Origin of the sequence: Ottowia oryzae (assembly GCF_003008535.1) — a bacterium.
Classification (GTDB): Bacteria; Pseudomonadota; Gammaproteobacteria; order Burkholderiales; family Burkholderiaceae_C; genus Ottowia; species Ottowia oryzae.
The window spans coordinates 3,152,580-3,266,080 of record NZ_CP027666.1 but is presented as its reverse complement, the minus strand read 5'-3'; the positions used below and the strand labels follow the sequence as shown (position 1 = coordinate 3,266,080).

98 protein-coding genes, 4 tRNA genes, 1 pseudogene and 1 other annotated feature (2 of these 104 cut by a window edge) are annotated in these 113,501 nt (G+C 67.2%); of the genes and pseudogenes, 42 read left to right on the top strand and 61 right to left on the bottom strand.

What is annotated here, in order from left to right:
- On the top strand, positions 1–258 hold the end of the coding sequence (locus C6570_RS14875; protein ID WP_106703911.1) for a dienelactone hydrolase family protein. 645 nt of this gene lie to the left of the window's left edge; only the last 258 of its 903 coding nucleotides appear in the window; its start codon lies off the left edge, out of view; the stop codon is at positions 256–258.
- A 396-nt stretch (positions 259–654) separates the two neighbouring features.
- On the opposite strand, the gene C6570_RS14870 is transcribed toward C6570_RS14875, so the two are convergent.
- The 3 genes from C6570_RS14870 to C6570_RS14860 all read right to left on the bottom strand — a co-directional run bounded on the left by C6570_RS14870 (position 655) and on the right by C6570_RS14860 (position 3,633).
- Positions 655–1,518, bottom strand: a complete 864-nt coding sequence (locus tag C6570_RS14870) for a sulfurtransferase (RefSeq protein WP_106703910.1) — start codon at positions 1,516–1,518, stop codon at positions 655–657.
- A complete protein-coding gene (locus C6570_RS14865; protein WP_211297608.1) occupies positions 1,518–2,405 on the bottom strand; it encodes a DMT family transporter in 888 nt (295 codons plus the stop codon). The genes C6570_RS14870 and C6570_RS14865 overlap by 1 nt, the downstream gene beginning before the upstream one ends.
- A 91-nt stretch (positions 2,406–2,496) precedes the next feature.
- Positions 2,497–3,633 carry an aromatic ring-hydroxylating oxygenase subunit alpha gene (locus C6570_RS14860; RefSeq protein ID WP_106703909.1) on the bottom strand — a complete coding sequence of 379 codons (1,137 nt, stop codon included), beginning with the start codon at positions 3,631–3,633 and terminating at the stop codon, positions 2,497–2,499.
- Positions 3,634–3,864: 231 nt separating this feature from the next.
- On the opposite strand from C6570_RS14860, the gene xseB reads away from it, so the two are divergent.
- The 4 genes from xseB to C6570_RS14840 all read left to right on the top strand — a co-directional run bounded on the left by xseB (position 3,865) and on the right by C6570_RS14840 (position 8,114).
- Complete coding sequence (xseB, locus tag C6570_RS14855) at positions 3,865–4,104, top strand: exodeoxyribonuclease VII small subunit (protein WP_245896213.1); 240 nt, start codon at positions 3,865–3,867, stop codon at positions 4,102–4,104.
- Positions 4,101–4,997, top strand: coding sequence for a polyprenyl synthetase family protein (locus C6570_RS14850; RefSeq protein ID WP_106703907.1), 897 nt, complete (start codon positions 4,101–4,103; stop codon positions 4,995–4,997). Before xseB ends, C6570_RS14850 begins: the two co-directional genes overlap by 4 nt.
- Positions 4,998–4,999: 2 nt before the next feature.
- Positions 5,000–6,904: a 1-deoxy-D-xylulose-5-phosphate synthase gene (dxs, locus tag C6570_RS14845; RefSeq protein WP_106703906.1), complete on the top strand. Its 1,905-nt coding sequence runs from the start codon at positions 5,000–5,002 to the stop codon at positions 6,902–6,904.
- 127 nt (positions 6,905–7,031) lie between these two features.
- Positions 7,032–8,114, top strand: a complete 1,083-nt coding sequence (locus tag C6570_RS14840) for a TRAP transporter substrate-binding protein (RefSeq protein ID WP_106703905.1) — start codon at positions 7,032–7,034, stop codon at positions 8,112–8,114.
- A gap of 46 nt (positions 8,115–8,160) precedes the next feature.
- Here C6570_RS14840 and C6570_RS14835 read toward each other — a convergent pair whose 3' ends face one another.
- The 4 genes from C6570_RS14835 to C6570_RS14820 all read right to left on the bottom strand — a co-directional run bounded on the left by C6570_RS14835 (position 8,161) and on the right by C6570_RS14820 (position 11,641).
- Positions 8,161–8,616 (bottom strand): hypothetical protein, encoded by a 456-nt coding sequence (locus C6570_RS14835; protein WP_106703904.1) that lies wholly within the window; start codon positions 8,614–8,616, stop codon positions 8,161–8,163.
- Entirely contained in the window at positions 8,616–10,139 is a 1,524-nt protein-coding gene (locus tag C6570_RS14830) for a TRAP transporter large permease (RefSeq protein WP_106703903.1), read from the bottom strand. The genes C6570_RS14835 and C6570_RS14830 overlap by 1 nt, the downstream gene beginning before the upstream one ends.
- Before the next feature lie 42 nt (positions 10,140–10,181).
- Positions 10,182–10,724 carry a TRAP transporter small permease subunit gene (locus C6570_RS14825; RefSeq protein WP_425437931.1) on the bottom strand — a complete coding sequence of 181 codons (543 nt, stop codon included), beginning with the start codon at positions 10,722–10,724 and terminating at the stop codon, positions 10,182–10,184.
- A 206-nt stretch (positions 10,725–10,930) separates the two neighbouring features.
- Positions 10,931–11,641, bottom strand: coding sequence for an HAD family hydrolase (locus C6570_RS14820; RefSeq protein WP_106703902.1), 711 nt, complete (start codon positions 11,639–11,641; stop codon positions 10,931–10,933).
- Positions 11,642–11,697: 56 nt separating this feature from the next.
- Between C6570_RS14820 and hemH the strand changes: the two genes are divergently transcribed.
- Entirely contained in the window at positions 11,698–12,750 is a 1,053-nt protein-coding gene (gene hemH / locus C6570_RS14815; protein ID WP_106703901.1) for a ferrochelatase, read from the top strand.
- Positions 12,751–12,972: 222 nt separating this feature from the next.
- On the opposite strand, the gene C6570_RS14810 is transcribed toward hemH, so the two are convergent.
- From C6570_RS14810 to C6570_RS14780, 7 genes are all read right to left on the bottom strand, one after another.
- Positions 12,973–13,857, bottom strand: coding sequence for an alpha/beta fold hydrolase (locus C6570_RS14810; RefSeq protein ID WP_106703900.1), 885 nt, complete (start codon positions 13,855–13,857; stop codon positions 12,973–12,975).
- Between the two features lie 94 nt (positions 13,858–13,951).
- The gene (locus tag C6570_RS14805; RefSeq protein WP_106703899.1) at positions 13,952–15,061 is read right to left on the bottom strand and encodes a branched-chain amino acid ABC transporter permease; all 1,110 of its coding nucleotides are present in this window, start codon (positions 15,059–15,061) and stop codon (positions 13,952–13,954) included.
- 328 nt (positions 15,062–15,389) lie between these two features.
- The gene (locus C6570_RS14800; protein ID WP_106703898.1) at positions 15,390–16,373 is read right to left on the bottom strand and encodes a branched-chain amino acid ABC transporter permease; all 984 of its coding nucleotides are present in this window, start codon (positions 16,371–16,373) and stop codon (positions 15,390–15,392) included.
- Between the two features lie 72 nt (positions 16,374–16,445).
- Positions 16,446–17,171, bottom strand: coding sequence for an ABC transporter ATP-binding protein (locus C6570_RS14795; protein WP_106703897.1), 726 nt, complete (start codon positions 17,169–17,171; stop codon positions 16,446–16,448).
- A complete protein-coding gene (locus C6570_RS14790) occupies positions 17,168–17,962 on the bottom strand; it encodes an ABC transporter ATP-binding protein (protein ID WP_106703896.1) in 795 nt (264 codons plus the stop codon). The genes C6570_RS14795 and C6570_RS14790 overlap by 4 nt, the downstream gene beginning before the upstream one ends.
- Positions 17,963–18,195: 233 nt before the next feature.
- The gene (locus tag C6570_RS14785) at positions 18,196–19,383 is read right to left on the bottom strand and encodes a substrate-binding domain-containing protein (RefSeq protein ID WP_106703895.1); all 1,188 of its coding nucleotides are present in this window, start codon (positions 19,381–19,383) and stop codon (positions 18,196–18,198) included.
- 196 nt (positions 19,384–19,579) lie between these two features.
- Positions 19,580–21,070 carry a sigma-54 interaction domain-containing protein gene (locus C6570_RS14780; protein WP_106703894.1) on the bottom strand — a complete coding sequence of 497 codons (1,491 nt, stop codon included), beginning with the start codon at positions 21,068–21,070 and terminating at the stop codon, positions 19,580–19,582.
- Positions 21,071–21,172: 102 nt separating this feature from the next.
- Between C6570_RS14780 and C6570_RS14775 the strand changes: the two genes are divergently transcribed.
- The gene (locus C6570_RS14775; RefSeq protein WP_106703893.1) at positions 21,173–21,835 is read left to right on the top strand and encodes a DUF2239 family protein; all 663 of its coding nucleotides are present in this window, start codon (positions 21,173–21,175) and stop codon (positions 21,833–21,835) included.
- The gene (locus tag C6570_RS14770; RefSeq protein WP_106703892.1) at positions 21,832–23,205 is read left to right on the top strand and encodes an MATE family efflux transporter; all 1,374 of its coding nucleotides are present in this window, start codon (positions 21,832–21,834) and stop codon (positions 23,203–23,205) included. Before C6570_RS14775 ends, C6570_RS14770 begins: the two co-directional genes overlap by 4 nt.
- An 82-nt stretch (positions 23,206–23,287) precedes the next feature.
- Here C6570_RS14770 and C6570_RS14765 read toward each other — a convergent pair whose 3' ends face one another.
- The 3 genes from C6570_RS14765 to C6570_RS14755 form a co-directional block, all read right to left on the bottom strand.
- Complete coding sequence (locus tag C6570_RS14765; protein WP_106703891.1) at positions 23,288–24,781, bottom strand: tripartite tricarboxylate transporter permease; 1,494 nt, start codon at positions 24,779–24,781, stop codon at positions 23,288–23,290.
- Positions 24,782–24,797: 16 nt separating this feature from the next.
- Positions 24,798–25,325, bottom strand: coding sequence for a tripartite tricarboxylate transporter TctB family protein (locus C6570_RS14760; RefSeq protein ID WP_106704731.1), 528 nt, complete (start codon positions 25,323–25,325; stop codon positions 24,798–24,800).
- A gap of 149 nt (positions 25,326–25,474) precedes the next feature.
- Positions 25,475–26,443 carry a Bug family tripartite tricarboxylate transporter substrate binding protein gene (locus C6570_RS14755; RefSeq protein WP_106703890.1) on the bottom strand — a complete coding sequence of 323 codons (969 nt, stop codon included), beginning with the start codon at positions 26,441–26,443 and terminating at the stop codon, positions 25,475–25,477.
- A gap of 120 nt (positions 26,444–26,563) precedes the next feature.
- Here C6570_RS14755 and C6570_RS14750 point away from each other — a divergent pair, with 120 nt between their 5' ends.
- From C6570_RS14750 to C6570_RS14720, 7 genes are all read left to right on the top strand, one after another.
- Complete coding sequence (locus C6570_RS14750) at positions 26,564–27,235, top strand: response regulator (RefSeq protein ID WP_106704730.1); 672 nt, start codon at positions 26,564–26,566, stop codon at positions 27,233–27,235.
- On the top strand, positions 27,232–28,632 hold the full coding sequence (locus C6570_RS14745) for a sensor histidine kinase (protein WP_106703889.1): 1,401 nt from the start codon (positions 27,232–27,234) through the stop codon (positions 28,630–28,632). The genes C6570_RS14750 and C6570_RS14745 overlap by 4 nt, the downstream gene beginning before the upstream one ends.
- Before the next feature lie 45 nt (positions 28,633–28,677).
- Positions 28,678–29,085 (top strand): RNA-binding S4 domain-containing protein, encoded by a 408-nt coding sequence (locus tag C6570_RS14740; RefSeq protein WP_106703888.1) that lies wholly within the window; start codon positions 28,678–28,680, stop codon positions 29,083–29,085.
- The gene (locus C6570_RS14735; protein WP_245896212.1) at positions 29,085–30,083 is read left to right on the top strand and encodes an alpha/beta fold hydrolase; all 999 of its coding nucleotides are present in this window, start codon (positions 29,085–29,087) and stop codon (positions 30,081–30,083) included. The genes C6570_RS14740 and C6570_RS14735 overlap by 1 nt, the downstream gene beginning before the upstream one ends.
- Positions 30,084–30,093: 10 nt before the next feature.
- On the top strand, positions 30,094–30,753 hold the full coding sequence (locus C6570_RS14730) for a DsbA family oxidoreductase (protein WP_106703887.1): 660 nt from the start codon (positions 30,094–30,096) through the stop codon (positions 30,751–30,753).
- A 183-nt stretch (positions 30,754–30,936) separates the two neighbouring features.
- Positions 30,937–31,602, top strand: a complete 666-nt coding sequence (locus C6570_RS14725; RefSeq protein WP_106703886.1) for a response regulator — start codon at positions 30,937–30,939, stop codon at positions 31,600–31,602.
- Between the two features lie 6 nt (positions 31,603–31,608).
- Positions 31,609–33,021, top strand: a complete 1,413-nt coding sequence (locus C6570_RS14720) for an ATP-binding protein (RefSeq protein ID WP_245896211.1) — start codon at positions 31,609–31,611, stop codon at positions 33,019–33,021.
- A gap of 245 nt (positions 33,022–33,266) precedes the next feature.
- Here the strand turns inward: C6570_RS14720 and C6570_RS14715 are convergent, their stop codons facing one another.
- The 5 genes from C6570_RS14715 to C6570_RS14695 form a co-directional block, all read right to left on the bottom strand.
- Complete coding sequence (locus tag C6570_RS14715) at positions 33,267–34,112, bottom strand: M90 family metallopeptidase (protein ID WP_106704728.1); 846 nt, start codon at positions 34,110–34,112, stop codon at positions 33,267–33,269.
- A gap of 5 nt (positions 34,113–34,117) precedes the next feature.
- Complete coding sequence (locus tag C6570_RS14710) at positions 34,118–34,909, bottom strand: UDP-2,3-diacylglucosamine diphosphatase (protein ID WP_106703884.1); 792 nt, start codon at positions 34,907–34,909, stop codon at positions 34,118–34,120.
- A gap of 32 nt (positions 34,910–34,941) precedes the next feature.
- Positions 34,942–35,448 carry a peptidylprolyl isomerase gene (locus C6570_RS14705; protein ID WP_106703883.1) on the bottom strand — a complete coding sequence of 169 codons (507 nt, stop codon included), beginning with the start codon at positions 35,446–35,448 and terminating at the stop codon, positions 34,942–34,944.
- Positions 35,449–35,544: 96 nt separating this feature from the next.
- On the bottom strand, positions 35,545–36,228 hold the full coding sequence (locus C6570_RS14700; protein ID WP_106703882.1) for a peptidylprolyl isomerase: 684 nt from the start codon (positions 36,226–36,228) through the stop codon (positions 35,545–35,547).
- Between the two features lie 91 nt (positions 36,229–36,319).
- Positions 36,320–36,865 (bottom strand): tetratricopeptide repeat protein, encoded by a 546-nt coding sequence (locus C6570_RS14695; protein ID WP_106703881.1) that lies wholly within the window; start codon positions 36,863–36,865, stop codon positions 36,320–36,322.
- Positions 36,866–37,082: 217 nt separating this feature from the next.
- Between C6570_RS14695 and cysS the strand changes: the two genes are divergently transcribed.
- The 3 genes from cysS to C6570_RS14680 all read left to right on the top strand — a co-directional run bounded on the left by cysS (position 37,083) and on the right by C6570_RS14680 (position 40,219).
- Entirely contained in the window at positions 37,083–38,459 is a 1,377-nt protein-coding gene (gene cysS, locus C6570_RS14690) for a cysteine--tRNA ligase (RefSeq protein WP_106703880.1), read from the top strand.
- 72 nt (positions 38,460–38,531) lie between these two features.
- The gene (locus C6570_RS14685) at positions 38,532–39,155 is read left to right on the top strand and encodes a DNA-3-methyladenine glycosylase family protein (RefSeq protein WP_425437888.1); all 624 of its coding nucleotides are present in this window, start codon (positions 38,532–38,534) and stop codon (positions 39,153–39,155) included.
- Between the two features lie 89 nt (positions 39,156–39,244).
- Positions 39,245–40,219 carry an acetyl-CoA carboxylase carboxyltransferase subunit alpha gene (locus tag C6570_RS14680; RefSeq protein WP_106703878.1) on the top strand — a complete coding sequence of 325 codons (975 nt, stop codon included), beginning with the start codon at positions 39,245–39,247 and terminating at the stop codon, positions 40,217–40,219.
- A gap of 93 nt (positions 40,220–40,312) precedes the next feature.
- On the opposite strand, the gene C6570_RS14675 is transcribed toward C6570_RS14680, so the two are convergent.
- Positions 40,313–40,606, bottom strand: coding sequence for a YkvA family protein (locus tag C6570_RS14675; RefSeq protein ID WP_106703877.1), 294 nt, complete (start codon positions 40,604–40,606; stop codon positions 40,313–40,315).
- A 270-nt stretch (positions 40,607–40,876) separates the two neighbouring features.
- Between C6570_RS14675 and tilS the strand changes: the two genes are divergently transcribed.
- From tilS to C6570_RS14660, 3 genes are all read left to right on the top strand, one after another.
- On the top strand, positions 40,877–41,836 hold the full coding sequence (tilS, locus tag C6570_RS14670) for a tRNA lysidine(34) synthetase TilS (RefSeq protein WP_106704727.1): 960 nt from the start codon (positions 40,877–40,879) through the stop codon (positions 41,834–41,836).
- Between the two features lie 57 nt (positions 41,837–41,893).
- On the top strand, positions 41,894–43,165 hold the full coding sequence (locus C6570_RS14665) for an aspartate kinase (protein ID WP_106703876.1): 1,272 nt from the start codon (positions 41,894–41,896) through the stop codon (positions 43,163–43,165).
- A gap of 28 nt (positions 43,166–43,193) precedes the next feature.
- Positions 43,194–43,286, top strand: a tRNA-Ser gene (locus tag C6570_RS14660).
- 270 nt (positions 43,287–43,556) lie between these two features.
- Here the strand turns inward: C6570_RS14660 and C6570_RS14655 are convergent.
- The 6 genes and pseudogenes from C6570_RS14655 to C6570_RS14630 all read right to left on the bottom strand — a co-directional run bounded on the left by C6570_RS14655 (position 43,557) and on the right by C6570_RS14630 (position 48,891).
- Positions 43,557–44,678, bottom strand: a complete 1,122-nt coding sequence (locus tag C6570_RS14655) for a c-type cytochrome (RefSeq protein WP_245896210.1) — start codon at positions 44,676–44,678, stop codon at positions 43,557–43,559.
- 63 nt (positions 44,679–44,741) lie between these two features.
- Positions 44,742–44,849: pseudogene (locus C6570_RS18440) on the bottom strand (ABC transporter ATP-binding protein); the annotation flags it as partial.
- Positions 44,850–44,875: 26 nt separating this feature from the next.
- A protein-coding gene (locus C6570_RS14645; protein WP_106701051.1) for an IS3 family transposase occupies positions 44,876–46,110 on the bottom strand; the annotation gives its coding sequence in 2 pieces (ribosomal slippage) (positions 44,876–45,822 and positions 45,822–46,110; 1,236 coding nt in all).
- Positions 45,716–45,832 (bottom strand) — a sequence feature (AL1L pseudoknot). Its footprint overlaps the gene before it by 117 nt.
- A complete protein-coding gene (locus C6570_RS14640; RefSeq protein ID WP_123812275.1) occupies positions 46,010–47,914 on the bottom strand; it encodes a site-specific integrase in 1,905 nt (634 codons plus the stop codon). The genes C6570_RS14645 and C6570_RS14640 overlap by 101 nt, the downstream gene beginning before the upstream one ends.
- 26 nt (positions 47,915–47,940) lie before the next feature.
- Positions 47,941–48,016 (bottom strand) — tRNA-His (locus C6570_RS14635).
- Positions 48,017–48,186: 170 nt separating this feature from the next.
- A complete protein-coding gene (locus C6570_RS14630; RefSeq protein WP_106703873.1) occupies positions 48,187–48,891 on the bottom strand; it encodes a Bax inhibitor-1/YccA family protein in 705 nt (234 codons plus the stop codon).
- A gap of 245 nt (positions 48,892–49,136) precedes the next feature.
- On the opposite strand from C6570_RS14630, the gene C6570_RS14625 reads away from it, so the two are divergent.
- The gene (locus C6570_RS14625; protein ID WP_106703872.1) at positions 49,137–49,544 is read left to right on the top strand and encodes a GlcG/HbpS family heme-binding protein; all 408 of its coding nucleotides are present in this window, start codon (positions 49,137–49,139) and stop codon (positions 49,542–49,544) included.
- A gap of 339 nt (positions 49,545–49,883) precedes the next feature.
- Here C6570_RS14625 and C6570_RS14620 read toward each other — a convergent pair whose 3' ends face one another.
- The 3 genes from C6570_RS14620 to ppsR form a co-directional block, all read right to left on the bottom strand.
- Positions 49,884–51,209: an ABC transporter ATP-binding protein gene (locus C6570_RS14620; RefSeq protein ID WP_106703871.1), complete on the bottom strand. Its 1,326-nt coding sequence runs from the start codon at positions 51,207–51,209 to the stop codon at positions 49,884–49,886.
- Positions 51,210–51,222: 13 nt separating this feature from the next.
- On the bottom strand, positions 51,223–52,971 hold the full coding sequence (locus C6570_RS14615; protein WP_106703870.1) for an ABC transporter permease: 1,749 nt from the start codon (positions 52,969–52,971) through the stop codon (positions 51,223–51,225).
- 208 nt (positions 52,972–53,179) lie between these two features.
- On the bottom strand, positions 53,180–54,001 hold the full coding sequence (gene ppsR, locus C6570_RS14610) for a posphoenolpyruvate synthetase regulatory kinase/phosphorylase PpsR (RefSeq protein ID WP_106703869.1): 822 nt from the start codon (positions 53,999–54,001) through the stop codon (positions 53,180–53,182).
- A 150-nt stretch (positions 54,002–54,151) separates the two neighbouring features.
- On the opposite strand from ppsR, the gene ppsA reads away from it, so the two are divergent.
- From ppsA to C6570_RS14595, 3 genes are all read left to right on the top strand, one after another.
- Complete coding sequence (gene ppsA, locus C6570_RS14605; RefSeq protein WP_106703868.1) at positions 54,152–56,542, top strand: phosphoenolpyruvate synthase; 2,391 nt, start codon at positions 54,152–54,154, stop codon at positions 56,540–56,542.
- A 73-nt stretch (positions 56,543–56,615) separates the two neighbouring features.
- Positions 56,616–56,906: a DUF4212 domain-containing protein gene (locus C6570_RS14600; RefSeq protein ID WP_245896208.1), complete on the top strand. Its 291-nt coding sequence runs from the start codon at positions 56,616–56,618 to the stop codon at positions 56,904–56,906.
- Positions 56,899–58,956: a VC_2705 family sodium/solute symporter gene (locus tag C6570_RS14595; protein WP_106703866.1), complete on the top strand. Its 2,058-nt coding sequence runs from the start codon at positions 56,899–56,901 to the stop codon at positions 58,954–58,956. The genes C6570_RS14600 and C6570_RS14595 overlap by 8 nt, the downstream gene beginning before the upstream one ends.
- Positions 58,957–59,052: 96 nt before the next feature.
- On the opposite strand, the gene C6570_RS14590 is transcribed toward C6570_RS14595, so the two are convergent.
- The 3 genes from C6570_RS14590 to C6570_RS14580 all read right to left on the bottom strand — a co-directional run bounded on the left by C6570_RS14590 (position 59,053) and on the right by C6570_RS14580 (position 62,179).
- Positions 59,053–60,915, bottom strand: a complete 1,863-nt coding sequence (locus tag C6570_RS14590; RefSeq protein ID WP_211297607.1) for an ABC transporter ATP-binding protein — start codon at positions 60,913–60,915, stop codon at positions 59,053–59,055.
- Positions 60,916–60,949: 34 nt separating this feature from the next.
- Positions 60,950–61,240 (bottom strand): hypothetical protein, encoded by a 291-nt coding sequence (locus C6570_RS14585; protein ID WP_106703864.1) that lies wholly within the window; start codon positions 61,238–61,240, stop codon positions 60,950–60,952.
- Positions 61,241–61,609: 369 nt separating this feature from the next.
- On the bottom strand, positions 61,610–62,179 hold the full coding sequence (locus tag C6570_RS14580; protein WP_106704726.1) for a DNA-3-methyladenine glycosylase: 570 nt from the start codon (positions 62,177–62,179) through the stop codon (positions 61,610–61,612).
- A 193-nt stretch (positions 62,180–62,372) separates the two neighbouring features.
- On the opposite strand from C6570_RS14580, the gene acuI reads away from it, so the two are divergent.
- Positions 62,373–63,359, top strand: a complete 987-nt coding sequence (acuI, locus tag C6570_RS14575) for an acrylyl-CoA reductase (NADPH) (RefSeq protein WP_106703863.1) — start codon at positions 62,373–62,375, stop codon at positions 63,357–63,359.
- Positions 63,360–63,660: 301 nt separating this feature from the next.
- Here the strand turns inward: acuI and C6570_RS14570 are convergent, their stop codons facing one another.
- Positions 63,661–64,617, bottom strand: a complete 957-nt coding sequence (locus C6570_RS14570) for a TraB/GumN family protein (RefSeq protein WP_106703862.1) — start codon at positions 64,615–64,617, stop codon at positions 63,661–63,663.
- Between the two features lie 282 nt (positions 64,618–64,899).
- On the opposite strand from C6570_RS14570, the gene C6570_RS14565 reads away from it, so the two are divergent.
- Entirely contained in the window at positions 64,900–65,961 is a 1,062-nt protein-coding gene (locus C6570_RS14565; protein WP_106703861.1) for a DMT family transporter, read from the top strand.
- A 420-nt stretch (positions 65,962–66,381) separates the two neighbouring features.
- Here the strand turns inward: C6570_RS14565 and C6570_RS14560 are convergent.
- Together C6570_RS14560 and C6570_RS14555 are read right to left on the bottom strand one after the other, a co-directional pair.
- Positions 66,382–66,455 (bottom strand) — tRNA-Gly (locus C6570_RS14560).
- Between the two features lie 201 nt (positions 66,456–66,656).
- Positions 66,657–67,811, bottom strand: coding sequence for an NAD(P)/FAD-dependent oxidoreductase (locus tag C6570_RS14555; protein ID WP_106703860.1), 1,155 nt, complete (start codon positions 67,809–67,811; stop codon positions 66,657–66,659).
- Between the two features lie 267 nt (positions 67,812–68,078).
- Between C6570_RS14555 and C6570_RS14550 the strand changes: the two genes are divergently transcribed.
- Positions 68,079–68,798 carry a helix-turn-helix domain-containing protein gene (locus C6570_RS14550; protein WP_106703859.1) on the top strand — a complete coding sequence of 240 codons (720 nt, stop codon included), beginning with the start codon at positions 68,079–68,081 and terminating at the stop codon, positions 68,796–68,798.
- Between the two features lies 1 nt (position 68,799).
- Here C6570_RS14550 and hpnE read toward each other — a convergent pair whose 3' ends face one another.
- From hpnE to C6570_RS14525, 5 genes are all read right to left on the bottom strand, one after another.
- Complete coding sequence (gene hpnE, locus C6570_RS14545; RefSeq protein ID WP_106703858.1) at positions 68,800–70,167, bottom strand: hydroxysqualene dehydroxylase HpnE; 1,368 nt, start codon at positions 70,165–70,167, stop codon at positions 68,800–68,802.
- A 287-nt stretch (positions 70,168–70,454) separates the two neighbouring features.
- Complete coding sequence (gene hpnD, locus C6570_RS14540) at positions 70,455–71,297, bottom strand: presqualene diphosphate synthase HpnD (RefSeq protein ID WP_106703857.1); 843 nt, start codon at positions 71,295–71,297, stop codon at positions 70,455–70,457.
- A 39-nt stretch (positions 71,298–71,336) separates the two neighbouring features.
- Complete coding sequence (locus tag C6570_RS14535; RefSeq protein ID WP_123812274.1) at positions 71,337–71,666, bottom strand: DUF6678 family protein; 330 nt, start codon at positions 71,664–71,666, stop codon at positions 71,337–71,339.
- A 119-nt stretch (positions 71,667–71,785) separates the two neighbouring features.
- Entirely contained in the window at positions 71,786–72,673 is an 888-nt protein-coding gene (gene hpnC, locus C6570_RS14530; RefSeq protein WP_106703855.1) for a squalene synthase HpnC, read from the bottom strand.
- A 103-nt stretch (positions 72,674–72,776) separates the two neighbouring features.
- Complete coding sequence (locus C6570_RS14525; protein ID WP_106703854.1) at positions 72,777–73,406, bottom strand: hypothetical protein; 630 nt, start codon at positions 73,404–73,406, stop codon at positions 72,777–72,779.
- 448 nt (positions 73,407–73,854) lie between these two features.
- On the opposite strand from C6570_RS14525, the gene C6570_RS14520 reads away from it, so the two are divergent.
- From C6570_RS14520 to C6570_RS14505, 4 genes are all read left to right on the top strand, one after another.
- A complete protein-coding gene (locus tag C6570_RS14520) occupies positions 73,855–75,702 on the top strand; it encodes a potassium transporter Kup (protein WP_106703853.1) in 1,848 nt (615 codons plus the stop codon).
- A gap of 112 nt (positions 75,703–75,814) precedes the next feature.
- The gene (locus tag C6570_RS14515; protein WP_106703852.1) at positions 75,815–77,059 is read left to right on the top strand and encodes an efflux RND transporter periplasmic adaptor subunit; all 1,245 of its coding nucleotides are present in this window, start codon (positions 75,815–75,817) and stop codon (positions 77,057–77,059) included.
- Between the two features lie 12 nt (positions 77,060–77,071).
- A complete protein-coding gene (locus C6570_RS14510; RefSeq protein ID WP_106703851.1) occupies positions 77,072–80,284 on the top strand; it encodes an efflux RND transporter permease subunit in 3,213 nt (1,070 codons plus the stop codon).
- A 120-nt stretch (positions 80,285–80,404) separates the two neighbouring features.
- Positions 80,405–80,491: transfer RNA gene (locus C6570_RS14505), tRNA-Leu, on the top strand.
- Positions 80,492–80,644: 153 nt separating this feature from the next.
- Here C6570_RS14505 and C6570_RS14500 read toward each other — a convergent pair.
- The 8 genes from C6570_RS14500 to C6570_RS14465 all read right to left on the bottom strand — a co-directional run bounded on the left by C6570_RS14500 (position 80,645) and on the right by C6570_RS14465 (position 89,649).
- On the bottom strand, positions 80,645–82,051 hold the full coding sequence (locus C6570_RS14500; protein WP_106704725.1) for a molybdopterin molybdotransferase MoeA: 1,407 nt from the start codon (positions 82,049–82,051) through the stop codon (positions 80,645–80,647).
- Positions 82,052–82,142: 91 nt separating this feature from the next.
- A complete protein-coding gene (locus C6570_RS14495) occupies positions 82,143–82,673 on the bottom strand; it encodes a GNAT family N-acetyltransferase (RefSeq protein WP_245896207.1) in 531 nt (176 codons plus the stop codon).
- Between the two features lie 5 nt (positions 82,674–82,678).
- Positions 82,679–83,383, bottom strand: a complete 705-nt coding sequence (gene mobA / locus C6570_RS14490) for a molybdenum cofactor guanylyltransferase MobA (RefSeq protein ID WP_211297606.1) — start codon at positions 83,381–83,383, stop codon at positions 82,679–82,681.
- Positions 83,384–83,638: 255 nt separating this feature from the next.
- The gene (locus C6570_RS14485) at positions 83,639–84,529 is read right to left on the bottom strand and encodes an META and DUF4377 domain-containing protein (protein WP_106703849.1); all 891 of its coding nucleotides are present in this window, start codon (positions 84,527–84,529) and stop codon (positions 83,639–83,641) included.
- Positions 84,530–84,753: 224 nt separating this feature from the next.
- Complete coding sequence (locus tag C6570_RS14480) at positions 84,754–85,890, bottom strand: pirin family protein (protein ID WP_106703848.1); 1,137 nt, start codon at positions 85,888–85,890, stop codon at positions 84,754–84,756.
- 112 nt (positions 85,891–86,002) lie between these two features.
- Entirely contained in the window at positions 86,003–87,139 is a 1,137-nt protein-coding gene (moaA, locus tag C6570_RS14475; protein WP_106704723.1) for a GTP 3',8-cyclase MoaA, read from the bottom strand.
- 143 nt (positions 87,140–87,282) lie between these two features.
- On the bottom strand, positions 87,283–88,551 hold the full coding sequence (locus tag C6570_RS14470) for an IPTL-CTERM sorting domain-containing protein (protein ID WP_106703847.1): 1,269 nt from the start codon (positions 88,549–88,551) through the stop codon (positions 87,283–87,285).
- 333 nt (positions 88,552–88,884) lie between these two features.
- Entirely contained in the window at positions 88,885–89,649 is a 765-nt protein-coding gene (locus C6570_RS14465; protein WP_106703846.1) for an SDR family oxidoreductase, read from the bottom strand.
- Between the two features lie 141 nt (positions 89,650–89,790).
- On the opposite strand from C6570_RS14465, the gene C6570_RS14460 reads away from it, so the two are divergent.
- Complete coding sequence (locus C6570_RS14460) at positions 89,791–90,498, top strand: DUF937 domain-containing protein (protein WP_106703845.1); 708 nt, start codon at positions 89,791–89,793, stop codon at positions 90,496–90,498.
- A gap of 75 nt (positions 90,499–90,573) precedes the next feature.
- Complete coding sequence (locus C6570_RS14455) at positions 90,574–91,080, top strand: acyl-CoA thioesterase (RefSeq protein WP_106703844.1); 507 nt, start codon at positions 90,574–90,576, stop codon at positions 91,078–91,080.
- Between the two features lie 128 nt (positions 91,081–91,208).
- On the opposite strand, the gene C6570_RS14450 is transcribed toward C6570_RS14455, so the two are convergent.
- The 5 genes from C6570_RS14450 to C6570_RS14430 all read right to left on the bottom strand — a co-directional run bounded on the left by C6570_RS14450 (position 91,209) and on the right by C6570_RS14430 (position 96,009).
- On the bottom strand, positions 91,209–92,642 hold the full coding sequence (locus tag C6570_RS14450; RefSeq protein ID WP_106703843.1) for an aldehyde dehydrogenase family protein: 1,434 nt from the start codon (positions 92,640–92,642) through the stop codon (positions 91,209–91,211).
- A 123-nt stretch (positions 92,643–92,765) separates the two neighbouring features.
- The gene (locus C6570_RS14445) at positions 92,766–93,314 is read right to left on the bottom strand and encodes an Mpo1 family 2-hydroxy fatty acid dioxygenase (protein ID WP_106704722.1); all 549 of its coding nucleotides are present in this window, start codon (positions 93,312–93,314) and stop codon (positions 92,766–92,768) included.
- A gap of 51 nt (positions 93,315–93,365) precedes the next feature.
- Positions 93,366–94,202 carry a hypothetical protein gene (locus C6570_RS14440; protein WP_123812273.1) on the bottom strand — a complete coding sequence of 279 codons (837 nt, stop codon included), beginning with the start codon at positions 94,200–94,202 and terminating at the stop codon, positions 93,366–93,368.
- 176 nt (positions 94,203–94,378) lie between these two features.
- A complete protein-coding gene (locus C6570_RS14435) occupies positions 94,379–95,185 on the bottom strand; it encodes an alpha/beta hydrolase-fold protein (protein ID WP_106703841.1) in 807 nt (268 codons plus the stop codon).
- A gap of 59 nt (positions 95,186–95,244) precedes the next feature.
- The gene (locus tag C6570_RS14430; RefSeq protein WP_106703840.1) at positions 95,245–96,009 is read right to left on the bottom strand and encodes a class I SAM-dependent methyltransferase; all 765 of its coding nucleotides are present in this window, start codon (positions 96,007–96,009) and stop codon (positions 95,245–95,247) included.
- Positions 96,010–96,130: 121 nt separating this feature from the next.
- Here C6570_RS14430 and C6570_RS14425 point away from each other — a divergent pair, with 121 nt between their 5' ends.
- Positions 96,131–97,327 carry an MFS transporter gene (locus C6570_RS14425; RefSeq protein WP_245896206.1) on the top strand — a complete coding sequence of 399 codons (1,197 nt, stop codon included), beginning with the start codon at positions 96,131–96,133 and terminating at the stop codon, positions 97,325–97,327.
- A gap of 164 nt (positions 97,328–97,491) precedes the next feature.
- Here the strand turns inward: C6570_RS14425 and C6570_RS14420 are convergent, their stop codons facing one another.
- Positions 97,492–99,939, bottom strand: a complete 2,448-nt coding sequence (locus C6570_RS14420; RefSeq protein ID WP_106703838.1) for a sodium-translocating pyrophosphatase — start codon at positions 99,937–99,939, stop codon at positions 97,492–97,494.
- Positions 99,940–100,192: 253 nt separating this feature from the next.
- Here C6570_RS14420 and ppa point away from each other — a divergent pair, with 253 nt between their 5' ends.
- A complete protein-coding gene (gene ppa, locus C6570_RS14415; protein ID WP_106703837.1) occupies positions 100,193–100,720 on the top strand; it encodes an inorganic diphosphatase in 528 nt (175 codons plus the stop codon).
- 127 nt (positions 100,721–100,847) lie between these two features.
- Here ppa and C6570_RS14410 read toward each other — a convergent pair whose 3' ends face one another.
- The 3 genes from C6570_RS14410 to C6570_RS14400 all read right to left on the bottom strand — a co-directional run bounded on the left by C6570_RS14410 (position 100,848) and on the right by C6570_RS14400 (position 105,514).
- Positions 100,848–102,614, bottom strand: a complete 1,767-nt coding sequence (locus C6570_RS14410; protein ID WP_106703836.1) for an IPTL-CTERM sorting domain-containing protein — start codon at positions 102,612–102,614, stop codon at positions 100,848–100,850.
- A 325-nt stretch (positions 102,615–102,939) separates the two neighbouring features.
- On the bottom strand, positions 102,940–103,983 hold the full coding sequence (locus tag C6570_RS14405; protein WP_164675549.1) for an IPTL-CTERM sorting domain-containing protein: 1,044 nt from the start codon (positions 103,981–103,983) through the stop codon (positions 102,940–102,942).
- A 592-nt stretch (positions 103,984–104,575) separates the two neighbouring features.
- Entirely contained in the window at positions 104,576–105,514 is a 939-nt protein-coding gene (locus tag C6570_RS14400) for a DMT family transporter (RefSeq protein ID WP_106703834.1), read from the bottom strand.
- 515 nt (positions 105,515–106,029) lie between these two features.
- Here C6570_RS14400 and C6570_RS14395 point away from each other — a divergent pair.
- From C6570_RS14395 to C6570_RS14380, 4 genes are all read left to right on the top strand, one after another.
- Positions 106,030–107,580, top strand: coding sequence for a DUF2868 domain-containing protein (locus C6570_RS14395; protein WP_106703833.1), 1,551 nt, complete (start codon positions 106,030–106,032; stop codon positions 107,578–107,580).
- Complete coding sequence (locus C6570_RS14390; RefSeq protein ID WP_106703832.1) at positions 107,577–108,974, top strand: GTPase/DUF3482 domain-containing protein; 1,398 nt, start codon at positions 107,577–107,579, stop codon at positions 108,972–108,974. The genes C6570_RS14395 and C6570_RS14390 overlap by 4 nt, the downstream gene beginning before the upstream one ends.
- Before the next feature lie 142 nt (positions 108,975–109,116).
- Positions 109,117–109,617, top strand: a complete 501-nt coding sequence (locus C6570_RS14385; RefSeq protein ID WP_106703831.1) for a hypothetical protein — start codon at positions 109,117–109,119, stop codon at positions 109,615–109,617.
- 205 nt (positions 109,618–109,822) lie between these two features.
- Complete coding sequence (locus tag C6570_RS14380) at positions 109,823–110,158, top strand: hypothetical protein (protein WP_106703830.1); 336 nt, start codon at positions 109,823–109,825, stop codon at positions 110,156–110,158.
- Between the two features lie 122 nt (positions 110,159–110,280).
- Here C6570_RS14380 and C6570_RS14375 read toward each other — a convergent pair whose 3' ends face one another.
- Complete coding sequence (locus C6570_RS14375; protein ID WP_245896205.1) at positions 110,281–111,687, bottom strand: GNAT family N-acetyltransferase; 1,407 nt, start codon at positions 111,685–111,687, stop codon at positions 110,281–110,283.
- A 56-nt stretch (positions 111,688–111,743) separates the two neighbouring features.
- Here C6570_RS14375 and C6570_RS14370 point away from each other — a divergent pair, with 56 nt between their 5' ends.
- Complete coding sequence (locus C6570_RS14370; RefSeq protein WP_106703829.1) at positions 111,744–113,408, top strand: NAD+ synthase; 1,665 nt, start codon at positions 111,744–111,746, stop codon at positions 113,406–113,408.
- A gap of 85 nt (positions 113,409–113,493) precedes the next feature.
- A protein-coding gene (locus tag C6570_RS14365; RefSeq protein ID WP_106703828.1) for a P-II family nitrogen regulator crosses the window boundary here: on the top strand, positions 113,494–113,501 show its 5' portion. 331 nt of this gene lie beyond the right edge of the window; only the first 8 of its 339 coding nucleotides appear in the window; it begins with the start codon at positions 113,494–113,496; its stop codon lies beyond the right edge, outside the window.

Genomic DNA, 113,501 nt, shown 5'->3' with positions numbered 1-113,501 from the left:
CAGCTTAAGGCGCCGGTGCTGGGCCTGTACGGTGAGGCCGACACGGGCATCGGGCACGACACGGTAGAGAAGATGAAGGCCGCACTGACCGACGCGGGCGCCAAGGGCAACGCGGCGGCTGCGGCGTCTGCCTTCGTGGTGTACCCCGACGCGCCGCACGCGTTTCATGCCGACTACCGCCCCAGCTACCGCAAGGAAGCGGCGGAAGACGGCTGGAAGCGCATGCTGGCCTGGTTCAAGCAGCACGGCGTGGATTGAGCGCGTGGCCGACTGGGCGCCGCCGCAGTGCTGCGCAGGGAGTGCGTGACGTGGCTGCGACTAGCGGGGCGCAGTGCATCAGGGTCACCCCTGCGGCGCAAACATCACGCGCCCAGGTTTATTGATTGAATCGGCCTCTAGCGAAGGCACCACCAGCGCTGGCAGCTATGAAAAACAGAGTGATGCGGTTGGCGTACGGCTGCGGCGGGTAGGGGCGGCGGCGAGCTTTGAGGCGCCGACGGATTCCCGTTGGCGGATCTGCGGTCAGCGCACCTTGCGGTGCCCGCGCTTTGAAGCCACCACGCAGCGCGTGCTACTGGGGCGGGCGCTGCGCAGCGCCCACGGCAACGGGCATAGGCACGGCTACAAGCACAGGCCCGCGCGGCGCCCCGCGCCTCAGCCGCGCGCCATGGGCAATTCGGGGCGGCGGCTCCATTCGCTCCAGCTGCCGGCATACAGGCTGGCCGGGGCGTAGCCGGCCAGTTCCATCGCCAGCACGTTGGGTACGGCGCTGACGCCGCTGCCGCAGTGGTGCACCACGCCGCCAGCATCGTGGCCGGCCAGCAGGGCGTCGAATTCCTGCTTGAGTTGCGCGGCGGGCTTGAAGTGGCCGTCGGCGCCCAGGTTGTCGCTGAACGGGCGGTTGAGCGCGCCGGGGATGTGCCCGGCCACCGGGTCCAGCGGCTCGGTCTCGCCCCGGTAGCGCAGGGCGCCGCGCGCGTCGATCACGGTTTGCGTGGGGCGGCCGAGTTGGGCGATGACCTCGTCGATCAGCACCAGGCGGCGCAGCGGCGCGCCCAGCTCGAAGTTGCCGGCCCGGTGCGCGGGCGCAGGCCCGCTTTGGGTGGCGCCGCCGGCGGCCACCCAGGCTTGCAGGCCGCCGTCCAGCACGGACACGGCGTCGTGGCCGGCCCATTTCAGCATCCACCACAGGCGCCCGCAGTAGTTGGCGCCGTTGCGGTCGTACACCACCACTTGCATGGCGTTATCAAGCCCCAGCGCCCGCAGGGTGTGCGCCAGAAGCTCTCGTTTTGGTAGCGGATGCCGCCCGCCGTTGACGGCGTCTTCGGCGCTGTGGGCGCTCATGTCGCGGTCGAGGTGGGCCTGCACGGCGCCGGCGATGTGCTGTTCAGCGAACATCGCATCGGCCTTGGCCGGGTCGGCCAGGTCAAAGCTGCAATCCACCACCAGCAAGGGGGCGTCGCTGGCCTGCAGGGTCTGCAACTGGGGGACGGTGATCAGGTGGGTGTAGGCGGTCATCAATGGGCCTCGGCCGGTGGGTTCGGCAGCGCGCGGCTGCGCAAGAAGGTGGCCAGCATACCGCTTGCGATGATGGTGGCCATGCCCAGCCAGCCGATCAGCGGGATCTGGTCGCCAAACAAGAACAACCCGAACAGCGCGGCAAAAACGATGCCGGAATACTGCAGGTTGGCCACCACCATCGTCGATCCGCGCGTGTAGGCGCGCGTCATGCACAGCTGGCCAAGTGCGGCCAGCACGCCGATGGGGATCAGCCACAGCGCCTGACGGGTGTTGAGCGGGTGGATGTCGAAGAACAGCATGGCAATGGCGCCCACCAGCGCCGCGCCCACGGAAAAGTAAAACACCGTGCGCGCCTCGGGCTCGCCCACGCGGCCCAGCGCGGCCACCTGGATGTAGGCCAGCGCAGACAGCAGGCCGGACATCAGCCCGATCAGCCCGGCGAACAGCTGGTTTTGCTCCAGCGTGGGGCGCAGCATCATCACCACGCCGGCAAAACCGGCCATCACCGCGACGATCAGCGGGCCCTGGCGGCGCACCTCGCTCAAGCGCCCCATCAACAGCGTGCCGCCGATCAGAAAGGCCGCCACCCACACGCCGCTCATGTAGTTCAGCGTCATGGCCGTGGCCAGTGGCAAGGCTGCAATGGCGTAGAACCAGCAGGCCAGTGCCGACACGCCTACCACGTTGCGCCACACGTGCATCATCGGCACGGTGGTGCGCAGCGAAACGCCGCGCGATCGCGCCAGCATCCACATGAAGACGATGCCGATCGCGCCGCGGTAGCACACGATTTCCATCGGCCCGAAGTAGGGCGATGCGAACTTGATGCACACACTCATCAGGGCAAAGAAGAGCGATGCGGCGATCATCCAGGCGGCTTGCATGTCGGTGTGCTTTTGAACAAAAAAACGCCTGCGCCGCCCATTGGGCCAGCGCAGGCTGCTATCAAATAAAGAGTTTGGTGGTGCCGCTTCTTCAGGCCACCAGAGTCATGCCCATGGCGCGGCGGTACCACTCGTGAAAGTGCTGCATGCCGTCTTCCATGGGGCTTTGGTAGGGGCCGACTTCGTTGTCGCCACGCAGCCACAGCGCCTTGCGGCCCGCGTCCATGCGTTCGGCGATTTCGTCGTCTTCGATGCAGGTTTCCATGTAGGCAGCGCGCTGCGCCTCGACGAATTCGCGCTCAAAGGCAACGATTTCTTCGGGGTAGTAGAACTCGACCATGTTCATGGTCTTGTCCACGCCCATCGGGTACAGCGTGGACACGGTCAGCACGTGCGGGTACCACTCGACCATGATGTGGGGGTAGTAGGTCAACCAGATGGCGCCGCGCGAGGGCAGGGCGCCGTTTTGGTAGTTCACCAGCACTTCATGCCACTTCTTGTAGATGTCAGAGCCCGGCTTGCCGAAGGTGGGCGCCACGCCGACGGTCTGCACGGAATAGTCGCGGCCAAACTGCCAGCTCAGGTCGTCGCAGGTGACAAAGTTGCCCAGGCCGGGGTGGAAGGGGCCGACGTGGTAGTCCTCGAGGTAAACCTCGATGAAGGTCTTCCAGTTGTAGTTGCATTCGTGCAGCTCAACGTGGTCGAGCGCGAAGCCCTCGAAAGAAAGGTCGTGCGCGACACCCATGCCCGCCAAGTCGGCGGCTACGTCGCGGCCGTTGTCCTCGAACAGCAGGCCGTTCCACTCGCGCAGCTGGTAGTTGTTCAGGTTCAGGCACGGGTCGTGCTGGAAATGCGGCGCACCCAGCAGTTCGCCTTTGGGCGAGTATGTCCAGCGGTGCAGCGGGCACACGATGTTGCCACCCGCGTGGCCTTTGCCCTGGCCCTGCAGCGAGCCGCGACCCTTGAGCATGACCGCCTGGCGGTGACGGCAGACGTTGGAGATCAGCTCGACGCCGCCCTGCGCGTTGCGCACCAGCGCGCGGCCTTGCGCCTCTTGCGGCAAGGCAAAGTAGTCGCCCTCGTTCGGCACAGCGAGTTGATGGCCGACGTAGCGCGGCCCGGACTCGAAGATGAGCCTCTGCTCACGCTCTAGCAGCGCAGGGTCGAAATAGGAGTGGACGGAAAGTTGACTTGCCGCCTGCTGTAACTGAAGACTTAAATCAGACATGGTGTTCCGATGTTTAAGACTCCCCCTATGAAGGGGCAGGAAGTAAGCGCTTGGGATCCGAGGATATTAGGCGCGCGAACCGTATGCCGATTTCGGCAAAGGAACCGCGAATTTTAACCCATGTGCCCATTTCAGGCAGGGCATGAGGGTCTTGCGGCGAGGGGGTTTGGTGACGGTCATCAAGCGCGGCGCTTCGCCACACCTAAAATGAGCGCTTTTGCGCACATCGGAATGGCTAGAAAACCCGCCAACGGCGACACGCAACCCACCAGTTACGGCGATGCGGTGCAGCAGCTGGAACAGCTGGTGACCGGGCTGGAATCAGGCCAGATGCCGCTGGAGGAGCTGCTGACGCAGTACCAGCGCGGTACCGAGTTGCTGCGCTATTGCCGTGACCGCCTGCAGGCCATCGAAGACCAGGTCAAGGTGCTTGACGATGCGGGCGCGCTGAAGCCGTGGGCACTGGAATGATTACAACCGATTTCGCTGCCTGGTCGGCGGATGCGCTGGGCCAAGTTGAGCAGGCCTTGTCCGACTGGGTGCCAGCAGCAGCGCCCGCCGGCTTGGGGGATGCAATGCGCTACGCCGTGCTGGATGGGGGCAAGCGCGTTCGGCCGCTGTTGGTGCTGGCCACCGCCGCCGCCGTGCAAGGCCATGCCGAGGCGGCATTGCGTGCCGCCTGTGCCGTGGAGTTGATCCACGCCTATTCGCTGGTCCACGACGACATGCCCTGCATGGACAACGATGTGCTGCGCCGCGGCAAGCCCACCGTGCACGTGCAGTTTGGCGAGGCGCAGGCGTTGCTCTCGGGCGATGCGCTTCAGGCGCTGGCGTTTGAGCTGTTGACGCCCGACCCCGCCCAAGTGCCGCCAGCGATGCAGGCCGACCTGTGCCGCTGCCTGGCGCGTGCGGCCGGTGAAGCGGGCATGGCCGGCGGCCAGGCCATTGATCTTGCCAGCGTGGGCAAACCATTGAGCGAAGCCCAACTGCGCCATATGCACATGCTGAAAACTGGCGCGTTGCTGCAAGGCAGCGTGCAGATGGGCGCCGACTGCGCCCAATCACCGCTGACGCCGCAGGCGCGTGACGGGTTGGCGCGCTACGGGGCCGCTGTCGGCCTGGCATTTCAGGTGGTCGACGACATTCTGGACGTCACCGCCGATTCCGCCGCCCTCGGCAAGACGGCTGGCAAGGACGCAGCCGCCGACAAGCCCACCTACGTTTCGGTGATGGGGCTGGACGCCTCGCGCGCGCTGGCGGCGCAGTTGGGGGATGAGGCGCACCATGCGCTCGCCGCCACCGGTCTGGCCGACGTCGAGTTGTTGCGCGTGCTGGCCGACCGCGTGGTAAACCGCAGTAATTGACCATGGCGACAACCTACCTCGACTCCGTTCACACCCCAGCCGATCTGCGCAAGCTGACGCGCGAGCAACTCAAGGCCCTGGCCGACGAGTTGCGCGAATGCGTGCTCAGCAACGTGGCGCGCACGGGCGGGCACCTCAGCTCGAACCTCGGCACGGTGGAGCTGACCATCGCGTTGCATTACGTCTTCAACACGCCGCACGACCGGCTGGTGTGGGATGTGGGCCACCAGACCTATCCGCACAAGATCCTTACCGGCCGCCGTGAGCGCATGCCCACGCTGCGCCAGCTGGGGGGCATGTCGGGCTTTCCTCGCCGGGATGAGAGCGAGTACGACACGTTCGGTACGGCGCATTCGTCCACCAGCATCTCCGCCGCGCTGGGCATGGCTTTGGCGGCGCGCCAGAAGGGCGAAGACCGCGATGCCGTGGCGATCATCGGCGACGGCGCGATGACCGCCGGTATGGCTTTTGAAGCGCTGAACAACGCCGGGGTGGAGCGCGACGCGCGCCTGCTGGTCGTGCTGAACGACAACGATATGAGCATCAGCCCGCCCGTGGGTGCGCTGAACCGCTACCTGGCCCAGCTGATGAGCGGCAACTTCTATGCCGCGGCGAAGAACGTGGGCAAGACCGTGTTGGGCCCGGTGCCGCCGCTGTTCGAGCTGGCCAAGCGGCTGGAGCAGCAGGCCAAGGGCATGGTCGTGCCCGCCACCTTGTTCGAGAAATTTGGCTTCAACTACATCGGCCCCATAGACGGACACGATCTGGATTCGCTGATCCCCACGCTGGAGAACATTCGCGATCTGATGGCCAGCAAACAAGGCCCGCAGTTCCTGCACGTGGTGACCAAGAAGGGCCAGGGCTACAAGCTGGCCGAGGCCGACCCCGTGGCCTACCACGGCCCCGGCAAGTTTGACCCGGCCGTCGGCTTGGTGGCGCCCAGCGCACCGGGCAAGCAGACCTTCACCCAGGTCTTCGGACAATGGCTGTGCGACATGGCCGAGAAAGACAAGCGCCTGGTGGGGATCACCCCCGCCATGCGCGAAGGCTCTGGCATGGTCGAGTTTCATCGCCGCTTTCCTGAGCGCTATTACGACGTGGGCATTGCGGAGCAGCACGCCGTCACGTTCGCGGCGGGCATGGCGTGCGAGGGCTTGAAGCCCGTCGTCGCTATCTATTCCACTTTCCTGCAGCGCGCGTACGACCAGCTGATTCACGATGTGGCGATCCAAAACCTGCCGGTGGTGTTCGCTCTGGATCGCGCCGGGTTGGTGGGGGCAGATGGAGCCACCCACGCGGGCAATTACGACATCGCCTATCTGCGCTGCATTCCCAACGTGAGCGTGGCCTGCCCGGCGGACGAGCGCGAATGCCGCCAGTTGCTTTCAACGGCGTTCGAACAAGACCATCCGGTCGCGGTGCGTTACCCGCGTGGCGCTGGTGTGGGCGTGCCAACCTTGCCAGACCTGTCGGCGCTGCCCTTCGGGCGTGGCGAGGTGCGTCGCGAGGGCAGCGGCATTGCGCTTTTAGTGTTCGGCACCTTGCTGTACCCCGCGCTGCAGGCGGCCGAACGCTTGGGCGCCACGGTGGTCAACATGCGCTGGGCCAAGCCCTTGGATACGGCCTTGCTGGCGGATGTGGCTGCCCGCCATGAGGCGCTCGTCACGCTGGAAGAGGGCAGCATCATGGGCGGCGCAGGCAGTGCTGTGCTGGAGGCCCTGGCCGCCGCCGGCAGCGCGATGCCGGTGCTGCAATTGGGGCTGCCGGACGAGTTCATCGAGCACGGCGATCCGGCAAGACTGCTGGCGGCGCAAGGCCTGGATGCGGCGGGTATCGAGGCGTCTGTGCGGGGCCGTTTCGGCCACCTGCTGCAAGCCACCGCGCCCGATCTGAAAGTGGTTCGCTGACCGCCTCGCAACGCCCTGGCGGCCTTAAAAAAAGCCGCCGTGGACAGGTTAATCCCTAATCTGCGGCGCGGGGGTTGACCGCTAAACTCTGAGAGCCTGTATCCATATGTCAAGGAGACAATCTCTCATGGACCGTCGTTCCATTATCAAACGCGCCGGCATTGCCGGCGTTTTGGCTGCTGGCGTTGCGCCTGCGGTCCATGCGCAAGCTGCTGTGCGCTGGCGCTGTGCATCCAGCTTCCCCAAATCGCTGGACACCATTTTCGGAACCGCTGAGGTGTTCTCGAAGAAGGTCAGCGACATCACCGGGGGCAAGTTTCAGATCTCGGTGCACGCAGGCGGCGAACTGATGCCTGCCTTTGGCGTGGTCGACGGCGTCCAGAACGCTTCCGTGGAGATGGCGCACACCGCGCCTTACTACTACTACGGCAAAGATCCCACCTTCTGCCTGGGCTGTGCGGTGCCGTTCGGCATGAACACCCGCCAGATGAACGCCTGGATGTACGAAGGCAACGGCCTGAAGCTGATGCGCGACTTCTACGCCAAGTACAACATCTTCAACCTGCCCGGCGGCAACACCGGCGCACAGATGGGCGGTTGGTTCCGCAAGGAAATCAAGACCGTCGCCGACTTGAAAGGCCTCAAGTTCCGCACCAACCCGTTTGCCGGCAAGGTGCTTGAGCCTTTTGGCGTGGTGCCCCAATCCATTCCAGGTGCTGACCTGTACCCTGCGTTGGAAAAAGGCACGCTGGATGCACTCGAATGGGTGGGCCCGTACGACGATCAGAAGCTCGGCTTCAACAAGGTCGCCAAGTACTACTACTACCCCGGTTGGTGGGAAGGCGGCCCGCAGCTGGACTTCTACATCAACACCAAGGCCTGGAACGCCCTGCCTGCGGAGTACAAGGCCGCTGTCGAGGCCGCCGCCTCGCACGCCCACGTGACGATGACCGCCAAGTACGACGCCCGCAACCCGACCGCGCTCAAGCAGATGGTGGGCTCGGGCACGCAGCTGCGTCCGTTCAGCAACGAGATCATGACTGCGGCGTTCAAATCCGCGCAGCAGATCTATGCCGACCTGAACAAGAGCAACCCGGAATGGGCCAAGGTCTACAAGGACTACAGCAAGTTCCTGGCCGACGAAAATGCCTGGTTCCGCTTCAGCGAAGGTCTGTTCGACCGCTTCATGCAGCAGCAGAAACTGAGCTGATTCGGTTTCAATCGAGTAAAAAAAGCCCGCCGGTTGGCGGGCTTTTTCATGGGACTTTCTTTGTCGGATCGCGTTGCGCCACGCGTGCCATGAATTCCAGAAGAATCTGCGGGTCGGCGCTGTGAATCCATGTCATGCCCCCGCCGCGTTGGCGCACCAGCAACCTTGGTGCCATCACGCGCTGAAACCAAGGCAAGAAGACCAGCTTCAGAGAGGCCACCTCTGCCACCCGAACGCGCTTGTTCCAGAGCCAGGTCTGGGTCAGCACGTCGTCATCCAGGCGGGTGCGGCTGCGCACGATCCAAGTGCCCATCCATAGCACGAGCAGCGCCGTTGAGCCGAAAAGCACGGCGCCACTCGTTGACCAGTCGGCCGCGCGCAGCTGCGGCACTTGCGCCATGCCCGTGACGATCAGGATGACCATCATGGCGACCGTCAGGCCACGGGTGAAGGCGGGAAAGGCGGCGCTTTCTCTGGCGTGCAGCGATGCTTCATCCTGCATCACGGTTGCGATGCTGGTGGCGTGGGCTCACTGGCAGCGCTTTCGGGGCTTGGCGCCGCGTTGCCGAAGGGGTTGTCCATGTCGATGTTGTCGCTGGGTGACTGCAACTCGGCCGGCATTTCAAGCTGCACCTTGTCGGTGTCGACCTTGACCTCCTTGTCGAGGAACACGGTCACCGTCTGCGGGAAGAAGATCACGATCACCACCAGCAGCAGTTGCAGGCCGACCCACGGGATGGACCCCATGTAGATGTCGCGCGATTCAATGCGCTTTTTGAGCGTGCCGTTCTTGAACAAGGTGTCGGCAATGCCGCGCAAATAGAACAAGGCGAAACCGAACGGCGGGTGCATGAAGCTGGTTTGCATGTTCACGCACAGCAGCACACCGAACCACACCATGTCGATGCCCATCTTGTGCGCCACGGGGCCGAGCAGCGGCAGGATGATGAAGGCGATCTCGAAGAAGTCGAGGAAGAACGCCAGGAAGAACACGAACACGTTGACCGCCAGCAGGAAGCCGACCTGGCCGCCCGGCAGGTTAGACAGCATGTGCTCGACCCAGACCGCGCCGTCCACGCCCTGGAAAACCAGCGAAAAGACGCGCGAGCCGATCAGGATGAAGACCACCATTGCCGTCAGCCGCATGGTGCCCTGCATGGCTTCCCACAGCATCGGCCACGACAGGCGGCGATGGATCAACGCCAGCACCAGCGCGCCGACTGCACCCATCGCACCGGCTTCGGTGGGCGTCGCGATGGCGTGGTCCATGAAGGGCAGGCCGCCCATCGAGCCCAGCACCGCGAAAATCAAAATCGCCGAGGGAATGATGCCGCGCAGGCATTTGCCCCACAGCGCCCAGCCATGCAAGGTGCGCGCGCTGGCCGGGAGGCCAGGTACCTTCTGCGGGTAGAGCCGCCCGAGAATGAAGGTGTAGATGGCGAAGATCAGCACCTGCAGGATGGATGGGCCCCACGCGCCCTTGTACATGCTGCCCACGTCGGTGCCCAGCTGGTCGGCCATCACGATCAGCACCAGCGAAGGGGGCACCAGCTGGGTGATGGTGCCCGAGGCGGCCAGCACGCCAGTGGAGTAGCGCGTGTCGTAGCCGTAGCGCATCATCACCGGCAGAGAGATCATGGCCATCGCGATCACCTGCCCGGCCACGGTGCCCGTGATGGCACCAAGGATGAAGCCGACGATGATGACCGAGTAACCCAGGCCGCCGCGCACAGGGCCAAACAGCTGGCCCATCGAGTCGAGCATGTCTTCGGCCAGTCCGCACTTCTCGAGTATGGCGCCCATCAGCGTGAAGAAGGGAATGGCCAGCAGCGTCTCATTCGACAGAATGCCGAACACGTTGAGCGGCAGGTTGGCCATGAAGTTGGCCGGGAACCAGCCCATCTCGATGGCCACGAAGCCCGAGAACAGCCCCAGCGCGGCCAGCGAAAAGGCGACCGGAAAGCCGATCAACATGATGAACACCAGGCCGGCGAACATCAAAGGGGCAAAGTTTTCCATGTGCATACCGCGCGATTCCTGATCGTTTCGTTTTTTCTGGTGCGCGCGTTACTGCAGCGGCTTTTCGTAGTGCGTATCCATCGTGTGCAGGCCCGTCAGGTGCGCCACACGCTTGATGATTTCCGCGACCCCCTGGAGGAACATCATCCCGAAGCCCAGCGGCAGCAACAGCGCCGCCGGCCAGCGGATCAGGCCGCCGATGCTGCCCGACACCTCGCCCGTCTGGTACATGCCCCAGAAGAACGGCCAAGTCAGCCAGAACATCAGCCCCATCACCGGCAGTAAGAAAAACACCAGGCCGAACAGATCGACATACACCGGCCCATTGCGCTTGAGCTTGCCGTAGATGATGTCCACCCGCACGTGCTCATTCAGGCTGAGTACCACGGGCGCGCCCAGCATCACGGTGGCCGCGAACAGGTACCACTGAATCTCGAGCCAGGCGTTGGAGCTCATGTCCAGCCCATAGCGTATGAACGCGTTGCCGGCCGAAATCAGTGCTGCCAGCAAAACGGCCCACGAAGCCAGCTTGCCGAGCTGGCGGGTCGTCCAGTCGACCGCGCGCGCGAAGCGGATGAGTAGAGGCAGCATCACGTATTTCCCGTCAAGAACAGACCGCGCGGCTGGCTCGCCACAGCGTGGCCGCGCCGCATCCGCAAAGCCTTCCGATTCTAGATAGGCGAGCAGCCAGAAGATGTTGGGGAAATCCTTATGCCTGCACACGGCTGCGCAGGTCTGCGCTGTGCGCCCGCGTCCCCGAGTGTCTGTTGGAGCGATGAAGCGAAGGCGCTCGGGCGTCAGCGCAGCAGCGCGCACAGCGCCGTCAGGCTGGCCACCTCGGCGTGGGGCGCGGTGGGCAGCTCAGCGGGCCAGCGTTCGTCGCGGCGGTTGATCCAGACCGTCTGCATCCCGGCGGCGAGGGCGCCCGCGCCGTCGAGCTGAGCGTCATCGCCAATGTGCAGCACCTGCGCGGGCGACACGCCAGCCTGGGCGGCGGCTGCTGCAAAGATGCGTGCGTCGGGCTTGCTGAAGCCGGTGATCGCCGGGTTCACCGCCGCGCGAAAGAAGTGGCCGATGCCCACGCGGTGCACGTCGGCGTTGCCGTTGGACAGCGCGACGATGGGAAATCGTGCGCTCAGCGCTTCTAGCGCGGTCAGCGCGTCGGGGTACAGATCCACCTGCTGCCGCGCGTCGAAGAAGACGCGGTACGCCGGCTCGGCCAGCGCCGGGTCTTCGGCCGATTCAACCAGCAGGCGCCTCAGCGCTTCGCGCCGCAAATCGCCCAGGTGGTGGGCGATGGCGGGATGGTCGGCCACGGCGGCGTCGCGCAGGCGGCGCTGAATCTGCGTATCGCCCGACAGGCGTGCGGCGACGGGCGCGCGGTGCGAAAGCCAGCTGCGCATGGCTTTTTCGGCGCGCTCGATGGTGGGCCACACGGGCCACAGCGTGTCGTCCAAGTCCAGGGTGATGGCGCGCACGCGGCCCATGTCCAGCGTGGGCGCGCTCATGGCAGGCGCCGCGCCCGGCGATGGCGGATGAAGCAAGGCATGACCGAGAATAGCGCATGCGTTTTCGTCCTGAACCCGAGGCGGCCCAAGCGGCCGGCGGCCGCACCGGCGTGCTGTTGTGCAACCTGGGCACACCTGATGCCGCCACCCCCGCCGCCACCCGCAAGTACCTCGCCGAGTTTCTGAGCGACCCGCGCGTAGTGGAAATTCCGCCCGCGCTGTGGAAGCTGATCCTCTACGCCTTCATCCTGCCGACCCGCCCGCGCCAATCGGCCGAGAAATACCGCAGCGTGTGGTTGCCTGAAGGGTCGCCGCTGATGGTGTACAGCCGCAGGCAGGCCACGATGCTGCGTGGCTACCTTGGCGAGCGCGGCCACAGCGTCAGCGTGCGGCTGGCCATGCGCTACGGCAATCCGTCGATCGCGTCGCAACTGGACGCTTTGCGCGCCGAGGGCTGCACCCGCATCCTGGTCGTGCCGCTGTACCCGCAATACTCTGGCACTACCACGGCCAGCGTGGTGGATGCCGTCGTGCAGTGGGCGGGCAAGGCGCGGCACGTGCCAGAGTTTCGATTCATCAACCGCTACCACGACGACCCAGGCTACATCGGCGCACTGGCGCGCAGCGTGCAGCAGCATTGGCAGGCCCACGGGCGGCCAGACAAGCTGGTGATGAGCTTTCATGGCGTGCCCGAGCGCACGCGCCAGCTGGGCGACCCCTACCACGACGAATGCCAAGCTACCGCGCGCCTGCTGGCCCAGCGCCTGGCGCTCAAGGGGGATGAATGGGTGATCACCTTCCAGTCTCGCTTTGGCAAGGCCAAGTGGCTGGAGCCGGCCACCGCCACGGTGCTTGAGCAGCTGGGCCGCCAGGGCGTGCCCCGTGTCGATGTGATCTGCCCCGGCTTTCCAGCGGACTGCCTGGAGACCCTGGAAGAAATCGCCATGGAAGGGCGCGACAGCTTCAAGGCTGCGGGCGGCAAGGAATTTCACTACATCCCCGCGCTGAACGACAGCCCGGTGTGGATGGCGGCCCTGGCCGATCTGGTGCAGCAGCATCTGCAAGGCTGGCCGACACGCGCAGAGCGCGAAGACGCTACGGCGCGCTAAGCGCAAGCCTGCTGGGGTGCGTGTTGCCGCCGCGCGAGCGGCATATGCCGTGGGCAGAGGCACGCGCTACATTGCGCCAAGTCTTGCTTCGGTCTGCTATTGATAGCGTAGCTGTCAGCGCTGGTCCTCAGGGCGCTACAGGGCGATTTGGCCTGAAAGCGTTAACCAGCCGGCCTGCGGCGCCAGACTGGCGAGCGGCGCTCGTTCGGCGCCGGACGTTGCTTATCCGGCGCGGGCGAGAAAGTCGTCGATCAGCGCGAAGTGCTCGGGCACGTTCAGCGCTGGCGCGTGGCCGCAGCCGGACACTTCCACCCACTTCAGCTGGCCGCGTGCGCCGGGGCCGCGCTGGGTCATTGCCTCGGCGGTTTGCTTCAGCACCAGGTCGGAGTCCACGCCGCGCAGCAACAACACGGGCACTTGCAGCGCGTCGTAGTGGTGCCAGATCAGGTAGTCGTCCGGGTGGTGCACAAACTGGCCGACGATGGCCGGGTCGTAGTGCGGGGTCACGCGGCCGTCGGGCAGGCGCCGCGTGCTGCTTTCGGTCAGGCGGCGCCACTGCGCGTCGGTCAGGTGGCCGTAGGGCTGGTAGGCGGTGCGGAAGAAGGCTTCCAGCTCGGTCACCGTGCCGAATGCGGGCGGCTGGCCGGCGTAGGCCTTGATGCGCTCCAGCGCGGGCGCGGCCAGCTGCGGGGCGTTGTCGTTCAGCACCAGGCTCTGGATGCGCGACTTCAGCGCCGGCTCAAAGTAGCCGCTGGCGCCCACGGTGCCGATGGCGCCGCCCATCGACGTGCCCACCCAGTGGCACGCACCCACGTCCATCGCGTCCAGCAGCTCGCGCGCCAGGCGGGCATAGAACGCCAGGCAGTACTCGTCCTGGGGGTTCGCAGCCCATTGGCTCAGGCCCCGGCCCAGCGTGTCGGGGCAGATCACGCGCCAGCCCTGCGCCGCCAGGTGCGCGGCCAGATCGTCCATGTCGCGGCCCGTGCGGGCCAGGCCGTGCCAGGCCACGACCGTGCCGCGCGGGCGCTGGCCGGGGGCGGGTTGCCAGTCGGTCACATGAAGCTCGCGCCCCGCGCTGCGCACGTAGAGGGAAGAGGGTGTTGGCATGGCAAAAGGGTTCAAGGCGTTGACGGGACGGGTCGGGTGTGCGCGGCGGTTGCGTCAGGCTTGCCAGCGGCGCGCGCGGCGTGCGCGAAGGCGTTCAATGGCGCTGCGCCACAGGCGTTGCGGGTGGTGATGCCGGTGGGCGCGCGGCGGCCCGCGCGCGCAGCTTGCCCACCACCCCGGTCGGGAAGTAGTACACCGACAGCACGAAGAGCACACCCAGCCACAGCAGCCAGCGGTCGGGCGAGAGCAGGGCGGACACCACAGGCACGCTGGCCGTGGCTTCGCTGGCCAGGCGCAGCAAATCCTGCAGGTAGCTTTGCGCCACCACGAACAGCACCGAGCCGACCACGGCGCCGTACAGCGTGCCCATGCCGCCGATCACCACGATCAGCAGGCAGTCCATCATGATCTCGAAAGAGAGCGACGTTTCCGGCCCGTTGTAGCGCAGCCAGATCGCCAGCATGCAGCCGGCGGCGCAGGCAAACAGCGCCGACAGCACGTTGGACAGCGTGCGGTACACCACCACGCGGTAGCCGATCGCCTCGGCACGGAATTCGTTCTCGCGAATCGCCTGCAGCACGCGGCCAAAGGGCGAATTGACGATGCGCAGCAGCGCCAGAAACAGCACCACCGCCACCACGAAGAGCAGGTAGTACGTGATGATCCTGCCGTCGATCAGCACGCCGAACACCTCGGTCTCGAACGGCTCGAAGCTGGGCATCAGCACCTCGGGCAGCTTGAAGGTCAGCCCATCCTCGCCGCCCGTCCATTCAGACAGCTGCGAGGCCAGCGTCTGGAACGCCGCCGCCACCGCCAGCGTGATCATCGCGAAGAAGATCGCGCGCACCCGCAGCGAAAACAGCCCGATCGCCAGCGACAGCAAGGTGGACAGCACCAGCGCGCCCACCACGCCCGCCGCGATGGCGCCCCACGTCGGCCCGATGCGCGTGGTAGCAATGGCGATGCCGTACGCCCCAATGCCAAAAAACATCGTGTGCGCAAAACTGACGATGCCGGTATAGCCCAGCAGCAAGTCAAACGCCGCCACCAGCACGATGAAGATCAGGATCTTCGCCGCGACGTTCAGCGCCTTAACGCCCGGAAACAGGAACGGCGCCAGCGCCAGCCCCACCACGATGGCCACCAGGATCACCGCCAGCACCTTGCTGCGCGGCAGGTCGTTGGATAAGAAGCGACTCAGCATAGTCTTGACAGTGAAATCAGGCGCCAGCGCTTGTCTACATTGCGCCAGCAGCTATCAAAATTGAAATGAATCGAACGCCGGCAGGCGTTGGGCGAAGGCGCTTCATTGGCCATGGCGAGGGCCGCCCCCAAGGCGCGCCCTAGCGTGCGGCCAGCCAAAGCCCAGCCGCCCTCCAGCAAGCCGCTGCACGAACGGCCGCGGAGCAGGCCAGCCCAGCGAACGCGGTCGCCGCACATGCGGCGGCGACACGCGTTGTCCCCCCTCCCGGAGCGCGCAGCGCGCAGAGAGAGGGGGGAAGGCGCCGCCAGGCGACTCAGGGGGGAGTTCATCATCTATTCGCCACCGGATAAACGCCCTGCGGCCGCCACAGCAGCACCGCCACCATCAGCGCGATGTTCGAGAACAGCGCCACCTTGGGCGCCAGAAAGCCGGTGTAGTTGGCCATCAGCCCCACCATCAGCGCGCCAATCAGCGCGCCCGTGGTGCTGCCCAGCCCGCCGATGATGATGACGATGAAGATCAGGACGTTGACCTGCGCACCCATCTGCGGCACCACGTTCTGCTGGTACAGCCCCCACATCACGCCACCCAGGCCCGCCAGGGCGCTGCCCACCACGAACACGCCCACGAACAGGCGCCGGATGCGGTAGCCCAGCGATTCGACCATCTCGCGGTCTTGCACGCCCGCGCGAATCAGCAGGCCCACCTTGGTGCGCGACAGCGTCCACGCCAGCGCGGCAAACACCAGCACGCCCACCACCACGGCCACCACGCGGTACTTTTCGATCGCTGCGTCGCCGATCAGCCAAGAGCCGCGCATGCCCGCAGGCAGCGGCAGCGGAATCTGCTGCGGGCCCCAGATGACCTTGATCAGCTCTTCGCCAATGATCATGCCGCCCATGGTGATCAGGATCTGCTTCAGGTGCTGGCCGTACACGGGCCGCACGATGAAGCGCTCAAACGCCAGGCCGATGGCGCCGGCCACCAGCATCGCCACCACCATCGCCGGCAGCACCGCCATCAGGTTGCGCCACAGGCTGTCGCTTTGCGTGTAGTCGGCCATGCCGCCCAGCACGCTGGTGGCCACGAAGGCGCCCAGCGCAATGAACACGCCGTGGCCAAAATTCAGCACGTCCATCAGGCCGAACACCAGCGTCAGGCCCGAGGCGATGATGAACACGATCATGCCCATGGCCAGGCCCGCCACCGTGAGCGTGAGCCAGGTGGATGCCGATCCCACCAGCGGCAGCGCCAGCAGCATCAGCGCGGGCACCAGCAGCAGGGGCTTGTAGTCGAAGTCGGTCGATTTCATGGCGTTGGTATCAATTCCATAGCTGCCGGCGCAGGTGCCGCCAGCGCTGGTGGCCTGTTTGGCATGAAAGGTTCACAGCGACAACCCCAGCAGGCGCTGCTGCAGCGCCGCGTCTTCGGCCAGCGCCTGCATGCTGCCCGCGTGCACCACGCGGCCGTCGTCCATCACCGCCACGTGGTCGCCCAGGCGCTTGGCGAAGTTGATGTTCTGCTCGACGAGCAAGATGGTCACGCCGCTGGCTTTCAGCTGCTGGAAGGCGTCGATCATGTTGTTGATGATGGCCGGCGCCAGGCCCTTGCTGGGCTCATCCACGATCAGCAGTTCGCGCGGCTCGACGATCGCGCGGCTGACGGCCAGCATCTGCTTTTGCCCGCCTGACAGCTTGCCGGCCGGGTAGTTCCAGAATTTCTCCACGGCCGGAAACAGCTTGAAGATCCACGCGAGTCGCTGCGTATCGATCTGCGCCGCCGTGCGCGCCTGGCGCGCGGCCAGCAGCATGTTTTCCTTGACGGTCAGGTCGGCAAAGATGCCCATGTTCTCGGGCACGTAGGCGATGTTCAGCTGCGCGATCTGCGGCGTGTGCTTCTTGGTGATGTCCGCGCCGTTGAACGTTACGCGGCCCTGGCTGGCCTGCCACAGGCCCATGATGGTGCGCAGCGTGGTCGTCTTGCCCGCGCCGTTGCGGCCCAGCAGCATGGTCAGCTGCCCGCGCGGCACCTGCAGGTCCACGCCGTGCAGGATGTGGTACGCGCCGATGTGGGTATGCACGCCTTCCAACGTGAGCAGGTTGTCGCTCATGCGGTCACCTCGGTCGCGCTCGCGCGCTGGTCTTCGTCGGCGCTGACGCCCAGGTACGCTTGCTGCACCACGGGCGAGGCGATCACCTCGGCCGGGTCGCCGTCGGCCACCAGCGTGCCGTTGGTCAGCACGATGATGCGGTCGGCCAACTCGCGCACCACGTCCATCTTGTGTTCCACCAGCAAGATGGTCTTGCGCTTGTCTTGTTTCAGCTGGCGGATCAGGTTCAGGATGACCGGCGCCTCGTCGTGGCTCATGCCCGCGGTGGGCTCGTCGAACATGTAGACCTGCGGGTCCAGCGCCATCAGCAGCGCCACTTCCAGCTTGCGCTGGTCGCCGTGCGGCAGGCTGGATACGGGCATGTCCCGCTTGTCCGCCATCGACACGGATTGCAGGATCTCGTCGGCGCGGGCCATGAGCTGCCGGTGGCTGCTCCAGATGCTCGTCAGGTTCAAACCGTGGCGGTGCGGGCCGCCGGCGACCGACTGCACGGCCAGGCGCACGTTCTCTTGCACCGACAGATTCGGGAACAGGTTGGTCAGCTGAAACGCGCGGCCCAGGCCGGCGCGCGTGCGCGCGGCGGGCGACAGGGCAGAGATGTCGCGCCCGTCCAGGTGCACGCTGCCCGCGCTGGCTTTCAGCTGGCCGGAAATCAGGTTGAAGTACGTCGTCTTGCCCGCGCCGTTGGGCCCGACAATGGCCGTCAGCGTGCCCGGCTCAAACGCGCAAGTCACCGCATTGACGGCCACGTGGCCGCCAAAGCGAATGGTCAGATCTTGGGTGGCGAGCATGAAAACGAGGGCTCCAGAATAAAAGCCAAATCAGCCGCTGGCGCAGGTGTAGATTGCGCAATCAGCTATCAAAAAAGAAGTGAAGAGAGCCGAGAGCATCGATTCAAAACGACGCGCCTTCAAGCAACCACCGCGCAAGGGCCGCCCCCGCCGCGCAGGTGGTGTCCCCCTTCCGGATGGGCGCAGCCCATCGAGAGAAGGGGGAAGCGGCGCAAGCCGCTCAGGGGGATGCCTCAACGCTTGTTCCGGATCGGCACATTCATCTCTTCAGGCTTGATCTCGCGCACCAGCTCCGGCACGCCCCAGGCAAACGCCGGGTCGTTCTTGATCTTGAAGTGGTACATGCTCTGCATGGCCTGGTGGTCTTCCTTGCGGAAAGTCATCTTGCCTTTGGGCGTGTCGAAGCTCATGCCCTCCATCGCCTGGATCAGCTTGTTGGTGTTCGTCTCGCCATTGGTCTTTTTCAGCGCGGTGACGATCGCCATGGCCGCGCTGAAGCCGCCCGCGGTGAAGAAGTCGGGCGGTGCCTTGAACTGCTTGTAGTTCATGGCCACCAGCGCGTCGTTTACCGGGTTCTTCGGCAGGCCGAAGTAGTAGTAGGTGGCCCCTTCCATGCCGGGGAAGTTCTTGTACGCGGCCATGGCGGGCAGGATGTTGCCGCCGGTGAACACCTCGATGTTGAAGCGCTTTTGCAAATCGGCCGCGGCCAAGGCGTTGAAGGGCGGCACGCCGCCGGCCCAGATCACCTCGACCGCCTTGCGCCCGGGCTTGTCCTTGAGCGCATCCACCACGCGCTGGATGCCTGCGGTGAAGTCGGTGGTGTTCTGCGGCAGGTATTCCTCATGCACGATCCTGGCGTGCTTGAGCGCGTCCTTGAACGCCTTCACGCCGTCGCGGCCGAAGGCGTAGTCCTGCGCCAGCGTGACGACGGACACGCCGTCCTTGTCCATGGCCGCGGCGTTGCTGATCGCGTCCTGGCTGGAATTGCGGCCGGTGCGGAAGATGTATTTGTTCCACTTGTCGCCGGTGATGGAATCGGCCACGGCGGGCTCAACCAGCAGGATCTTCTTGTATTCCTCGGCCACGGGCAGCATGGCCAGCGCGACGCCAGAAGACGTGGGCCCCACGGCCAGGTCGACCTTGTCGTCGGCGTACGCGGCGGCCAGCAGGCTCTTGCCCAGGTCGGGCTTGCCTTGGTCGTCCTTCTCGATCACGCGAATCTTCTTGCCATTGACGGCCATGGTGCCGCCGGTGGCGTAGTCCAGCCCCATCAGCAGGCCGGCCTGGGTCTGCTTGCCGTAGGCTTCCAGCGGGCCGGTCTTGCTGTAGACGTGGGCGATCTTGATTTCAGATTGCGCCAGCGCGGGCGCGGAAACCACGGCGGCCAGGGTGGCCAGGACGATGAGGCTGCGGCGGTGCATGGTTTGTCTCCTTTGGTGTGCACAGGTGGCAATGGAATACCTATCGCACGCGCCGTGCCAGCGGCTAAACCCTTGATGGATAAGGAAGGGCGCCAGATGGCAAAGCGATATGTATGAAATTCAGGCAAATACATTGACTGAATAAAAGACATTTGTACAAAGTTTGATCAGGGTAAACCCCTGAATCGCGCGCGCCTCAATGCTCAGCCAGCCGGGCGTACAGCGTGGCGCGCGACATGTTCAGCAGGCGCGCGGCCGCCAGCTTGTTGCCGCCGGTCGCCGCCATGGCCGCGGCGATGGCGCGCTGTTCCAGCTCGGCCACCTGCTCGGCCAGCGGGCGCAGCAGGTCGCCCGCGTCGGGCGGCGACGACGGGGGCGCGGCGGCGGGCTGCACGTGGGTCAGGCCGGACTGGCGCAGCAGGGCCTCCATCTGCTCTGCCTCCAGCCGGTCGGTGTCGGCGCGCAGGGCGGCTTGTTCCAGCACGTTGCGCAGCTCGCGGATGTTGCCGCGCCACTGCTGGGCGGCCAGCAGGGCGACGGCGCCTTCGCTCAGCTCGGGCGGGTGGCTGCCGCGCTGGGCCATGTCTTCGCCCAGCACCTCGATCAGCGCGGGGATGTCGCTGCGCCGCTCGCGCAGCGGCGGCACCCGCACGGGCAGCACGTTCAGGCGGTAGTACAGGTCTTCGCGGAACTGGCCGCCTTGCACCAGCGCCTGCAGGTCGCGGCTGGTGGCGGCGATCACGCGGGCGTCAAAGCGCACCAGCTCGTTGCTGCCCAGCGGCTCCATCTCGCCTTCCTGCAGCGCGCGCAGCAGCTTGGCCTGCAGGCTGAGCGGCATGTCGCCGATCTCGTCCAGAAACAGCGTGCCACCGTCGGCCAGCTTGAACTTGCCCACGCGGCCACGCCGGTCGGCGCCGGTGAAGGCGCCGGGCGCCACGCCGAAGAATTCCGATTCCAGCAGCGTGTCGGGCACGGCCGCGATGTTCACGCTGACCAGCGGCCCTCCCGCGCGCGCCGACGCCCCGTGAATGGCGTGGGCCAGCAGCTCCTTGCCGGTGCCAGTCTCTCCCAGCAGCAGGATGGGGCTGCTGGATTGCGCCGCGCGGCGCGCCTGGCGCTTGACCTCGGCTGCGGCCGGGCTGCTGCCTACGAAGCTCGCAAAACTGTAGCGCGCGGCGCGCGTGGCCAGGGCGCTGGGGGCCGTTTTCTTGGCCAACTCGCGCCGCGCGTCGTCCAGGTCCTGTTGCAGCTGCGCAAACTTGGCGATCAGCGGTTGCAGGTTGGTGGTGGGCTGGTCGAACAGCACGATGCCCAGCACGCCGATCACCTCGCCCGCGTCGTCGCGCAGCGGAATGCGGCTGACCACGAAGGTGCCCGCGCGGTTGTGCAGCAGGTCGATCAGGATCGGCTTGCCCGTTTGCAGCACTTGGTGCATCTGCGTGTGCTGCACCACGGACGAGACCGGGTGGCCCACGAAATCCTCCTCGCGCGGGTAGCCCAGCGCGGGCAGAAAGCGGCGGTATTGGTCGTTGATCCAGACCACCCGGGCGTCGCGGTCGACCAGCAGCATGCCTTCGCTGGCGCTGGCAAACAGGTCGAACATGCTGCGTGCGGCCAACTCCAGAATGCTGGCGGCGTCGCGCGGCAAGGCGTTGGTCACACCGGCGGACTGATTGGGCGAGCGCATGGCGCATCGTAGCGGGTGGCGGTGCGGGGGGATTTGCAGCGCCCTCGCGGCGGCCAGAAAATAAACCCGGGTAAAAATATAAAACCCGGATAAAATCGCGGCATGCCGACAGCCGACTCTTCGCCCCACAACTCTGTCTACACCGCGTTTTCGCAGGGCCGCCGCGTGGCGCACGGCCGCTACGACGACATTGCCCGCGCGCTGGCCGCTGCGGTGGCCGCAACCCCGGCGGATGTGCCTGCGCCGTGGCTGGTGTTTGACGACGCCACCGGCGCGCCCATCGACACGCCGCCGCTGCCGCAAGACGCTGCGCGGCTGAAGGCGGCCCGCGCGGGCAGGGCGGCCATATCCGCCGCACAGGCCCTTGCGAAGGCAGACGAATGCTCGCCGGCCCCCCGCGCGGCAGGGCGGCCGCGCCTGGGCGTGGTGGCCCGCGAAGTCACGCTGCTGCCGCGCCATTGGGAATGGCTGTCGGTGCAGCCGGGCGGCGCGTCGGCGGCTTTGCGCCGCTTGATCGACAAAGCCAGAAAAGACAACAAATCGGCCGACAGCCGGCGTGCAGCCAGCGAGAGAAGCTACAAATTCATGAGCGCCATCGCCGGTGACCAGCCGCAGTTTGAAGAAGCGGCCCGTGCCCTGTTCGCAGGCGATGCTGTGCGTTTTGCCGGGCATGTGGCCGACTGGCCGCCCGACGTGCGCACCTACCTGATGCAACTGGCCGAAGCGGCCTTTTTGGCCGACGAGGCCCAAGGATTACCCCAATGAGCACCGCCCCCCACCCGCCCAGCGCGCCGCCGCGCCCGCTGTGGCAAACCTACCTGGCCTTTCTTGGGCCGATGGTGTTGTCGAACATCCTGCAGTCGCTGTCGGGCAGCGCGAACGCGGTCTACATCGGCCAGATGCTGGGCACGCCGGCGTTGGCGGCGGTGTCGGGCATGTTCCCGGTGGTGTTCTTTTTCATCGCGCTGATCATCGGCGTGGGCGCGGGCGCATCGGTGCTGATCGGGCAGGCCTGGGGCGCGCGCGAGCCGCACAAGGTCAAAGCCATCGCAGGCACGGCACTGACGCTGGGCGCTGGCATCGGCCTGGCGGCCGCCGTGCTGGGTGAAGTATTCGCGCGCCCGGCCCTCACGGCGCTGGGCACGGCGCCCGAGTTGCTGACCGACGCCGTTGCCTACGCCCGCGTGATGATGCTCAGCATGCCGCTGCTGCTGGTGTTCATCCTGGCCACGCAACTGCTGCGCGGCGTGGGCGACACCGTCACGCCGCTGCTGGCGCTGTGCCTGTCCACCGCCGTGGGCCTGCTGCTGACCCCGGCGCTGATCCGCGGCTGGCTGGGGCTTCCGCAGCTGGGGGTGATCAGCGCTGCGGTGGCGGGGTGGGTGTCGTTTGCCGTATCGCTGGCGTTTTTGTGGGCATACCTGCGGCGCAAGAACAGCCCCCTGGCGCCCGATGCCGAACTGGGCCGCGCGCTGCGCGTGAGCCCGCCGCTGCTGCGCGCCGTGCTGCGCATTGGCGTGCCCACGGGCGTGCAGATGGTGACCATCGCCATGGCCGAGCTGGCCATCCTGGGCCTGGTGAACCGCTACGGCGCCGACGCCACGGCCGCCTACGGCGCGGTGAACCAGATCGTGAACTACGTGCAGTTTCCGGCGCTGTCGATCGCCATCACGGCGTCGATCCTGGGTGCGCAAGCGATTGGCGCGGGCCGCACCGAGCGGCTGTCCGGCATCGTGCGCACGGGCCTGGCGCTGAACGTCATCCTGACCGGCGCGCTGGTGTTGCTGGGCTACGTGCTGTCGCGCTGGCTGCTGGGGTTTTTCATCACCACCCCGCGCGTGCTGGACATGGCGCAGGCGCTGCTGCACGTGATGCTGTGGTCCAGCGTGGTGTTTGGCATGCAGGCGCTGGTGGCGGGCGTGATGCGTGCCAGCGGCACCGTGTGGGTGCCCACCGGCATCAGCATTGCGTGCATCGTGCTGGTGCAGCTGCCGGCGGCGCACTTCCTGTCGGCCCGCTACGGGCTGTCGGGCGTGTGGATGTCGTACCCGGTGGTGTTCTGCACCATGCTGGTCTTGCAGAGCGCCTTTTATCTGCTGGTGTGGCGCTTTCGCAAGATCGAGCGCCTGGTGTGAGCGTGCGGGCAATTTGGGTGTGAGCGCGGGGTGCGCGCCGCCGCACCCCGTTGCTCATTCCGCCGCAACGCTGCGCTGGCCCTCAGGCCGCGGCTGCGCGGCGCTTGAGCACCCGCGGCACGATCAGGACGGCGGCGATCACGATCAGCAGGAAGACCGACACCGGCCGGTCAGCAAATACCGACCATTTGCCTTCGCCAATCGACATGGCGTTGCGCAGCTGTGCCTCGGCCAACGGCCCCAGGATCATGCCGACCACCACCGGCGCCGTGGGGAAGTCAAAGCGCCGCATGACCACGCCCACTGCGCCAATCACGTACAGCAAGAACAGGTCGAACGTGCTTTGCCGCATGCCGTAAGCGCCCACGGTGGCAAAGATCAGAATGCCCGCATACAGCTGCGGCTTGGGGATGCGCAGCAGCTTCACCCACAGCCCGACCATGGGAAGGTTCAGCACCAGCAGCATCAGGTTGCCGATGTACAGCGACGCTATCAGCGCCCAGACCAGCGCCGCGCTGGTGGCAAACAATTGCGGGCCGGGCTGGATGCCATAGTTCTGAAACGCGCCCAGCAAGATTGCTGTGGTGTTGCTGGTGGGAATGCCCAGCGTCAGCAGCGGGATCAGCGCCGTGGTCACCGTGGCGTTGTTGGCCGCCTCGGGCCCCGCTACGCCTTCGATGGCGCCCGTGGTGCCAAATTCGCGCAGGTCTTCACCTTTGGCCAGTTTTTTCTCGGTGGCGTAGCTCAGGAAGGTGGGAATCTCGGTGCCCCCGGCCGGTATGCAGCCAAACGGCGCACCGATGGCCGTGCCGCGCAGCCACGCCGGGATGCTGCGGCGCCAGTCGCGCCGGTCCATGTGCACGCGGGTCAGGCGGTTCTGCGTTTCGTGGATCTTGCCTTCGAACAGCACGGCGTGCAGCACCTCGGCCACGGCAAACAGGCCCACGGCCACCAGCACGATCTCGATGCCGTCCAAAAACTCCGGCTTGCCGCCCGTGTAGCGCGGCTGCCCGCTGATCTGGTCCATGCCGATCAGGCCCACGGCCAGGCCGATGAACAGCGCCGTCAGCCCGCGCACCGTGCTCTTGCCCAGCACCGCACTCACGGTGGTGAAGGCCAGCACCATCAGCAGGAAGTATTCGGGCGGGCCCAGCTTGACGGCGTAATCCGCCACCAGCGGCGCAAACAGCGTGACCACCACCGTGGCGATGGTGCCCGCCACGAACGAGCCGATGGCCGCCGTGGCCAGCGCTTGCCCGGCGCGGCCGCTCTTGGCCATCTTGTTGCCTTCCATGGCGGTGACCATGCTGGCCGTCTCGCCCGGCGTGTTCAGCAGGATGGACGTGGTCGATCCGCCGTACATCGCGCCGTAGTAGATGCCGGCAAAGAAGATCATCGACGCGGTGATATCTACCTTGCCGGTGATCGGCAGCAGCATCGCCACCGTGGTGGCCGGGCCGATGCCGGGCAGCACGCCCACGGCCGTGCCCAGCGCGCAGCCGAACAGCGCCCACAGGAGGTTGGGCACGGTGAGGGCGGTTGAAAAGCCGTGAAGCAGCAGGCTGAAGGTATCCATGGCAGCGCTCCTTGCGTCAGATCCAGCCGGTGCTGGTCAGGCCCGGCAGGTTGATGGCCAGGAATTGGGTGAACAGCCAGTACACCGGCGCCGCAATGGCCGCGCCCGTCAGCGCATCGGCCACCCAGGTGTTGTGCGGCTTGCCGTAGGCGCGCTTCATGCCCTGCACGGCCAGCAGGTAGGTCAGTGTGCAGCCCAGGATGAAGCCGATGTGCTCGATCAGCCCGGCGTTTAGCAGCATGCCCGCCGTCACCCAGACAAAGCCGGCCCAGTCGGGCTGTTCTTCGCCGGGCACTTCTTCCATCTCGCGGTAGCCGCCCGTGCGCGCGTGCCACAGCAGCACGGCGCCGCACACCATCAAGGCCATGGCCACCACCCAGGGCAGGAAGTTGGCGCCTACGCCGCCGTAGCCCGCTTCGGACGGGATGTCCTTGGCGCCCCAGGCCATGCCAGCGCCCACGGCGATGGTCCCTGCGCTGACCAGCGTTTCCCAGATCAGCGTGCGGCGCGAGGGGTGGGCAGGCGCGGGGTGGTCGGGCCGCATATCCAGCGGCAGGTTGGGTTGCGGGCTGCTCATGGGCTGTCTCCTCAGGCCGGACCGCCCGGCTCAGCTTGAGCGCGGGCGGCGGCCAATACTTTGTTTTTTATAGCTGCCAGCGCTCTAGCAGCGGGCGCTGGCGGCCTGAAAGACCATCAAGAAATCATGCCGGACTTGGCCATGATGGCGCGCAGGCTGGCGAATTCGCTGTCAACGAACTTGGTGAAGTCGTCGCCTGTCAGTACCGCCGGCATCCAGTCGTTCTTGGCCAGCGCTTCTTTCCACGACGCCGATTGCGTGGTGGCCACCAGTGCGTCGATCAGGCCCTTGCGCTGCGCCGGGGTGATGCCCGGGGCGCCAAACACGCCGCGCCAGTTGCCGATCTCGACATTGATGCCCAGCTCTTTCAGCGTGGGAATGTTCTTGTCGCTGGCCAGCCGCTGCCCACTGGTGACGGCCACCGGCTTCATCTTGCCGGTCTTGATGTATTCGGCAAACTCGCTCATGCCCGAGCCGCCAATGGTCACGTTGCCACCCAGGATGGCGGCCGTGGCTTCACCGCCGCCGCGAAAGGCCACGTAGTTGATCTTGGCCGGGTCTACACCGGCTTCGCGCGCGATCATCGCGGCCGCAATGTGCTCGGTTGCGCCGCGTGATCCGCCGCCCCATTTCACGCTGCCGGGGTCTTTCTTGAGCTGGGCAATCACCTCGGCCATGGTCTTGAAAGGCGAATTGGCCGGCAGCACGAACACGTTGTATTCGGTGGTCAGGCGCGCCAGCGGCGTGGCCTGCATCAGGTTCAGCGGCGATTTGCTGGTGATCAGCCCGCCCAGCATCACCGCGCCCATCACCATCAGCTGGTTGGGGTCACCCTTGGCGCTGGCCAGAAAGGGCGCCAGGCCCAGCGCACCGGCGGCGCCGCCCTTGTTGTCGTAAGTGACCGTGGCAGCCTGCTTGGCGTCCAGCATCGCCTTGCCCAGCGCGCGGCCCGTGGTGTCCCAGCCGCCGCCCGGGTTGGCGGGGATCAGCATCTTCAGGTTGGCGCCAGCCTGGGCCCAGGCGGTGGGCAGGGCGCCGGTGGCGGCCAGCGCGGCAAGGGATTTGAGGAAGGTGTCGCGTCGCACGGCAATGTCTCCTTGAGGTTGTGGCCGGATGATGGAAGGGCAGGCTGTCAATTGGCTGTCCACGGCCTTGGGATTTACCCGCAGTCGGCGGGCCAGCGGCGCTGCGCTATCGTGTCGCGCATGAAGGTATTGGTGGTGGAGGACGACGCAGCGCTGCAGGCCACGCTGCAACGCACGCTGGCGCGCCGCGGCTTCGTGGTGGCCACCGCGGGCGACGGCGTGGCCGCGCTGCAGCGCTGGGCCGCCACACCGCCCGACGCGGTGGTGCTAGACCTCTCTCTGCCCGGCCTGGACGGCCTGCAGGTGCTGGCCCAGGCCCGCGCACAGGGGCTGGGCGCGCCCGTGCTGATCCTGACGGCGCGCGGCACCGTAGGCGACCGGGTGCTGGGCCTGAACGCCGGGGCCGACGACTACCTGGCCAAGCCTTTCGACCTGGATGAGCTGGAGGCGCGCCTGCGCGCCCTGGTGCGCCGCAGCGGCTCGGCCGCCCTGGCAGCCGACGTGCGCTTTGGCCGCCTGCGGCACGACCGCACCGACGGCGCGGTCTACCTGGACGACGCGCCCCTGGAGCTGCCCCCGCGTGAGCTGGCATTGCTGTGCGCCTTGCTGGCCCGCCCCGGCCAGGCGGTGATCAAAGAGCGCTTGTTCGAGCAGGTCTTTCCCGGCGAAGCCGAGGTGCGCTACGAAGCCATCGAGGTGGTGGCGTACCGCCTGCGCCGCAAGCTGGCCGGCACCGGGGTGGGACTGGTCACGCTGCGTGGCCTGGGCTACCTGCTGCGGGCCGAGGCGTGACCGAGCAACGCGCGCGCTCCCTGCGGCGGCAGCTGCTGCTGGGCATCCTCGTGCCGCTGGTGCTGATCGTCGGCTTCAACACCTGGAGCCTGTACCGGCAGGCGCTGGCGGCGCTGCACACCGCGTACGACCGCACGCTGCTGGCCTCGGCCAAGAGCCTGGGCGAATGGATCGACGTGGACGGCGAAGGCGACACCGCACGCCTGCAGGCCAAAGTGCCTTCGGCGGTGCTGGAGGCATTTGAGGCCGACCTGCGCAGCCGCATGGCCTACCGCATCTCCACGCGCCGGGGCGTGCTGCTGTCGGGCTACGACGATTTGCCGATGTGGCGCGGCGAAATCCCCATGCGCCCGCCGTACGCCGCGCTGGTCGACTTTTACGACGGCCAGTTCCGGGGCGAGCCCGTGCGCATGGCCGTGCTGCTGCAGCCCGTGGCCAGCACCCACGGGCGCGCCGTGGCCGTGGTGCAGGTGGCTGAAACGCTGGAGATCCGCCATGCGCTGGCGCGCAGCATTCTGTGGAACACGCTGGCGCGGCAGGCGGCGCTCATTCTGCTGATTGCCGGCACGGTGATCTGGGTGGTGCAGCGCGCCACGCGGCCGGTGCGCCAGCTCAGCCACGAGCTGCAGGGCCGGCGCGACGACGACTTGCGCCCGATCGCGGCACCCGCCGCCCCGCGCGAGCTGCAACCCCTGATCGCTGCCACCAACCAGCACATGCGCCGCCACGGCGAGATGCTGGCCAGCCAGAAGCGCTTCGTGCGCGATGCGTCGCACCAGCTGCGCACGCCACTGGCGGTGCTCAAGGCGCAGGTGCAGTCGGCCAGGCGCGGCGACGTGCCGCCCGCGCAGGCGATGACTGAAATCGAGGAAACCGTGGACCGCGCCACGCGCCTGGCCAACCAGATGCTGGCGCTGGCCAAGGTGGCGCAGGTGCGCCAGCAGGCCGAGCCCGTCACCGCAGACCTGGACGCGGTGGTGCGGGAAGTGGCGCTGGACATCGCGCCGCTGATCGCCGAGCGCGGGCTGGATTTCGAGCTGCAGTTCACGCCTGTCACCCTGCGCGCGCACGAATGGATGCTGCGCGAGCTGACGCGCAACCTGCTGCACAACGCCGTGCGCCATTCCCCGCGCGGAGGCTTGCTGGCCATTCACGTCGATACGGTGCAGGGGCACGTGCGGCTCAGCATCAGCGACAGCGGCCCGGGCATCGATGCGGCGCAGGCCCAGCGCCTGTTTCAGCCCTTCAGCGCGGGCGAGGGCGGCTCTGGCACCGGCCTGGGCCTGGCGATATGTCATGAGATCGTGCAAAGCCTGCACGGGCATATCGACATGGTGCAACGCAGGCAAAATGGGCAGGTCGTCCGCTTCGACGTCATCGTCACGCTGCCGCTCTGACTTGCCTGAATGCGTTCATCTTCCGCTGATTCTGATACGGGCGCGATGCGCCTTGACAAATGGCTCTGGGCCGCCCGCTTCTATAAAACCCGCGCGCTGGCGGTGCAGGAGATCGAGCGCGGCCGCGTGCAAGTGGCGGGTGCCAACGCCAAGCCCTCGCGCGATTTGCGCCCCGGCGACGTGGTCACCCTGCGCCAGGGCCTGGTCAGTCGCGAAGTGCAGGTGCGCGCACTGAGCACCCAGCGCGGGCCCGCGCCCGTTGCGCAACAGCTGTATGAGGAAACCCCCGCCAGCGTGGCCGCGCGCGAGCAGGCGGCCGCCACGCGCCGCATCGCGCCCGAGCCCGCCCACGCCATCGAGCAGGGCCGGCCCACCAAGCGCGACCGCCGCGCGCTGGACGCCCAACGGCGCGGCGACTGGAACGAGCGCTGGAGTGCCACGCTGGGCGACTGATGCCCGCCGCCAGCCCACGCCTGCCCATGATCAACACCAAGCTCGCGCCGCGCGTGCCGCCCGAAGTCCCTTCGCTCCTGCCATTGGCCCAGCGCACGCGCTTGGCCCAGGGGCAGCGGCTGCTCACCACGTGGGGCGATGCGGCAGCGCCGCGCCAGCTGGTGTGGCACCTATGGGCGCCTGAGCGGCCCGTGCCCGGCGCAGCGCCAGTGGTGCTGTTTCACGGCGGCAGCGGCAGCTGGACGCACTGGGTCAAGAACATTCCAGCGCTGCTGGACCAGGGCCGCCGCGTGCTGGCCGCCGACTTGCCCGGCTTCGGCGATTCCGATGCGCCCGAGCGCGGCACCGACGCCGACGCGATGGTCGAGCCGCTGGCCGCCGGCCTGCGCACGCTGCTGGGCGACGAGGCTGCCGATCTGGTCGGCTTTTCCTTCGGGGGCATGGTCGCAGGCATGCTGTTGGCTGAACACCCCGCGCTGGCGCGGCGCCTGGTGCTGGTCGGCGCGCCCGCCATGGGCGTGGTGCCCGGCCGCCAGTTCGAGCTGAAAGCCTGGCGCCACCTGAAGGCCGCGCAAGACCAGGTAGACATTCACCGCCACAACCTGGGCGTGCTGATGCTGCACGACCACGGCCTGATTGACGGCCTGGCGCTGGAAGTGCACATCGCCAACGTGCAGCGCGACCGCCTGCCGCGCCGCCGCCTGGCCCACACCGACGTGCTGGCGCGCAGCTTGGCCGCCGTGCCATGCCCGGTGCACGCGATCTACGGCGCGCACGACGTGCTGTACCGCAACCACCTGCCACAACTGGGCGCCGCCTTCGCGCGCACCGCACCCGAATTTCGTGGCCTGCAACTGATCGACGGCGCCGGGCACTGGGTGCAGTTTGAGGCGCCCGACGCATTGGATGCAGCGCTGCAACGCGTGCTGCAATCCGATTCAAATATGCCTCTGGCGCAGGCCGGATCTGCGCCAGTAGCTATTCAAAACATAGCATGAGGAACCTGCCATGAACCCGAACGTCCGCATTGACTTCGTCTCAGACATCGCCTGCCCTTGGTGCGCCATCGGCCTGGCTTCGCTGCAGCAGGCGCTGGCCAGCACCGGCACCGCCCCGCAGGTGGATTTGCACTTTCAGCCGTTCGAGCTCAACCCCGGCATGGCACCCGAAGGCGAGGACGTGGGCGAACACCTGGCGCGCAAATACGGCTCTACCGCCGAGCAGCAGGCGCAGATTCGCGACACCATTCGTCAGCGCGGTGCGGCGGTGGGCTTTGACTTCAAGCCCGAAGGGCGCGGCCGCGTGGTCAACACCTTCAACGCGCACCGGCTGCTGCACTGGGCTGGCCTGCAAAGCGCGCAGGCGCAGCTGGCGCTGAAACAGGCGCTGATGCAGGCCTACCACGGCCGGGGCGAGCGGGTGGACCAGGACGACGTGCTGCTGGCCGCCGTGCGCGCCGCCGGGCTCGACGAAGCCGCTGCCCGCGACGTGCTGCAAGGCGACGCCTACGCCGCCGAAGTGCGCGCCGACGAGCAGCGCTGGCAGCAGGCGGGCATCCAGTCGGTGCCGGCCATCGTCATCAACGGGCGCCATTTGATCTCGGGCGGCCAGCCGCCTGAGGTTTTCGAGCAGGCGTTGCGCCGCGCCGTGGCGGGTGAGCTGGCCTGATCCTGCAAGCCAAATCACCCTCTGGCGCTGGTGCCACCAGCGCTGGCAGCTATGGATATAAGAGCACTCGGCGCCAGTATGCCGGGCGACCTGTTGCGGTTTGTCAGCGCAGGCTGCGGGGCAGGCGTTGGCAGCGTACGATGAACCTGTTTCATACCACCGTAACCTCAAACGAGCCTTGGCATGCGCATTCTGCTGGCTGAAGACGACGATCTGCTGGGCTCTGGCCTGCGCGCCGGGCTGGCGCAGCACGGCTTCGCGGTGGACTGGGTGCGCGACGGCGTTGCGGCCGAGCGCGAACTGCTCACCGGCAACTTCCAGGCGGCCGTGCTGGACTTGGGCCTGCCGCGCCAGGACGGCATGGACACGCTGCGTGCCGTGCGCGCGCAGCAAAACCGCACGCCGGTGCTGATCCTGACCGCGCGCGACGCCATCGACGCGCGCATCCACGGCCTGGACGGCGGGGCCGACGATTACATCGTCAAACCGGTGGACCTGGGTGAACTGGCTGCCCGCCTGCGCGCGCTGATTCGCCGCGCGCATGGCGAGCCTTCCGCGCAGCTCACGCTGGGCAACCTCCGGCTGGATACGGCCGCGCGCCAGGTGTGGCAGGGCGACGAATTGGTCGATCTGTCGGGCCGCGAATTCAACCTGCTGCAGGTCTTTCTGCTGAATGCCGACCGGGTGCTGACCCGCGAGCAGCTGGAGCAGCAGATCTACAAATGGGGCAGCGAAGTCAGCAGCAACGCGGTGGAAGTGCACGTGCACAACCTGCGCCGCAAGCTGGGCCCCAGCGTGATCGAGACCGTGCGCGGTGTGGGCTACGTCAGCCGCCGCCCGGCGGGTTGACTGGCTGTGCCACGCCGCTCGTTGTCGCTGGCCAAGCGCCTGGTCGCCACGGTGCTGGCCTTCGTACTGGGGGTATGGGTGTTGGCCGCGCTGGTGGCGTGGTTCGTTGCGCAGCATGAGCTGAACGAGCTGCTGGACGCCCACCTGGCGCAAACCGCCGCGCTGCTGGCCACCGGCCAGGTCGTCAGCGATGGCGACGACGCGGTGGTGCAGGCGCCCGTGCTGATGCACAAATACCAGTCGCGCGTGGCCTTCCAGATCTGGCACGAAGGCCACTTGCGCGCCCGGTCAACCGACGCGCCCGCCACCCCGCTGGCGCCTGGCGCGCAGCCGGGCTTGTCGGACCAAACTCTGAGCGGCCTGAGCTGGCGCGTGTTCACCGCCGTGTCGGGTACCGGGACTGCGGCGAAAGAAGTTATCTACGTGGGCGAGCGCTTGTCCGCGCGGCGCCACGTGCTGGTTGACAGCCTGCGCGGCACCCTGTTTTCGCTCTTGCTGGCCTTGCCCTTGCTGGCGCTGGCGGTGGTGCGCAGCGTGCGCAGCGCGCTGCGGCCCTTGCGCGCGCTGGGCGACAACGTGGCAGCGCGCAGCCCGCAGGCCCTGGCGCCACTGGCCGAAGACCAGGCGCCGCCCGAGGTGCGGCCACTGGTGCACGCGCTGAACGGCCTTTTCGCCCGCATGGCCGATCTGCTGGCCAGCGAGCGGCGCTTTACCGCCGACGCGGCGCACGAGCTGCGCACCCCCATCGCCGCGATCCGCATGCAGGCGCAGGTGGCGCGCGGCGCGAAGGACGACGCCGACCGCCGCACCGCGCTGGATGCCACCGTGGCAGGGTGCGACCGCGCCACACGCTTGGTGGAGCAGCTGCTGCAGCTGGCGCGCATTGACACCGAGGAGACCAGCCACGGCCCATCCAACGGCGGCGCGCGCGCGGCGGGCGCCTTCGCACACGGCCCCACCAACGATTTGGCCGCCGCCGCTGCCGAGCAGGCCGCCGAGGTGCAGCCGCAGATGCAGCGGCGCGGCCAGCAGCTGAGCTTGCAGCGGCCCGAGCACGCCGTGCCCGTGGCGATGAACGCCACCTTGCTGGCGGTACTGCTTCGCAATCTGCTGGACAACGCCTCGCGCTACAGTCCCGACGGCGCGCAGGTGGCCGTCACCGTCGCCACGCCATCCGGCGCCAGCGCCGAGCTGACGGTGCAAGACAGCGGCCCCGGCCTTGCCGACGCCGATCTGCAGCGCCTGGGCGACCGGTTCTTTCGCGTGCTGGGCACCGGCCAGTCGGGCAGCGGCCTCGGCTGGTCCATCGTGCGGCGCCTGGCCCATGTATATGGGTTGCAGGTCACGGTGGACCGCAGCCCGGATCTCGGCGGGCTGCGTGTGCGGGTGGTGTGGCCGGCGGCTGCTGAGCCGCGCTGAGGTTGACGTGGGCTGGCTGGGCTAAAGGTTGCCGAAGTCGGGGGCTGATGCTGGGTTAAGAACCGCTCGCCTTCAACGCGCGAAGGGCTGGCGTGAGACCTTGCGCATTTCCGTCGTGCCGCCTTAGCCGTGGGGCGACAAAGCCGCAGCCGCCGGCCGCGCATCCATGGAAGACATGGAGGAGGCCGCACCTTCGCGGCACGCGGGGCAGCTCAAAATACTATCAAAATCGTAGCTGCCAGCGCTTATCCCGCCAGCGCCAGAGCCCGATCTTGCTTAAAGAACGCCCGCAGCGCGACGCTCAGGGTAGGGAACTCTTGCGCGAAGCGCTCAGGCTCGACAAAGTGCGCCTCGCACGCCACGGCGAAGAACTCTGCCGGTGCGCTGGCCCCGTAGGCGTCCAGCCAGGGCGCGGGCGCGCCAAAGCGCTGCGCCATGATCACCTCTTCGCGAAAGCGCTCAAACGCGGGCGCCCAGGTGTGGTACCAGTGGTGCGCCGCCTCGCGGACGCTGCGCGCGCCCATGAACCCGCGCGGCAGGGGCGGCGCGCCGTCGGCCCCGCCACCCTGCATGTCCATCTTGTGCACGAATTCGTGGATCACCACGCTGTAACCGCCGTGCTGGCCAGCCTGGCCGGCGCCTTGCACGGCGGGCCAGCTCAGCATGACCGGGCCGTGGTGCATGGCCTCGCCCGACAGCACTTCCTCATAGTGGTGGATGACACCCGCGCCGTCCATGGTTTGGCGCAGCGCCACCGCCGCGTCGGGGTGCATGACGATGCCTACGAAGTCGTCGTACCAGCGCAGGGCGTCTTCGGGCGCGCCGGGCGGGCCCATGTGCAACAGGGGCAGGCAGGCCTGCGCGGCGACGTCGAGGGCCATCGCGTCGGTCACGACCAAGCCGTGCGCGCCGGTGAACTCCTTGCGGTCCAGAAAGTGGCCTGCCAACGTGCGCAGCCGCGCCTGCTCAGGCGGTCTCAGGCGTGCCAGAAACGCGTAGCGCGCCAGCGTGGCCTGCCACAGCTCATCGGGAATCGGGGGGGCTTGGCCGCTGGCGCGGCGCAGCCAGCGGTTCAGTGTTTGCAGGACCATGGCCGTCACATGGGGCCAAGGTTGATCCGCTCAAGTTGGTGGTCTGACGAAAGGCGCAGCACCTGCGCGCGGTGGTCCTGGTCGGCGATGTGCCAGTCGCTCAAAACCACCTGTTGCAAGGGCAGCCCGGCGTCATCGTGGCCGAGGGCGTGGTCGCCCGGCCGGTGGATGTGGCCGTGGATCAAGGTGTGGGCACGCGCGGCCATCAGCCATTCGCGCGCCAGCGGCGCGTCGATGTCGGCATACACCACGCCACCGGCCTGCGCGGCCACGCTTTGCGCCCGCATCTGTTGGGCCATCACCTGGCGTTCGGCCAAGGGGCGGGCCAGCACGGCGCGCTGCCAGTCGGGCGATCGCACCTGCTGGCGAGACCGCTGGTAGGCCACATCCTGAGTACACAGCAGGTCGCCGTGCGTCAGCAGGTAGCGCGCGCCTGCCCACGCCAGCACGGTGGGGTCGGCCAGAAACTGCACCCCGTGCGCGGCCAGAAACGGCTCGCCCACCAGAAAGTCGCGGTTGCCGTGCATCAGGTACACCGGCAAGCGGGCGGCCGCCTGGCGCAGCACCTCGGCGCAGTCGCCTTCAAAACTGCCGGGCAGGGCGGCGTCGTCGCCGATCCAGGCCTCGAACAGGTCGCCCAGGATGAACACCGCGTCGGCCGGGGTGCTGGCCATGTAGCGCTGCCAGGCGGCGTGGGTGGCCGGCTCCTCGGGCATGAGGTGCAGGTCGGAAATGAAATCGACCGTGCGCCAGTCCTTGGGCGCATTCAGCACGCCAAAGCGGGGCACGGTCGACATGGTCGGTGTGAGGGTTGGGCTCAGGCAGGCGCTCAGACCACCACGGCCTTTTCGATCACCACGTCGTCCTTGGGCACGTCGTCATGGGAGCCCTTGCGGCCGGTGGCCACGCCCTTGATGGCGTCCACGATGTCCTGGCCCTTGACGACCTTGCCGATCACCGCATAGCCCCAGCCCTGGGCCGTAGGCGCCGTGAAGTTCAGGAAGGCGTTGTCGGCCACGTTGATGAAGAACTGCGCCGTGGCCGAATGCGGGTCGCTGGTGCGCGCCATGGCGACGGTGTACTTGTCGTTCTTCAGGCCGTTGTCGGCCTCGTTGGTCACGGGCTTTTGCGTGGGCTTTTGGTTCATGCCGGGCTCAAAACCGCCGCCCTGGATCATGAAGCCGGGAATCACGCGGTGAAACACGGTGTTGTTGTAGTGGCCGCTGTTCACGTAGGACAGGAAGTTGGCGACGGATTTCGGCGCCTTGGCTTCGTCCAGCTCGATGGTGATGACGCCGCGGCCGGCAATGTGCAGATCAACTTGGGGGTTGGCCATGGGTAGGTCCTTCGGGAAATGGGTTGGGTGAACTTGAAACAGTGGCCCGCACTGTAGCGCGGGCCGGGCAAGCGCGGCGGCGGGGCGCCGCCCGCCTTACTTGACCAGGGTGGCCGATTCGATCACCACCATTTTCTGCGGTGCATCGGTGGGGAAGGGGCCGCCTGCGCCCGTGGGCGTGTTGCGGATTTTCTCGACGGTATCCATGCCGCTCACGACCTTGCCGAACACGGTGTAGCCGTACAGCTGGGGGTGGTTTTCCAGCTGGGCGCGGGGCACGTTCTCGTAGGTCTGGCCCATGTATTCGAACTTGGGCACCGGGTCGCCCGGCGGAATGATCACCGGGTCCAGGCGGCCGTTGTCCACCACGTTGATGAAGAACTGCGAGGTGGCGGAATTGGGGTCGCCCGTGCGCGCCATGGCCACGCTGCCGGTCACGTTCTTCAGGCCCTTGGCCACGGCCGCGCGGCCTTCGTGCTGAACAGGTGCGCGCGTGGGCTTTTGTTTGTAGTCCTTGTCGAAGCCGCCGCCTTGCACCATGAAGTTCTTGATGACGCGGTGGAAGATGGTGCCGTCGTAGTGCTTGTCCTTGACGTACTGCAGGAAGTTGGCCACCGTCTTAGGCGCCTTGTCCGGGTACACCTCGATCACGAAATCGCCCTCGCTTGTGACGAATTTCACGCGCGGATCAGCGGCGAAGGCGGGCAGCGCGGTGCCAAGGGCGGCAACGGCGCCCAGCGCCACGGCGGCGCGGGCAAGGGTTCTTCTGGAGAAAGTCATCTGGGCAAGCTCCTGGCTCAGCAATAACAAAACGGTTTGGTTCGGCGGCGGCCGCCGCAAGTTCCCGGCGCCGCCGGGGCGATGCACCTGCTTACTTGGCGCCGTCGGTCAGCACGCGCTGCAGGCTGTCGATCTTGGGCGCGAGCCGCGCGTTGCGCGCGTCCAGCTGCCGGGCGCGGCGATAGGCTTCGCCCGCCTTGCGCACCCGCACGTCGCCCAGGTTTTCGAGGGCCGTGGCGTAAGCGGGGTTGATGCGCAGGGCCGATTGCAGCGCGGCCTCGGCCTTGTCCAGCTGGCCCTGGCTGGCGTACAGCACGGCCAGGTTGTTCCACGGCTCGGGCAGCTCGGGGTAGTCGCGCGTCAGGTTAGTCAGCAACTCTTCCGCCTCAGCGCGCTGGCCAACGGCTGAAAGCAGCCCCGATTTGATGAAGCGCATCTGCGGATCGCGCGGGTTGGCGGCGATGTACTTGTCGGCACGCGCCAGCGCTGCTGCCGCCTGGCCGCTTTGCTGCAGTTTTTGCACCTCGGCGTATTCGTCGGCCAGGGCCGCTGCGCCAGCCGTTAGCAAGCCGATGCCCAGCAGGCATTGGGCAGCCAGTTGGCGGCAGTGCAAAAGAAAAGGGGGGCGCAGGGTCATGGGCGAAATGAGGGCGGTCGAACAGCGCCAGCCGAAGGGCTTTGGCGCTGGACGGAACCGTGCCCGCGTCTATACTGCGAGGCATTGTAGCCATGCGGGGTGCCTTGGCCACGGGCTGCTGTGGCGCCCCACCACACCGGCGAGCACCGCAGCCCGGCGCGCTGCCAGAAGCCGCTGACCCGCAGGCGCCGCCCCCTGCTTTCCCGAACCGCTTTCGATGACCTTGCGCATCTACAACACGCTTTCGCGTGCGTTGGAAGACTTTTCCCCAATCGAGCCTGGCTGTGTGCGCATGTACGTGTGCGGCATGACCGTTTACGACCTCTGCCATATCGGCCACGCCCGCTCGGTGGTGGCTTTTGACGTGGTGCAGCGCTGGCTGAAGGCCAGCGGCTACCAGGTCAACTTCGTGCGCAACATCACCGACATCGAAGACAAGATCATCCGACGCGCGGTGGAAAACGGCGAAACCATCCGCCAGCTGACCGACCGCATGATCGCCGAGATGTACCGCGACTTCGACGCGCTGGGTGTTGAGCGCCCCACGCACGACCCGCGCGCCACCGATTACGTGCCGCAGATGCTGGACATCACCCGCACGCTGCAGGAAAAAGGCCTCGCCTACCAGGCCGACAACGGCGACGTGAACTACGCGGTGCGCAAGTTCCCGGGCTACGGCAAGCTGTCGGGCAAGTCGCTGGACGAGCTGCAGGCGGGCGAACGCGTCGCCGTCGGCGATGGCAAGCGCGACCCGCTGGATTTCGTGCTTTGGAAATCCGCCAAGCCCACCGAGCCCGAAGGCGCCAAGTGGGAAAGCCCCTTCGGCCTGGGCCGCCCTGGCTGGCACATCGAGTGCTCGGCCATGAGCTGCGCGCTGCTGGGCGAAACCTTCGACATCCACGGCGGCGGCGCCGATCTGCAGTTTCCGCATCATGAGAACGAAATCGCCCAAAGCGAGGGCGCGCACGGCGTGCCGCTGGCCAAGGTGTGGATGCACAACGGCTTCGTCAACATCGACAACGAGAAGATGTCCAAGTCGCTGGGCAACTTCTTCACCATCCGTGAGGTGCTGGAGCAGTTCGACGCCGAAACCCTGCGCTTTTTCATTCTTCGCGCCCACTACCGCAGCCCGCTGAACTACAGCGACGTGCATTTGCAGGACGCGCGCGCCGCGCTCAAGCGCCTCTATACCGCGCTGGACGCGGTGGCGCCCGCCGATGTGACCATCGACTGGGCCAACCCCTACGCCGCGCGCTTCAAGGCGGCGATGGACGAAGACTTCGGCACCCCCGAAGCGGTGGCCGTGCTGTTCGAGCTGGCCAGCGAGGTCAACCGCAGCCGCCGCGCTGAAGACGCGGGCCTGCTGAAGGCGCTGGGCGGCGCGTTGGGCCTTTTGCAGGGTGAGCCCAAGGCCTTTTTGCGCGCCGGCAACACGCTGGACGAAGGGGCGATCCAGCAACAGATCGACGCCCGCGCCGCCGCCAAGGCCGCCAAAAACTTTGCCGAAGCCGACCGCGTTCGCGCCGAGCTGCTGGCCGCAGGGATCGTCCTCAAGGATTCGCCCACCGGCACCACCTGGGAGGCGGTGCAGTGATTCGTTTCATGGTCTTTTTGGCCTCTGGCGCAGGTGGGTAGGGCGGTGGCAGCTACAAAAACTGCAGCGGCCGTGGTCGCTACGCCCCACTATTGGGGCGACGCCTGCACGCACCTGGCCAAGCGCGATCGCGTGCTCAAGCGGCTGATCCCGCGCTTTGGCGATGCCAGCCTGGAGTCGCGTGGCGATGCGTTCGTCACGCTGGCGCGCTCTATCGTGGGGCAACAGGTGTCGGTGAAGTCTGCACAGTCGATCTGGAACCGGTTCGAGCAACTGCCGCGCCGCGTCACGCCGGGCAACGTGCTCAAGCTGAAGGTGGACGACATGCGCGCCGCCGGGCTGTCGGCACGCAAGGTCGAGTACCTGGTGGATCTGGCCCTGCATTTCGACAGCGGGCGCATCCACGTCAAGCAGTGGCAGGACATGGACGACGAGGCCATCGTGGCCGAGCTGGTGGCCATCCGCGGTATCGGCCGCTGGACGGCTGAGATGTTTTTAATGTTCCACCTGATGCGCCCCGACATCCTGCCGCTGGACGATGTCGGCCTGATCAACGGCATCAGCCACAACTATTTTTCTGGCGAGCCGGTCAGCCGCAGCGAAGCGCGCGAAGTGGCCGAAGCCTGGGCGCCTTGGCGCACCGTGGCCACGTGGTACATGTGGCGCTCGCTGGAGCCGGTGCCCGTCGCCTACTGAAGCCGTGCCGTGTAACAGCGCGACCCGTATGGGCGCGGCGCTGGGTGCATCCGTTAACATCGAAAAAGTTTCGTACCCAAGGAGCCACGTTGGCCAAACGAACATTTCTGGATTTCGAGCAGCCCATTGCAGAGCTTGAAAATCGGATCGAAGAATTGCGCTACGTTCAAAACGAAAGCGCGGTGGACATCTCGGAAGAGATCGATCAGCTGGACAAGAAAAGCCAGCAGCTCACCAAAGACATCTACTCTGACCTGACCCCCTGGCAGGTCACCAAGATCGCGCGCCACCCCGAGCGGCCCTACACGCTCGACTACGTGCGCGATTGCTTCACCAATTTCCAGGAGCTGCACGGCGACCGCCACTTTGCCGACGACAAAAGCATCGTCGGCGGGCTGGCGCGCTTCAACGGCCACGCCTGCATGGTGATCGGCCAGCAAAAGGGCCGCGACACAAAAGAGCGCACGGTGCGCAACTTCGGCATGACGCGGCCCGAGGGCTACCGCAAGGCGCTGCGGCTGATGAAGCTGGCCGAGAAGTTCAAGCTGCCGGTGTTCACCTTCGTGGATACGCCGGGCGCCTTTCCAGGCATCGACGCCGAGGAGCGCGGGCAGTCCGAGGCCATTGGCCGAAACATCTACGAGATGGCGCAGCTGGAAGTGCCCATCATCACTACCATCATTGGCGAAGGCGGCTCGGGCGGCGCGCTGGCGATTGCGGTGGCCGACCAGGTGCTGATGCTGCAGTACTCGATCTATTCGGTGATCAGCCCCGAGGGCTGCGCCTCGATCTTGTGGAAGACCAGCGACAAGGCGCAGGAAGCGGCCGAGGCGCTGGGCATCACGGCGCACCGCCTGAAGGCGCTGGGCCTGGTCGACAAAATCGTGAACGAGCCCGTGGGCGGCGCGCACCGCGACCCGCGCCAGATGGCCACCTTCCTCAAGCGCGCGCTGGGCGACGCGTGGCGCCAGGTCAGCGATCTGAAGACCAAAGAGCTGCTGGACCGCCGCTACGACCGGCTGCAGAGCTACGGCCGCTTCAACGACACCAAGGCCGAGCACTGAGCCTGTCGCGCAAGCATGGCGCGCCAGATACGACAAAGGGACCCTCCGGTCCCTTTTGTCTGGCCGGCGCAGGCCATGTGCGGCGCCTGGGCGTCAGCGCGCCACCGGGCGCGCGCGCGACTCCACCTTGCTGCGCAGCGCGGCCATCAGCTCAGGCGGCAGGAATTTGAAGGCCACTTGCAGCAGCAGGTAGGCGATGATGCCGTCGTCCAGCCAGCCCAGCACGGGGATGAAGTCGCTCACCAGATCGATGGGGCTCACGACGTACAGCACGGCCGCCAACGTGGCCAGCTTGGCCGCACGGGGCGCACGCGGATCGCGCAGCACGGCCCACGCGAGCAGCAATTCCTTGCGAAACAGGGTCCAAAGGCGTCCCAACTTCCACATACGCGGCACCTCCAACAAAAGTGTCAGGTTCAATCGTGGCCTGGCGGCTTGCCTGGGCAAGGCGACCACCCCATAACGTAGGGGCACGGCGGCGGATGACAAGGCGGGCAGAACCGCGCTTCGCGCGTTTACTTTTACTACCATGGCGGCCATGAAAGCCCGTGCACCATGACCGAGCCCGCCGCACCATCGCCCGAGCCTCCGCTGCCTGCTGCCGAATCAGGCGTCGCCGCGATCGACACGGCCGCTGCCGCCTTGGTAGACGAGGCGATGGCCGCGTTCGCCGCCCGTGCGCCCGCCTTGCCGATCGCGGTGGGCTACAGCGGCGGGGCCGATTCCACCGCCTTGCTGCTGGCCTGTGCGCAGCGCTGGCCGGGTCAGGTGCGCGCCTGGCATGTGCACCACGGCCTGCAGGCCGCCGCCGATGCTTTTGAGGCGCATTGCCGCGGCGTTTGCACCCGCTTGGGCGTGCCGCTGGCCGTGGCCCACGTGGACGCCCGCGCCCAGCCCGGTGAAAGCCCCGAGGCCGCCGCGCGCCAACACCGTTACAAGGCTTTTGACCTTCTAGCGCAGTCCCACACAGAGCTGGCAGCTATTCAATCTGTAGCATTGGCGCAGCACGCCGACGACCAGGTGGAAACGCTGCTGCTGGCCTTGTCGCGCGGCAGCGGCCTGCCTGGGCTGGCCGCCATGCCCGCGAAGTGGCATCGCGGCGCGCTGCACTATTACCGGCCCTTGCTGGCGGTGCCGGGTGCGGCTTTGCGCCACTGGCTGCGCCAGCGCGGGGAGGCGTGGATCGAAGACCCCAGCAACGCCGACACGCGCTACACCCGCAACAGCATCCGCAGCCAGCTGGCTCCCGCGCTGGCGGCCGTGTTTCCTACGTACCGCGCCACCCTCGCGCGCAGCGCCCAGCATGCGGCGCAGGCGCAGCTCGTTTTGGACGAAGTGGCGGCCGCCGATCTGGCTGCCTGCGGGCTGCCGCCGCGCCTGGCCGATCTGCAGGCGCTGACGCCCGCCCGCCAGGCCAACGCGCTGCGCCATTGGCTGGCCCACGCGCACGCCAGCGTGCCCAGCGCCGCGCAGCTGGCCGAGCTGCAATCGCAGATCGCCGCCTGCCGAACACGCGGGCACGCCATCCGCCTTAAGGTGGGGCGCGGCTTTGTCGTGCGCGAGGGCGGCGCGCTCCATTGGCTGCCCGCCAGCGAACCACCTCAGGCCAGCGGCTAAAATGCGCGGTTTTCCGGCGCCCGTTGGCGTGGCGCCGCAACCTGTTTTTCACCTGTCATGGCATTGATCGTTCAGAAATTTGGCGGCACGTCGATGGGCTCGACCGAGCGCATCACGCAAGTCGCCAAGCGCGTGGCCAAATGGGCGCGCGCAGGGCATCAGATGGTGGTGGTGCCCAGCGCCATGAGCGGCGAGACCAACCGCCTGCTGGGCATGGCCAAGGAATTGGCCCCCAAGAAGCAGACCAACGAATACCTGCGCGAGCTGGACATGCTGGCCTCTACCGGCGAACAAGTGTCTGTGGGCTTGCTGGCCATTGCGCTGCAGGCCGAGGGCGTGCCCGCCGTCAGCTACGCGGGCTGGCAAGTGCCCGTGCGCACCAGCGACGCGTACACGAAGGCGCGTATCGACAGCATCGACGACAAGAAGGTGCGCGCCGATCTGGACGCGGGCAAGGTGGTCATCATCACCGGCTTTCAGGGTGTGGACGAGGGTGGCAACATCACCACGCTGGGCCGGGGTGGCTCAGACACTTCGGCGGTGGCCATCGCCGCGGCGCTGAAGGCCGACGAGGCCATGATCTTCACCGACGTGGACGGCGTGTACACCACCGACCCGCGCGTCGTGCCCGAGGCGCGGCGCCTGACCAGCATCAGCTTCGAAGAGATGCTGGAGATGGCCAGCCTGGGCAGCAAGGTGCTGCAAATCCGCTCGGTGGAATTCGCCGGCAAATACAAAGTGCCCATGCGCGTGCTGTCCAGCTTCACGCCGTGGGACATCGACATCACCGAAGAGGCCCAATCTGGGACGCTGATCACTTTCGAGGAAGACGAGCAAATGGAACAAGCAGTGGTGTCCGGTATTGCCTTCAGCCGGGACGAAGCCAAGATTGCAGTGCTGGGCGTGCCCGACAAGCCGGGCATTGCCTTCCAGATCCTGGGCACCGTGGCGGCCGCCAACATCGAGGTGGACGTCATCATCCAGAACATCAGCAAGGACGGCCTGACCGATTTCTCGTTCACCGTGAATCGCAACGACTACGCGCGCACGGTGGATCTGCTCAAGGAAAAAGTCATGCCCGGCCTGGGCGCGGCTGAAATCGTGGGCGACACCAAGATCTGCAAGGTCAGCATCGTGGGCATCGGCATGCGCAGCCACGTGGGCGTGGCGTCGAAGATGTTCCGCGTGTTGAGCGAGGAGGGCATCAACATTCAGATGATCTCCACCAGCGAGATCAAGACGTCGGTCGTGATCGATGAGAAGTACATGGAACTGGCCGTTCGCGCACTTCATCGCGCATTCGATCTCGATATGCCGGTTTCCGCCTGAGTTGATGGCATAATATCGGCTCTTTGCTGGAAACGTGACCGAGTGGCCGAAGGTGCTCCCCTGCTAAGGGAGTATGGGGTGTAGAGCCTCATCGAGGGTTCGAATCCCTCCGTTTCCGCCAGCAATGCAGATGCAAAAAGCACCTCTCAGAGGTGCTTTTTTGTTGGACGTTGGCCGGTGCAGTCTGGGCGCCCCCGCACGCCGCTCGGCGACGCCCACCACCCTCCCTTCAGGTAGTTGACGCGCAGCGTGGGTCTTGGTTGCGCTCTCACCGGGATGGTGAGAAGAACACCGGCAGCAGACAGCCTTGCCCCGAAGAAGAGGTTATGGCGGCACGTGGGCTTTGTAGCGTAGCGAGTGCGCCCGGCGCAAGGGCCGGCAAAGCGCAGCGTCAATGGACGACGCCGCCCTTGACAAACCGCACGGGTTCGGCGTCCATGCGAGCGATCAATGCGCCAAGTCCGTCTTGCGGCGGGGCCGGTGTGGGGGCGGTACCGCCGCTTTTGCATAGGAGGTCGCCTTCCGACCAAGTCGCTCGGTCTGGGCTGCTGCGGGCGCGCAGATAGCCCTCACGGTCCACAATGAACTGAAGTCCGGCAGGCGAGTTCACGCCAGCCACCCAAGCCAGGGTCTGCGCGATCTCTGGCGCGCTGGCCACGCAGCCGTCCGGCGAGGGCGGGGCGCCTGGCTCTACCCGCACGGTCACCAGGCGCGGGTCTTCCATTGGCGCCGCTGCCGCGGGTCTGGCGGGCAGGTACAAGCGCAGACGCTGTCCGCGCCAACTGGCCAACTGCCGGGCACCGCGCGGGCAATCCACTGCAGTGTCGGCCACACGTACCGGCATGGTCCACTGCCCCTCGGACTTGAGCGTCTCTCCGGCTGCCCGTACCTTCAGGTAATCGAGCAATGCCCAGGCGTCGTCACTGCTTAGGGTGTCGTGGAAGCCCGGCATCGTCTCGTGGCCGCGATCGTCGTGTACGCCATGCAGAACGTGCCACACGAGATCGCCGTCGGCCCGCCGCCACATCAACGGCCCCGCCAGGTTTGGCGGCCATACGGCTAGCGATTTCGCTCGTTCGCCCTGTCCGCGCAAATCGGCACCGTGGCAAGCCGCACAGTGTTGGGCATAGAGCCACCCACCGCGCACCAAACTCTTTGCGTCGACGGCGCTAGGCGCCACGTGGAAGCTGGTCGGGTTGGCTGGCACGAGCACGGCCGCCGGATCGGGCCACGGCATGGCGAGTGCCACCAGTGCCGTCGTGGCGATCAGATACCAGCGCGCGCGCCGCCACAACAGCGCGGCAAGCAGCATCAGGCATGCTGCCGCGCCAAAGATCAGCGCTATGCCAGCACGACGCGCCTGACCGAGGTCTATCAGCAGATTCTCGCCAGACAGTCGCCAGGGCCAAGGCCATGCAGGTTGTCCATAGGGGGACTCGGTCAAGCCAAGCGCAGCCAGCAGGTGCAGCAACGCCAGCTGGCCGCCCTGCAGTGCAGCGATCAGCGCTTGCAACCAGTGTGTTTCGAGAGACGCTGCCACCTCGGTCGCAATCTCAAGCGGGCCAGCGAGCGCGGCTCACCAGCTGGCATCCAAGCCCAAATGGCGCAAAGCCTGGTGGCGCAGCTCCGCCAGGCGAGCATCCCCACGATGTCGCGGGTACGGCAGGTCAACCCGGTGAACCGCCCCGACTTTCGAGGAGGCCGCTTGGTTTAAGTTGACACCTCTGCCGAGGTGTCGCTGACGGCTAGTTGCCTCCAGTAGTTTGCCTCAGCTTCTGCCGGAGGGATGCCCCCAATCGGCGTGAGCAATCGGACATGGTTGAACCAGTGCACCCATTGCAAGGTGGCCAGTTCCACGGATTCCCTGGTCTTCCAAGGTCCCCGGCGGTGAATCAACTCGGCCTTGTACAGACCGTTGATGGTCTCGGCCAGCGCGTTGTCATAGCTGTCTCCCCTGCTGCCCACTGAGGGCTGTATGCCCGCCTGGTCCAACCGTTCGGTGTAGCGGATGCTGACGTATTGACTGCCCCTGTCGGAATGGTGCGTCAAGGCATGGGCTGCTGGCTGGCGGTCATACAGCGCCTGCTCCAGCGCATCCAGCACGAAGTCCGTTTGCATGCTGCGGCTGACTCGCCAGCCCACGATGCGCCGGGCATACACGTCCACAACAAAGGCCACATACAGCCAGCCCTGCCAGGTGGAGACATAGGTGAAGTCCGACACCCATAGCTCGTTGGGACGGCTGGCCTTGAAGTGCCGGTTGACGTGGTCCAGCGGGCACGGGGCCGAGGTATCCGGCGTGGTGGTGCGCACCGCCCTGCCACGGCGTGCCCCTTGCAAGCCCATGGCACGCATCAGACGCTCGACCGTGCAGCGCGCCACCACGATGCCCTCGCGGTTCATCTGCAGCCAGACCTTGTCGGCCCCGTAGACCTGCCAGTTGGCGTGCCACACGCGCTGGATGTCGGCCTTCAAGCCCTCGTCACGCTGGGCGCGTTGACTGCGCAGTTGCGGGTTGCGTTGTCGGGCTGCGTGGCGCCAGTAACACGACGGGGCCATCTGCAGCACCCGGCAGATGGGCTCGACCCCGTAGTCATCACGGTGGCGGTCGATGTAGGCCTTCACGACTTCAATCGGCGGTCGAGCTCCGCCTGCGCGAAAAACGCGCTGGCCGTCTTCAGGATGTCGTTGGCCCGGCGCAATTCCTTGACCTCACGCTCCAGCTCCTTGATGCGCAGGGCGTCTGCAGTGGTGGTGCCGGGGCGCTGGCCGCTGTCGACATCGGCCTTCTTGACCCAGTCGTTCAAGGTCTGCGGCGCGCAGCCAATCTTGGGAGCAATCGATTCAATGGCTGCCCACAGCGACGGGTAGTCGGCTCGGTGCTCCTGCACCATGCGCACGGCGCGCTCGCGCACTTCCGGGGAGAACTTCGGTGACTTGTTCATGGCTCCATCTTCTCAAGTGTTGGAGCCTCCTCAAAATACGGGGCGGTTCACCTAGGGGCTCGTGCTCGGTGATGTAGTGGCGCCGCTGGATGGTAGTCGTCTCGGTGCTGTGTCCTGTCATCTCGTAGCTGATCACGCGCTGATGAGCGGCGAACGTGATAAAGGTCTTACGCATGATGTACATGCCAAGTACCTTGCGGCCTGGTGGCGCGGCATTGTCGTAGAGCCCGACCTGCTTAAGCAAATCCGTGAACGCCCCGCCCAGGGCCTCGTACGGGTTGCCTTTTTTGATGGCGGCAGTGGGGAACAGTCGGTCGGCTCCGGCTTGCTTGAGGCTGCCGAGGTAGTCCGGTAAGCCAAGGCGCAACAGTTCCGAGTGCATCGGAATTCTGCGCTCCTCGCCAGTCTTGACGGTCTTCCGGACGCCCTTTCCAGCAGGTGTGGCTTGGCTGAACAATAGAAATGGGATGCCCTCTGAGAACCCCCAATCAGTCTGAGGATTGAGCTGGCAGATTTCGCGAGGGCGAGCCCCAGAGAAGAGTGCAATGACGGGAAGCCAGTATGCCGCGTCGGCTGAGGGATCGTTGGCAATCAAAGCGAAATCAGGGCTCTCGAACAGGCGCTTTAGTTCGTCAGGCCGTAGCGCACGCTGCTTATCCTCGCCTGCTTCGCGATCGCCCGTGTATTCGATGCCGTCGACGATCAGCGCAGGGAAACCAACATCCCCATAGTCGCGCCGACTATCCCGAAGAAAGGCTTTGAGCGGAGCTCGATAGTTGTCCTTGTACGTCGTCGGAGACATTACTTCGTCAGCCTCAGCTGCAAGTAGCCCCACTATGGACTCGCCTTCGTCGAAGCGGTTTGCCCAATCGGAGGGGAGGCGACAGATGGTGCGAAGAAAGTCGGTGACGTGAAGCTGTCGCAGCTGCGCAATCGGGAGGTCTTTCCCAACTACTTCGCGGAACAGTGTCAAGCATCGAACAATCTTGCGCGTGTAGCCGTTCGGGTTGCGCTCTTTTCCTTGTGTGTAGACCGCAATCAGTTGTCCAACCGATAGGCCCCGTGAAGGTTCCGCCCCGAGAGGTGCCGTATCTGACCGGGGAAGCGGAGGAGGTGGAACGGCTTCCCGGCCATGCAGGCGCCGAGTACTGGGCTTGAGGAAGTCGGAATCCAGCGCAGATGCGAACTCGAACACTAAGGATCGAAAGGCTCGTTCAGTCTTGTCGAACGGAATTTCAGCCGCGAGCAAAAACGCCTCGGTGAGCCATGCAAGCCCTTCGGTGCCTGTCGCTGAAAGCACATCCCCCGCAATCTGAGAAAGCGACTCGTGAAGACTGAGAAGCTCCTCGCGGGGGCGTAGCCCCTTCAATGCGGCGTGCTGCGTGCGGTTGAACCCTTGCGCCAGCTGGACGGCAAAGGACTGCCGACTCTCCTCTGACATTTCGCCCAAGGGTATCGGTCGAGGACGGGCTGCCTCAGCTGCGAGCTCTTCGCGCCGCTTACTCAACATCGACTCAAATGCGATGTAGTGGATCAACGCTAGCCGCTCTGCCTCCTTGGAAGCCTTCATGCCCAAATTGACCATCGGCTGCGGCCCGATGATCGGTCTTAGGTCCTTGGGAACGTACGGTCGGAAGTAGGCGCGGCCGTCGGATTTGACGTGATAACCAGACCAAGCAGGCATGGCTTTTCCCTGATCGAAAAGTCGGAGCAAGTGCCCGAGCTGATCGCGGGAACTGTCCGGTTTTGTGTCCGGGCAGCGTTTCCTAAGTGCTTGATGTGCCTGAATCTTCTTGCTGGACAACAGCTTAGCGACTCAAAAAGGCAAGATGGGGTGGCTGATGGGACTCGAACCCACGACGACCAGAATCACAATCTGGGACTCTACCAACTGAGCTACAGCCACCGTCTAGAACTGAGCATTATATCTGCGAATTCATGGCGTCGCGGCTGTTCCGGCGCAAAAGTGTCGGTGCAAATGCAAAAAGGGCCCGTAAGGGCCCCTTTTGATTTCGCAAGATTGCGCCACGCGGTGGTGGGTGGTGGCATGAGCTTGTAGGTGCGAATCAGCGAGGCTTAGTCGCTGTTGCCGCCCGACAGGCCCAGCAGTGCCAGCAGGCCCTGGAACACGTTGAACAGGTCCAGGTACAAGGCCAGCGTGGCGCTGATGTAGTTGGTTTCGCCGCCGTCGATGATGCGCTTGAGGTCATACAGCATGTAGAGGCTGAACACGCCAACGCAGAGGGTGCTGATGACCATCATGCCGACGGTCGAGCCCAGGAACACGTTGATGATGGCGCCCACGAAGATCACCATCGCGCCGACGAACAGCCATTTGCCCATGCCGGAGATGTCGCGCTTGATCACGCTGGCCAAGGTGGCCATGACGAAGAAAACGCCTGCGGTGCCCGCCATGGCGGTCATCACCAGCTGAGAGCCGTTCTGCATGCCCAGCACCGCGCCGATCATGCGCGAGAGCATCAGGCCCATGAAGAACGTGAAAGCCAGCAGCACAGGCACGCCTGCGGCCGAGTTCTTGGTTTTCTCGATGGCGAACATGAAGCCGAATGCGCCGGCAAGGAACACCACCAGGCCCAAACCACCACCCAGGCTGCGGGTGATGCCGGTGCTCAGGCCCACCCAGGCGCCCAGCACGGTGGGCAGCAGGCTGAGGGCCAGCAGCCAGTAGGTGTTGCGCAAAACCTTGTTGCGCTGCTCTTGCGATACGACGCCGCCGCGCGCGAGGTCGGCGTAAGCCAGGGTTTGCGATCGATCATTCATTGTTTCGTCTCTCCAGTGGAATAGATCCGGTGGCCGCCCCCACGACGGCCCCTCGGTTTCATTGTACGTAGAGTGGGGGTGGAAGCGAAAAATTCCCTTAAAAATCAAAAAGATGCAGGTTGGCAAGGCATCAAGCTGCCTCAGCCGCTGCACCGAGGCGACTGGCGCCTTGCCAACCTTCTCCGATCTGCTCGGGTAGGGTGCCGCCGCACTTCGCCTAAGATCGCCCGAAAGGAGATTTCATCGTGAAAAGCAAACCGTATCTTGAAGCCGCCGACGTGAAGGCCATTGCTGCCGCTGCCGAGGCCGAAGCCACCAAGCAGGGCTGGGCCGTCACGGTCGCCATCGTCGACGACGGCGGGCATCTGCTGCATCTGCACCGCCTGGATGGCGCGGCGCCCGTCAGCGCGCACATTGCCCCCGCCAAGGCCCATTCCGCAGCGCTGGGCCGGCGTGACACCAAGGGCTACGAAGACATGATCAACCAAGGGCGCTACGCCTTCCTGTCGGCGCCCACCGTCGAGGGGCTGCTCGAAGGCGGCGTGCCGATCATGAAGGATGGCCAATGCATTGGCGCCGTGGGCGTGAGCGGCGTGAAGGCGCCGGAAGATGCGCAGGTGGCGCGCGCTGGCGTGGCAGCACTGGGCGCCTGATCGCGTAAGGATTCGGCGCCAAATCGGTCTCTGGCGCCCGCCTGAATTGCGCAGGCAGCTATGCTATTCATAGCATTTGGTCGCCGTGTCGCTGATCACCGCTCCATGAGGGGCGGTGATGTGCGGCGACCCGACGGCCCTGGCGGGGCGGCCACCGACTTAAAGCTCCGCGTGGTTTTCAGAGGAATGGGCCTCCGGCGCCGGTCCCACCAGCGCTGGAAGCTATCAAATCTGTAGTATTGGCCTTGGCCTCAGGGCTACTAGGCAACTGGCTGCTAGAGGCCCCGGGCTACTGTTTGCGGCATCAGCGCTCTCTGCCGCGGATATGCGCCAAGCCCGTCAGGCCTCGACGTCGTCCAGGCTGAACATCTCACTCTTGTCGTTGTACGAGAAGATCTCGGCGTAGCGCCCCCAGTTGATGGCGGTGTCCAGCGTCTCGCGTGCGGCGCCGTCGGTCAGGAAGTCTTCTAGTTCTTGCTCGAAGCGCACGCGTGGGGCGTGGTGGCCCGGGCGCTCATTCAGCACCTGGCGGATGCGGGCGGCCAGCGGAACGTGCCGCAGCAGGTGGTCGGCAAACAGCCGCTTGCGCTCTTGCGTTCCTGATTCGGCGAACACGTGGCCGGGCGGCGTCAGCACGATGTCGCCTTCGCGCAGTTCGGCAAACGCCAAGTACTGAAGCGTTTCCGCCACCGGGAACAGGTCGTCCACCTCCAGCAGCAGCGCGCTGGCGATTTCCGGCATGTCTGCATGACCTTGGTAGGGCGCAGTCACCAGCATTTCCGCCAGGCCGGCCAGCAAGTTGGTGGACACGGGGGGCAAGCGGCTGCCCAGTGTCAACGCGCGGCGGCCTTGCTCACTCGACAGCCGGGCCGTCATCGTGGCATAGATGTCATCGACAAGGTCGCGAAACGCCGGGTCCAGCCGGTTGCGGGGCCGGGCAAACGGCACCTTGATCTCGGCGACCACGCGGCCGGGGTTCGACGACAGCACCAGGATGCGGTCGCACATCAGCACGGCTTCTTCGATGTTGTGGGTGACGATCAGCACCGACTGGATCGGCATGCGCGCCTGCGTCCACAGATCCAGCAAATCGGTGCGCAGCGTCTCGGCGGTCAGCACGTCCAGCGCCGAAAAGGGCTCGTCCATCAACAGCAAGGTGGGGTTGACCACCAGGGCGCGCGCGAAGCCAACGCGCTGGCGCATGCCGCCCGACATCTCGCGCGGGTACGCGTTCTCGAACCCATCCAGGCCGATCAGGTCAATCGCAGACAAGGCCCGTGCCCGGCGCTCGGCGGCGGGCACGCGCTGCGCCTCCAGCCCCACCTCGACGTTCTCTAGCACGGTCAGCCAGGGGAACAGGGCGAAGTTCTGGAACACCATGGCAATGCCGGGCGCAGGCCCCTGCACGCGTTGGCCTTGGTACATCACCTCGCCCGAGGTTGGCTGGATAAGCCCGCAGACGATGCGCAACAACGTCGATTTGCCGGAGCCTGATCGGCCCAGCAGGCCGACGATTTCCCCGCTCTGCAGCGACAGATCCACGTCGTCCAGCACCAGCAATTCGCCCTGGGTCTTGTCGAACCCGCGCGACACGTGGCGCACGCTGAGGATTTCTTGCGACGGTGTTTGTCCGGCGTGGGGTGAAGTTGGCACAGGGGCTGGCATGGCGGTAATCGGTTCAGTTCATGCGCAGATGCGTATCCGCATAGGCGTACAGGTGGCGCCAAACGAGTCGGTTGAACAGCGTGACGAACAAGGCCATCACGCTGACGCCAAGGATGATGCGCGGAAAGTCGCCGGCCGCGGTGTTCTGCGCAATGTAGGCGCCCAGGCCGTGGGCGACGATCTGCGTATCGCCCCACTGCACCACTTCGGACACGATGCTGGCGTTCCAGGCACCGCCGGACGCGGTGATCGCACCAGTCACGTAATACGGAAACACGGCTGGCAGCATGCAACGGCGCCACCACTGCCAGCCGCGAATGCCGAAGTTGGCCGCCACCTCGCGGTAGTCGTTCGGGTAGGCGCTGGCACCGGCGATCACGTTGAACAGGATGTACCACTGCGTGCCCAGCACGATGAGCGGCGACAGCCAAACGTCTGGGTTCAAATGCCAGTGCGCAATGCCGATGACGAACACCGGAAACAGCAAGTTGGCCGGGAACGCCGCCAGAAACTGAGCCAGCGGCTGCACGGCCTGGGCCCATTTCGGCCGCAAGCCGATCAGGATGCCCAGCGGCACCCACAAGAGCGAAGACAAGGCGATCAATACGGTGACGCGCAGCAGCGTGATGCCGCCCAGCACCAGCACTTCGCCCACGTCGCGCCAGCTCACGCCCGCGCTGACGTAGCTGGTCACGCGCCACAGCAGGTACAGCGCCAGCGCCATGATTCCGGCGTTCCAGCACAGATCGACCCAGCGCGTTCGGGTGGCTGTCGGCTCGTCAGGTGCGGCGGGCGCGCTGGACGCGGGGCTTAGCCGCAGGCGCGCCAAGGCGGCCAGGGCGGCGCCCAGCGGCAGCAGCAGGCGGTGCACCAGACGGGTGCGGCGAATCAGGTCCAGCAGCCAGGACTGCGGGGCGTTCGCCGAGGCCGTGTTCTCCATGCGAAATTTGTCCGCCCAGGCCACCAACGGGCGAAACAGCAGTTGGTCGTACGCCAGGATCACCACCACCATGGTCAGGATGACCCAGCCGATGGCGTGCAGATCTTTCTGGGCGATGGCCAGCGCCAGGTAAGAGCCGACGCCCGGTAGGGTGATGGTGCGGTCGCCCACGGTGATGGCCTCTGAGGCGACCACGAAGAACCACGCACCAGACATCGACATCATCATGTTCCACACCAACCCGGGCATGGCGTAGGGCACGTCCAGCTTCCAAAAGCGCTGCCAGCCCGACAGCCGGAAGCTGCTGGACACTTCAAGCAGGTCGCGCGGCAACGAGCGCAGCGATTGGTAGAACGAGAACGCCATGTTCCACGCTTGGCTGGTGAAAATGGCAAAGACGGCGGCCAGCTCTGCGCCCATCACGCGCGAGGGCATCAGGGCGAGGAAAAACGTGACCGTGAACGAGATGAAGCCCAGCACCGGCACCGACTGCAGGATGTCCAGCGCCGGGATCAGCAGCTTCTCGGCGCGACGGTTGCGCGCGGCCAGCGTGGCGTAGGTGAAGGTGAACAGCAGCGATGCCACCATGGCCGCCAGCATGCGCAAGGTGGTGCGCAACGCATATTCCGGCAGCATGGCCGGATCCAGTGACACCGGGTGTTCACTCAGCGTGGCCATGGGGGCGGTGGTCTGCTCGAAGCCGATCGCCATCATGGCTACCATGCCGACGATCAACACCAAGGCCGCAGCGTCCCAACGGTTGGGCAGCAGGCCGAATGCCGAGGCATTGGCGGTGCGCTTCAGATCAGGCAAAGCGTGCATTTGTTTGAGGCGGGCAGGTCACCCGCGCCAAGCGCGGGCCGCGCATTGTTCCACAAGCACACCTGCGAAAAATGACGGAATCGTGACGGCCCGGAAGGTGAGCGCCCTCACCGCAGGCGGGCTGTCGGCGTGCCGCGTGCGGCCGCGCGATTCCGTCACCAGCCAAGACTATGCAACCTGGGCGGCCACCCCCCGCGCCCGATGGCCGTCAGTAGCTCAGGCGCTCTGGCCGCACTTCCTGCAAGATCGTCGTGGCGATTTCCTCGATCGACTTGGTGGTGGTGGACAGCCACCGGATGCCCGCGCGGCGCATCATCGCTTCGGCGTCGGACACTTCCATGCGGCAGTTCTGCAGGTCGGCATAGCGCGATCCGGGGCGGCGTTCCGAGCGGATTTCCGACAGCCGCTCTGGCGCGATGGTCAGGCCGAACAGTTTTTTCTTGTGCGGCACCAGTGCAGGCGGCAACTGGCGGCGGTCAAAATCCTCGGGGATCAGCGGGTAGTTGGCCGCCTTCAGGCCGTGCTGCATGGCCAGGTACAGGCTGGTGGGGGTTTTTCCGCTGCGGCTCACGCCCACCAGGATCACGTCGGCGCCCGTCAGATCGCGGTTGCTCTGCCCGTCGTCGTGCGCCAGGCTGTAGTTGATCGCCTCGATGCGGTCGTGGTATTCGCGGCTCTTGCTCACATCCGAAAAGCGCCCCACACGGTGGTGGCTCTTGATCGACAGTTCCTGCTCCAGCGGCTGCACGAAGGTGCCGAACATGTCCATCAGCATGCCTTTGCAGCCCTCCTGAAGGATGTTCACCGCCTGCCGGTCTACCAGTGTGGTGAACACCAGCGGCTTCTTGCCTTCCAGTTCGGCCGTGTGGTTGATCTGGCGCACGGCCTGGTGCGCCTTGTCAGGCGTGTCGACGAAGGGCAGGCGCACACGGCGGGGCTTGAAATCGAACTGCGCAAGGATGGCGTTGCCGAAAGTTTCGGCCGTGATGCCGGTGCCGTCGGAGATAAAGAACACGGTGCGGTCTGACATGGTTGCTGGCGGTCAATACAATCTGCGCATTATGCGAAGCCGCGCAGTGTCGACAGAAAACAACGCCGAACAAACTGTCGTACCCCCCGCCTGCACCTTGAGGGCAGGCCGCCGCGCTCGCACCGGTTTTTAAACTCTGGAGCTTTTCCCATGTCCGCACTGTTTGAGCCGACCGACCTGGTCGTGCCTTTCGAAAAACTGAGGATGACCGATGTCGAGGCCGTTGGCGGCAAGAACGCCAGCCTTGGCGAGATGATTTCGCAACTGCCGCAGGGCGTGCGCGTACCCACGGGCTTTGCCACCACAGCGCACGCATTCCGGCAGTTTCTGGCGCATGGCGGCCTCACCGATCGCATCAGCGCGCGCCTGAAGGCGCTGAACACCGAGGACGTGCGCGCCCTGGCCGAGGCCGGCGCTGAAATCCGCAGTTGGGTCGAGGCGCAGCCGTTCCCCGCCGACCTCGAAAAAGCCATCCGCGACGCCTTCGCTACTTTGTCCGCAGGCAACGCCCAGGCCAGCTTCGCCGTGCGCTCCTCGGCCACAGCCGAAGACTTGCCGGATGCGTCTTTCGCCGGTCAGCAGGAGACCTTCCTGAACGTGGTGGGCGTCGAGGACGTGCTGCACAAGATGAAGGAAGTGTTCGCCAGCCTGTACAACGACCGCGCCATCAGCTATCGCGTGCACAAGGGCTTCGCGCACGACGGCGTGGCCCTGTCGGCCGGTGTGCAGCGCATGGTGCGCTCAGACCTGGGTGCTGCCGGCGTCATGTTCACCATCGACACCGAAAGCGGTTTCGACCAAGTGGTGTTCATCACCAGCAGCTATGGCCTGGGTGAAACCGTGGTGCAGGGCGCCGTCAACCCGGACGAGTTCTACGTGCACAAGCCGATGCTGAGCGCCGGCAACCGCGCGCTGATCCGCCGCAACCTGGGCAGCAAGCTGATCCAGATGGTGTTTGCCACGCCCGAAGAAAAAGCCGCCAGCGGCAAGCTGGTGCAGACCGTGGACGTGCCCACCGAGCTGCGCAACCGCTACTCGCTGAGCGACGCCGATGTTGAGCAACTGGCGCAGTACGCGCTGGTGATCGAGAACCACTATGGCCGCCCGATGGACATTGAGTGGGGCAAGGACGGCCAGGATGGCCATCTGTACATCCTGCAGGCGCGCCCCGAGACGGTGAAGAGCCAGCAAAAGGGCAAGACCGAGCTGCGCTACAAACTCAAGAGCAGCGGAACGGTGCTGGCTGAGGGCCGCGCCATTGGCCAGAAGATCGGCACCGGCCCCGTGCGCCTGGTGCACAACATCAGCGAGATGGACAAGGTGCAGCCCGGCGACGTGCTGGTCACCGACATGACCGACCCCAACTGGGAGCCGGTGATGAAGCGCGCCAGCGCCATCGTCACCAACCGCGGGGGCCGCACCTGCCACGCCGCTATCATCGCGCGCGAACTCGGCATTCCGGCCGTGGTCGGCAGCGGCGACGCCACCGAGCGTCTGAAAGACGGCACCCTGGTGACCGTGAGCTGCGCCGAGGGCGACACCGGCCACATCTACGACGGCCTGCTGGAAACCGAGGTGACCGAGGTGCGCCGCGGCGAAATGCCGCCGATCCAGACCAAGATCATGATGAACGTCGGCAACCCGCAGCTGGCCTTCGACTTTGCGCAGCTGCCCAACGAAGGCGTGGGCCTGGCGCGGCTGGAATTCATCATCAACAACAACATCGGCGTGCACCCCAAGGCCATCTTGGACTACCCGCAGGTTGATGCCGATCTGAAGAAGGCCGTGGAAAGCGTCGCCCGCGGTCACGCCAGCCCGCGCGCCTTCTACGTCGACAAAGTGGCCGAAGGCGTGGCGACCATCGCCGCCGCTTTCTGGCCCAAGCCGGTGATCGTGCGCCTGTCCGATTTCAAGAGCAACGAATACCGCAAGCTGATCGGCGGCAGCCGCTACGAGCCCGAGGAAGAAAACCCGATGCTGGGCTTTCGCGGTGCGGCGCGTTACATCAGCGAAGACTTCCGCGAAGCCTTTGCGATGGAATGCGAGGCGCTCAAGCGCGTGCGCGACGAGATGGGCCTGACCAACGTTCAGGTGATGGTGCCCTTCGTGCGCACGCTGGGCCAGGCCGACCGCGTCACCCGACTGCTGGCCGACCACGGCCTGAAGCGCGGCGACAACGGCCTGAAGGTCATCATGATGTGCGAGGTGCCCAGCAACGCCGTGCTGGCCGACGAGTTCCTGCAGTACTTCGACGGCTTCTCGATCGGATCAAACGACCTGACGCAGCTCACCCTCGGCCTGGACCGCGATTCCGGCCTGGATCTGCTGGCGGCCGACTTCGACGAACGCGACCCGGCGGTGCAGGCGCTGCTCAAGCGTGCCATCGGCGCGTGCAAGGCGCAGGGCAAGTACGTCGGCATCTGCGGCCAGGGCCCCAGCGACCACCCGGACTTCGCGCGCTGGCTGGCCGATGAGGGCATTGCCAGCATCTCGCTGAACCCTGACAGCGTGATCGACACCTGGACGCTGCTGGCCAGCTGAGGCCGGGGCAGGGCATGCAGCGCACACGGCGATGAGGTCTGCTAGCGAGAAGCTAGCTGCTCGCGCAGGCTGGGTGCGCGCTGCCCTGCTGATTGTGTGGTTTTGCGCGTCTTTTGGCGTGGCCATCTTCGCGCGTGACCTGGACGTGGTCGTGGCCGGCTGGCCGCTGAACTTCTGGCTGACGGCGCAGGGTGGCGTGCTGGTGTTTCTGGCCGTCGTCATGGTCTACGCCTGGGCGCTGAACCGGCTGGACCCAGAGCCCGAAGGGCTCCCGGGCGCCGAACGCGGTACGCAGCGTGACGACGACCCCGCTGCCGAGCCGACAGCCAGCGCACTTAGCGACGACGCAGGCGCCCATGGCTAGCGGCGCGCCCTCGTCCAACTGGCGGATTCACCGCAACCTGCTGCTGTTCACGGCAGGCTTCATCCTCTTTCTGGTGCTGATGGCGTGGGCCGAGCGCGCCGGCCTGGCGCGCGACTGGATCGGGCCGATCTTCCTTTTTCTGTCGGTCATGCTGTACGCGTGCATCGGCATCTATGCGCGCACGGGCGACCCGGAAGAGTTCTACGTCGCCGGGCGGCGCATACCGGCCATGTACAACGGCATGGCCACGGCGGCAGACTGGATGAGCGCCGCCTCGTTCATCAGCCTGGCAGGGGCGCTGTACCTGCAGGGCTTTTCCGGCACCGCCGCGCAGCCGGGCGGGCTGGCCTATGTGCTGGGCTGGACGGGGGGCTTTTGCCTGGTGGGCCTGCTGATCGCGCCGCGCCTGCGCGCGATGAAGCTCTACACCGTGCCCGATTTCTTCGCCGTGCGTTTTGGCGGCAAGTGGCCGCGCCTGCTGGCCGCGTGCGGGGCCATTGCATGCTCATTCATCTACGTGGTGGCGCAGATCTACGGCGTGGGTTTGATCGCGTCGCGGCTCACGGGCGTGCAGTTTGAAATCGGCATCCTGCTGGGGCTGGGCGGCGTGCTGCTGTGCTCGTTTCTGGGGGGCATGCGGGCGATCACCTGGACGCAGGTGGTGCAGTACATGGTGCTGCTGCTGGCTTTCTTGATCCCCGTGTCGTGGCTGTCGTTCAAGCAGCTGGGCACGCCGCTGGCACCGGTGGCCTACGGGCAACAGTTGCCGAAGATTGAGCGCCTGGAAGACCAGCTGATCCATTCCCCGGCCGAGCAGGACGTGCAGGCCGCCTTTCAGCGCCGTGCGCGCGACTACGCCGAAAGGCTGGCCGACCCGGCCGCCGCGCTCGCCCGTGAGCGCGACAAGCTGAATGAACGCATCCGCATGCTGAAGGCGCAGGGCGCCGATCTGTCGCTGGTGATGCTCGCCCGCCGCGAGCTGGCCGACCTGCCGCGCGACGAGGCCAGCGCACGCGACGTGTGGACCCGCGCCATGAACGAAGCCGAGGAACGCGGCAGGCCCCTGGGCGGGCTGCCGCGCCACGGCCAGGCGTATGAAGGCGACCCGCAGGGCACGCCGGCAGAGCAGGCCTTGTTCAACACGTCGCGCCTCAACTTCATCGCGCTGATGTTTTGCCTGATGGTGGGCACCGCCAGCCTGCCGCACCTGCTGACGCGCTTTTACACCACGCCCACGGTGTCGGATACGCGCCGCTCGGTCGCGTGGTCGCTGTTCTTCATTGCTTTGCTGTACCTCAGTTCGCCCGCGCTGGCGGTGCTGGTCAAGTTTGAAGTGATGCAGGGCCTGGTAGGCAGCAGCTTCGACCAGCTCCCCAACTGGATCGCCCAATGGGCCCGCGTAGACCCGGCCCTGATATCGGTGCAGGACGTGAACGGCGACCGCGTGCTGCAGTTTGGCGAAATCCGCCTGGGCGCCGACATGATCATGCTGGCCACGCCCGAGCTGGGCGGCCTGCCGTACGTGGTGTCGGCGCTGGTGGCGGCGGGCGGCCTGGCGGCGGCGCTGTCGACCGCCGACGGCTTGCTGCTGACCATCAGCAATGCGCTGGTGCACGACACCGCGCCGCAAGACGGCCACCCCACCGCCAAGCTGACCGATACGCGCGTGATCCTGTCCAAGTTCGCGTTGCTGGCGGTAGCCATGCTCGCCGCGCTGGCGGCGGCGCTGAAGCCAGCGGAAATCATCTCGCTGGTCACCGCGTCGTTTTCACTGGCTGCGGCCACCTTCTTCCCTGCCCTGGTCACCGGCATCTTCTGGCCGCGCGCCACCGGCCGTGGCGTGGTGGCAGGCATGCTGATCGGCGCGGGCCTGGCGGCGGTCTACATGCTGCAGGCCAGCCCCATGCTGCGCGCGTGGTGGGGCGCTGCGCCGGGCGGCTTGTGGTGGGGCATCCAGCCGGTGTCGGCCGGTGTGTTTGGCGTGCCGGCGGGGTTTGCGGCGATCGTGCTGGTGTCGCTGTGGGACGGATGGCGTCAGCGAAGGGCCTGACCCGTGCAGGTCATCAGCGTACTTTTACTATCAAATAAATAGCTATAAGCGCTGTTTGCACCTGCGCTGCAGGCCTTTTTTGCTTGAAATGGCCCCTTACGGCGAAGTGGCTGCCAGCTGGGTGTCTTCGACCTGCTCGCCCAGAAAGCCGCCGCTCTGGCGCGACCACAGGCGGGCGTACAGGCCGCCCTGGGCCAACAGCTCGGCGTGGGTGCCTTGTTCCACCACACGGCCGTGGTCCAGCACCACCAGCCGGTCCAGCGCGGCGATGGTGGACAGGCGGTGCGCAATGGCGATCACCGTCTTGCCCTTCATCAGCTCTTCCAGGCTTTCTTGAATGGCGGCTTCTACCTCGCTGTCCAGGGCGCTGGTGGCCTCGTCCAACAGCAGGATCGGCGCGTCCTTCAGCATCACGCGGGCAATGGCCACGCGCTGGCGCTGGCCACCCGACAGCTTCACGCCGCGCTCGCCTACCTGGGCGTCGTAGCCACTGCGGCCCTGCAGGTCGGTCAGCTCGGCGATGAATTCGGAAGCCTGCGCGCGCTCGGCAGCGGTGCGCATGTCGGCCTCGCTGGCGTCCGGGCGGCCGTACAGGATGTTGTCGCGCATGGCGCGGTGCAGCAGCGACGTATCTTGCGTGACCATGCCGATGGCGTGCCGCAGGCTGTCTTGCGTGACATGGGCGATGTCTTGCCCGTCGATACAGATGCGCCCACCTTGCACGTCGTGAAAGCGCAGCAGCAGGTTCACCAGCGTGGATTTGCCCGCGCCAGAGCGGCCGATGAGGCCAATCTTCTCGCCCGGGCGAATGGTCAGGTCCAGGTGATCCACCACGGGCGCGCTGCCATCGCGGTAGCTGAAGCTGACGTTCTCAAAGTGCACCTCGCCGCGCGAAACCTCCAGCGGCTTGGCGCCGCGCGCATCCACCACCGTGCGCGGGCGCGACAAGGTGTTGATGCCGTCCTGAATCGTGCCCACGCTTTCAAACAGGCTGGTCATCTCGAACATCACCCAGTGGCTCATGCCCGACAGGCGAAGGGCCATAGCCGTAACCGCCGCCACGGCGCCGGTGCCCACCTGGCCCAACGACCACAGCCACAGCGCCGTGCCGCAGGCGCTCAGGATCAGCAGCACGATCAGCGTGTGGTTGACCACCTCAAACTGGCTGACCAGGCGCATCTGCGCATAGCCGGTCTGTTTGAACTCTTCCATAGCCGCGCGCGCAAAGGCCGCCTCGCGCCGGGTGTGCGAAAACAGCTTCACGGTGGCGATGTTGGTGTACGCATCGGTGATGCGCCCCGTCATCACGCTGCGCGCATCGGCCTGCGCGCGGCTGACCTTGCCCAGGCGCGGCACAAAGTACCAGCAGGCCAGCACGTAGGCCGCGGCCCAGCCCACGAAGGGCAGCACCAGCCAGCCATCAAAGCCCGCGGCCAGCACCAGCATGGTGACGATGTACACCCCCATGCCCACCACCACGTCGGTGGTGGTGAAGATCATGTCGCGCACCGCCAGGGCGGTTTGCATGATCTTGGTGGTGATGCGGCCGGCGAACTCGTCCGCATAAAAGGACATGCTCTGGCCCAGCATCAGCCGGTGGAAGTTCCACCGCAGGCGCAGAGGGAAGTTGATCGCCAGCGTCTGGTGCTTGACCACGGTGGCCAGCGCGACAAGGCCAATGGACGCCAGCAGGATGATGGCCAGCACCGTGAGCATCGGGCCGCGATCCGTCCACAGCGTGGCGGGCGTGACCTGCCCCAGCCAATCCACCACGCGCCCCAGCATGGCGAACAGCAGCGCGTCGTAGACGGAAATGGCGGCAGAAAGCACCGCCAGCGTCGCCACGTAGCCGCGCACGCCGGGCGTGGCCGCCCAGACAAAGGCCATGAAGCCTTTGGGCGGAAGGTGCGGTTCGGGGTCGGGGTAGGGAGGGAGGCGCTTTTCGAAATAGCCGAGCAAGATGACTCCACGGCGGCCCGGTGCCGCCAGTGCTTTATTTATCGATGGTGATCAGGCCGGATTCAAGGTATTCGTTGAACTGCACCAGCGGAATGGCGGCGTTCATCGGGTGGCCTTCTTCCTGCCAGCTCATCACCATGCTTTGGGGGGCGCGCTCCAGCTCAAGCTGGGCGTCGGGCTCGATGATGATCATCGGGCCGTCACCGGCGCGGAACTCCAGCCGCCCACGGACGCGCGCACGGGCCTGCTGGCCGGGCGTCATGTGATCGGGGCCGCTCACGTAGTCCTTGTCGGTGCCCTCGGGGGATGCGGGGGAAGTGTTCATGGTGTGTTGGCTCCTGTGATGTTATGGGGCGCGAACGCCCGTTCGGTGGATTGTGCCCGTGCGGCGCACGCTTGCTGTGCATGGGGTCTTGGCGATCACATTACGGCCTTCCGGCACGCTTGATTGCTATCAAAACAATATCTGCCAGCGCAGGCTGGTCGGGCGCCAAAGGCATGTTGAAGGATGAAACATGACCGTGGCCCGCACGAGGTGCGCCGCCGGTTGGGGTGCATCGGCCGCCGCACTCGACCCCTAAGGCCTCGTGCGTTGGCGTCGATGCTGAGCATGCCTTGCCGACGCCCGGTCGGCCATCGTCATCGCTCGCTGCCGGCTGTCGGACAAAGCCTTGTCCCTGGGCGCTTTGCGCCTTCAGAAGCGGCGGCTGAGGCAGGGCGATCCGCGCAGCCCGAAGCGCCAGGGCAGGTCCGCCGCGTGGCGGATGCCGATGCGCGGGCCACTCACCACTTGCTCGGCCAAGGCCGCGTCGGCCGCCCGCACTTCAAAGGGCGCGCGATCCAGCGGCAGGCCGTAGTGCTGGGGCCCGATGCCCAGCGCCTGGCCCAAGCGCCCGGGGCCTGCGCACAGCAGGCGCTCATCCTGCAAGCCGCGCCGCTGGCGCATCACTTCCAGGCCGTGCTGCGGCGCCACGGCGCGGATCAGCACGCCCGCACCGTGCCCGGCTTCGCGGCAGACGAAGTTCAGGCACCAGTGCATGCCGTAGCTGAAGTACACGTACGCATGGCCCGGCGGGCCGAACATCGCCGTGTTGCGGGGGGTGCGGCCACGGTGCGTGTGCGACGCGGGTTCGCCCTGGTCGTAGGCTTCGGTCTCGACGATAAGGCCGCCCACGCCGCCCACCAGCAGCGTGGCGCCGATCAGGCTGCGCGCCACGTCGGGCGCGTTGCCCAGGAAATCGTTGGCTTTCAATTGGCGGCTCATGCCGCGATTGTCGGTGGCCAGTGCCCGCGCTGGCGCCATCATTTGCGCGTCACGCGGCCGCCGCTGGTCGTACCCGATGCGCCGGCGTAGAGCGCGCGACATCGCCATCGTCAGGGTTCGGATACGATGAATCGGCATGGCGACGCGCGCCACCACCGCTATCGTTTCAGCTCTACCCTAAGGAAATGCACCGATGTTCAAAGGCCTGCTGCTTACCCGCTCCGAAGACGGTCAAACCCAAGCCGCGATCACCGAAATAGACGAGGCGCAGCTGCCGCCGGGCGACGTGGTGGTGCAGATCAGCCATTCCACGCTGAACTACAAGGACGGCCTGGCCATCACCGGCAAGGCGCCCGTGGTGCGCAGCTTTCCCATGGTGCCGGGCATCGACTTCGCCGGCGTGGTGCAGTCGTCCACCGACGCGCGCTACCGCGAGGGCGACGCCGTGCTGCTCAACGGCTGGGGCGTGGGCGAGACGCACTGGGGCGGGTTGGCGCAGCGTGCGCGCGTCAAGGCCGACTGGCTGGTGTCGATCCCGGGCGGCTTCACCGCCGCACAGGCGATGAGCCTGGGCACCGCGGGCTACACCGCCATGCTGTGCGTGATGGCGCTGCAGCGCGAGGGCATCGAGCCGTCTGCTGGGCCGGTGCTGGTCACCGGCGCCAACGGCGGCGTGGGCACCATCGCCATCAGCCTGCTGGCGCAGCTGGGCTTTGAGGTGCATGCCTCCACCGGCCGCCTGGAAGAGGCCGCTTACCTGCAGTCGCTGGGCGCCAAGGAGGTGATCGACCGGCACACCCTCGGCAGCGCCGGCAAGCCACTGCAGAAAGAGCGCTGGGCTGGCGCGGTGGACACGGTGGGCAGCCACACGCTGGCCAACGTGTGCGCCAGCCTGAAGTACGGCGGCGTGGTGGCCGCGTGCGGCCTGGCGCAGGGCATGGACTTTCCGGCCAGCGTGGCGCCCTTCATCCTGCGCGGCGTCACGCTGTCGGGCGTGGACAGCGTCATGGCCCCGATGTCGCGCCGCGTGCAAGCCTGGGAACGCCTGGCCCGCGAGATTTCGCCCGACCTGCTGGCCCGCAACACTGAAACCATCGGCCTGGGCGACGCCGTGGCCACCGCCCAGCGCCTGCTGACGGGCCAGGTGCGCGGGCGTGTCGTGGTGGATGTGAACCGCTGAACAAGCGGCGGGCCGAGCGATGCGGTTGGGCGGCCGTGCGCGCGTTGGCGGTGTGCCAACCTGGGCTGGGCGCGCTGCCACTGATCGTGGGTTGAGGGTAGCTTGGCCGCTTGGCGTGAAGGGCTTAGCTATGGATTACATAGCTGCCAGCGCTGGTGGTGCCTGCGCTGGAAGGCGATTTGGCTAAAACGATCCAGACAGAATCAGACCATGAGGGCTGACGCCGTATCGCCCAGAAGTCTCGCGCAGATTGGCCAAGCGGCTTCTCGCCCATTCCACGCAGCACGATAGCGCACCGCCCTCAAAACACCTGCATTACCGTGAACCCACGCGCCTTCAGCAGGGTCGGCAGGCCGTCTGAACCCACCATGTGCAGCGCGCCCACGGCGACAAACGCGGGGCCTTCCTGGCGAATCAGCGCGTCGATGCGCTCGGCCAGCGTCACGTTGCGTTGGTTGATCACACGGTTGGCGATGGCGCGCTCCACCGGGGTGTCCACGCATTCGCACCATTCGGGGTAGCGCTCCAGCTGCTGGATGTCACTTTCGGCCCATACACGAGACAGCTTGCGCAACTGGCGCCGCGCCTTGTCGTTGCTCATGTCGTGGATGCCGATTTGCAGCCACTCGGCCAACTCGGCGGGCGACGCTGCGCTGAGCGCCGCCACCTGCTCGGCACTGGTTTCCAGGCTGCGCGTGGGTAAGCCCAGGTACGGGGCCATGGCGGCCAACGCCACTTCGCTGCCAAAACTGGCGTCCAGGTCTTCGTAGCGCGCCAGCGACATCAGCAACGTCGTCAGCTGGAACTCCGGGCGCATCGGCGCCAGCGTGTCCCAATCCACGCACAGGGCTTTGGCGGCTTCGCGCAACTGGGCCTGGGCTTCGGGAGACAGCGAAGAGGGCCTGTCGGCCCGAACCAGCGCGGCCATTTGCTGCTGCACTTTCGGGTCGCCAACGTCCAGCTCCATCGCCAGCACCTGGCTGGCGCGCAAGGCCTTGGCCACGCGCGGGCCCGGCATCGCCCACGCCAGCTTGCCCACGTGCAGCGTGCCGTACAGGTAAGAGGTCTTTCCGTCGCGCTGCAGCGACCACAGAAAGCCGCGGTCTTGCGCGGCCCGCGCGGCATCGGCCGCCTGCGCTTCGGTAGGAATTTGCGGCGGCGCCGGGCACTGCTCGGCCTGCGCCGGGCCGGCATTCCATAGAGCCAACAGGCCAAAGCCCACCGCCAGAGCGCGGCGCCAGAAGGGTCGATTCAACATAGTGCGCTCGATGGTACTGCCCGTGCGGTCGGACGCTTGTGGCACTCAGCACTGGCGCGCGCCTCGGCTCGGCACGCCAACCCGGATCGCAGCCGATCGGCAGTCGAATGGGACGCGTGCACCAGGATAGACCTCAAACGGTGTCGGACACGCCAAGAAAGCGCCAATGCCGCTGGTCGCCAGTCTGCCCTCTGAGGAAGAACAGGAGTGCGACCGGCCGGCCGGCGCGGGCCGCTTGGACGCAGCCAAAAGCGCAACGCGTGTCGGACGTACATTGCAGACATGCCTTCCTTCGATTCGGAACACCGTCCTGCGGTCAAGGGCGGCCTGCTGGCGCTCAGTGCCGCCATGCTCTTTGGGGCAAGTACGCCGCTGGTTCAGCGGATGGGCGCCGGCCTGGGGCCGTTTGTCACGGCGGCGCTGTTGTACGCAGGTGCTGCGGCGCTGGGCGTGCTGACGCGTCAGCCGGTCGGGCGCGAGGCGGCCGTGCGCCGGTCAGACTTGCCGCGCCTGCTATGGATGGCGCTCTTTGGAGCGGCAGTGGGCCCCGTGGCATTGGCCTGGGGCCTGCAACACACCAGCGGCACCAGTGCCTCACTGATGCTGACGCTGGAGGCGGTCTTTACGGCGCTGTTCGCACGTGCGCTCTACGCCGAAGTGATGGATCGCCGCGTGTGGATCGCGGTCATCTTGTTGGCGGCAGGCGGTGCAGTGTTGATTGCGGATCGCGGCGATGCTGGCGATGCGCAGTCCTGGGGCCTGCTGGCCGTGATCGCGGCAACCGTTGCGTGGGGAGTCGACAACACCCTGTCTCGCGCCGTGGCAGAGCGTGACCCGGCGCAAGTGGTCGTGGCTAAAAGCGCGCTGGGAATGCTTTTGACCCTGATGCTGTCACGATTTGCCGGCGAACCGCTCCCGAGCTGGCAGCAGGCCATCAGTCTGCTGCTCATTGGAGCCACGGGCTATGGGCTTAGCCTTCGCATGTACTTGCTGGCGCAGCGCGCTTTTGGCGCGGCTCGCACCGGGTCGGTGTTCGCCTTCGCGCCGTTCATCGGGGCGGCGATCGCGGTGTTGATGGGTGACAGCTCGCTGGGTTGGGGCACGCTTGTCGGCGGATTGCTGATGGTCGCTGGCATTGTTGTTCATCTGGGCGAAAGACATGAGCATCAGCACCTGCACCCTGCGCTGGATCACGAACACGCGCATCGCCATGACGACGGGCATCATGACCATGCGCACGATCCGATGCCCACAGGATCGCACAGCCACCGGCACACACACGCGGCGACCCGACATACCCATGCCCATGTGCCGAACCTGCACCATCAGCATGGGCATGAGTGACGACGACGAATTCAGCACTCAATGAAAAACCCGCTCAGGGCGGCATGGCTTGCTGGCGGGCAAGCGCTTGATGCCCGAGCGTGGAAATGCAAGATTGCAACGTGAATCGTCAGCGAGCAGAACTGAGGGCCACGTGTGTACCCGAACGGCAGAGAGTGCCTGAATCGCTTTTCAAGAAACGGAGCATCTGCCGTCGCTTGAAGGGTTGACAGGCGAACCTATTGGCCCGAACGTCCGTCTGAAAGACGGTCAGCAAGTCTGCCGCCGCAAACGAACGAACAAGACCAAATGCTGGAGTTGGGTTACACGTAAAGAATTCGCCTCGCCTCGCCATCGCATGCACTAGCGCAACGGCATTCACGGGCTGAACGGTGCAACGGGAAGGGCCTCGATCAGGTGCCCATGTGGCCGAGAAAGCTATGGAGCGGGCGATGGGGATCGAACCCACGTCTTGAGCTTGGGAAGCTCAGGTCCTACCATTGAACGACACCCGCTTTTTTCTCTCCCGTGTCCCGCTGGCTTCAGCGTCTTGCGCTGTTCCGCGGGAACCTGGGTGCGCATTCTAACGGCTGCGCGCCGCCGTGATGAACGGGTGGCGATGCGGTTGCGCATCGCACGCCTGGTGCAAGTGCAAGCCGAAGGGTTTGGGCGCGGGCCCAACGTGTTGGTTTCGTCGAGCGACTTCCGCCGGCACGCTATGGCCTGACCAGGCTATCGCGCCGCGGGCTGAGCATTTCTGCCGTCAGGCCGAACGATGCGGGGTGTGCGGGCACCGGCAGGCCGCGCGCCAGCGCGGCGCAGGTTTCGCCCATGGCGGGCGAGGTTTGAATGCCGTAGCCGCCTTGCGCGGCGACCCAGAAAAAGCCTTCCACGCCGTCGTCGAAGCCGCCGACCAGATCGCCGTCCGCCACGAACGAGCGCAAGCCCGCCCACGTGCGTGTGGGGCGGGCGATGTGCAGCGTGGTGGCCTCTTCAATGCGGTGCATGGCCAGGGCGATGTCCAGCTCTTCGGGTTGCACGTCTTGCGGCTCAACCGGGTCCACGTTGGCGGGCGAGCCCAGCAGCATGCCGGCGTCGGGCTTGATGTACCAATCTTCCGTGGCGCCGTACACCATGGGCCAGTGGCGAAAATCTTGGTCGGAAGGCCCGGCGAACATGAAGGCCGAGCGCCGGCGCGGCTGCAGGCCCAGTGGCCGCGCGCCGGCCAGTGCGCCGATCCGGTCGCACCACGCGCCCGCGGCGTTGAGCACCACCGGTGCTTCGTACTGCACGCCGCCGGCCGTCACGCGCCAACGGCCGTCCACGCGCTGCATGGCGGTGACGTCGGCGTTGCACACCAGCTCGCCGCCCGCGTGGCGCATGCCGCGCAGGTAGCCCTGGTGGATGGCGTGCACGTCCATGTCGGCGGCGTCGGGCTCGTAGACCGCGCCGATCAGCGCTTCGGGACGCAGCGCGGGCACCAGCGCGCAGGCCTCTTGCGGGCTGAGCAGCCGTGCGGCGGGGGACATGGCCCGCAGGATGTCCCAATGCGCCTGCAGATCGCGCTCTTGGCCCGGCGCGGCCACCATCATGGCGCCGCGGGGCGTCAGCAGGGGGTGATCGCCAAAGCCAGCAGGCGGCGCTTCCAGAAACGCGCGGCTGGCCAGGGTGAGCGCGCGTACTTGCGCCGTGCCATAGCTTTCCATGAACAGCGCGGCGGATCGTCCGGTGGAGTGGTAGCCCGGCTGCGATTCGCGCTCCAGCACGATGGTGCGCCCATGGGGCGCCAGCCAATGCGCCACCGACGCCCCGGCAATGCCAGCGCCAATGATCAGGAAGTCGGCTTCGCGGACAGGGGTTGGGGTGTTCATACGGTGATGCGGCAGGGCGCAGCTGGGCAGCAAGTGGAGTTCAAATCAGTTTAGCCAAAATTTTGCGTATACGCAAAATTGAACTGGTGCGGAGAGCGACCCGCCGCAGCGCACCAGTGGCGCAATCACGCAGCTTGGCGCTGGTGCAAAATTCAGAGCAGTCTCTGCCGAAACGCCCAGTCTGGCTGGCGTGGCGCCGTTCGCCTACGGGCCGGCGCTCAGCGCTGACGGCGTGCCGCAGACAAACTCAAAAAGGATTGACAGGCCATGAAGCTTCGCGAGGAAGAGCAGGGGCAGCCCAGCGCCCCGCGCGGCACGCTGCTGGACCGCGAAACCTTTGGGCGCCGCTTGCGCGATGCGCGCAAGGCGCTGGGCTGGACTTTGCAGCACCTGTCCGGGCAGTCGGGCGTGTCGGTGCCCACCATTTCGCGTGCCGAGCGGGGCCAGCTGGCGCTGGGCTACGAGAACCTTGCCGCGCTGGGCCGCGCGCTCAAGATGGACATGAATGCCATGTTTGTGCGCGAGGGCGTGGCCACCACCGCGCTGCATTCGCCCGTGGTCACGCGCGCGGGTGAAGGCGTGGTGTACCAGGGCGCGTCGTTCGCCTACGAATTCCTGGCGACCACGGCCACCGGCAAGCGGATGAGCCCGGTGATTGGCACCGTGCACGCCAGGCGCATCGAAGGGCCGGAGGACTTCGCTCGGCACGAAGGCGAAGAGTTTGTGCACGTGCTGTCAGGCGCGGTAGAAATCCATTTCGACACCGGGCAGGTCGTCGCACTGAAAAAGGGCGATTCGGTGTACTACGACAGCGCCATCGGCCACGCGTACATCAGCACCAGCCGTCAGCTGGCGCGCGTGGTGGCCGTCACGTCGGCGGCTGCGGGCGATGCGCTGCGCCCTCCGCGCCAAGCGGCAGACGTTGCCGCCACCGCCGCAGCGCCGCGCCGACCCCGTCGCAAAGCTGGCGGCGCGAACGCCGCTTGATTCAAGCGGCGCTGCGGCCGCCCTCAGCGAAGTCAACCGCCTGCGCGCTCAGCACCGCGCCTTCCAGCGTGGCGGGGTAGGGGCCTTCGACGTAGTCGCCCACCGCGATCAGCCCCGGCGCAACGCCACTGGGCGGGCGCCGCAGCCCCGGCGTGCAGGCGAACGTGGCGCGTTTATCGGTCACGGTGCGCAGCGGCTGAATGCGCAGGCCCAGCTGGCGTTCGGCCTGCGCGGTGACGGCCGCTTCCAGCGCAGCGCGGTCGCCCTGGCTGGCGCTGATAACAAAGGCCAACAGCCGCGTGGGCTGCATCGTTGGTGTGGGGCTGGGCGAGATGGTGTCGCGGTCAAACACGAACTGCGCAGGCGCGCCAGGGCCAGCGCGCAGCGCCAGCATGGGCGCGCGCAGCAGCGGGGTTGGGGCGCCCAGGCTAGCGGCGTTATTCGACACGGTACGCGCACCCGTTTCAGCCAGCGCCAGCGCATACACGGTGGTGATCGCCTCGTGCCGCAAAGCGTTGGCCGTTTCTGACCAGCGGCGCAAATCCTTGGCCAACGGCGCCTGCGCCGTCTGCGCGCAATCGCTCAGCAGCTGCGCCGCGTGGGGCGCCGAGGTGGCCAGTACCACTTGGTCAAAGCCTTCGGCGCGCGCCGGCCCTTCGCCTTCGCCCATCGCCAGTTGCCACTGCGCGCCCACTTTGTGCAGGGCAGCGACGCGCGCCGCCAGCCGCACCTGCGCGCCGCGCGCCGCCAACCAGCGCCCCGCGCTTTCAGGGAAAAGCGTGCCCAGGTCCACGCGCGGCAGCAGCAGGTTGGAGCCGCCGCGCACGCCAAACATCGCATCGCGCAGCACGCGCAGAAACACGCGCGCGCTGGCCTGCGCCATGGGCGTGTTCAGCGCAGACACGCACAGCGGCTCGATAAAGCCGTCGCGCAGCGTGGGCGTCAGGCCGGCGCAAAGCGTGCCTACGCTGAGTTGGTCATCGCACTCAAACCCGCCAAGCTGCCAGGCAGTGGCCGCACGCAGCAGGCTGAGCTTGTCGCGCCAGCCCCAGCCGCGCGCGCGCAGAATGCCCGCCGCCGCATCCCACGGCGCGGGCCAGTCGGGCAGGGCCAGGCCGCTGCCGTCCGGAAAAGTCAGCGCCAGCGGCAGGCGCAGCAAAGCCTGGTCCGCGTCCACGCCCACCTGGCGCATCAGCCGCAGGCTTTCGCTGTACGCGCCAATCAGGATGTGCTGGCCGTTGTCCACCGTCACGCTGCGCCCATCTGGCAGCGTCAATGGCATCGCCCGTGCGCGCCCGCCCAGTTGCCGGGCCGCTTCCAACACGGTGACGTGGTGCCCCGCTTGTTGCGCCCGCACCGCTGCCGCCATGCCCGCCCAGCCCCCGCCGATGACGGCGATGCGTTGGGGTGAAGGAATATCAGTCAAATCAACCTCTGGCGCCCGCTGCTACAGCGGCAGCAGCTATCAAATTGGAAGTTCTATGCGTGTTGAAGGTAGCAACGGCGGGCACAACCCAAAGCTATGCCAAGCTCACCGCCAAGCCAGCAAACGCCGCGGCCGGACCTGCGCCGGCCACTGGCGTTGTCCCCCGTCCCGAAGCGCGCGGCGCGAAGAGAGAGGGGGAAACCCGCGCCAGCGGCTCAGGGGGGTGCCCACTAAAACCTGCCCAGCGCCTGCATCTTCCAGGCCAGCCACAGCTTGCGCAGCGGCGTCAGGGCGATGCGCTGGTGCAGCACGCGAAAGTCGCTGGCCACGATCTCGCGCAGCAGCGTGCGGTAGATGCTGGCCATCATCAGGCCCGGCTTCTGGCTGCGCCGGTCGGCGGCGGGCAGCAGCGCCAGCGCCTCGTCGTACAGCCCGAAGGCGCGGTCGGCCTGAAAGCGCATCAGCGCGGCAAAGCGGTCGGAATAGGTGCCGTCCAGCAGTTCTTGCGCCTTCACGTCAAAGCGCTTGAGATCGTCCATCGGCAGGTAGATGCGGCCGCGCCGGGCGTCTTCGCCCACGTCGCGGATGATGTTGGTGAGCTGAAACGCCAGCCCCAGCGTGCTGGCGTACTGCGTCGTCTGCGGCTGCGTCTGCCCGAAGATGCGCGCCGACACCTCGCCCACTTCGCCCGCCACCAGGTGGCAGTATTTCTTCAGCGCGGGGTAGTCCAGGTAGCGCGTCTGCGTCAGATCCATCTGGCAGCCCTCGATCACCGCGTGCAGCTGGCGCGCCTCGATGCGGAATTCACTCGCGTACGGCATCAGCGCCTGCATCACCGGGTGCGTGGGCTGGCCGGCGTAGGCGTCGGTCACCTCCTTGGCCCACCAGGCCAGCTTGGTGGCGGCCACGCCGGGGTCAGACACCTCGTCCACCACGTCGTCCACCTCGCGGCAAAACGCATAGAAGGCGGTGATCGCCGCGCGGCGCGCAGGCGGCAGGAACAGGAAGGCGTAGTAAAAGCTGCTGCCTGAGGCGGCGGCTTTGTCCTGGACGTAGTCTTGGGGCGTGGTCACGCGGGCGATTGTCCCATCTGTGCGCCCCGCCGCCGTGGGCTAACGGTAGCCCACCAGCCAGATTGAATCAGCGGCCTGGTTGTACGGATGGCCAACGGCTTTCAGTGCGCGTTCCAGCTCGGGCTGGATATCCACCAGCACCGGCGGTAGCCGCTGGGCCACGTGCTTGAGAAAGCGCGGGCGAATTCGGATCCACTCGATCGCGTACAGCGGATGAATGCCCTCCACCCAATCGCCGTGGTAAGACACATCGGCGTCGAACACGGCAGGCTGGGGCGCAAGCATCAAGATGTCTTTGCGCTGATAGGGCGGTGGAAACGGCAGCGCGCTGACAGCGGCCATGACGCTGCGCCAGTCGGCCTCGGTCATCGCGGGTATCAGGCAGCGCCGGTGCGCTTCGGCCTGTACGCGCTCGCGGTGCAGATCATCGGGTGACGGCGCATAGGCTATCGGCGCATGGGCGGCTGCGGTCTGCGGGCGCCGCTGGGTCACATCCACACCGCCCGCCAAAGCAGCCGTGGCGCGTCGGCCTTGCCCACCGTAGGCCGTTGGCTGAAGGTGTCAAAACCCTGCGCGGCGATCTTGTCCAGGATGGCCAGGCCGCCTTGCACGACCAGGCGCAGCTCCCACCCCGCGCGGCCGGGCAGGCGGTGCACCAGGGGCGCACCTTGCAGCATCAGCTGGCGTGCCCATTGCACTTCGGTTTCTACCAATTTGATAGCTGCCGGCGCTGGTGCCGCCTGCGCCAGCGGCCTGAAATGCTTGAAATCATCCGGCTGCACGCCGTGCGCGGCGCAGTCGGCCAGCGGCAGGTAGTAGCGCCCGCGCGGCAGGTCGACCGACAGGTCTTGCCAGAAGTTGATGAGCTGCAGCGCGCTGCAGATGGCGTCGCTTTGCGCGTAGACGGCGGCGTCTGACTCGGGCCTTAGGCCGTACAGGTGCAGCAAGAGGCGCCCCACGGGGTTGGCAGAGCGGGCGCAGTAGGCCAGCAGCTCGGCGCGGCTGGCGTACCAGCGGCCGCCCTGCGTGTAGGCGGTGTCTTGGGCGAAGGCGCTGAGCAGGTCGGCCAGTGGCGCTTCGGGCAGGCTGAATTGCGCGATGGCGTGCGCGAGCGGGCCGAAGATGTGGGGCCAGCGGGCCGAAGCGCCGTCGCCCTGCGCGGCGGCGGCCAGGTCTTGCCGGTAGGCGGCCAGGTCGGCCAGGCGCTGCTCGGGCGGCGCATCGCCCTCGTCGGCGATGTCGTCGGCGGTGCGGGCGTAGTGGTAGATGGCGGCGATGGGCGCGCGCAGATGCGGCGGGCACAGCCAAGAGGCAACGGGGAAGTTCTCGTAATGCCCGATGTCGGCCGGGGCGTGGGTTGGGGGGGTGGAGGGCACGCGCCGGATTGTCGCTGCATGGCGCGGCCTTGCCCCGGCGCGCAGGCATGAAAAAACCCGGCGCGGTGCCGGGGTGATGGGGCCGGGGCAGCGCCTCAGGCCGTCAGAACCACTTTTGCAGGTTGGCGGTGAAGTTGAACGAGGGCTTGGCGCATTCGCTGGTCAGCTTGGCCACTGCGGCGTTGAACGCGTTGGTGGCCAGAATGATCGCGAACTGGCCGCTGAACATCGGACGCAGTCCCGCCCAGATCTGGTCTTTGGCGAAATCGGAAACACTGCTTTGCATGGTCAGCGTGGGCTGGGCACCGTCCAGGTACACCGTCACCTTGGAGGTGCAGCCGACGTGGTTGGCGGTGCCCGTCAGCGTGGCGACGTTGTTGCTCATGGTGCCCGACAGCGAATCCCACGACGACCACCGGAACATATGGGCTTGAACCGTGCCCGGCGACTGAGGCACGCCGCCCGCATCGAACTGGCCGCCTTCCATGCTGTAGATGGATAGGCCCATTGCGCGGTTGGCCGTGGTGGCGGCCTTGGAGCGGTAGAGGCCAGCCACGACGGCGCCCGCGTCATTGGTGTGCAGCGTCAGGAATTCCTGCGCGTCTGCCGTGGGGGCAGGGTTTGCAAACACATAGATGCCGTCTTTCGGGCCTGCAGCCAACGCCGACCCGGCCACGGCCAGCACGGCGGCGGCGATCAGGGCATTCTTGCCAACGCGATTCAACGCAGACATGGGGTAGCTCCTCACAAACAGTGTTATTACCAGCGGACATCCAATGGAGGGCCAATGCTAGGGGCGGTCGTATTCAGATACAACCTGTCTTTCGTTGTAGGACAGCTTGGGGCTGCTGCTACTGGGGGATCCAATGAAATGCCATGTCGCGTCGGGTGAAAGGCGCGCCGATCGGCTCGCGGATTGACTTGCCTTATCTGAACGAACCAACGCTTCGCCACCGGGGCCGCGCGACGCTCGCTGCGTGAAGGCGGTGTTTGGAGGCGCGGAGCGAAATAGCTGGACGCTGGCGAGTGGCAGCCGCCAACAGTGCGCACAGCTGCCAGGAACAGGACTAAGCTGCGCGCCATCCTCACAACCCTTGGTGGCCTGGATGCCAGCAGACAAGCTTTTGCCCTCGGCCTCGCCCGCGCACTCAGCGCATGCCGGGCGCCAGGGGCCCACCCTCATGCTGGCGGCGCTGGGGGTGGTGTTTGGCGACATCGGCACGTCGCCGCTCTATGCCTTCAAGGAGACGCTGAACCCCGCGCACGGCGTGGCTTTTGAGCCATCGGCCGTCCTGGGGCTGCTGTCGCTGATCGTCTGGGGGCTGATGCTGGTCGTCACCCTCAAATACGTGGTGTTCGTGCTGCGCGCCGACTACGACGGCGAGGGCGGCATCCTGGCGCTGCAGGCGCTGGCGCGGCAGGCCGTGCAGCGCATGCATGGGCCGCGCTGGATACTGGCGGCCGTGTTCTGGCTGGGCTTGGTCGGCGCGGCCATGTTCTATGGCGACAGCCTCATCACGCCGGCTATCTCGGTGCTGTCGGCGGTGGAAGGGCTGGAGGTGCAGGCCCCGGCGCTGCAGCGGGTGGTGGTGCCGATCACGCTGGCGATTCTGGTGGTGCTGTTTGCCGTGCAGTACCGCGGCACCAGCGTCATGGGCCGCGTTTTTGGCCCGGTGATGCTGCTGTGGTTCACCGTGATCGGCGTGGCCGGGCTGTGGCAGGTGCTGCAGAACCCGCAGGTCCTGGCCGCGCTGGACCCCACCCATGCCATCGGTTTCTTGCTGACGCACCCAGCGCAGTCGCTGGCGGTGCTGGGCGCGGTGTTTCTGGCCTTTACCGGCGGCGAAGCGCTGTACGCCGACATGGGGCACTTTGGCGCGCGGCCCATTCGCCTGGCTTGGCTGTTCATCGCGCTGCCGGGGCTGGTGCTGAACTATTTTGGCCAAGGCGCGCTGGTGCTTCGCGACCCTGCGGCGGTAGACAACCCTTTCTACCGCGTCTTCCCCTCGTGGGCCGTGCTGCCCATGGTGGTGCTGGCGGCAGCGGCCACGGTGATCGCGTCGCAGGCGGTGATCTCGGGGGCGTTTTCGCTCACGGCCCAGGCCATGCGGATGAGCTATCTGCCCCGCGCGCGCATCGTGCACACCTCGGGGGATGCCATTGGCCAGATCTACATTCCGGCCGTCAACTGGCTGCTGATGACCGGGGTGCTGTTGCTGGTGCTGGGCTTCAAGAGTTCGGAAGCGCTTTCGGCGGCCTACGGCATCGCGGTGTCCATCACCATGGTCACCACCACCTTGCTGGCGGGCGTGGTCGCGTGGGGGCTCTGGCGCGTGAACCGGTGGCTGGTGGCGGTGGGCGTTGGCGTGTTCGCGGCGATCGATCTGACCTTTGTGGTGGCCAACAGCCTGAAGATCGCTGACGGTGGCTGGCTGACCCTGATGGTGGCTGCCGGCGCCATGCTGGTCTTCACCACCTGGTACAAGGGCCGCGCGCTGGGCATGGCGGCGCAGGCCCAGCAGATGGTGCCGCTGGCGCCGTTTGTGGAATCGCTGGCGTTGGACATGCCCCACCGCGTGCGTGGCACGGCGGTGTTCCTCACGCCCGAAGCGCAGGTGGTGCCGCACGCGTTGCTGCACAACCTGGCGCACAACCAGGTGCTGCACGACCAGGTGATCGTGCTGGCGCTGCAAAGTGCCGACACGCCCCGCGTGCCCGCGCGCGACCGGCTGACCGCGCAGGACATGGGCCACGGCATCTGGGCCGTTACGGCGCGCTACGGCTTCATGGAAGAGCGCAATGTGCCCGAGCTGGTGCGCATGCTGGCCTACCAAAAGGGCCTGGCGATCGATTCGATGAGCACGTCTTACTTCACCTCGCGCGCCTCGGTGGGGCGCCGGCGCCTGCCGGGCATGAACCGGCTGCGCCAGGCGCTGTTTGGCTGGCTGCAGCGCAACGGCGCGCGCGCTTCCGACTATTTCCATTTGCCCGAAAACCGGCTGGTGGAGATGGGCCAGCGCCTGTGGTGATGCCCCGCGCAAGGTCTGCCGGGTGGCATTGACACTGCTCAAGCCATCGCCTAGATTACTAACCGCGCGGTCATTAACGGTCGCGCTTCTTTTTTCACTCGTCGCGACACCCATGGCCGCTGCTTCTTTCTCGCCCGCACCGTGGCGCCGCTCTGGCGCGGCCCTGTGGCTTGTTTCCTGGTTGGGCGTTGCCCTGTTGGCGGGCTGCAGCCGGCAGCCGCCGGCGCAAGAGCCGGTGCGCGCCGTCAAGCTGGTCACGGTGGCTGAAAGCGGCCTGGGCCGCATGCACGACTACGCGGCCGACGTGCGCGCACGGGTCGAATCGCGCCTGGGCTTTCGCGTGGCCGGCAAGATCACCCGCCGCGCGGTAGAGCCCGGCCAGCACGTGCGCAAAGGGCAGCTGCTGGCGCAGCTGGACCCGAGCGACTACCAGCTGGCCGCGCAGGCCGCGCGCGCCCAGGTGTCGGCCGCCGTCACCCAGCGCGATCTGGCCGCGGCCGATCTGAAGCGCTACCAGGGCCTGCGCGACCAGGGCTTTGTCAGCGCGGCCGAGATCGAGCGCCGCACCGCCCAGCTTAATTCGGCTCAGGCCCAGCTGGCGCAGGCGCAGGCGCAGCTCAGCAACCAGGGCAACCAGGCCGCCTACACGCAGCTGCTGGCCGATGTCGACGGCGTGGTGACGGGGGTGGACGCCGAGGTGGACCAGGTCGTCAGCGCCGGTGCACCCGTGGTGCGCGTGGCGCAAGACGGCCCGCGCGACGTGGTGTTCGCCGTGCCCGAAGACCGCCTGAACGAAGTGCGCCCCGGCCAGCTGGTGGACGTGGTGCGCTGGGGCAGCGACCAGCGCTTTGCCGGCACGGTGCGCGAAGTGGCGGCCAGCGCCGACCCGGTCACGCGCACCTACACCGTGAAACTCACGCTGACGGGCGAAGCCCCGCCGCTGGGCGCCACGGTGACGGCCACGCCGCGCCCCGCTGGTGCAGGCGCCCAGGCGGCCAGCGCCATCAAGCTGCCCACCAGCGCGATCTTTCAGCAAGGCCAGGGCAGCGCCGTGTGGGTGTTCGACCCCGGCAGCAGCACCGTGAAGGCGCAGGCCGTGCAAGTGGCCACGGTGGACGGCAACGACGTGGTGATCGCCAGCGGCCTGAAGCCCGGCATGCAGGTGGTGGCCACTGGCGCCCACGTGCTGGCGCCGGGGCAGAAGGTATCGGTTTACAAGCCAAATCGGGCTTCAGCGCAGGATGCATCAGCGCCGGCAGCTGCGAAAAATGTAGCAAACGGCGCCAGCGCTGCGCCGGGCACTCCCGCGGCATCCGCCACCGTTGCGGCACCAGCGGCAGCCGCTGCGTCGCGCTGAAGGGGCCCGCGCATGTCCACCACAGACCACTCGGCGCCACCGGCGCCCCAGCCCACTGCTCGCTTCAACATCTCGCGCTGGGCGCTGGAGCACTCGGCGCTTACCCGCTACCTGATGATCGTGCTGATGCTGCTGGGCGTGGCGGCGTACTTTCAGCTGGGGCAGGACGAAGACCCGCCCTTCACCTTCCGCGTGATGGTGGTGCGCACCTACTGGCCCGGCGCCACCGCGCGCCAGGTGGCCGACCAGGTCACCGACAAGATCGAGCGCACGCTTCAGGAAGTGCCCTACGCCGACAAGATCCGCAGCTACAGCAAGCCGGGCGAATCGCAGATCATCTTCCAGATCAAGGATTCGTCGCCGCCCAAGGAAGTGGCGGGCGTCTGGTACACGGTGCGCAAGAAGGTGGGCGACATGCGCAGCACCTTGCCGCAGGGCGTGGCGGGGCCGTTCTTCAACGACGACTTTGGCGACGTGTACGGCGTGATCTACACGCTGACTTCCGACGGCTTCACCCAGGCCGAGCTGAAGGACTTTGCCGACGACGTGCGCCAGCAGCTGCTGCGCGTGAAAGACGTGGCCAAGGTTGAGCTGTTTGGCGTGCAGGACGAAAAGATCTACGTCGAAATCTCGCAAAAGCGCCTGGCGCAGCTGGGCCTGGACATGAACGCCGTACTGGCGCAGCTGGGCGCGCAGAACGCGGTCGAATCGGCCGGCGCCGTGCAAACGCCGCTGGACGTGGTGCAGGTGCGCGTGGCCGGGCAGTTCAACAACGTCGAGCAGCTGCGCGAGATGCCGATCCGCGGGCCCTCTGGTGCGCAGCTGCGCCTGGGCGACATCGCCGAGGTGTCGCGCGGCTACGTCGATCCGCCGCAGGTGAAGGTGCGCCACGACGGGCACGAGGCGATTGCCATCGGCGTGTCCATGGCCAAGGGCGGCGACATCATTGCGCTGGGCAAGGCGCTGAAGGCCACCACACAGAAGATCGAGTCGCAACTGCCGCTGGGCGTGGACCTGCGCCAGGTGCAGGACCAGCCGCGCGCCGTAGCCGATTCGGTGAACGAATTCGTCAAGGTGCTGATCGAGGCGGTGGTCATCGTGCTGGCCGTGAGCTTTCTGGCGCTGGGCCTGCACAAGCGCGCGGGCCAGCACCCCTGGTGGCGCCGCTGGACGCTGGACGTGCGCCCCGGCCTGGTGGTGGGCATCACCATTCCGCTGGTGCTGGCCGTCACCTTTCTGGCCATGCAGTACTGGGGCATTGGGCTGCACAAGATCTCGCTGGGCTCGCTGATCATTGCGCTGGGCCTGCTGGTGGACGACGCGATCATTGCGGTGGAAATGATGGTGCGCAAGATGGAAGAGGGCTACGACAAGTTTCGCGCCGCCACCTTCGCGTACGAGATCACCGCCATCCCGATGCTGACCGGCACGCTGATCACGGCGGTGGGCTTTCTGCCCATCGGCATCGCCAAGTCGATGACGGGCGAATACACCTTTGCCATCTTCGCCGTCACGGTGATCGCGCTGCTGGTCAGCTGGCTGGCGTCGGTGTACTTCGTGCCGTACCTGGGCGCCTGGCTGCTGCGGGTGCCGCCGCACGTGGCCGCCGCGCGCGCGCAGGCGCTGAACAGCGGGCAGCCCGTGCACGAAGAGCCGCACGAGATGTTTGACAGCGCCTTCTACAACCGCTTTCGCGCCATGGTGACCTGGTGCGTGGCGCACCGCTGGGTGACCATCGGCGCCACGGTGGCGCTGTTTGCGCTGGGCATCCTGGGCATGGGCAAGGTGCAGCAGCAGTTCTTCCCCGATTCCAGCCGGCCTGAAATCATGGTCGATCTGTGGTCGCCCGAAGGCACCTCGTTTGCCGCCAACGAAGACGTGGCCAAGCGCGTGGAAAAGCGCCTGCTGGCCGAGCCGGGCGTGGTGGGCGTCACGCAGTGGGTGGGCTCGGGCGTGCCGCGCTTTTACCTGCCGCTGGACCAGGTCTTTCCGCAGACCAACGTGTCGCAGTTGATCGTGCAGCCCAAAGACCTGGCCGAGCGCAACCGCCTGCGGCTGGCGCTGCCTGAGCTGCTGGCCACCGAATTCCCCGAAGTGCGTGGCCGCGTCAAGCTGCTGCCCAACGGCCCGCCCGTGGCCTACCCGGTGCAGTTTCGCGTGATCGGGCCCGACCCAACGCACCTGCGCACCCTGGCCGACGAGGTCAAGACGGCCATGCGCGAGAGCCCCAACACGCGCGGCGTGAACGACAACTGGAACGAATCGGTGAAATCGGTGCGGCTGGAAATCGACCAGGACAAGGCGCGCGCCCTGCAGGTCACCAGCCAGTCGATCGCGCAGGCCAACCGCATGTTGCTGAGCGGCACCACCATCGGCCAGTACCGCGAGGGCGACCGCCTGATCGACATCGTGCTGCGCCAGCCCAAGGCCGAGCGCGACACGTTGAGCGACCTGGCCAACGCCTACGTGACCACCGCCAGCGGCAAGGCCATTCCGCTCACGCAGATCGCCAAGCCCGTCTTTGCGTGGGAGCCCGGCGTGCTGTGGCGCGAAAACCGCGACTACGCCATCACCGTGCAGGGCGACGTGGTCGAAGGCCTGCAAGGCGCCACCGTCACCAACGAGCTGCTGCCGCAGCTGCGCGCGCTGGAGGCGCAATGGGCCCAGCAGGGCGACAGCGCCTACCGCATTGAAGTGGCGGGTGCGGTCGAGGAAAGCAGCAAGGGATCGGCCTCCATCGCGGCGGGCATTCCCATCATGCTGTTCGTCACCTTCACGCTGCTGATGCTGCAGCTGCACAGCTTCAGCCGCGCCATGCTGGTCTTCCTGACCGGGCCGCTGGGCATCGCCGGCGTGGCGGCGGCGCTGCTGCTGCTGAACCGCCCGTTCGGCTTTGTGGCGCTGCTGGGCGTGATTGCGCTGATGGGCATGATCCAGCGCAACTCGGTCATCCTGATCGACCAGATCGAGACCGACCGCGCGCGGGGCGTGCCGGCGTGGAACGCCATCATCGAATCGGCCGTGCGGCGCCTGCGCCCCATCGTGCTGACCGCCGCTGCCGCCGTGCTGGCCATGATTCCGCTGTCGCGCAGCGTGTTCTGGGGGCCGATGGCGGTGGCCATCATGGGCGGGCTGATCGTGGCCACGGCGCTCACGCTGCTGGCCTTGCCGGCGATGTACGCCGCGTGGTTCCGCGTGAAGCCGCCCGAGCCATCGGTGGAATGACGACCACGCGCCGCATCCGCTGCTTGGATGACAAGCGCGGCGGCGGCGCAGGTTAGAATCGCCGGCTCTCTGCAGCACCTGGGCGCTTCTGGCGGCCAGGCAGCTGGCAGAGAACAGGGCGCGCGGGTGGCGAAATTGGTAGACGCACCAGGTTTAGGTCCTGACGCCAGCAATGGTGTGGGGGTTCGAGTCCCCCCCCGCGCACCAGCCCGGAACACAGCCCGATCCGGCCTTGCCCTACTTGCTTTGAAAGCCTTATGCCGCGCGGTGTAAGGCTTTTTTGCTTCCAGGGGCGTAACGATCAAAGCGGCGCAATCCTGCCGAAACCGCCATTCAGCGCGCTTCCCGCCAAGCCGGCGGCTACATCACCCCATCGAACATCATCACGCTGACGTCGTCGCCCGCGGCCACGTCGCCCTGCGCGTGCGCCAGCACGATGAGCCCGTTGGCCTGCACCATGGACGAGAGCACGCCCGAGCCTTGCTGACCGGCGGCGCGCACCGACAGGCGTCCATCCACCCGCTGCGTGACCACGCCGCGCTGGTACTCGGTGCGGCCGGGCTTCTTGCGCAGCGCACTTTCGCTGGCGGCGCGCAGCAGCACGGGCGGCGTGGCGCGCGCACCCATCATGCGCAGCAGCGTGGGGCGCACCAGGGTGATGAAGGTGACCATCGTCGCCACCGGGTTGCCCGGCAGGCCGAAGAGGACGGCCGTGCCTGCGTCGGCGTGATGTTTGCTATCGGTTGAATAGCTGCTGGCGCCCGTCCCACCTGCGCTGGCGGTCGATTCGTTACTGAATGCGCTGCTGGATGCAGCGTGTTCCAAAGGCGCGCGGCGGATTCGCCCCACGGCCATCGGGCGGCCGGGGCGCTGCGCCAGGCCCCAGAAAACCACGTCGCCCAGGCTGCGCATCACCGCCTTGGTGTGGTCGGCCTCGCCGGTGCTCACACCGCCGCTGGTGATGATGGCGTCGGCCCGGGCAGCGGCCGTGCGAAAGGCAGCGGCCAGGCGCTCAGGGTTGTCGGGCACCACGCCCAGGTCGATCACCTCGCAGCCCAGGCGCGCCAACAGCGCGGTGACGGTGTAGCGGTTGCTGTCGTACACGGCGCCTTCGCGCGGGGCGTCGCCGGGGCTCAGGATTTCGTCGCCGGTAGAGAAATACGCCACGCGCAGGCGGCGCAGCACGCGCACCTCGGTAAAGCCCAGACTGGCCAGCAAACCAATGGCGGCAGGCGCCAGCAGCTCTGCTTTTTGTAGTGCCGGCTGACCGGCCAGCAGGTCTTCGCCGCGCAGGCGCCGGTTGTCGCCGGGGCGCACAGCGCCGGGCGCGATGTGGATTTGCTCGCCGCCTTCAGGGCCCGCTTCTTGGCGCACATGCTCGTGCGGCACCACGGTGTCCAGCCCTTCGGGCATGACGGCGCCGGTGGTGATCTTCACGCACTCGCCGGGCGCCACCGCGCCGCGCCACGCGGCGCCCGCCAGGGCGGTGCCGACCACGCGCAGCGCCAGCGGCTGGCCGGGGGCCAACTCGGCGCCGCGAAACGCGAAGCCGTCCATGGCCGAATTGTCGTGCGGCGGCACGCTGATGGGCGAGACCACGTCGTCAGCCAGCACGCGGCCCAACGCCTGCGCCAGCGGCACGTTGACAGCGTGGGTAACGGGCTGCGTTAGGGTTTGCAGAAAGGCCAGCGCCGTGTCGACGTGCAGGGCCTGGGCGTCGTAGCCCGGCAGCGCGGCGGCGATGTGGGCCAGGGAAGTGTCAGTCATTTCGTGCAAGGGGCGGTGCAGTTCGGCACCAACCCATTTGAATAAAAACGGGCGCTGGCGCAGGTGCAGCCAGCGCCGCCAGCTATCCAATTCATAGTGTCCTGGCCATCAAGGCTTTGTCGTAATAGGTGTCGCCGATCTTCAGGGCCTTGGCCAGCAGGCCGTAGCGCTGAAAGCCCGCCTGCTCATACAGGCGCACGGCGGCCAGGTTGCTGGCGGTGACGCTCAGCACGATTTGCTCCAGCCCCGGCAGCTGGCGCGCCAGGGTGTCGAACGCCGCCAGCAGCGCGCGGCCCACGCCCTGACCACGCGCGTGCGGCGCCACCACCATGCCCAGCAGCGAAGCCTGGTGGCGCACCTTGCGGCGCGCTTCGCGTTCGCAGACCACGGCGCCGATCAGCTCGGGCGGCGCATCGCCCACGGGCGCGGCGAAAGCGCCCAGCGTGAAATGGTCTTGCGGCGGCTGGCCCAGGCGCGTGCCGTAGGCGGACGCGGGCTGGGCGTGCGTGGTTTCGTAGTCCGACGTGAACGCCTGCGGGTCGTGCAGCAAGCCGGTGTCGCGCAGCACCTTGTAGGCGGGCAGATCGGCGGTTTGCAGCAGGCGAAGGGTGGGCGCGGACATGGGGCTCATGGCTGGGCAGGCGGGGTGGCGGGCGCCATCAGGCCCTCCAGCCGGTGCAGCTCGTCCAGGGTGTTGGCGTTGGCAAAGGCCAGCGGGTCGTCGCCCGGCGCGTCAAAAGGCACGACGGCGGTGCGGTGCCGGGCGGCCCAGGCGCCGATCTTGCGGCCGCCCTCGTGCACGTAGGCGGCCAGGTCGGCGTGCAGCGCGGTGCGCAGCAGGCAGAACACGGGTTGGCGGCGCAGCGGCGCGGGGCCATCGTCGCTTTGGCCAGCCTCGTGCTCGGGCGCCGCGGCGATGGCGATATCGGCCTGCTGCGCTTGTGCAGCCTGCACTAGGCGCTCACAAAGTGAGAGCGGGAACAGCGGCACGTCGCACGGCACGGTCAGCAGCCAGGGCGTGTCGGCTTGCGCCAGACCGGCCAGAAAACCGGCCAGCGGGCCGGCAAAGGCGGGCAGGTGGGGCGGGTCGGTCAGCACGGGCGCGCCCAGGGCGGCGTAGTCGTTCAGGTGGCGGTTGGCGCTGATCGCCACGTGCGCGGGCGCCAGGGTTTGCGCGCGCAGCCGCTGCAGCGCGTTTTGCGCCAGCGGCGTGCCGCGAAAGGCTTGCAGCCCTTTGTCGGCACCGCCCATGCGGCTGCCGCGGCCACCGGCCAGCAGCACCGCACTGATGGCGTGGGCAGGGAGCAGGTCGCGCGCGTGGGAAATAGGCATCTGCCGGTTATAGCCGCACTGGCGCGTGGCTGGGCGGCGAGGGCGCCGCGCCAGCGCTGGGGCGTGCGCTGGATCAAGGGCGAGCGCGGTGCTGAAACGGCGGCCTAGCCGCACGCCCGTAACCCTGGCACGCGGTTGACCAGGGCCTTGCATCAAAAAGTGTAGCTGCTTGCGCAGTACCAGCGGGCGCTAGCGGCTGATAGGTCTTTCAAGCCGCGCTGCGCAGAAAAACGCCGCGCGACGCCCCGGCTTCGCTTACTGCGTCAGCTCGCTTTCGACCACCATGTCCAGCACATAGGCGTGGCTGGGCGCGTCGGCGGGCAGTTGGCCATTGCGGGCCAGCGAATAGCGGTTCACGCGCAGGATGTTGCGCGTGCCTTCGCGGTGCTCGTAGCCTTCGATGCTGCCCTGGAAGATGCGCCATTCGCCTTCGCCGGTCTTGACGCCGTTTTCGCCATAGCGCACGTCGCGCACGCGCAGGCAGGTGGCGTTGGGCATCAGCGGGTGGTTGCAGGCCACCTTGAGCGGTGCCACTTCCAGAAAGAGGCGCTCGCCCGCGCTGCCGTAGCGCGTTTCGGGCGTGGGATGGCCGACCAGGTCCCATTCGCTGCCGTCGGCAAAGCGCAGCAGCAGCTGGGGTGCGTCGGGTGCGCCGCTGGCGTGGGCGGCCTGCACGGTGGGCAACAGGCTCAGCACGCGGCTTTCCAGTGCCATCAGGCCCAGTTCGGCACAGGCGCGCAGCGTGGCCGTGGGGCGCGTCATGCGCATTTGGGTGCCGTCCAGTTCGTAGCCCGCGCTGGCGAGGTTGCACAGGTGGTGCACGGCCACGCGGCCATCCTTGAAGGACAGGCGCAGGGGCGGGCGATCGCCCACGCGCCAGCGCGCATCGTTCTGGCCGCGGCCGTCGCGCGCGGCGGTCAGCTCCCATTCGTAAGCAGGCAGAACGCGCGCGGCGCTGAGCGCGACGGCCTGGGGGCTGGGCTGGGCGGGCGGCGTGGTCACGTGGGTGGTCGAGATGCTGGTGGTGGCCGGGCTGGCGCCGCCATTGGCGGTGGGCGCGGTGGCGGACTGGCCGCAGGCGGCCAGCAGGCCGACGCAGGCCACCAGAGGGGTCAGGCGGGCAGCCAGGCGATGGGTGGGGTTCATGGGGCGGGGTCCTTCTGATGGCTGAGCGGGCAGCGACCGGGCAACCCTAACGGATGGCGCGCCGCGCGTCTGTCCGCCATGTTTGACAGTTGGGTGGGCGGGCGTGCGCGCGGATCGAACGGAAGCGAGTAAATGCGCGGATGGCTATGGCTTCTGCGCGCGCTGCCCGCAGCCCCAGCCCTGTCCGCGCCTGGCCGATGACACGCGCGAATCCTGGCTGGGCGTCAGCCCGCAGCGCCGACACCCGGCGTGGCGGTGGCCGCATCGCTCGGCCGCTCGATGCGCCCATCGGGGTGCTGCGCAAAGCGGCCTGACACGCCGTGCGTGTGCGCCGCCGTCGGCCAGGGCCAGCCGCCGAATTCGGTGCGCTGGTAGTCGCGGATGGCTTGCACCAGTTCCGCCTCGCTGTTCATCACGAAAGGCCCGCGCGCGGCCACCGGCTCGGCGATCGGGCGGCCTTGCAGCACCAGCACCTCGATGGGGTCGGCGCCGGGGTTGTGTAGGGGTGCAGGCTGGTCGGGCCGCACTTCGACCATCACCGGCTGGTCAAAGCCCACGCCGCCCACGGCCAGGCTGCGACCGGTGGTCAGGTACAGCGCGCGGCGGGCCTGGGCGCTGGCGGGCGGCAGGGTCAGGCGGGCACCCGCGGGCAGGCGCACGATCCAGATCGCCACATCGGCGCCGGGCTCGCTGGCCCATGAATCGGCGGGCGGGCGCAGGGCGCGCACGGTGGGCGGCGGGGCGGCATCGGCGCCGTTGGCACCATCGACGTTGGGCAGCGGCTGGTAGTCGCCCGCGATCACTTCCACATCCACCTGCCGGCCCTGGGCATCGGTTTGCACGAAATGCGGGATGTCGCTGGCCCAGAACATGGTGAAGTCGGGCGGGGCCATCTTGCGCTTGGCCGGCAGGTTCAGCCACAGCTGAAACAGATCGAGCGTGTTGGCCTGGTCTTGATGCACCAGGGGAAACATCTCGCCATGCTGCACGCCGCTGCCGGTGGTCAGCCATTGCACGTCGCCCTCGCCATACCGGGCGGTGGCGCCCAGCGAGTCGGCATGGTCCACCAGGCCCTGGCGCACGATGGTGACGGTTTCAAACCCACGGTGCGGGTGCGCGGGAAAGCCGGGCACGCTGTCGCCGTGGTACATGCTCCAGCCATCCTGGCGGCTGAAATCCATGCCGATCTCGCGCCCCTGCAACAGCGCGGCATCCGGGCCCAGCTGACCGTTGCCGGCGGGGTAGCTGTCCTGGTGGTAGACACCAAAGATGAACGGGTCGATGCCCGGCAGCTGGTGGGTGATGCGCTGCGCGCCAACGATGAGCTCGGGCGGGGCTGCGGGGGCGGTGGGTGCGGTCATGGGCGGCCTTTCAAAGGGCCGGCGCGAGTGCGCCTGGCAAGCCCCGTAGATGGGGGCGCGGATGTGGGTTCGCAAGCCGCAGCGCCACGGCGTGCGCGGGGCCGCAACGGCGTCAGCCGCCGATGTAGCTCATCTCGACGCGGCGCGCGGCGCTGCCGCTGGCGTCCGCAGGCAGGCTGGCGCGCAGTTCGCTGTAGCGGTCGCTGCGGCCTTGCCAGATGGCGGCCAGCGCGGCGTCGATCGCCGCGTCGTCGGCCCCATCGCGCAGCAGCGTGCGCAGGTCGTAGCCCTGGCTGGCGAACAGGCACAGGAACAGCTTGCCTTCCATCGACAGGCGGGCGCGGTTGCAGTCGCCGCAGAAAGCGTGCGTCACGCTGCTGATGAAGCCCACTTCGCCCAGCGCCGGGTCGTGCAGGCCGTCAGCGCCCGCGTAGCCCCAGCGCTGCGCGGTCTCGCCCACCTGGCTGGCGGGCAGCGGCACCATGGCGAATTCGCTCCGAAGCCGTTCCAGCACCTGGTCAGACGGCATGACTTCTTGCATGCGCCAGCCGTTGGTGGCCCCCACGTCCATGAATTCGATGAAGCGCAGCACGATGCCGGTGCCGCGAAAATGCCGCGCCATGGGCACGATCTGGTCGTCGTTGGTGCCGCGCTTGACCACCATGTTCACCTTGATCGGCCCCAGCCCGGCAGCGCGGGCGGCATCAATGCCCGCCAGCACGCTGGCCACGGGGAAGTCCACGTCGTTCATGCTGCGAAAGGTGACGTCGTCCAGCCCGTCCAGGCTGACGGTGACGCGCTGCAGCCCGGCGGCCTTCAAGGCGGCCGCCTTGCGCGCCAGCAGCGAACCGTTGGTGGTCAGCGTGATGTCCAGCGGCTGGCCTTCGGGTGTGCGCAGGGCAGCGAGCTGTTCCACCAGCGCTTCCATGCCCTTGCGCAACAGGGGCTCGCCACCCGTCAGACGCAGCTTGCGAACGCCATGCGCCACAAAACGCGACGCCAGGCGCGTGATTTCTTCAAACGAGAGCAGGGCGCTGTGCGGCAGGTAGTGGTAGTTGCTGTCGAAAACTTCCTTGGGCATGCAGTAACTGCAGCGGAAGTTGCAACGGTCGGTGATGCTGATGCGCAAATCGCGCAGCGGCCGGCCACGCGCGTCCACCAAGACGCCACTGGGCACGGCACCGGCGGAGAAAGGCACAGCCAGCGCTGCCGTGCGGTGATCGACCAAGGGAATGACGCGTTCGCCCATGGTCTCAATTATCGGCTGCGGCGGGCGGTGGCGTTGGATGCCTGCGGCAAGGGCCCAGGCGGGCATTGCCCATTCGCCCCGAAAGCCCAAAGGTGCGCGCCCGCCCGTCGCGGCGCGCCCTGGAGATGCGGTGGGCGAAGCGCTTAGCGGTGATCCGCTGCCTGGCGCTTGCGCCAGGACAGAGCGCCTACCAGTGCGAGCGCGGCAGAAAGCAGCGCAGCCGCCCAGTGGCCCAGCGTCGGGATGGGGTCGGGGCAAGGCGTAGTCGCTGTCTGGGCTAAGGCGGTTGAAGCGCCCGCCACGTAGACCGGGTCGCCGGCGTAGCGCGCGGTCACGGTTTGCACACCGCTGGGCAGCGCGCCGGCCCACTGCGCCTGGCCGGTGGCCGGATCCACGGTGGCGGTGCCCAACGTGGCGCCGCCTTGGTCCACAAAGGTGACGGTGCCCGTTGGGGCGGCGCCCACGCCGTCGCCTGCCACGGCGGCGGTCAGCGTGGCCGGGCCGCACTGGCCGCGGTTGGCACTCAATGTGACGGTGGGGGTGCGTGAGCCCTGGATGCCGAGAAAGCGCACCTCGTGAACACCCGAGTATTGCCCGTTGGCCGCGCTGAAACCCAGCTTGAACGTGGCGGGCGGCGTCCCGTTGATGGTGCCCAATGGCAACTGCTGGATGTAGGGGACAAAGCCGCTGCCCGAATCCATCTCCACCGTCATCAACACGGCGGGAGCAGGTGTGATCGTGACCCGCACGGTGCGTGCGCCAGCGCGATCGCTGGTGGTCATGCTGGCGTTGGCGTGCGCCAGCTGCGGGTAATCGCTGGTCACCGTGCCCGCCCCGCGCACCGTGATGCCAGGGGACTGCGTGGTGGTGCAACCCACCGCACCGGCAGCACAGCCGCCGCCAAATACAGGCAACGAAAACGCGCCCCATTCGGTGAGCCCGACGCCGACGTAGCCCCCGGTCACACCCGGCGACCTGGGGGCCGTTTCGTCTGAGGATGAGTAGCCGAGCGAACCACCGCCCGCACCCGGAGCGCTGTTGGCGGTGCCGTCGAACAGGTAGAACGACAGACCGTCCGCCAGCGGGTTGCTGCTTGTGTTCGCAGGATCGCGGTAGGTGGCGTACTGGAACGTCGCCTGGATCCCATCGCTTGAAGAAAACGGTATGTTGTAGATGGCGGAGCCCTTGACGTACGGCGGGCCTGGGCGCGCTATGTCGGGCGTCAGGCGCAGCCAGCCCTGGCCATCAGGGTCAAGGTTGAGCGCGGGGCCAGCGGTCAGAGCCGCGTCGTCGTGCAGCGTCCAATTGGGTGCAGTGGTTCCCGTGAACGCTGGCGGAACCGTCACAGCCTGAGCGGAGGCGGCCGCCCACATGGCTGCAGCCGCGAGTGCCATCTGTCGAGTGGTTGTCATCGTGTCAATCCAGGTTACGGCCAGAGGTACCGGCGAAAAGACTGGCCGGCGCGGATGTGGTGGGTGCGGCTGCACGCCGCCTGTCTGTGCTGCCGCAGCCGTCAGGGCAGCAGCAGGCGCGCTGCGTCCAACGCAGGATAACGTAGCACTTGGTTTCAGTCTCCGGCTTCAAGGGCCGAAGCTGGCCGGGTGGTGCTTGATCTCGTCAAAAAAATCACGCTGCAGGCATCGCAACCTAGCGTTGGCCTGGCAGCAACCGATGCAGGCGGACAGGGGCTGAGCGATCGGCAGCGCGTGGCGTGCCATGCCACGGCGAATCGCTCTGCCTGCGCATCAGGCGCAGCGCGCCCCATCTACCTCGATGCACACCCCGCTGATGAAGGCCGCCTCGTCGCTGGCCAGGTAGAGCGCGGCGTTGGCCACGTCCAGCGCAGTGGAAAAGCGCCCCAGCGGGATGGTGGTCAGAAACTTGGCGCGGCGCGCGTCGTCCACCGGGCCGCCCGCGAACTCGGCCGACAGGCCGGTGTCGGGGTTGAACACCGGGTTGATGCAGTTCACGCGGATGTTGTCCGGCCCCAGCTCGGCGGCCATCGATTTGCTGGTGACGATCACCGCCGCCTTGCTGCCGTTGTACCAAGTCAGCCCGGGGCGGGGGCGCACGCCGGCGGTGGAGGCGATGTTGATGAAGCTGCCGCCGCCCGCGGCCTTGAGCGCAGGCACGCCGTGGATGGCGCTCCAGTAGATGCTTTTCATGTTGACGTCGTACACGCGGTCGAATTCGGCTTCGCTGACTTCGAGCATGGGGCGGTTGCGGTGCGTCCAGCCCGCGTTGTTGACGATCACATCCAGCCGGCCGCCGCCGAAATCCTGCGCGGCCTGCACCAGGCGCTGCCAATCGGCGCCCTGGGTCACGTCGGCCTGCACGAACAGTGCATTGCCGCCCGCCCCGGCGATGTCGGCCGCCACCTTTTCGCCCAGCGCCGGCTGCAGGTCGTTGACGATGACGCTCGCGCCCTCGGCCGCCAGCCGCAGTGCAATGCCCTCGCCGATGCCACCCCCGGCACCCGTGACGATGATGGACTTTCCTGGCACGCGCATGGGGCTGTCTCCTTAGGCAAAAAACGGACGGTCGTGTGAATTAGCGGGCAGTGTAGCCAGCCGAGGTGGCGCGACACGCGGCGCGCCCAGTACCATGCCGGCTTCATTGTTCCCGCCATTTCCCGGAAGGTTCCCAACGCCATGACCACACCCCTCATCGACGACCTGATGCGCCAACTGCAGGGCGCGCCCACCGGGCAGATTGCGCAGCAACTGGGCACCGACCCCAGCACCGCCTCCACCGCGATTGCGGCGGCGTTGCCGATGATTCTGGGCGCCATGGGGCGCAACACCCAAAGCGAAGGCGGCGCCGAGGCGCTGTTTTCTGCGCTGCAGCGTGACCATTCCGGTGCGGGCGCCGGCGGGCTGGACTTGGGCGGCTTGCTCGGCAGCCTGATGGGCGGCGCGGGCGGCAACGCGGGGGCTGCGGGAGCGCTGGGCAGTCTGGGTGGCCTGGGCGGATTGCTGGGCAGCGTGCTGGGTGGCGGCGCGCCCGCCAGCCGCCAGATGGATGCGGGCGGCATTCTGGGCAATATCTTCGGCAGCGCCCAGCCGCGCGCCGAATCGGGCCTGGGCCAAGTCGCGGGCATGAGCAGCAGCCAGGCAGGCAACCTGCTGAAAATCCTGGCGCCCATCGTCATGGCCTATCTGGCCAAGCAGGTCAGCACGCGCGGCATGGACGCGGGCGCCCTGGGCGGCATGCTCGGCCAGCAACACGCCGAGGTGCAGCAGCAAGGCGGCCTGGGTGGCGGTTTGATGAACGCTGTGCTCGACACCGATGGCGATGGCAAGGTGGATTTGTCCGACCTGATCCGCTTGGGCAGCGGCCTGCTGGGCGGCCGTCGCTGAGCAGCGCCCGCCTGCACGCCAACGCGCTTCCAGGCCCGGCTTGACCGGGCCTTTTTTATTGACCACCATCAAGACATGGATTCCAACCCGTCGCAGAACTACCAGCTCAGCATGACCTTGCTGATGACGCCCGATATGGCCAACTTCTCGGGCAATGTGCACGGCGGCGCCATCCTCAAGCTGCTCGACCAGGTGGCCTACGCCTGCGCCAGCCGCTACGCCGGGCGCTATGTGGTGACCTTGTCGGTCGATCAGGTCACCTTCTTGCAACCCATCCACGTGGGTGAGTTGGTCACCTTTCTGTCCAGCGTCAATTTCACTGGCCGCACGTCGATGGAAATTGGCGTGAAAGTGGTGACCGAAAACATCCGCGACCGCGTGGTTCGGCACGCCAACAGCTGCTTTTTCACCATGGTGGCGGTCGATGACGAAGGCCGGCCCGCCGACGTGCCGCCGCTTACGCCCGTCACCCCCGTGCAGCGGCGGCGCCACCACGCCGCCCAGTTGCGGCGTGAGTTGCGGCGCGAATTTGCCGCGCGGTTTGAACAGGCGCGGCTGGCGTTTCCGGGCGAAGACAGCTGACGCGCCGCGGGGGCAGGTGCGCGCGCCGCCGCACGGGCTTTGTCCGCGCCCTGAGTGCCGGATTTACGTAGTCAAATCGGCCTGCAGTGCAGGTGGCAACAGCGCCAGCAGCTATCAAAAACGTAGTATCACCCGTGGCGCGCGGCCACGGTCTTGAGCACGGTGAAGCCGTACAGCGCCTCAAAGCCCTTTTCGCGCCCGTAGCCGCTGGACTTGTAGCCGCCAAAGGGCAGCTCCACCCCGCCGCCGGCGCCGTAGTTGTTGATGAACACCTGCCCGGCCTTCACGCGCCGCGCCATCCGAAACTGCCGCGCGCCGTTTTCCGTCCACACGCCCGCCACCAGGCCGAAGGGTGTGGCGTTGGCCAGCTGCACCGCCTCATCTTCGCTCTGGAACGGCATGGCGGCCAGCACCGGGCCGAACACCTCTTCCTGCGCGATGCGGTGGTTCACCGGCACGTCGGCCAGCAGCACTGGAGCCTGGTAGAAGCCCGCCTCGGGCGCCTCGTCCACCACCTGGCCTTGCGCCACCTGCTTGATGCCTGCCGCCTGCGCGTCGCTCAAAAAATCCCACACGCGCTGCTGCTGCGTCTGGCGGATCAGCGGGCCCAGGTCCAGGTCCATCGCGGCGGGGCCGACGCGCAGCTGCTCAAACGCGGCGGCCAGGCGTGCCAGAAAGCTGTCGTAAATCGGCCGCTCGATCAGCACGCGCGATCCGGCTGAGCAGGTCTGCCCGCTGTTTTGCACGATGGCGTTGATCACCACGGGCAGCGTGGCGTCCAGGTCGGCATCGGCAAAGATGATTTGCGGGCTTTTGCCACCCAGCTCCAGCGTCACGGGGCAATGCCGCTCGGCCGCCACCTGCTGGATCAGCGTGCCCACCTTGGGGCCGCCGGTGAAGCTGATGTGGTCGATGCCCGGGTGGCGCGCCAGCGCGTCGCCCACCTCGTGCCCGTAGCCGGTGACGATGTTGATCGCGCCGGGCGGAAAGCCCGCCTCGGCCGCCAGCTGCGCCACGCGGATCAGGCTCAGGCACGCGTCCTCGGCGGGCTTGACCACGCAGGCGTTGCCCGCGGCCAGTGCGCCGCCCACGCTGCGCCCGAAGATTTGCATCGGGTAGTTCCACGGAATCACGTGGCCGGTCACGCCGTGCGGCTCGCGCCAGGTCCAGACGCTGTAGCCGTTCTGGTAGGGAATGGTTTCGCCGTGCAGCTTGTCGCAGGCGCCGGCGTAGAACTCGAAATAGCGCACCAGCGCCGTGGCGTCGGCACGCGCCTGCTTGGTGGGCTTGCCGCAGTCGCGCTGCTCCAGCAGGGCCAGTTCGTCGGCGTGCGCGGCCACCTTTTCGGCCAGCGCGATCAACAGGCGCCCACGCTCTGCCGCCGACAACTGGCCCCATGCGCCTTCGTATGCAGCGCGCGCGGCCTGCACTGCCGCGTCGATGTCGCGCGCATCGCTGCGCTGGATCTCGTCAAACACCTGCCCGTCCGACGGGTCGATCACGGGCAGGATGCGCCCGGTGGGCGAGGGCACGGATTGGTTGGCGATGAAGTTCAGTTGCATCCGCGCATTGTTGCGCAGATCGCCGCCGCTGCGCTGGCGCTGCCGCTGGCGTGCGCCACGGCGGCGAATATGAACCAGAACGGCCGATGGCGCTGGTGCACAGAGCGCCGGGCGCTATTTAATCTATAGTGTTTTGGTGTCTGCCGAGGGCTGCGCAGCCACCGTGCTGCCAGAGCGCAGCGGGCCTGCGCGGGCGGTGATGGCGTCGTGCAGGGCGCGCCGCCCGCCCAGGGCGAACACCACTTCGGCCACCACGAACAGCGGGCCGATCACCAGGCCCATCAGGTCGTCGGCGAAGGCGGGTTTGCGGCCTTCCCAGAAGTGCCCCACGAACTGGATCACCCAGCCGAGCACGAACAGGCCCAGCCCGCTCCACAGCCACAGCGGCGTGCTCTGCGAAGCCAAGGGCCACGCCAGCGCCAGGCCCGCGGCCATGAGCAGCGCCATCAGCGCGCCCAGCGGGCGGTCGAGCCGCAGGTAGTACAGGGCGGTGATGGCGGTGAGGATCAGCGCCGGTGTGACCGGCACGCCAGCGTCGGCCAGCACCGGGCGCGACAGCAGCACTTGCAGGGCCAGCAAGATCATCGGAATGCCGACGAGGTGCGTGGCGATGTTGCGGCGGTCGCGGTGGTAGGTGGCGTATTGCGCCAGCTGATCGGTCAGGGTTTTCATGGCCATCTCCAGCAGGGGATGGCGCATGTTAAACGTGGGCGGGCAGCGACTTCAGGCGCGGCGCCGGCGCAGGGCCAGCGCGGTGGCGCCCGCCAGGCCAAGGGCCAGCGCCAACAGCCAGGCGGCGTTCAGCGTGGGCACCGCCTGGGGCGCTGGCGGGTTGCATTGCATGAAGGTGGGGGGCGTCATGCCGATGCCGCCCGTGGTGGTGGCCACGATGGCGTACGCCACGTCGACGCTGGTCACCGGGCGACTGGCGGGAATGGCGACGTAGACGGAGCCATTGCCAGCAAATACGCCGTTGGCGGCAGACGAGCCCGGCGCGGCGTAGTACACGGTGGGCTGGCTGGGCCATGCGCTGGGCGGCAGCGGGGCGCTGGGGTACGGCACGGCCGTGGTGATGGGGCCCGATGTGCCGTCGGCGTAGTGGGCGGTGATGGTGACCTGCTCCAGCGAGCCGCCGCTGTCGATGCTGCCGACGGCAAAGCCCATGTTGCCCACCGGCTGGCTGAAGCTGTAGCGCACCGTGGCCACGTCGCCAGGCGTTTGGATGTTGGTGCGCGCCACCACAAACCACGGCGCAGGGCTGGAGCTGTTGTCGGGCAGCGCGACCGACGAATTCTCGAACTTCAGGATGTTCGCCGGGTTGGCTGCGGCGCGCGTCACGTCCAAGCTGAAACCCACGGTGGAAGAGCTGTTGGATGCGCTGCTGGCCGGAAAGGCGAAGCTGTTTAGCGCCGAATAGTCGCCCACGGGGTAGGCCCCCGCGAAGTTGATCTGAACCGGCGCGCCCGTGCACGTGCCCACCGTTTGCGCCCAGGCGCCGGTGGTGCACAGGGCCAGCGCGGCCGTCGCGGCGCGCAAGACGTTGGAAAGTGGATAAGTCACGACGTCGCCCCTTGATCGAGTGCGGCCGGACTCAAGGCCGCCCAATCGGCGCCTGAGGTCGGCAGCTTGCGGCGTGATTTTAGAAGGGACGGTGCGTCAAGTTCGTGGCACCGTGGGGTTTTGGGCGCTGGGCGCTGTGGGCGGCGGCTGCCAGGCGGCGCGGTGCAGGCGCGCGCTCAGCTATTGGCGCCAGGCGTGTGAAACGGGTGCCGATCGAGAAACTCGCCCCACAGGCGCTGCCACGGCGCCCAGGTGTGGCCGCCGTCGGTTACCAGCACGTGCTCAGGCGGCAGGGTGGCGGCAATCAGCCGGTTGCTGGCGACAAAGCGGTCGCTGTCGCCGTAGCCGATCCACAGAGGCGGTTGGGGTGCGTTGGGCGAGAGTGCGCGTTCGCGCAACCAGCGCCACAGGGCCAGGTCGTGCGCGTCGGCACCATCCAGCCGGCCATCCCAAGCGCGAAGGCCGCCCGCCTGTCCAATGGCGGCGGGCAAGTCGCGACGCCCGAGGAAGGCGGCCATCACGAACAGGCCGTCCACCAGCTGCGGGTGCTGCTGCGCAAACAGCAAGGCGCCGTAGCCACCCAGCGAAATGCCCACCAGCCAGATGCGCGCGTAGCCCTCGGCCCGGGCGGGCGCCACCACCTCGTGCAGCAGGCGGTCGGTGATTTGCTGGGCGGTGTAGTAGCCGGTGTGTGCGTCCAGCAAAAGCAGGTCGACGGGCAACTGCCGCTGCCGCACCGCCTGCACGAAGCCCTGGTGCTGGAAATCCTGCGGGGTGTCGTAGGCGCCGGGCAGCAGCACGAGCAGCGTGTCGGCGCGCTGGCCGGGCACGGCCGGTTCAAGCAGGCGGTCCATGCGGGCGCCTAGCGGGCGGATGGGCGGCATGCAGCCGGCCAGCGCCAGCGCACCGGCCAGGGCCGCGCACAGGCAGGCGCGGCGTGAGCAAGTTGCGGGCAGGGCGGCTGGGCTGGCGACGGCGGGCATGGCGCTGCGGCATCTGCATCTGCATTGGCGGGGGGCGGACGCTGCGCTGCGCGCGGGCTTCAGCCCGGCTTGCGGGCACGGTATTCCGAGAAGGTGCCCAGCTCGACGTACCGATCCACGTTCTCCAGCCCGGCGGTGCGCAGGGTTTGCATGATGCTGGCCGGTGGCGCGCAGGCTTCGATGCTGTCCCAGTAGTAGCGCCAGATCTTCGGGGTGTGCGTGCCCGACCCCGACAGCCATGCCGCCAGCGGCACCCAGCCGCGCATGTAGCCCTTGAGCAGCGCCGTGCCCAGGCGACCCTCGGGCTTAGTGATTTCCAGAATGCACAACCGCCCACCGGGCTTGAGCACGCGGTGGAATTCGCGGAACGCCGCGCTCAGGTCGCCAATGTGGCGCAGCGCGTAGCCCATGCTGATGAAGTCGGCGCTGTTGTCGGGCAGCGGGATGCGTTCGGCCTTGCCCTCGACCAGCTTGACTTTCTGCGCCAGCGGGCTGGCGCCCATCATGGCGGGGCTGGGGTCCACGCCCGTCAGCAGGGCGGGGTCGCCAATGATGGCAATCGCCTGCTGCGCCACCAGCCCGGTGCCAAAGCCCACATCCACCACCTGCATGCCGGGTGCCAGGCCGGCGCGCTTGAGCGCCTGGCGCCGGTACCACGGGCCGGTGCCCAGCGCCAGCATGCGTTCGACCTTGTCGTAGTCGGTGGCGGTGGAGTCAAAAATCTCGCGCAGGAATCCGGCGCGCTCGGCCTCGGTGCGGTAGTACGCCTCGATGGGCTGGTGGGGTTCGCGCACGGGGTCGCGCGCCGGTTCGGGTTGGTTCATGCACGGGGGCCGCGTGGGGCGCGGCAATAGTTGGGCAGGGTTGTACCACGCCCGCCAAGGCCTTCCCGCATACGATGGGCGCCTTGCCGCCCGCCGGCTACCCTGCGAAAGCTGCCCCGTCTTGCCCCCTGAACCAGACCCCCGCGCCGCCGCCCGCCGCAAGTTGCCCGCCGGCATCTGGGCGCTGGGCTTCGTCAGCCTCTTGATGGACATCTCCTCCGAGATGATCCACGCGCTGCTGCCGCTCTTCATGGTGGGCACGCTGGGTATCAGCGTGGCGCTGGTGGGCCTGCTGGAGGGCCTGGCGGAAGCCACGGCGTTGATGCTCAAGGTGTTCTCCGGCGCGATCAGCGACTGGTTTGGCCGCCGCAAGCCCCTGGCCGTGCTGGGCTACGGGCTGGGCGCGCTCAGCAAGCCGCTGTTTGCGCTGGCTTCGGGGCCGGGCTTGATCGTGACCGGGCGCCTGCTGGACCGCGTGGGCAAGGGCATTCGCGGCGCCCCGCGCGACGCGCTGGTGGCCGACATCGCCCCGCCCGAGCAGCGCGGCGCCGCGTTCGGCCTGCGTCAGTCACTGGACACGGTGGGCGCCTTCATCGGCCCGTTGCTGGCCGTGGGGCTGATGCTGCTGTGGGCCAACGACTACCGCGCGGTGTTCGCGGTGGCGGTGGTTCCGGCGGTGCTGTCGGTGCTGGTGCTGATTTGGGGCGTGAAGGAGCCACCGCGCCCCGCTGGCGCGGCGCGCACCAACCCGATTTCGCGTGCGAACCTGCGGCGGCTGCCGCGCGCGTACTGGGCGGTGGTGGGCGTGGGCGCGGTGTTCACGCTGGCGCGCTTTTCTGAAGCCTTTCTGGTGCTTCGCGCCCAGCAGCTGGGCGTGGCGGTGGCGCTGGTGCCCCTGGTGATGGTGGCAATGAACGGCGTGTATTCGCTGTGCGCCTACCCGTTCGGCCGCTTGTCAGACCGCGTGTCGCACCGCGCGCTGCTGCTGGGCGGCATGGCGGTGCTGATCGCCGCGGACGTCGTGCTGGCGCTGGCCACGCATTGGGGCGGGCTGCTGTGGGGTGTGGCGCTGTGGGGCGTGCACATGGGGATGACTCAGGGTCTGCTGGCCACCATGGTGGCCCACACCGCGCCGGCCGATTTGCGTGGCACGGGGTTCGGCATGTTCAACCTGGTCAGCGGCGTGGCGCTGCTGGCGGCCAGCGTGGTGGCGGGGCTGCTGTGGGAATACGCGGGCCCGGCCTGGACGTTTGCCGCCGGCGCGCTGTTCAGCTTGCTGGCCATGCTGGCGCTGCTGGGGCGGCGCGAGCAGCGGTGAGGTCGGCGGCGGCGCGCGTGGCGTGGCGCCAGCGGTTGGGTGTGTTTTAGCCCTCTAGCGCCGGTGCTGCCTGCGGTGGCAGCTATTAAAAGCATAGTTCTTGCCTGCGCAGGAGAAAGAGCGGCCAAGGCCGCCCCATGCCCCGGCGACCGCGATGCAGCCGGTCAGCGCAGCGTCACGTCCACTCGCCGCGCCTGCGCGCCGCTGCCCGCCTGAATGTCGGCTGGCTTGACCAGCTCGATCCGGTCGTCCGGCACGCCCAGGGTCTTGAGCAGATCGCGCACCGCCAAGGCGCGCTGCCGGGCGATCTGCTCATTGGCGGCGGCGCTGCCGGTGCTGTCCACATAGCCGCTGATCACCGCCGTGCGCCCCGCCTGCACGCCGCTGGCGATCACGGCCAGCGCGCGCCCGCCGTCGGGGTGCGGGCTGGCCTGGCCAGTGGCGAAGTAAAAGCGCACCACCTCGCCTTCGACCTGCACCGAATCGGCGTCTGGCTGCGCGGCCATGCCGGCCGGTGCGGGGGTGATCACCGCGCTGGGGGCTGCGCTGCCGGGGTGCAGCTGCACCACCAGCGGCACGATCAGCAGCGCCACGATGTTGATGATCTTGATCAGCGGGTTCACCGCCGGGCCGGCCGTGTCCTTGTACGGGTCGCCCACGGTGTCGCCGGTCACGGCCGCCTTGTGGGCTTCGCTGCCCTTGCCGCCGTGGTGGCCGTCCTCGATGTATTTCTTGGCGTTGTCCCACGCGCCGCCGCCCGTGCACATGCTGATGGCCACGAACAGCCCGGTGACGATGGTGCCCATCAGCAGGCCGCCCAGCGCCTGCGGCCCCAGCAGCAGGCCCACGGCGATGGGCGCCACCACCGGCAGCAGGCTGGGCACCATCATTTCCTTGATGGCGGCGCTGGTCAGCATGCTGACGGCGCGGCCGTACTCGGGCTTGGCCTGGCCGGTCATGATGCCGGGAATGTCACGAAACTGGCGGCGCACCTCTTGCACCACGCTGCCTGCGGCGCGGCCCACCGCCTCCATCGCCATGGCGCCGAACAGGTAGGGAATCAGCCCGCCGATGAACAGGCCCACGATCACCATCGGGTTCGACAAATCAAAGCTGACGTGCGCGCCCAGCACGCCCAGCTTGTGCGTGTAGTCGGCAAACAGCACCAGCGCGGCCAGCCCGGCCGAGCCGATGGCGTAGCCCTTGGTCACCGCCTTGGTGGTGTTGCCCACCGCGTCCAGCGGGTCGGTGATGGCACGCACGCTGGCGGGCATCTCGGCCATTTCGGCGATGCCGCCCGCGTTGTCGGTGATGGGGCCGTAGGCGTCCAGCGCGACGACGATGCCCGCCATGCTGAGCATCGACGTGGCCGCCACCGCCACGCCGTACAGCCCGCCCAGCCCGTACGAGGCCACAATCGCCGCGCACACCAGCAGCACCGGCCACGCGGTGGACTTCATGCTGACCCCGATGCCCGCTATGATGTTGGTAGCGTGTCCCGTCGTGCTGGCCTGCGCTACATGCTTCACGGGCTTGTATTGCGTGCCGGTGTAGTACTCGGTCACCCACACCAGCCCGGCCGTCAGCACCAAGCCCACCGCGCAGGCGCCAAACAGGCGCATCACGCTGCCGCTGGGCGCGATGGCGCTGTCTGGAATGATCCAGGCGGTGACGAAGTAAAACGCGATCAGCGACAGCACGCCCGCCACCGCCAGGCCCTTGTACAGCGCGGGCATCACGTTCTTCATGCCCGCCGACGCCTTGACAAAGAAGGTGCCGATGATTGACGCCACGATGCTCACCGCGCCCAGCGCCAGCGGGTACATCACAGCCTGCATTTGCCCGCCGGTGACCAGCAGGGCGCCCAGCACCATCGTGGCGATCAGCGTCACGGCGTAGGTTTCAAACAAGTCGGCGGCCATGCCAGCGCAGTCGCCCACGTTGTCGCCCACGTTGTCGGCGATCACGGCGGGGTTGCGCGGGTCGTCCTCGGGGATGCCTGCCTCTACCTTGCCCACCAGGTCGGCGCCCACGTCGGCGCCCTTGGTGAAGATGCCGCCGCCCAGGCGCGCAAAGATCGAAATCAGCGACGAGCCAAAGGCAAAGCCGATCAACGGGTTCAGCAGCACCGCCAGCGGCGTGGTGGTGCCGGTGCCGCGCGACAGCAGAAACCACGCAAAGCCCGCCACGCCCAGCAGCCCCAGGCCCACCACCAGCATCCCGGTGATCGCCCCGCCGCGAAAGGCCACCTGCAGCGCCGGGCCCATGCCCCGCGTGGCCGCCTGCGCCGTGCGCACGTTGGCGCGCACCGACACGTTCATGCCGATGAAGCCGCAGGCGCCCGACAGTACCGCGCCGACGACGAAGCCCGCCGCCGTGGTCAGGTCGATGGCCAGCGCAATCAGCACCGCCAGCACCACGCCGACGATGGCAATCGCCAGGTACTGGCGCGCCAGGTACGCCGCCGCACCCGTCTGGATGGCCGCGGCGATTTCCTGCATGCGGGCGTTGCCCGCGTCCTGCGAAAGAATCCAGTGGCGCGCCCACAGCCCGTAGGCCACGGCAATCACCCCGCAGACAAGCGCCAGGGTCAGCGCTGAAGTCGTGTTCATGGGAAGCTCCTTACTCAAAAGCGGTTGCGCTTCAGAAGGAGAGGGCGGGCGCGCTGGCCGAGGAATGAGGGCAACGCAACCGGTCTCCTCCGCTGCGTTGCTTCCTCGTCGCCGGGCGGGCCGGCTGGGCGATTGGCCAACGGCCGCAATTTAGCCTGAAAACACGACAAACCCAAGCTGCAAGGGGCGCGAAAGTAAAATCTGGCCTGATCGTGGGCTACCGCCCACCCCTTCAAGAACGGAAAACCAACGCATGTCGCTCGAGAAAGTCACCCCCGGCAAGAAAGCCCCGGAAGAGTTCAACGTGGTCATCGAAATCCCGATGAATTCCGACCCCATCAAGTACGAGGTGGACAAGGAATCCGGCGCGCTGTTCGTCGACCGGTTCATGACCACCGCCATGTACTACCCGACCAACTACGGCTATGTGCCGCAGACCCTGTCGGGCGACGGCGACCCGGTGGACGTGCTGGTCATCACCCCCTACCCGCTGCAGTCGGGCGTGGTGGTTACCTGCCGCGCGCTGGGCATTCTGATGATGGAAGACGAAGCCGGCGTGGACGGCAAGGTGCTGGCCGTGCCCACCGACAAAATCCTGCCCATCTACAGCCACTGGAAGAAAGCCGACGACGTGAACGTGATGCGCCTGAAGGCCATCACCCACTTCTTCGAGCACTACAAAGACCTGGAAGCCGGCAAGTGGGTCAAGGTGCTGGGCTGGGAAGGCCCCGAAGCCGCCCACAAGGAAATCGCCGACGGCATGGCAGCCTACAAGAAGTAAGTGCCGAATTGGCTGCTAGCGCTGGTTAGACAAGCGCTGGCAGCTATCAAAAACAAAGCGCCTGCGGCTTCAGATGCCGCAGGCGCTTTGCTTTGGGGCGGCGCGCTGCATGCGCCGGGCTGGCCCGTCAGGCCGCTCGTCGCAGGCGCCGTGCACCCAGGCCCGCCGCACCCAGGCCCAGCAGCATCAGCGCCCACTGGCTCAGCGTCGGTATGGCCACCGTGAATACGGCCGCCACGGAGGCAGGCCCCGTCACATTGCTCAGCGTGCAGGTGTTGCCCGTACCCACCTGGGTGCAGCCCGTGAAGCCGCTCAGCAGATAACCCGCTGCCGGCGTGGCTGTGCAAGTGACGTTGCCGCCATGGGTGACCGGGTTGGGCGTGCACGTCAGCGTGCCATTGGGGTCATTCGCGGCAGTGATCGTGTAGGTCGCCAGGGCAAACGTGGCCGACACCGTGGCGGGCGCCGTCACGTTGGTCAGCGTGCAGGTGTTGCCCGTACCCACGCGGGTGCAACCGCCGGAGAAGCTGGTCACGGCATAGCCCGCTGCCGGCGTGGCCGTGCAAGTCACGTTGCCGCCGTGGGCGGCAGGGTTGGGCGCGCAAGCCAGCGTGCCGTTGCTGGGTGGGGTGATGGTGATCGGGTAGGTGATCTGGGCAAACGTGGCAGAGACCGTGGCCGGCGCTGTCACGTTGGTCAACTGGCAGTCATTGGTGGTGCCTACGCGGGTGCAGGCGCCAGAGAAGCTGGCCAAGGTGTAACCCGTGGCGGGTGTGGCGGTGCAGGTGGCGCTGCTGCCGTGGTTCACGGGGTTGGGCGTGCAGGCCAGCGTGCCGTTGCTGGGCAGCGTGATGGTGATCGGGTAGGTGATCTGGGCAAACGTGGCAGACACCGTGGCCGGCGCCGTCACGTTGGTCAACTGGCAGTCATTGGTGGTGCCTACGCGGGTGCAGGCGCCAGAGAAGCTGGCCAAGGTGTAACCCGTGGCGGGTGTGGCGGTGCAGGTGGCGCTGCTGCCGTGGTTCACGGGGTTGGGCGTGCAGGCCAGCGTGCCGTTGCTGGGCAGCGTGATGGTGATCGGGTAGGTGATGGGCGCAAACGTGGCCGACACCGTGGCCGGTGCGGTCACGTTGGTCAACTGACAGTCATTGGTGGTGCCTACGCGGGTGCAGCCGGTGAAGCTGGCCACGAAGTAGCCCGGGGCGGGCGTGACCGTGCAGGTGGCGTTGGTGCCGTTGGGCACCAGGGTGGGCGCGCAAGACATCGTGCCGTTGACTGGCGCGGGGGCCACGGTGATCGCGTGCACCGTGCCCAGGGTGTAGTTCACGTCATCCAGCGCGAAGTGCTCCCAACCGCCACCGCCCCCTTGATAGCCTGGGTGCTGCCTGCCACCCGAGGCAGAGAAAACCACCCGATCCACGTTGACCATGCCGGTGAAGTTGACCAGTGTGGCGGCGCTGGCGCTGGGCGTAAAGGTCAGTACCTGGACGCTGGCCCCGCTGCGAAACGCCTCTACACGTACCTGAAGGCCGTCGTTCCAGGCCGCCGTCAGGTAGGCGCTGTTGAGCGTGAAGACGCCGCCGCCAGAGCGCGTGACCTGGTTGACGACAGATGGGGCGCCCAATATCACATTGGGCTGGGAGCGCGTCGCCGGGCGGTATCCGTTGTTGGTGGGGGTGCCGTAGCCGCTGGAATTCAGGCAAAGAAAGTTCGTCCACGTGAGACCGCCCGTGTTGGCGGGAACCGGGGATGCGGTGTTGGCGCTCGAACAGGTAAGCCCATCAAAGTTCTGCGTCATGGTCTGGGCCTGGGCCGGCGCGGCGACCAGCAGCGACAGGCCGCAGGCCAGCAGGGCGGAGCGAAGCCAGGGGGCGGATATCGATCGAAGGCGCATGAAAGGGCTCGCTGAAGGCGGAGGTTGGTGAAAGGGCGCACCGAATCCAGGACGGCCGCGGCGCTGGCTGGCGGGTTCGGTGTCAGCGAAGGTAAGCAAGTAAACCGCCTGTGTCTATCGCTGAAATTGGGTAATTTGCGGGGTTGGCGCAACCGCGTGGGGTGCGCGACCCGGCAGCGCTTGGCGCTGAAGTTGGGTTATGAAATTGCCCTTCAGCGCTGGTTGGACAAGCGCTGGCAGCTATCAAAAACAAAGCGCCTGCGGCTTCAGATGCCGCAGGCGCTTTGTCTTTGGGGCGGCGCGCTGCGCGCGCCGGGCTGGTCCGTCAGGCCGCTCGTCGCAGGCGCCGCGCGCCCAGGCCCGCCGCACCCAGGCCCAGCAGCATCAGCGCCCACTGGCTCAGCGTCGGTATGGCCACCGTGAAGACGGCCGCCACGGTGGCAGGCCCCGTCACGTTGGTCAGCGTGCAGGTGTTGCCCGTGCCCACCTGGGTGCAGCCCGTGAAGCCGCTCAGCGGATAACCCGCTGCCGGCGTGGCCATGCAGGTCACATTGCCGCCGTGGGTGACCGGGTTGGGCGTGCACGTCAGCGTGCCATTGGGGTCATTCGCGGCAGTGATCGTGTAGGTCGCCAGGGCAAATGTGGCCGACACCGTGGCGGGCGCCGTCACGTTGGTCAACTGGCAGTCATTGGAGGTGCCTACGCGGGTGCAGCCGCTGAAGGTGCTCACTTGATAACCGGGGGCGGGTGTGGCGGTGCAGGTGGCGCTGCTGCCGTGGTTCACGGGGTTGGGCGTGCAGGCCAGCGTGCCGTTGCTGGGCGGGGTGATGGTGATCGGGTAGGTGATCGGGGTAAAAGTGGCAGACACCGTGGCGGGCGCCGTCACGTTGGTCAACTGGCAGTCATTGGAGGTGCCTACGCGGGTGCAGCCGCTGAAGGTGCTCACTTGATAACCGGGGGCGGGTGTGGCAGTGCAGGTGGCGTTGGTGCCGTTGGGTACCAGGGTGGGCGTGCAAGACAGCGTGCCGTTGATCGGCGCAGGGGCCACGGTGATGGCGTGCGCCGTGACCAGGGTGTAGTTCACGTCGTCCAGTACAAAGTGCGTGGTATTGCCGCTGCCCACGTAGCCTGGGTGGAGCGTGCCACCTGCGGATGAGAAAACGACCCGATCCACGTTGACCATGCCGGGGAATGTGACCAGCGTGGCGGTGGTGGCGCTGGGCGTAAAGGTCAGCACCTGGACGCTGGCCCCGCTGCGGAACGCCTCTACCCTGACCTGAAGCCCGTCGTTCCAGGCCGCCGTCAGGTAGGCGCTGTTGAGCGTGAAGACGCCGCCGCCAAAGGGGGTTACCTGCGCTGGTTGGAACATTGGGGAGCTGAAAATGATATTGGGCGCGGACTGGGTTCCCGGACGGTACCCGTTCTCGGTGGCGGTGCCGAAGCTGCTCCCATTCAAGCAAAGAAAGTTCGTCCACGTTAGACCGCCCGTGTTGGCGGGAATCGCCGTGCCGCTAGTGCTCGAACAGGTAAGCCCATCAAAGTTCTGCGTCATGGTCTGTACCTGGGCGGGCGCGGCGGCCAGCAGCGACAGGCCGCAGGCCAGCAGGGCGGTGCGAAACCAGGAGGCGGATAGGGATCGAAGGCGCATGAAAGGGCTCGCTGACGGCTGACGGTGGTGAAAGGGCCTGCCCGACGCAGGCCAGGCGTGGCGCTGGCTGGCGGGCTGGGTGTCAGCAAAGGTAAACAGGTTGACAGCCTGTGTTTATCACTGAAATTGGGTAATTTGAGGGACTGGCGCAACCGCGTGGGGTGCGCGACCCGGCAGCGCTTGGCGCTGAAGTTGGGTTATGAAATTGCCCTTCAGCGCTGGTTAGACAAGCGTTGGCAGCTATTTAAACAGTAGCAAACCAATCCCGAGCAGGCCTTGCCAGCCTGGGCGCACGGCCCGTTCGCCCGCGTGGTCATCCGCCGCGCCGCACCCCCAGCCGCTCAGCCACCCCAATGCCGCCCAGCACCATCACCAGCGCAACCACGTGGTAGGCATGCATCGGCTCGCCCAGCAGCAGCACGGCCAGGGCGGGGCCGAAGACGGGGTTCAGGTTCAGGAACACGCTGGCGCGCGCCGGGCCCAGCAGTTCCACCCCGCGGATGAAGAAGATCTGCGACACGAACGACGGCATCAGCCCCACGTACAGCACGATCAGCCAGCCCAGCGGCGTGGGCCAGAAAAAGCGCCCGGCCAGCACCTCGGCCGCCAGCAGCGGCAGCGACACCAGCGCCGCCACGCTCGCTACGGCGGCAAAGAAGACCAGCGGCGGCACGGCCGGGCGGCTGCGCAGGCCCAGCGTGTAGCCCGCGTACAGCAGCGAAGCGAGCAAGATGGCCACATCGCCCGCGTTGAAGGCCATCGCCGCCAGCGCGCCCCATTGCCCGCGCGACGCCACGATGGCCACGCCCGCCAGAGTGACGGCCACGCCCAGCATCTGCAGTGGCACCACGCGCAGCCGCAGAAACAGCGCGCCGCCCAGCAGCACCAGCACCGGAATCACGCCCTGGATCAGCGCCAGGTTCACCGCACTGGTGTGGTGCGCCGCTGCGTAGAACAGCGCATTGAACGCGGTGTAGCCGCAAGTGCCCATCAGCAGCAGGTAGCGCCAGCGCGGCCGCAGCACCGGCCAGTGCGCCATCACCTGCCGCCGCGCCACCACCCACAGCGCCACGCAGGCGATGGACCAGCGCGCGGTGGTCAGCATCATGGGCGACACCTGGCCCACCGCCAGCCGCGCCGCGACGGCGTTGCTGCCCCAGATCAGCGTGGTGAGGATCAGCAGCAGCGCCGGGCGCTGGCTGAGCCAATGCCACAGGCCGCCGGGGCTGAGGTGGGCGCGAGGAGCGGACATGCGCGCGAGGGTAGCAGCGCAGGGCTGCGGGCGCGGTCGCTTGCGCGCGTGGCGGCCGCCGGGGAGGGGGCGAGCCGCGCGCTATCGGCGATGGCCAGGGGTGCCCGCATGGGCGGCGGGTGTGCGACGGGTATGGGGCGGGTCTGCGGCGGGCGTGGCGATGGGCTGGCGGGCCTAGTCAGATCGCGCCGCGTGTGCCTATTCGCTTGGCTGTGCCTTTTTAGCGTCGGTGAGGCACGGCTGGGCAAATCGAACCACTTGCAAGAAGTAGATCAAGGCCAGAAGCAGATACGGGACAGGGAGTGCATGGCCCAAGGCGGTCACGGCGAGGCGGTGGTGCGCCAGCCTCTGCCAGATCAGGCGGCTGGGCCGTGTTCAGGTAGAGAGGTTGCGAGTCAAAAGCCCTTCCAGCGCTTGCCCGTAGAGCGCTGGACGCTATGCAATTCGCAGCAAATCCGACGGGGCACGCACGCCGCCGCACGCCGCCGGGCGCGCGGGATAATCCCGCGAACCCTATGACCGCAGCCCCCACCGACCACGCCACCTCTGCCGCCGCGCCGCCCAGCCCGCTTGCCACCGCGCTGGTGCTGGACGCCGTGCAGCGCATTGAAGCGGCGGGCCCGCTGGACGACGCCAGCGCGCTGCAGCAGGCGTTTCACACCCAGCCGACCCGCGCCGCGCAGGTGCGCCAGCGTGCGTGGCTGCTGGGGCAGCGCCTGGGCCTGCAGGCTGAGCTGGCCCGCTGGCGCCCGGTGGGCTGGGGCGTGCTGCTGGCCCTGGCTGCCCTGGTCGCGCTGGCCAGCCTGGGCACGGCGCGCGCGGTGCTGGGCGAGGGGCGCAGCATCAACGCGGTGGCGGCCTTCGTCAGCCTGCTGGGGCTGCACCTGCTCACCCTGCTGATCTGGTTGGTGGGCGCGGTGGCGTCGGGCGGCGGCGCGGGCTCCTGGCTGGGGCGGCTGGCGCTGTGGCTGACGGCGCGGCTGCCGCCGGACCGGGGGCCGCATTCGCTCACGCTGCTGCAGTCGGCCACGGCGCTGCTGTCGCGCCAGCGCCTGCTGGCGTGGCTGACGGGCGCCATCAGCCACGGGATCTGGACCATCGCCTTCGCGCTGATGCTGGCGGTGCTGGCCTTTGGCTTTGCCTTTCACGCCTACCAGCTGACGTGGGAAACCACCATCCTCAGCCCCGCTTTTTTTGAGCGCTTTGTGCAAATCACCGGCGCGCTGCCCGGCCTGCTGGGCTTTCCCGTGCCCGACGCCGCCGCCGTGCAGCGCATGGGCACCGTGGGCGGGCAGGCCGCTGCGGGCGGCGCCGCGCAGAGCGACTGGGCCTGGTGGCTGATGGGCTGCGTGCTGGTCTATGGCCTGCTGCCGCGCGCGCTGCTGGCGGCCTTCAGCATCGCGCGCTGGCGCGCCGGGGCACGCCGCATGGCCGAGGTGGACATGGCCGACCCGTACGTGCGCCGCATCGTGCAGCGCCTGGACGCGCTGGAGCCACCACCCCAGGTGATCGACCCCGAACACCGCCCCACCGCCGCCGCCACGCCCGCCCCGGCGCTGGGCCCACCGGGCGCGCCCGGTTCGCTGGCGGTGATCGGCTTCGAGCTGCCGCCCGAGCAAGCCTGGCCCGCGCCCGGCCTGCCGCCCACGCCCGCCGGGTCGGCCGCGCCCCTGCGCGTGTCGGGCAGCGCGGCTGAGCGACAACAGGCGCTGGCCCAGCTGGCGGCCACGCGGCCCGAATCGCTGCTGCTGGTGGTGCACGCGCCATCCAGCCCCGACCGGGGCACCGCCCGCTTTGTGCGCGAGGCCGCCCGCCAGGCCGGGCGCGTGGCGCTGTGGCCGGTGGCTGCCGCCGCGCCCAGCGCCGCAGGTGAAGGCGCGAGCGCGGGGGGCGAAACCCCCGCCGATACCCCCGCCATCGCCCGCTGGCAGCGCTGGCTGCAATCAGAAGGTTTTTCGGCGCTGGCGATGGTGCCATCTGCGCCAGCAGCTACGAATTGGATAGCGCAAGCTACCCCGCAACACCAACCCGAACCCCACGCGGCATCGCCCGCACCCACGCCATGAGCCCCGAGCCGCTGCGCATCGCCATCGTCGGCCACACCAACGCGGGCAAAACCTCGCTGCTGCGCACACTGACGCGCAACGTCGACTTTGGCGAAGTGTCTGACCGCCCCGGCACCACGCGCCACGCCGAAGCCATCGACCTGCGGCTGGACGGCCGCGTGGCGGTGCGCTTCATCGACACGCCGGGGCTGGAGGATTCGGTCGCGCTGCTCGACTACTTGCAACAGCTGCCCGGCGAATCGCGCCCGGCCAAGGTGCGCGCCTTTCTGGCCGGCCCCGAGGCGCGCGCCAGCTTCGAGCAGGAAGCCAAAGTGCTGCGCGCCCTGATGGATGAGGCCGACGCCGCCATGCTGGTCATCGACACGCGCGAGCCGGTGCTGCCCAAGTTCCGCGCCGAAATCGAGGCGCTGACCTGGTGCGCCAAGCCCGTCATGCCCGTGCTCAACTTCATGCGCTATGTGAACAGCCGCAGCGCCGAATGGCACCAGGCGCTGCTGGAAAGCGGCCTGCACGCGCGGGTCGAATTTGACGCGGTGGCGCCCTTCAACGGCTCAGAACACCAGCTCTACAGCGACCTGGCCACGCTGCTGCCCGCGCGCCGCCAGCAGCTGGCGGGCATCGTCGACGCACTGGCCCAGCAGGCCCGCGAGCGCCGCCTGGCCGCCTGCCGCGTGATCGCCAGCACCCTGATCGACGTAGCCGCCATGCGCCGCGCACTGCCCGCCGAAGAATTCGCCGACGAGGCGCGGCAAAAAGCCTTTGTGCGCGCCTTTCAGGACGACGTGCGCCGCCACGCCCGCCACGCCACCGATGAGCTGCTGGCCGTCTTCGCCTTTCGCGCAACCGACGCCGAACTGGCCGAGCTGCCCCAACTGGCCGGCCGCTGGGAAGACGACCTGTTCAACCCTGAGCTGCTCAAGGCCGCGGGCAAGCGCCTGGGCCTGGGCGCCATGATCGGCGCGGGCCTGGGCGCCGTGGCCGACGTGGCCATGGCCGGCCTGTCGCTGGGCGCCGCCACCACGCTGGGTGCCACCATCGGCGGCGCCGCATCGGGCGGCTGGCGCCCCCTGTGGCGCAAGCTGGAAAACCGCCTGAACGGCGTGCAAGAGCTGACGGTGGAAGACCCCGTGCTGCTGCTGCTGGTCGACCACCTGCTCGATCTGGCCCGTGCACTGGAGCAGCGCGGCCACGCCGCCGTGGCCCGGCTACAAGTGGACGACGCGCATGTCGACGACGGCCTGCAGAACGTGGTGCGCGCCCTCAGCCAGGCGCGCGGCCACCCGGATTGGGAGCGTGGCCATGGTCACAAAGGCGGGTCGCATGCAGACCGCGAAGCGCTGGTACGGCAGCTGGAAGAGCGGTTTGCGGCAGGCAGCGGATGGACACAAATCTGACCGGTGGATGACGGCGGCGCCTTCTATAGTGGAGGCTCATAAGGGGTCGCAGGAGCGGTCGTCTGCCAGGAGCGGACGGTGGCTGCAGCCACGCAAGGCGGTCATGCAGGCCCCACATCGGTATCAAGAAGAGGGAGCAATCATGGCCAAATGCGACGCCTGTGGCACCACCATTTTGTTTGGTGGCAAGAGGATGGGCGACCAGCGGTATTGCAACGACACCTGTGCAGGGCAAGGGGTGCTGCTGAACCGTGTCAGGCAGATACCCGACGGCGATGTCGTGGCGTTCGCCAACCAGGTTCACTCGGGCAACTGTCCCAAGTGCTCGGGTCAGGGGCCGGTGGATGTTCGTGATTCCTACCAGGTGTGGTCCGCGATTCTGTTCACGCGTTGGAAGAGCACACCGCACATCCTGTGCCGACGCTGTGGCGTGAAAGCGCAGGCTGGCGATCTGGCGATCAGTGCCGTGGCCGGATGGTGGGGGTTTCCGTGGGGCTTGCTGATGACGCCTGTGCAAGTGGGGCGCAACATCTGGAGCATGGCGGTGGCGCACAACCCCAATCAGCCCTCGGATGCTTTGCTGCGCCAGGCGCGCCTGATACTCGCGCAGCGCAGCCTGCAGGACGGACGTTCGCAGGGCTGAGGTTGCGGGCGCGGGCGGACTGCCCTGGTGCGCGGGTTGCAGCCGATCAAACCCAGGCATTGGCAGGGCAACAGTGCGGGCTGAAAGCGACACTGGCGGCTTTTTAGTCACGCCGAACCGGGCAGACCACCCTCGGCGGCTTGACAAGCCAGCCGCGTCGGGCAGACTTGGGTGAAGCGTCTACACGCTGTTGCAAAATAAAGCCATGAAAAAGTCTGTCACCTTCCTCGCTACCCTCGTCCTGGCCGCCGGCGCGCACGCCGGGTGCTACACCGTGCTGGGCCCCAAGGGGCAGGTGCTGCAAGAAAGCTCCACGCCGCCGGTGGACATGGCCTACCAGCTGCACCAGACGGTGCCTTACGCCTACGGTCAAGGTTCCACCATGGTTTTCGGCAGTGCTGATCGCGATTGCGGCGTGGCGCTGGATCGGTATTACGACCTGAAGACCGCCCAGGTGGTTTACGAGGCACCCCGCAAGGCCACGCGCAAAGCCAAGGGCAAGCGCAAGCACGTGCGCAAGGTGCGCCGCAGCCACCCCTGAGTGGTTAAGCGCAGCGGGTGGCCCCGGCGCCGCCACGCTGTGTCGAATGTGTGAACGGGGCTGCGGCCCCGTTTGGTTTTTGGCGCGGGTGGCGAGCGCGCGGGCAAAGCCCGGCAGGCGACTCAGGCCCCGGGTTTCCCAGGCGGCTGGGCATGCCGAAAAGGCGACCGCTCGTCCAGGTGCGACAGGTAGTCGGCCATGCCTTCGGATTCGCGCTGCAAAAAGCGCTCCACCGCGTCGGCAAACGCTGGGTGGGCAAGCCAGTGCGCGCTGGGCGTGGCCACGGGCATCAGCGCGCGGGCCATCTTGTGTTCGCCCTGCGCGCCACCTTCAAAACGCGCCACGCCGTGCTCGATGCACCACTGCAGCGGCTGGTAGTAGCACGCTTCAAAGTGCAGGCTGTCCACGCGCTCCAGCGCGCCCCAGTAGCGTCCGTAGGCGACAGGTGCGATGGGTTCTATGTCAGATTGGCCGTTGGCGCAGGCGCCACCAGCGCTGAAAGCTATCAAACTACTAGCAATGGGCCGCCCGTCATGCTCGGCGATGAACAGCACCCAGTCGCCTGCCATGTCGCGCGCCATGCTTTCAAAGAACGCGGGCGTGAGGTAGGGCGCGTTGCCGTGCTCCAGGTAGGTGCGTTCGTAGCAGCGGTAGAAAAACGCCCAGTCTTGCGCAGTGATGTCGACACCGCGCGCCCATCGGAAGCGCACGCCCGCCTCGGCCACCTTGCGCCGCTCCTGCCGGATCTTCTTGCGCTTTTCCTGGTTGAGCGAGGCGAGGAAGTCGTCGAAGCTGGTGAAGCGCTCGTGGCTTTCGGACAGTGAAGCCGCTCCGTGTGGCGGCTTCTCGCCGTCGCCGGGCCGCCCCAAGGCGGCGAGGGCCCCCTCGGGGGGCAGCGAAGCAGGCGCAGCCGCGAAGCGTGGGGGCTTCTCGCCGTCGCCGGGCCGCCCCAAGGCGGCGAGGGCCCCCTCGGGGGGCAGCGCAGCAGGCGAAGCCGCGCAGCGTGGGGGCCTCATGTTCTTCCAATGAAACTGCACCTGCTGGCGCTGCAGCATCCCGGCGTCGGCGCACGCGGCCAGGTCGTCGGCGTCGCCGTACAACACGTGCAGAGAAGACAGCTCAAGCGCCTCGCACAAGTCGATCAGCGCGCCCACCAGCGCCTGGCGCGCCGCCGCATCGCGCGCCAATAGGCGCGAGCCGGGCACCGGCGTGAAAGGCACCGCCACCAGCGCCTTGGGGTAGTAGCGCAGGCCGTGCTCAGCGTAGGCGTTGGCCCAGGCCCAGTCGAACACGTATTCGCCGTACGAATGCGCCTTGATGTACAGCGGGCAGGCGGCGACCAGCTCAGCGTTGTCCTCAGGGCCGTGCCACAGCAGCACGAAGCGCGGCGTCCAGCCCGTCGCGGGCACGGCGGAGCCGCTGCTGTGCATGGCTGTCAGGTATGCGTGGCGCATGAAGGGCGTGGGCGTGCGCTGGCGCGCCAGCAGCGCATCCCACGCGCGGGGGTCGATGGTGGTGGGGTCGTCCACAAGTTGCAGACGCAGCGCGTTACCATGCTTGGCAGAACGTATTTCAGACACTGTCCATGAGCCTCAAGATTGCGGTCGCCCAACTGAATTTCGTCGTCGGCGACATGCCCGGCAATGCGCAGCGCATCATCAATGCGGCCAAGACGGCGTACGCCGAGGGCGCGCGGCTGCTGCTGACGCCCGAGCTGTCGATTTGCGCGTACATCGCGGAAGACCTTTTTCTGCGCCCGTCGTTCATTGCCGCCTGCGATGATGCCGTGAAAACGGTGGCCCGCGAGACGGCAGGGTTGACCGGCATGGTCATCGTGGTCGGCCACCCTATGGGGCGCGGCCAGCAGGGCAAGAGCGTGTCGATCACGCAGCGCACCAATTCGGCCAGCGTGATCCAGGACGGCCGCGTGATCGAAACCTATGCCAAGCGCCTGCTGCCCAACTACCAGGTGTTTGACGAGCGGCGCTATTTCGTGCCGGGGCTGGGCACGTGCGTGTTTCAGGTGGGGGGCGTCAGCGTCGGCCTGCTGATCTGCGAAGACGCCTGGTTTGACGAGCCGGCCGAGCTGGCCAAGGAAGCGGGCGCCGAGCTGCTGGCCGTCATCAACGCCTCGCCCTTCCATGTGGGCAAGGGCTACGAGCGCGAGGCGATGATGATCGAGCGCGTCAAGCGTTGCGGCTTGCCGCTGGTGTACGCGCACCTGGTGGGCGGGCAGGATGAGGTGGTGTTCGAGGGGCAATCCTTCGCCATCGGCGTGGATGCGCAGCTGGCGGGGCGCGCCCCCAGTTTTGAAGAAAAACTGTTCTACGTGCAGGTGGAACGGGCGCCAGCAGCTATCGAATTGAAAGCAGGAATCGCCCCCGCGCGCGACAACAACGCCGACTTGTGGGACGCGCTGGTGCTGGGCCTGCGCGACTACGTGCGCAAGAACGGCTTCAAGACGGTGGCGCTGGGCTTGTCGGGTGGCATTGATTCGGCCGTGGTGCTGGCGCTGGCCGTGGACGCACTGGGCAAGGACAACGTGCACGCCGTGATGATGCCCAGCCCCTACACGGCGGGCATCAGCCTGGAAGACGCACAGGACATGGCGCGGCGCGTGGGCGTGCGCTACGACGTGCTGTCCATCGTGCCGGAGTTCGAGGCGTTCAAGGCTTCGCTGCAACCGCTGTTTGGCGGCAAGCCCGAGGACACGACCGAAGAGAACATCCAGGCGCGCATCCGCGGCGTGATGCTGATGGCGCTGTCGAACAAGCACGGCCACCTGATCCTGACGACCGGCAACAAGAGCGAATACGCCGTGGGCTACTGCACGCTGTACGGCGACATGTGCGGCGGGTTTGCACCGATCAAGGACGTGGTCAAAACCAAGGTGTTTGAGCTGGCGCGCTGGCGCAACGCGCACGACCCGTTCAAGACCGGGCTGGATCCGATTCCTGAACGCATCATCACGCGCCCGCCCTCGGCCGAGCTGCGCCCCGACCAGACCGACCAAGACAGCCTGCCGCCCTACGAGGTGCTGGACGCGATCATCGAGCGCTATATGGAAAACGACGTCAGCGTGGCCGAGGTGGTGGCCGAGGGCTTCCAACCCGCCGATGTCGAGCAGGTGGCGCGGCTGATCCGCATCAACGAATACAAGCGCCAGCAGGCCGCCGTGGGCACGCGGGTGACGCACCGCAGCTTCGGCAAGGACTGGCGTTATCCTATTACCAATCGTTTCAGAGGCTGAAGGCGGGCCATGCCCGCCGCCGGGCGGGTTTCAAGCCCCGCCGCACAGCCCCTGGCATCCGTCCATTTGATCTGCAGGAGCCCTCATGAAACA

Excerpts from the sequence above, each read along its gene's own strand:
- moaA (WP_106704723.1), bottom strand. The coding sequence starts at position 87,139 with ATGGGCGAACGCGTCATTCCCTTGGTCGATCACCGCACGGCAGCGCTG.
- C6570_RS14630 (WP_106703873.1), bottom strand. The coding sequence starts at position 48,891 with ATGAATGATCGATCGCAAACCCTGGCTTACGCCGACCTCGCGCGCGGC.
- C6570_RS14595 (WP_106703866.1), top strand. The coding sequence starts at position 56,899 with ATGGCTAGCGGCGCGCCCTCGTCCAACTGGCGGATTCACCGCAACCTG.
- C6570_RS14730 (WP_106703887.1), top strand. The coding sequence starts at position 30,094 with ATGAACCCGAACGTCCGCATTGACTTCGTCTCAGACATCGCCTGCCCT.
- C6570_RS14850 (WP_106703907.1), top strand. The coding sequence starts at position 4,101 with ATGATTACAACCGATTTCGCTGCCTGGTCGGCGGATGCGCTGGGCCAA.
- C6570_RS14565 (WP_106703861.1), top strand. The coding sequence starts at position 64,900 with ATGCCTTCCTTCGATTCGGAACACCGTCCTGCGGTCAAGGGCGGCCTG.
- C6570_RS14675 (WP_106703877.1), bottom strand. The coding sequence starts at position 40,606 with ATGTGGAAGTTGGGACGCCTTTGGACCCTGTTTCGCAAGGAATTGCTG.
- tilS (WP_106704727.1), top strand. The coding sequence starts at position 40,877 with ATGGCCGCGTTCGCCGCCCGTGCGCCCGCCTTGCCGATCGCGGTGGGC.
- C6570_RS14445 (WP_106704722.1), bottom strand. The coding sequence starts at position 93,314 with ATGAAAACCCTGACCGATCAGCTGGCGCAATACGCCACCTACCACCGC.
- ppa (WP_106703837.1), top strand. The coding sequence starts at position 100,193 with ATGTCGCTCGAGAAAGTCACCCCCGGCAAGAAAGCCCCGGAAGAGTTC.
- C6570_RS14725 (WP_106703886.1), top strand. The coding sequence starts at position 30,937 with ATGCGCATTCTGCTGGCTGAAGACGACGATCTGCTGGGCTCTGGCCTG.
- C6570_RS14805 (WP_106703899.1), bottom strand. The coding sequence starts at position 15,061 with ATGCTGAGTCGCTTCTTATCCAACGACCTGCCGCGCAGCAAGGTGCTG.
- C6570_RS14835 (WP_106703904.1), bottom strand. The coding sequence starts at position 8,616 with ATGCAGGATGAAGCATCGCTGCACGCCAGAGAAAGCGCCGCCTTTCCC.
- C6570_RS14825 (WP_425437931.1), bottom strand. The coding sequence starts at position 10,724 with ATGCTGCCTCTACTCATCCGCTTCGCGCGCGCGGTCGACTGGACGACC.
- C6570_RS14870 (WP_106703910.1), bottom strand. The coding sequence starts at position 1,518 with ATGACCGCCTACACCCACCTGATCACCGTCCCCCAGTTGCAGACCCTG.
- C6570_RS14460 (WP_106703845.1), top strand. The coding sequence starts at position 89,791 with ATGACCACACCCCTCATCGACGACCTGATGCGCCAACTGCAGGGCGCG.
- C6570_RS14665 (WP_106703876.1), top strand. The coding sequence starts at position 41,894 with ATGGCATTGATCGTTCAGAAATTTGGCGGCACGTCGATGGGCTCGACC.
- C6570_RS14405 (WP_164675549.1), bottom strand. The coding sequence starts at position 103,983 with ATGTTCCAACCAGCGCAGGTAACCCCCTTTGGCGGCGGCGTCTTCACG.
- C6570_RS14465 (WP_106703846.1), bottom strand. The coding sequence starts at position 89,649 with ATGCGCGTGCCAGGAAAGTCCATCATCGTCACGGGTGCCGGGGGTGGC.
- C6570_RS14390 (WP_106703832.1), top strand. The coding sequence starts at position 107,577 with ATGAGCCCCGAGCCGCTGCGCATCGCCATCGTCGGCCACACCAACGCG.
- C6570_RS14780 (WP_106703894.1), bottom strand. The coding sequence starts at position 21,070 with ATGCGCTCGCCCAATCAGTCCGCCGGTGTGACCAACGCCTTGCCGCGC.
- C6570_RS14775 (WP_106703893.1), top strand. The coding sequence starts at position 21,173 with ATGCCGACAGCCGACTCTTCGCCCCACAACTCTGTCTACACCGCGTTT.
- C6570_RS14570 (WP_106703862.1), bottom strand. The coding sequence starts at position 64,617 with ATGTTGAATCGACCCTTCTGGCGCCGCGCTCTGGCGGTGGGCTTTGGC.
- C6570_RS14385 (WP_106703831.1), top strand. The coding sequence starts at position 109,117 with ATGGCCAAATGCGACGCCTGTGGCACCACCATTTTGTTTGGTGGCAAG.
- C6570_RS14615 (WP_106703870.1), bottom strand. The coding sequence starts at position 52,971 with ATGCACGCTTTGCCTGATCTGAAGCGCACCGCCAATGCCTCGGCATTC.
- dxs (WP_106703906.1), top strand. The coding sequence starts at position 5,000 with ATGGCGACAACCTACCTCGACTCCGTTCACACCCCAGCCGATCTGCGC.
- hemH (WP_106703901.1), top strand. The coding sequence starts at position 11,698 with ATGCGTTTTCGTCCTGAACCCGAGGCGGCCCAAGCGGCCGGCGGCCGC.
- C6570_RS14370 (WP_106703829.1), top strand. The coding sequence starts at position 111,744 with ATGAGCCTCAAGATTGCGGTCGCCCAACTGAATTTCGTCGTCGGCGAC.
- C6570_RS14840 (WP_106703905.1), top strand. The coding sequence starts at position 7,032 with ATGGACCGTCGTTCCATTATCAAACGCGCCGGCATTGCCGGCGTTTTG.
- C6570_RS14765 (WP_106703891.1), bottom strand. The coding sequence starts at position 24,781 with ATGGATACCTTCAGCCTGCTGCTTCACGGCTTTTCAACCGCCCTCACC.
- ppsR (WP_106703869.1), bottom strand. The coding sequence starts at position 54,001 with ATGTCAGACCGCACCGTGTTCTTTATCTCCGACGGCACCGGCATCACG.
- acuI (WP_106703863.1), top strand. The coding sequence starts at position 62,373 with ATGTTCAAAGGCCTGCTGCTTACCCGCTCCGAAGACGGTCAAACCCAA.
- mobA (WP_211297606.1), bottom strand. The coding sequence starts at position 83,383 with ATGCCTATTTCCCACGCGCGCGACCTGCTCCCTGCCCACGCCATCAGT.
- C6570_RS14455 (WP_106703844.1), top strand. The coding sequence starts at position 90,574 with ATGGATTCCAACCCGTCGCAGAACTACCAGCTCAGCATGACCTTGCTG.
- C6570_RS14585 (WP_106703864.1), bottom strand. The coding sequence starts at position 61,240 with ATGAACACTTCCCCCGCATCCCCCGAGGGCACCGACAAGGACTACGTG.
- C6570_RS14580 (WP_106704726.1), bottom strand. The coding sequence starts at position 62,179 with ATGAGCCGCCAATTGAAAGCCAACGATTTCCTGGGCAACGCGCCCGAC.
- C6570_RS14830 (WP_106703903.1), bottom strand. The coding sequence starts at position 10,139 with ATGCACATGGAAAACTTTGCCCCTTTGATGTTCGCCGGCCTGGTGTTC.
- ppsA (WP_106703868.1), top strand. The coding sequence starts at position 54,152 with ATGTCCGCACTGTTTGAGCCGACCGACCTGGTCGTGCCTTTCGAAAAA.
- C6570_RS14705 (WP_106703883.1), bottom strand. The coding sequence starts at position 35,448 with ATGGCCAACCCCCAAGTTGATCTGCACATTGCCGGCCGCGGCGTCATC.
- C6570_RS14420 (WP_106703838.1), bottom strand. The coding sequence starts at position 99,939 with ATGAACACGACTTCAGCGCTGACCCTGGCGCTTGTCTGCGGGGTGATT.
- hpnE (WP_106703858.1), bottom strand. The coding sequence starts at position 70,167 with ATGGCGGCAGCGGTGCGGGCGCAACAAGCGGGGCACCACGTCACCGTG.
- C6570_RS14520 (WP_106703853.1), top strand. The coding sequence starts at position 73,855 with ATGCTGGCGGCGCTGGGGGTGGTGTTTGGCGACATCGGCACGTCGCCG.
- C6570_RS14760 (WP_106704731.1), bottom strand. The coding sequence starts at position 25,325 with ATGCGGCCCGACCACCCCGCGCCTGCCCACCCCTCGCGCCGCACGCTG.
- C6570_RS14750 (WP_106704730.1), top strand. The coding sequence starts at position 26,564 with ATGAAGGTATTGGTGGTGGAGGACGACGCAGCGCTGCAGGCCACGCTG.
- C6570_RS14735 (WP_245896212.1), top strand. The coding sequence starts at position 29,085 with ATGCCCGCCGCCAGCCCACGCCTGCCCATGATCAACACCAAGCTCGCG.
- C6570_RS14510 (WP_106703851.1), top strand. The coding sequence starts at position 77,072 with ATGTCCACCACAGACCACTCGGCGCCACCGGCGCCCCAGCCCACTGCT.
- C6570_RS14450 (WP_106703843.1), bottom strand. The coding sequence starts at position 92,642 with ATGCAACTGAACTTCATCGCCAACCAATCCGTGCCCTCGCCCACCGGG.
- C6570_RS14500 (WP_106704725.1), bottom strand. The coding sequence starts at position 82,051 with ATGACTGACACTTCCCTGGCCCACATCGCCGCCGCGCTGCCGGGCTAC.
- C6570_RS14485 (WP_106703849.1), bottom strand. The coding sequence starts at position 84,529 with ATGAACCCCACCCATCGCCTGGCTGCCCGCCTGACCCCTCTGGTGGCC.
- C6570_RS14495 (WP_245896207.1), bottom strand. The coding sequence starts at position 82,673 with ATGTCCGCGCCCACCCTTCGCCTGCTGCAAACCGCCGATCTGCCCGCC.
- C6570_RS14860 (WP_106703909.1), bottom strand. The coding sequence starts at position 3,633 with ATGTCTGATTTAAGTCTTCAGTTACAGCAGGCGGCAAGTCAACTTTCC.
- C6570_RS14770 (WP_106703892.1), top strand. The coding sequence starts at position 21,832 with ATGAGCACCGCCCCCCACCCGCCCAGCGCGCCGCCGCGCCCGCTGTGG.
- C6570_RS14700 (WP_106703882.1), bottom strand. The coding sequence starts at position 36,228 with ATGACTTTCTCCAGAAGAACCCTTGCCCGCGCCGCCGTGGCGCTGGGC.
- C6570_RS14710 (WP_106703884.1), bottom strand. The coding sequence starts at position 34,909 with ATGTCGACCGTGCCCCGCTTTGGCGTGCTGAATGCGCCCAAGGACTGG.
- C6570_RS14435 (WP_106703841.1), bottom strand. The coding sequence starts at position 95,185 with ATGCCCGCCGTCGCCAGCCCAGCCGCCCTGCCCGCAACTTGCTCACGC.
- C6570_RS14715 (WP_106704728.1), bottom strand. The coding sequence starts at position 34,112 with ATGGTCCTGCAAACACTGAACCGCTGGCTGCGCCGCGCCAGCGGCCAA.
- cysS (WP_106703880.1), top strand. The coding sequence starts at position 37,083 with ATGACCTTGCGCATCTACAACACGCTTTCGCGTGCGTTGGAAGACTTT.
- C6570_RS14555 (WP_106703860.1), bottom strand. The coding sequence starts at position 67,811 with ATGAACACCCCAACCCCTGTCCGCGAAGCCGACTTCCTGATCATTGGC.
- C6570_RS14410 (WP_106703836.1), bottom strand. The coding sequence starts at position 102,614 with ATGCGCCTTCGATCGATATCCGCCCCCTGGCTTCGCTCCGCCCTGCTG.
- C6570_RS14695 (WP_106703881.1), bottom strand. The coding sequence starts at position 36,865 with ATGACCCTGCGCCCCCCTTTTCTTTTGCACTGCCGCCAACTGGCTGCC.
- C6570_RS14525 (WP_106703854.1), bottom strand. The coding sequence starts at position 73,406 with ATGTCTGCGTTGAATCGCGTTGGCAAGAATGCCCTGATCGCCGCCGCC.
- C6570_RS14865 (WP_211297608.1), bottom strand. The coding sequence starts at position 2,405 with ATGCAAGCCGCCTGGATGATCGCCGCATCGCTCTTCTTTGCCCTGATG.
- C6570_RS14395 (WP_106703833.1), top strand. The coding sequence starts at position 106,030 with ATGACCGCAGCCCCCACCGACCACGCCACCTCTGCCGCCGCGCCGCCC.
- xseB (WP_245896213.1), top strand. The coding sequence starts at position 3,865 with ATGGCTAGAAAACCCGCCAACGGCGACACGCAACCCACCAGTTACGGC.
- C6570_RS14790 (WP_106703896.1), bottom strand. The coding sequence starts at position 17,962 with ATGCTCGCCACCCAAGATCTGACCATTCGCTTTGGCGGCCACGTGGCC.
- C6570_RS14795 (WP_106703897.1), bottom strand. The coding sequence starts at position 17,171 with ATGAGCGACAACCTGCTCACGTTGGAAGGCGTGCATACCCACATCGGC.
- C6570_RS14740 (WP_106703888.1), top strand. The coding sequence starts at position 28,678 with ATGCGCCTTGACAAATGGCTCTGGGCCGCCCGCTTCTATAAAACCCGC.
- C6570_RS14550 (WP_106703859.1), top strand. The coding sequence starts at position 68,079 with ATGAAGCTTCGCGAGGAAGAGCAGGGGCAGCCCAGCGCCCCGCGCGGC.
- C6570_RS14470 (WP_106703847.1), bottom strand. The coding sequence starts at position 88,551 with ATGACAACCACTCGACAGATGGCACTCGCGGCTGCAGCCATGTGGGCG.
- C6570_RS14810 (WP_106703900.1), bottom strand. The coding sequence starts at position 13,857 with ATGCCAACACCCTCTTCCCTCTACGTGCGCAGCGCGGGGCGCGAGCTT.
- C6570_RS14515 (WP_106703852.1), top strand. The coding sequence starts at position 75,815 with ATGGCCGCTGCTTCTTTCTCGCCCGCACCGTGGCGCCGCTCTGGCGCG.
- C6570_RS14800 (WP_106703898.1), bottom strand. The coding sequence starts at position 16,373 with ATGAAATCGACCGACTTCGACTACAAGCCCCTGCTGCTGGTGCCCGCG.
- C6570_RS14400 (WP_106703834.1), bottom strand. The coding sequence starts at position 105,514 with ATGTCCGCTCCTCGCGCCCACCTCAGCCCCGGCGGCCTGTGGCATTGG.
- C6570_RS14535 (WP_123812274.1), bottom strand. The coding sequence starts at position 71,666 with ATGACCGAGGCCGACTGGCGCAGCGTCATGGCCGCTGTCAGCGCGCTG.
- C6570_RS14430 (WP_106703840.1), bottom strand. The coding sequence starts at position 96,009 with ATGAACCAACCCGAACCGGCGCGCGACCCCGTGCGCGAACCCCACCAG.
- C6570_RS14620 (WP_106703871.1), bottom strand. The coding sequence starts at position 51,209 with ATGCCAGCCCCTGTGCCAACTTCACCCCACGCCGGACAAACACCGTCG.
- C6570_RS14785 (WP_106703895.1), bottom strand. The coding sequence starts at position 19,383 with ATGCACCGCCGCAGCCTCATCGTCCTGGCCACCCTGGCCGCCGTGGTT.
- C6570_RS14820 (WP_106703902.1), bottom strand. The coding sequence starts at position 11,641 with ATGAGCGCGCCCACGCTGGACATGGGCCGCGTGCGCGCCATCACCCTG.
- C6570_RS14380 (WP_106703830.1), top strand. The coding sequence starts at position 109,823 with ATGAAAAAGTCTGTCACCTTCCTCGCTACCCTCGTCCTGGCCGCCGGC.
- C6570_RS14480 (WP_106703848.1), bottom strand. The coding sequence starts at position 85,890 with ATGACCGCACCCACCGCCCCCGCAGCCCCGCCCGAGCTCATCGTTGGC.